This window comes from Murinocardiopsis flavida (genome assembly GCF_003014485.1).
In the GTDB taxonomy this organism is placed as follows: Bacteria; Actinomycetota; Actinomycetes; order Streptosporangiales; family Streptosporangiaceae; genus Murinocardiopsis; species Murinocardiopsis flavida.
The window spans coordinates 1-115,343 of sequence record NZ_PYGA01000001.1; the positions used below are offsets into that span (position 1 = coordinate 1).

Annotated in this window: 90 protein-coding genes (1 of these 90 running past the window's edge); 41 read left to right on the top strand and 49 right to left on the bottom strand. The window is 72.8% G+C overall.

The annotated features are described in order from the left end of the window. From CLV63_RS34925 to CLV63_RS00020, 4 genes are all read left to right on the top strand, one after another. Window positions 1-2,998 (top strand): SDR family NAD(P)-dependent oxidoreductase (locus CLV63_RS34925; protein ID WP_211301073.1); only part of this gene is annotated, 2,998 nt, incomplete at its 5' end. A 374-nt stretch (window positions 2,999-3,372) separates the two neighbouring features. Continuing rightward, window positions 3,373-4,110 (top strand): class I SAM-dependent methyltransferase, encoded by a 738-nt coding sequence (locus CLV63_RS00010; protein ID WP_106580746.1) that lies wholly within the window; start codon window positions 3,373-3,375, stop codon window positions 4,108-4,110. A gap of 75 nt (window positions 4,111-4,185) precedes the next feature. Beyond that, complete coding sequence (gene rfbB / locus CLV63_RS00015) at window positions 4,186-5,178, top strand: dTDP-glucose 4,6-dehydratase (RefSeq protein WP_106580747.1); 993 nt, start codon at window positions 4,186-4,188, stop codon at window positions 5,176-5,178. A 9-nt stretch (window positions 5,179-5,187) separates the two neighbouring features. Then, on the top strand, window positions 5,188-5,784 hold the full coding sequence (locus tag CLV63_RS00020) for a dTDP-4-dehydrorhamnose 3,5-epimerase family protein (protein WP_106580748.1): 597 nt from the start codon (window positions 5,188-5,190) through the stop codon (window positions 5,782-5,784). A 95-nt stretch (window positions 5,785-5,879) separates the two neighbouring features. Here CLV63_RS00020 and rfbA read toward each other — a convergent pair whose 3' ends face one another. Together rfbA and CLV63_RS00030 are read right to left on the bottom strand one after the other, a co-directional pair. Further along, window positions 5,880-6,755 carry a glucose-1-phosphate thymidylyltransferase RfbA gene (gene rfbA / locus CLV63_RS00025; protein ID WP_106580749.1) on the bottom strand — a complete coding sequence of 292 codons (876 nt, stop codon included), beginning with the start codon at window positions 6,753-6,755 and terminating at the stop codon, window positions 5,880-5,882. A gap of 387 nt (window positions 6,756-7,142) precedes the next feature. Continuing rightward, on the bottom strand, window positions 7,143-8,711 hold the full coding sequence (locus CLV63_RS00030) for an MFS transporter (RefSeq protein WP_106580750.1): 1,569 nt from the start codon (window positions 8,709-8,711) through the stop codon (window positions 7,143-7,145). 233 nt (window positions 8,712-8,944) lie between these two features. On the opposite strand from CLV63_RS00030, the gene CLV63_RS00035 reads away from it, so the two are divergent. Next, the gene (locus CLV63_RS00035) at window positions 8,945-9,916 is read left to right on the top strand and encodes a TetR/AcrR family transcriptional regulator (RefSeq protein ID WP_146165489.1); all 972 of its coding nucleotides are present in this window, start codon (window positions 8,945-8,947) and stop codon (window positions 9,914-9,916) included. 46 nt (window positions 9,917-9,962) lie between these two features. Here the strand turns inward: CLV63_RS00035 and CLV63_RS00040 are convergent, their stop codons facing one another. Further along, the gene (locus CLV63_RS00040; RefSeq protein WP_106580752.1) at window positions 9,963-12,305 is read right to left on the bottom strand and encodes a penicillin acylase family protein; all 2,343 of its coding nucleotides are present in this window, start codon (window positions 12,303-12,305) and stop codon (window positions 9,963-9,965) included. Between the two features lie 85 nt (window positions 12,306-12,390). Further along, window positions 12,391-13,356 (bottom strand): alpha/beta hydrolase, encoded by a 966-nt coding sequence (locus CLV63_RS00045; protein WP_106580753.1) that lies wholly within the window; start codon window positions 13,354-13,356, stop codon window positions 12,391-12,393. A 348-nt stretch (window positions 13,357-13,704) separates the two neighbouring features. Between CLV63_RS00045 and CLV63_RS00050 the strand changes: the two genes are divergently transcribed. The 4 genes from CLV63_RS00050 to CLV63_RS00065 all read left to right on the top strand — a co-directional run bounded on the left by CLV63_RS00050 (window position 13,705) and on the right by CLV63_RS00065 (window position 20,187). After that, entirely contained in the window at window positions 13,705-14,337 is a 633-nt protein-coding gene (locus tag CLV63_RS00050; RefSeq protein WP_106580754.1) for a dTDP-4-dehydrorhamnose 3,5-epimerase family protein, read from the top strand. A 65-nt stretch (window positions 14,338-14,402) separates the two neighbouring features. Further along, a complete protein-coding gene (locus CLV63_RS00055) occupies window positions 14,403-15,524 on the top strand; it encodes a DegT/DnrJ/EryC1/StrS family aminotransferase (RefSeq protein WP_106580755.1) in 1,122 nt (373 codons plus the stop codon). Between the two features lie 887 nt (window positions 15,525-16,411). Then, window positions 16,412-19,171, top strand: a complete 2,760-nt coding sequence (locus tag CLV63_RS00060; protein WP_146165490.1) for a helix-turn-helix transcriptional regulator — start codon at window positions 16,412-16,414, stop codon at window positions 19,169-19,171. A gap of 239 nt (window positions 19,172-19,410) precedes the next feature. Further along, window positions 19,411-20,187, top strand: a complete 777-nt coding sequence (locus tag CLV63_RS00065; protein WP_106580757.1) for a thioesterase II family protein — start codon at window positions 19,411-19,413, stop codon at window positions 20,185-20,187. A gap of 39 nt (window positions 20,188-20,226) precedes the next feature. On the opposite strand, the gene CLV63_RS00070 is transcribed toward CLV63_RS00065, so the two are convergent. Beyond that, window positions 20,227-21,279, bottom strand: a complete 1,053-nt coding sequence (locus CLV63_RS00070; RefSeq protein ID WP_211301074.1) for a methyltransferase — start codon at window positions 21,277-21,279, stop codon at window positions 20,227-20,229. A gap of 217 nt (window positions 21,280-21,496) precedes the next feature. Here CLV63_RS00070 and CLV63_RS00075 point away from each other — a divergent pair, with 217 nt between their 5' ends. Beyond that, complete coding sequence (locus CLV63_RS00075) at window positions 21,497-28,795, top strand: amino acid adenylation domain-containing protein (protein WP_211301075.1); 7,299 nt, start codon at window positions 21,497-21,499, stop codon at window positions 28,793-28,795. Between the two features lie 83 nt (window positions 28,796-28,878). Here the strand turns inward: CLV63_RS00075 and CLV63_RS00080 are convergent, their stop codons facing one another. Beyond that, on the bottom strand, window positions 28,879-29,856 hold the full coding sequence (locus CLV63_RS00080) for an acyl-CoA desaturase (protein ID WP_106580759.1): 978 nt from the start codon (window positions 29,854-29,856) through the stop codon (window positions 28,879-28,881). Between the two features lie 103 nt (window positions 29,857-29,959). Then, complete coding sequence (locus CLV63_RS00085; RefSeq protein ID WP_106580760.1) at window positions 29,960-31,009, bottom strand: hypothetical protein; 1,050 nt, start codon at window positions 31,007-31,009, stop codon at window positions 29,960-29,962. 213 nt (window positions 31,010-31,222) lie between these two features. Here CLV63_RS00085 and CLV63_RS00090 point away from each other — a divergent pair, with 213 nt between their 5' ends. The 8 genes from CLV63_RS00090 to CLV63_RS00125 all read left to right on the top strand — a co-directional run bounded on the left by CLV63_RS00090 (window position 31,223) and on the right by CLV63_RS00125 (window position 41,901). Next, on the top strand, window positions 31,223-32,308 hold the full coding sequence (locus tag CLV63_RS00090) for a LacI family DNA-binding transcriptional regulator (protein ID WP_106580761.1): 1,086 nt from the start codon (window positions 31,223-31,225) through the stop codon (window positions 32,306-32,308). Window position 32,309: 1 nt separating this feature from the next. After that, complete coding sequence (locus CLV63_RS00095; RefSeq protein WP_106580762.1) at window positions 32,310-33,932, top strand: FAD-dependent oxidoreductase; 1,623 nt, start codon at window positions 32,310-32,312, stop codon at window positions 33,930-33,932. A 34-nt stretch (window positions 33,933-33,966) separates the two neighbouring features. Then, window positions 33,967-36,144: a hydantoinase/oxoprolinase family protein gene (locus CLV63_RS00100; protein ID WP_245928478.1), complete on the top strand. Its 2,178-nt coding sequence runs from the start codon at window positions 33,967-33,969 to the stop codon at window positions 36,142-36,144. Further along, window positions 36,141-36,836 (top strand): hypothetical protein, encoded by a 696-nt coding sequence (locus CLV63_RS00105; protein ID WP_211301076.1) that lies wholly within the window; start codon window positions 36,141-36,143, stop codon window positions 36,834-36,836. The genes CLV63_RS00100 and CLV63_RS00105 overlap by 4 nt, the downstream gene beginning before the upstream one ends. Continuing rightward, a complete protein-coding gene (locus tag CLV63_RS00110; protein WP_106580763.1) occupies window positions 36,833-38,158 on the top strand; it encodes a transporter in 1,326 nt (441 codons plus the stop codon). The genes CLV63_RS00105 and CLV63_RS00110 overlap by 4 nt, the downstream gene beginning before the upstream one ends. Before the next feature lie 186 nt (window positions 38,159-38,344). Continuing rightward, the gene (locus CLV63_RS00115; protein WP_106580764.1) at window positions 38,345-40,234 is read left to right on the top strand and encodes a S9 family peptidase; all 1,890 of its coding nucleotides are present in this window, start codon (window positions 38,345-38,347) and stop codon (window positions 40,232-40,234) included. Between the two features lie 111 nt (window positions 40,235-40,345). After that, window positions 40,346-41,005 carry a hypothetical protein gene (locus tag CLV63_RS00120; RefSeq protein WP_106580765.1) on the top strand — a complete coding sequence of 220 codons (660 nt, stop codon included), beginning with the start codon at window positions 40,346-40,348 and terminating at the stop codon, window positions 41,003-41,005. 149 nt (window positions 41,006-41,154) lie between these two features. Beyond that, on the top strand, window positions 41,155-41,901 hold the full coding sequence (locus CLV63_RS00125; RefSeq protein ID WP_106580766.1) for a MerR family transcriptional regulator: 747 nt from the start codon (window positions 41,155-41,157) through the stop codon (window positions 41,899-41,901). Window positions 41,902-42,100: 199 nt separating this feature from the next. Here CLV63_RS00125 and CLV63_RS00130 read toward each other — a convergent pair whose 3' ends face one another. Then, on the bottom strand, window positions 42,101-42,910 hold the full coding sequence (locus CLV63_RS00130) for an ABC transporter permease (protein ID WP_106580767.1): 810 nt from the start codon (window positions 42,908-42,910) through the stop codon (window positions 42,101-42,103). Continuing rightward, window positions 42,907-43,890: an ATP-binding cassette domain-containing protein gene (locus CLV63_RS00135; protein WP_106580768.1), complete on the bottom strand. Its 984-nt coding sequence runs from the start codon at window positions 43,888-43,890 to the stop codon at window positions 42,907-42,909. Before CLV63_RS00135 ends, CLV63_RS00130 begins: the two co-directional genes overlap by 4 nt. 120 nt (window positions 43,891-44,010) lie before the next feature. Here CLV63_RS00135 and CLV63_RS00140 point away from each other — a divergent pair, with 120 nt between their 5' ends. Genes CLV63_RS00140 through CLV63_RS00150 form a run of 3 tightly spaced genes read left to right on the top strand, consistent with a single transcriptional unit; the run spans window position 44,011 to window position 47,380 of the window. Further along, on the top strand, window positions 44,011-45,117 hold the full coding sequence (locus CLV63_RS00140) for a TetR/AcrR family transcriptional regulator (RefSeq protein WP_106580769.1): 1,107 nt from the start codon (window positions 44,011-44,013) through the stop codon (window positions 45,115-45,117). Continuing rightward, entirely contained in the window at window positions 45,114-45,740 is a 627-nt protein-coding gene (locus CLV63_RS00145) for a transcriptional regulator (protein ID WP_106580770.1), read from the top strand. The genes CLV63_RS00140 and CLV63_RS00145 overlap by 4 nt, the downstream gene beginning before the upstream one ends. Continuing rightward, entirely contained in the window at window positions 45,737-47,380 is a 1,644-nt protein-coding gene (locus CLV63_RS00150) for a pyruvate, phosphate dikinase (protein WP_106580771.1), read from the top strand. Before CLV63_RS00145 ends, CLV63_RS00150 begins: the two co-directional genes overlap by 4 nt. Before the next feature lie 64 nt (window positions 47,381-47,444). On the opposite strand, the gene CLV63_RS00155 is transcribed toward CLV63_RS00150, so the two are convergent. Continuing rightward, entirely contained in the window at window positions 47,445-48,032 is a 588-nt protein-coding gene (locus tag CLV63_RS00155; RefSeq protein ID WP_106580772.1) for a histidine phosphatase family protein, read from the bottom strand. A 401-nt stretch (window positions 48,033-48,433) separates the two neighbouring features. Between CLV63_RS00155 and CLV63_RS00160 the strand changes: the two genes are divergently transcribed. Beyond that, window positions 48,434-49,591, top strand: coding sequence for a methyltransferase domain-containing protein (locus CLV63_RS00160; RefSeq protein ID WP_106580773.1), 1,158 nt, complete (start codon window positions 48,434-48,436; stop codon window positions 49,589-49,591). 59 nt (window positions 49,592-49,650) lie between these two features. On the opposite strand, the gene CLV63_RS00165 is transcribed toward CLV63_RS00160, so the two are convergent. Together CLV63_RS00165 and kdgD are read right to left on the bottom strand one after the other, a co-directional pair. Beyond that, a complete protein-coding gene (locus tag CLV63_RS00165; RefSeq protein ID WP_106580774.1) occupies window positions 49,651-50,322 on the bottom strand; it encodes an enoyl-CoA hydratase-related protein in 672 nt (223 codons plus the stop codon). A gap of 231 nt (window positions 50,323-50,553) precedes the next feature. Further along, the gene (gene kdgD, locus CLV63_RS00170; RefSeq protein ID WP_106580775.1) at window positions 50,554-51,474 is read right to left on the bottom strand and encodes a 5-dehydro-4-deoxyglucarate dehydratase; all 921 of its coding nucleotides are present in this window, start codon (window positions 51,472-51,474) and stop codon (window positions 50,554-50,556) included. Between the two features lie 119 nt (window positions 51,475-51,593). Here kdgD and CLV63_RS00175 point away from each other — a divergent pair, with 119 nt between their 5' ends. From CLV63_RS00175 to CLV63_RS00200, 6 genes are all read left to right on the top strand, one after another. Further along, the gene (locus CLV63_RS00175) at window positions 51,594-52,520 is read left to right on the top strand and encodes a LysR family transcriptional regulator (protein WP_106580776.1); all 927 of its coding nucleotides are present in this window, start codon (window positions 51,594-51,596) and stop codon (window positions 52,518-52,520) included. A 126-nt stretch (window positions 52,521-52,646) separates the two neighbouring features. Further along, window positions 52,647-54,233: an ABC transporter substrate-binding protein gene (locus CLV63_RS00180; protein WP_106580777.1), complete on the top strand. Its 1,587-nt coding sequence runs from the start codon at window positions 52,647-52,649 to the stop codon at window positions 54,231-54,233. 1 nt (window position 54,234) lies between these two features. Then, on the top strand, window positions 54,235-55,164 hold the full coding sequence (locus tag CLV63_RS00185; RefSeq protein ID WP_106580778.1) for an ABC transporter permease: 930 nt from the start codon (window positions 54,235-54,237) through the stop codon (window positions 55,162-55,164). Between the two features lie 16 nt (window positions 55,165-55,180). Beyond that, window positions 55,181-56,194 (top strand): ABC transporter permease, encoded by a 1,014-nt coding sequence (locus CLV63_RS00190; RefSeq protein ID WP_106580779.1) that lies wholly within the window; start codon window positions 55,181-55,183, stop codon window positions 56,192-56,194. Next, a complete protein-coding gene (locus CLV63_RS00195; RefSeq protein ID WP_106580780.1) occupies window positions 56,191-57,204 on the top strand; it encodes an ABC transporter ATP-binding protein in 1,014 nt (337 codons plus the stop codon). Before CLV63_RS00190 ends, CLV63_RS00195 begins: the two co-directional genes overlap by 4 nt. 37 nt (window positions 57,205-57,241) lie before the next feature. Beyond that, window positions 57,242-58,285, top strand: a complete 1,044-nt coding sequence (locus CLV63_RS00200) for an ABC transporter ATP-binding protein (protein ID WP_245928480.1) — start codon at window positions 57,242-57,244, stop codon at window positions 58,283-58,285. Between the two features lie 75 nt (window positions 58,286-58,360). Here CLV63_RS00200 and CLV63_RS00205 read toward each other — a convergent pair whose 3' ends face one another. The 9 genes from CLV63_RS00205 to CLV63_RS00245 all read right to left on the bottom strand — a co-directional run bounded on the left by CLV63_RS00205 (window position 58,361) and on the right by CLV63_RS00245 (window position 69,493). Continuing rightward, entirely contained in the window at window positions 58,361-59,338 is a 978-nt protein-coding gene (locus CLV63_RS00205; protein ID WP_211301077.1) for a 2-hydroxyacid dehydrogenase, read from the bottom strand. A gap of 44 nt (window positions 59,339-59,382) precedes the next feature. Beyond that, the gene (locus CLV63_RS00210; RefSeq protein ID WP_245928483.1) at window positions 59,383-60,672 is read right to left on the bottom strand and encodes a glucarate dehydratase family protein; all 1,290 of its coding nucleotides are present in this window, start codon (window positions 60,670-60,672) and stop codon (window positions 59,383-59,385) included. A 208-nt stretch (window positions 60,673-60,880) separates the two neighbouring features. After that, window positions 60,881-61,723: an IclR family transcriptional regulator gene (locus CLV63_RS00215; RefSeq protein ID WP_106580781.1), complete on the bottom strand. Its 843-nt coding sequence runs from the start codon at window positions 61,721-61,723 to the stop codon at window positions 60,881-60,883. A gap of 253 nt (window positions 61,724-61,976) precedes the next feature. Beyond that, complete coding sequence (locus tag CLV63_RS00220; RefSeq protein WP_106580782.1) at window positions 61,977-62,633, bottom strand: response regulator; 657 nt, start codon at window positions 62,631-62,633, stop codon at window positions 61,977-61,979. Then, complete coding sequence (locus tag CLV63_RS00225; protein WP_106580783.1) at window positions 62,633-64,063, bottom strand: sensor histidine kinase; 1,431 nt, start codon at window positions 64,061-64,063, stop codon at window positions 62,633-62,635. The genes CLV63_RS00220 and CLV63_RS00225 overlap by 1 nt, the downstream gene beginning before the upstream one ends. A 104-nt stretch (window positions 64,064-64,167) precedes the next feature. Then, window positions 64,168-66,198, bottom strand: coding sequence for a serine hydrolase domain-containing protein (locus CLV63_RS00230; protein ID WP_106580784.1), 2,031 nt, complete (start codon window positions 66,196-66,198; stop codon window positions 64,168-64,170). A gap of 171 nt (window positions 66,199-66,369) precedes the next feature. Next, window positions 66,370-67,422, bottom strand: a complete 1,053-nt coding sequence (locus CLV63_RS00235) for a FecCD family ABC transporter permease (protein WP_106580785.1) — start codon at window positions 67,420-67,422, stop codon at window positions 66,370-66,372. Beyond that, window positions 67,419-68,462 (bottom strand): FecCD family ABC transporter permease, encoded by a 1,044-nt coding sequence (locus tag CLV63_RS00240; RefSeq protein WP_106580786.1) that lies wholly within the window; start codon window positions 68,460-68,462, stop codon window positions 67,419-67,421. Before CLV63_RS00240 ends, CLV63_RS00235 begins: the two co-directional genes overlap by 4 nt. Beyond that, on the bottom strand, window positions 68,459-69,493 hold the full coding sequence (locus CLV63_RS00245; protein ID WP_106580787.1) for an iron-siderophore ABC transporter substrate-binding protein: 1,035 nt from the start codon (window positions 69,491-69,493) through the stop codon (window positions 68,459-68,461). The genes CLV63_RS00240 and CLV63_RS00245 overlap by 4 nt, the downstream gene beginning before the upstream one ends. 279 nt (window positions 69,494-69,772) lie before the next feature. Between CLV63_RS00245 and CLV63_RS34335 the strand changes: the two genes are divergently transcribed. After that, window positions 69,773-72,094, top strand: a complete 2,322-nt coding sequence (locus CLV63_RS34335) for a PQQ-dependent sugar dehydrogenase (protein ID WP_245928485.1) — start codon at window positions 69,773-69,775, stop codon at window positions 72,092-72,094. Between the two features lie 148 nt (window positions 72,095-72,242). Here CLV63_RS34335 and CLV63_RS00255 read toward each other — a convergent pair whose 3' ends face one another. Next, the gene (locus tag CLV63_RS00255; RefSeq protein ID WP_106580788.1) at window positions 72,243-72,590 is read right to left on the bottom strand and encodes a VOC family protein; all 348 of its coding nucleotides are present in this window, start codon (window positions 72,588-72,590) and stop codon (window positions 72,243-72,245) included. A gap of 95 nt (window positions 72,591-72,685) precedes the next feature. Here CLV63_RS00255 and CLV63_RS00260 point away from each other — a divergent pair, with 95 nt between their 5' ends. Beyond that, a complete protein-coding gene (locus CLV63_RS00260; protein WP_106580789.1) occupies window positions 72,686-73,555 on the top strand; it encodes a sigma-70 family RNA polymerase sigma factor in 870 nt (289 codons plus the stop codon). Between the two features lie 27 nt (window positions 73,556-73,582). Here the strand turns inward: CLV63_RS00260 and CLV63_RS00265 are convergent, their stop codons facing one another. Further along, entirely contained in the window at window positions 73,583-74,440 is an 858-nt protein-coding gene (locus CLV63_RS00265; protein WP_170134098.1) for an NAD(P)H-binding protein, read from the bottom strand. Between the two features lie 247 nt (window positions 74,441-74,687). Here CLV63_RS00265 and CLV63_RS33385 point away from each other — a divergent pair, with 247 nt between their 5' ends. Further along, window positions 74,688-75,146 carry a DoxX family protein gene (locus tag CLV63_RS33385; RefSeq protein ID WP_170134099.1) on the top strand — a complete coding sequence of 153 codons (459 nt, stop codon included), beginning with the start codon at window positions 74,688-74,690 and terminating at the stop codon, window positions 75,144-75,146. 152 nt (window positions 75,147-75,298) lie between these two features. Here CLV63_RS33385 and CLV63_RS00275 read toward each other — a convergent pair whose 3' ends face one another. The 7 genes from CLV63_RS00275 to CLV63_RS00305 form a co-directional block, all read right to left on the bottom strand. Continuing rightward, window positions 75,299-75,835, bottom strand: coding sequence for a glyoxalase superfamily protein (locus CLV63_RS00275; protein WP_106580791.1), 537 nt, complete (start codon window positions 75,833-75,835; stop codon window positions 75,299-75,301). Window positions 75,836-76,052: 217 nt separating this feature from the next. Continuing rightward, complete coding sequence (locus tag CLV63_RS00280) at window positions 76,053-76,778, bottom strand: DsbA family protein (protein ID WP_245928487.1); 726 nt, start codon at window positions 76,776-76,778, stop codon at window positions 76,053-76,055. Continuing rightward, a complete protein-coding gene (locus CLV63_RS00285; protein ID WP_106580792.1) occupies window positions 76,775-77,719 on the bottom strand; it encodes a M56 family metallopeptidase in 945 nt (314 codons plus the stop codon). Before CLV63_RS00285 ends, CLV63_RS00280 begins: the two co-directional genes overlap by 4 nt. Next, on the bottom strand, window positions 77,716-78,099 hold the full coding sequence (locus tag CLV63_RS00290) for a BlaI/MecI/CopY family transcriptional regulator (protein ID WP_106580793.1): 384 nt from the start codon (window positions 78,097-78,099) through the stop codon (window positions 77,716-77,718). Before CLV63_RS00290 ends, CLV63_RS00285 begins: the two co-directional genes overlap by 4 nt. A gap of 91 nt (window positions 78,100-78,190) precedes the next feature. After that, the gene (locus CLV63_RS00295) at window positions 78,191-79,441 is read right to left on the bottom strand and encodes an outer membrane protein assembly factor BamB family protein (protein WP_106580794.1); all 1,251 of its coding nucleotides are present in this window, start codon (window positions 79,439-79,441) and stop codon (window positions 78,191-78,193) included. Beyond that, a complete protein-coding gene (locus CLV63_RS00300; protein WP_106580795.1) occupies window positions 79,434-80,303 on the bottom strand; it encodes a cytochrome c biogenesis CcdA family protein in 870 nt (289 codons plus the stop codon). The genes CLV63_RS00295 and CLV63_RS00300 overlap by 8 nt, the downstream gene beginning before the upstream one ends. Before the next feature lie 3 nt (window positions 80,304-80,306). Then, window positions 80,307-81,032: a DsbA family protein gene (locus CLV63_RS00305; RefSeq protein WP_106580796.1), complete on the bottom strand. Its 726-nt coding sequence runs from the start codon at window positions 81,030-81,032 to the stop codon at window positions 80,307-80,309. Window positions 81,033-81,308: 276 nt separating this feature from the next. Here CLV63_RS00305 and CLV63_RS00310 point away from each other — a divergent pair, with 276 nt between their 5' ends. Beyond that, window positions 81,309-83,198 (top strand): CASTOR/POLLUX-related putative ion channel, encoded by a 1,890-nt coding sequence (locus tag CLV63_RS00310; protein ID WP_106580797.1) that lies wholly within the window; start codon window positions 81,309-81,311, stop codon window positions 83,196-83,198. 26 nt (window positions 83,199-83,224) lie between these two features. Here the strand turns inward: CLV63_RS00310 and CLV63_RS00315 are convergent, their stop codons facing one another. Together CLV63_RS00315 and CLV63_RS00320 are read right to left on the bottom strand one after the other, a co-directional pair. Then, the gene (locus tag CLV63_RS00315; protein ID WP_106580798.1) at window positions 83,225-85,210 is read right to left on the bottom strand and encodes an APC family permease; all 1,986 of its coding nucleotides are present in this window, start codon (window positions 85,208-85,210) and stop codon (window positions 83,225-83,227) included. Window positions 85,211-85,371: 161 nt separating this feature from the next. Continuing rightward, a complete protein-coding gene (locus CLV63_RS00320) occupies window positions 85,372-86,655 on the bottom strand; it encodes an SLC13 family permease (protein WP_106580799.1) in 1,284 nt (427 codons plus the stop codon). Between the two features lie 383 nt (window positions 86,656-87,038). Here CLV63_RS00320 and CLV63_RS00325 point away from each other — a divergent pair, with 383 nt between their 5' ends. Further along, window positions 87,039-88,514, top strand: coding sequence for an aldehyde dehydrogenase (locus CLV63_RS00325; RefSeq protein ID WP_106580800.1), 1,476 nt, complete (start codon window positions 87,039-87,041; stop codon window positions 88,512-88,514). 16 nt (window positions 88,515-88,530) lie between these two features. Next, entirely contained in the window at window positions 88,531-89,466 is a 936-nt protein-coding gene (locus CLV63_RS00330; protein ID WP_106580801.1) for an NAD(P)-dependent oxidoreductase, read from the top strand. 217 nt (window positions 89,467-89,683) lie between these two features. Here CLV63_RS00330 and ligD read toward each other — a convergent pair whose 3' ends face one another. The 11 genes from ligD to CLV63_RS00380 all read right to left on the bottom strand — a co-directional run bounded on the left by ligD (window position 89,684) and on the right by CLV63_RS00380 (window position 102,099). After that, the gene (ligD, locus tag CLV63_RS00335; protein WP_106581223.1) at window positions 89,684-90,712 is read right to left on the bottom strand and encodes a non-homologous end-joining DNA ligase; all 1,029 of its coding nucleotides are present in this window, start codon (window positions 90,710-90,712) and stop codon (window positions 89,684-89,686) included. 182 nt (window positions 90,713-90,894) lie between these two features. After that, window positions 90,895-91,635, bottom strand: a complete 741-nt coding sequence (gene pepE / locus CLV63_RS00340; RefSeq protein ID WP_106580802.1) for a dipeptidase PepE — start codon at window positions 91,633-91,635, stop codon at window positions 90,895-90,897. Between the two features lie 25 nt (window positions 91,636-91,660). Then, a complete protein-coding gene (locus CLV63_RS00345; RefSeq protein ID WP_106580803.1) occupies window positions 91,661-92,593 on the bottom strand; it encodes a DUF1177 domain-containing protein in 933 nt (310 codons plus the stop codon). Between the two features lie 70 nt (window positions 92,594-92,663). Further along, a complete protein-coding gene (locus tag CLV63_RS00350; protein ID WP_106580804.1) occupies window positions 92,664-94,340 on the bottom strand; it encodes an OPT/YSL family transporter in 1,677 nt (558 codons plus the stop codon). 186 nt (window positions 94,341-94,526) lie between these two features. Further along, window positions 94,527-95,201 (bottom strand): AroM family protein, encoded by a 675-nt coding sequence (locus CLV63_RS00355; RefSeq protein WP_106580805.1) that lies wholly within the window; start codon window positions 95,199-95,201, stop codon window positions 94,527-94,529. A gap of 252 nt (window positions 95,202-95,453) precedes the next feature. Continuing rightward, window positions 95,454-96,977, bottom strand: a complete 1,524-nt coding sequence (locus tag CLV63_RS00360) for a helix-turn-helix domain-containing protein (protein ID WP_211301079.1) — start codon at window positions 96,975-96,977, stop codon at window positions 95,454-95,456. Continuing rightward, complete coding sequence (locus tag CLV63_RS00365; RefSeq protein WP_106580806.1) at window positions 96,974-98,104, bottom strand: DUF917 domain-containing protein; 1,131 nt, start codon at window positions 98,102-98,104, stop codon at window positions 96,974-96,976. Before CLV63_RS00365 ends, CLV63_RS00360 begins: the two co-directional genes overlap by 4 nt. Before the next feature lie 60 nt (window positions 98,105-98,164). Further along, the gene (locus CLV63_RS00370) at window positions 98,165-99,295 is read right to left on the bottom strand and encodes a DUF917 domain-containing protein (RefSeq protein WP_106580807.1); all 1,131 of its coding nucleotides are present in this window, start codon (window positions 99,293-99,295) and stop codon (window positions 98,165-98,167) included. An 85-nt stretch (window positions 99,296-99,380) separates the two neighbouring features. Further along, window positions 99,381-100,940 carry a hydantoinase/oxoprolinase N-terminal domain-containing protein gene (locus CLV63_RS00375; RefSeq protein WP_106580808.1) on the bottom strand — a complete coding sequence of 520 codons (1,560 nt, stop codon included), beginning with the start codon at window positions 100,938-100,940 and terminating at the stop codon, window positions 99,381-99,383. Window positions 100,941-101,195: 255 nt separating this feature from the next. After that, the gene (locus tag CLV63_RS33390; RefSeq protein WP_170134100.1) at window positions 101,196-101,366 is read right to left on the bottom strand and encodes a hypothetical protein; all 171 of its coding nucleotides are present in this window, start codon (window positions 101,364-101,366) and stop codon (window positions 101,196-101,198) included. 52 nt (window positions 101,367-101,418) lie between these two features. Beyond that, window positions 101,419-102,099, bottom strand: a complete 681-nt coding sequence (locus tag CLV63_RS00380) for a TetR/AcrR family transcriptional regulator (RefSeq protein ID WP_211301080.1) — start codon at window positions 102,097-102,099, stop codon at window positions 101,419-101,421. A gap of 86 nt (window positions 102,100-102,185) precedes the next feature. On the opposite strand from CLV63_RS00380, the gene CLV63_RS00385 reads away from it, so the two are divergent. Further along, window positions 102,186-102,998, top strand: coding sequence for a class I SAM-dependent methyltransferase (locus tag CLV63_RS00385; RefSeq protein ID WP_106580810.1), 813 nt, complete (start codon window positions 102,186-102,188; stop codon window positions 102,996-102,998). A 27-nt stretch (window positions 102,999-103,025) separates the two neighbouring features. Here the strand turns inward: CLV63_RS00385 and CLV63_RS00390 are convergent, their stop codons facing one another. Beyond that, window positions 103,026-103,424 (bottom strand): hypothetical protein, encoded by a 399-nt coding sequence (locus tag CLV63_RS00390; protein ID WP_106580811.1) that lies wholly within the window; start codon window positions 103,422-103,424, stop codon window positions 103,026-103,028. 202 nt (window positions 103,425-103,626) lie between these two features. On the opposite strand from CLV63_RS00390, the gene CLV63_RS00395 reads away from it, so the two are divergent. Further along, the gene (locus CLV63_RS00395) at window positions 103,627-103,971 is read left to right on the top strand and encodes a hypothetical protein (protein ID WP_106580812.1); all 345 of its coding nucleotides are present in this window, start codon (window positions 103,627-103,629) and stop codon (window positions 103,969-103,971) included. Between the two features lie 39 nt (window positions 103,972-104,010). On the opposite strand, the gene CLV63_RS00400 is transcribed toward CLV63_RS00395, so the two are convergent. Both CLV63_RS00400 and CLV63_RS00405 read right to left on the bottom strand, forming a co-directional pair. After that, a complete protein-coding gene (locus CLV63_RS00400; protein WP_106580813.1) occupies window positions 104,011-105,753 on the bottom strand; it encodes a pyruvate dehydrogenase in 1,743 nt (580 codons plus the stop codon). Between the two features lie 292 nt (window positions 105,754-106,045). Then, a complete protein-coding gene (locus CLV63_RS00405) occupies window positions 106,046-107,413 on the bottom strand; it encodes a peptidase C39 family protein (protein WP_211301081.1) in 1,368 nt (455 codons plus the stop codon). 257 nt (window positions 107,414-107,670) lie between these two features. On the opposite strand from CLV63_RS00405, the gene CLV63_RS00410 reads away from it, so the two are divergent. Next, a complete protein-coding gene (locus tag CLV63_RS00410; RefSeq protein ID WP_106580815.1) occupies window positions 107,671-108,681 on the top strand; it encodes a hypothetical protein in 1,011 nt (336 codons plus the stop codon). Between the two features lie 155 nt (window positions 108,682-108,836). Further along, window positions 108,837-111,188 (top strand): heavy metal translocating P-type ATPase, encoded by a 2,352-nt coding sequence (locus tag CLV63_RS00415; RefSeq protein ID WP_106580816.1) that lies wholly within the window; start codon window positions 108,837-108,839, stop codon window positions 111,186-111,188. Between the two features lie 273 nt (window positions 111,189-111,461). On the opposite strand, the gene CLV63_RS00420 is transcribed toward CLV63_RS00415, so the two are convergent. Further along, the gene (locus CLV63_RS00420) at window positions 111,462-111,671 is read right to left on the bottom strand and encodes a heavy-metal-associated domain-containing protein (protein ID WP_106580817.1); all 210 of its coding nucleotides are present in this window, start codon (window positions 111,669-111,671) and stop codon (window positions 111,462-111,464) included. 186 nt (window positions 111,672-111,857) lie between these two features. Beyond that, on the bottom strand, window positions 111,858-112,811 hold the full coding sequence (locus tag CLV63_RS00425; RefSeq protein ID WP_106580818.1) for a LysR family transcriptional regulator: 954 nt from the start codon (window positions 112,809-112,811) through the stop codon (window positions 111,858-111,860). A gap of 74 nt (window positions 112,812-112,885) precedes the next feature. Between CLV63_RS00425 and CLV63_RS00430 the strand changes: the two genes are divergently transcribed. Continuing rightward, window positions 112,886-113,848, top strand: coding sequence for a DMT family transporter (locus CLV63_RS00430; protein ID WP_106581225.1), 963 nt, complete (start codon window positions 112,886-112,888; stop codon window positions 113,846-113,848). Window positions 113,849-113,957: 109 nt separating this feature from the next. Here CLV63_RS00430 and CLV63_RS00435 read toward each other — a convergent pair whose 3' ends face one another. Continuing rightward, on the bottom strand, window positions 113,958-114,458 hold the full coding sequence (locus CLV63_RS00435) for an anthrone oxygenase family protein (protein ID WP_245928490.1): 501 nt from the start codon (window positions 114,456-114,458) through the stop codon (window positions 113,958-113,960). A gap of 373 nt (window positions 114,459-114,831) precedes the next feature. Between CLV63_RS00435 and CLV63_RS00440 the strand changes: the two genes are divergently transcribed. Further along, window positions 114,832-115,167 (top strand): DMT family transporter, encoded by a 336-nt coding sequence (locus tag CLV63_RS00440; protein WP_106580819.1) that lies wholly within the window; start codon window positions 114,832-114,834, stop codon window positions 115,165-115,167. Then, window positions 115,157-115,343 carry the 5' portion of a TetR/AcrR family transcriptional regulator gene (locus CLV63_RS00445; protein WP_106580820.1) on the top strand. Its footprint extends 401 nt past the window's final position, so 187 of the gene's 588 nt are visible here — the first part of the coding sequence; it begins with the start codon at window positions 115,157-115,159; its stop codon lies off the right edge, out of view. The genes CLV63_RS00440 and CLV63_RS00445 overlap by 11 nt, the downstream gene beginning before the upstream one ends.

The following is a 115,343-nucleotide window of genomic DNA, read 5'->3' on the forward strand; positions in this document are numbered from 1 at the left end:
CGCGGGCGGGGACCCGACTCTCGGCGCGGACGGGCAACCCGAGAACAGTGGTTCGGTGTGCCTGCTGCTGACCGGACCCCACGACCACGGCACCGCCCACGCCCTGGCCACCCGCACCACCCCGACGACCATCACCCACCGCGACGAGCTGCCCGAACCCCCACCCGACCTCCTCATCCTCCCCTGGAGCCCCAAGCCCGACCGGGAGGAGGACAGCGAAACCGCGGACAGCACCGGCCCGACGCACTCGGACCAAGGATCGGACTCGACCGCCGCTTCGGAAGGATCGGCTGCCGCCTCTGGCCTGGGGTGGTCCCCGGATCAGGCACTCGATGCCAGCACGGACGCACTGGATCAGTCACTCGCCGATCTGCTGGAAACCGTGCAGTGGTGGGCCGCCCAACCCCACCCCGGGCGCCTGGCCATCGTCACCCGCAACGCCATCACCACCGGCGAAGACACCCGGCCGCCCGACCCCGCCGCCGCAGCCGCCTGGGGCCTCATCCGCACCGCCCAAACCGAATACCCCGACCGCTTCACCCTCACCGACACCGACCCCGCCACGAGTGCCACCGCTCTTGCCACCGCGCTAGGCCAGCATGACCAGTCCGAGATCGCGGTCCGCGCGGATCAGCTGCGTGTTCCCCGGTTGCGCCGCGCCAGCGCCGCAACCGACGACCTCGCCTTCCCCCACGGGCACTGGCGCTTGGACGCGACCACTCCGGGCACCATCGACAACCTCGACCTCGTTCCCCAACCCGACCTCGCCCCCCAACCCGGGCCGGGGCAGGTGCGGGTGCGGACCCGCGCGGCCGGGCTGAACTTCCGCGATGTGGTCGTGGTCCTGGGGATGATTCCGGGACATGAGGACCCCATCGGCGGGGAGTTCGCCGGAATCGTGGAAGCCATCGGCCCGGGGGTGGAGGGCTTCGCCCCCGGGGACCGGGTCTTCGGCATCACCGAAGGCGCCTTCGCACCGGTGCTCGACACCGACCACCGATTGCTGGCCCCCATCCCGGACGGGTTGACCTTCGCCCAAGCCGCCGCGTTCCCCCTCGTCTTCCTCACCGCCTGGTACGGCCTGGTCGATCTCGGCCACATCACCGCCGGGGACCGGGTGCTGATCCACTCCGGCGCGGGCGGGGTGGGCATGGCCGCGATCCAGATCGCCCGCCTGCACGGCGCCGAGGTCTTCGCCACCGCCTCCCCGAGCAAGTGGGACACCCTGCGCGCCCTGGGCCTGGACGACGATCACATCGCGTCCTCGCGCACCCTGGACTACGCCACCGCCTTCGCCCCCACCCCGCCCACCCTCGTGCTCAACTCCCTGGCCGGAGAGCACACCGACGCCTCCCTGAACCTCCTCGCTCCGGGCGGGCGGTTCCTCGAAATGGGAAAAACCGACATCCGCGACACCGGCGAACTCACCCGAACCCACCCCGGTATCGCCTATCAGGCGTTCGACCTCATGGACGCCGGACCCGACCACCTCAACACCCTCTTCGACACCATCACCACCCGCCTGGAAACAGGCGCCCTGACCCTTCCCCCCATCCGGTGCTTCGACATCCGCCACGCCCGCCACGCCTTCCGCCACATGGCCCAAGCCCGCCACACCGGCAAGATCGTGCTCACCACCCCCCCACCCCTCAACCCCCACGGCACCATCCTCATCACCGGCGGAACCGGCGGACTCGGCGCCACCCTCGCCCGCCACCTCGCCCGCACCGGCCACCCCCACCTCCTCCTCACCTCACGCCGCGGACCCCACACCCCCGGCGCCGACCACCTCCGCGACGAACTCACCGCACTCGGCGCCCAGGCCACCGTCACCGCGTGCGACCACACCGACCACGCCGCCACCGCCCACCTCCTCGCAGGCATCCCGGCCGAGCACCCCCTCACCGCCGTGTTCCACACCGCAGGAGTGCTCCACGACGCCACCCTGCCCCACCAGAACCCCGACACCCTGGCCGCGGCCCTCGCCCCCAAAGCCCACGCCGCCCACCACCTCCACACCCTCACCCGCCACCACGACCTCGCCCACTTCGTGTGCTACTCCTCCATCGCCGGCACCCTCCACAACGCCGGCCAAGCCAACTACGCCGCCGCCAACACCTACCTCGACACCCTCGCCCACTACCGCCACCACCACGGCCACCCCGCCCACACCCTCGCCTGGGGACCCTGGCACCCCCACACCCACGGCATGAGCGCCACCCTCACCCCCACCGACCTCACCCGCATCACCCGCACCGGCCACACCCCCATCACCACCACCCACGGCAACCACCTCCTCACCCACGCCCTCACCCCCCCCCCCCCCACCCAATACCCCCTCCCCACCACCACCCCCACCACCACAACACCCACCCCACCCCTGCTCACCGACCTCACCCCCACACCCACCACCCCCCCAACCGGCACCCCCACCGGAACCCCACCCCCCACCACCCCCGAACCCACCACCCCCGACACCCTCCACCACCACCTCACCCACCAACCCCCCACCCAACAAATCCACACCCTCACCACCCTCATCCGCACCCACGCCGCCACCGTCCTCGGCCACGAAACCCCCCACACCATCACCCCCGACCACCCCTTCACCGAACTCGGATTCGACTCCCTCACCGCCATCGAACTCCGCAACCGACTCGGTCACGCCACCGGAATCCGCCTGCCTGCGACACTCATATTCGATCACCCGACCCCTCAAGCAGTCGCGGTGCTAATCAAGTCGGAATTGCAACTCGATGGCCCGTCGTCGGCAGAAGCGTTGGAAGGCGAGATTTCCCGAATCGAGGAAATGGCTGCGGACATGGAACTCAGCCCGGCCGACAGCGATCGAATCACCGTCCGTCTGAAATCCCTTGTCGCGCGGCTGGCCGGTGATCACGGCCCGGATTCCGGGCGGCCGGACAATAAGGACTTGGACGACGCCTCAGCGGACGAGCTCTTCGACATCCTTGACGGCGAACTGGGGGCGACCGACTAGCAGGATCGTCCCTGGTGACCCGGACGAACGTGCCGCGGCCCCCGCCCCCGCCCCGCCCCCGGCCCCAGGTCCCCGCTCCCGGTCCCCGGCCCCGGTCGCCGCCGCCGCCGCCGCCGCCGCCGAGCACAGTCCACCCCGCCCGCAGTGACTTGGCCCAGGCGCCGCACCCCCGACCTTGTCGGGGGTGCGGCGCCGTCCGTATTCCCTACGCGAATTCCCGGCCGCCCGGCTTCCACCTCCTCCCCATTTCTGCGACCGACCGATCGACAACCCTGCATAGTGCAGCCTTATAGGGGGCGAATACGGGTAAAAAATGTCGACTGCTCAATGGCAAGGTGGTAGTGCTTTAGCTCCTGCTGACCAAAGGATCGCACATGATTTCCGAGATGCTTGTGAAAACCGGGCGCAAGTTGGTCGACGGCTATGCTCCGGAAGGCCGAGACTACTGGTCAGCGAGGTTTTGGGACCGCGATGAGGTAGAGCGGCGGCCCAGGCTCGGCGATGACCTTCGCCGCCAGAAGGGGATTCTGGGAAGTTACATCAAGGAGCACGCCGGCGACGCCGAGAGGGTTGTGGAGTTCGCGTGCGGAACCGGTGAGTTCACCGCAATGGCGGCGAAGTCGACCTCCGCTACCGAGATCCTGGCGATCGACATTTCGGAGCATGCCCTCGACCAGGCCAGGGCGAGGGTTTCCCACAACGGGCTTGTCCTGCGGCAAGGCGACTTCTGGAACATCGACGGGGTCGGAACCGCGCAGATGGTCATGTGCGTCGACGCCATCCACCACATTGGCGAGGTGGAAAGCGTCCTCCGGCGGCTCAGGAGCTTCGTGGACGACGGCGGGGTCCTGATCGGCAACCTTTGGACCATGGACAATTACCATGATTTCCAGCGCTCCAGCCATGGAAAGATCCCGCACTTCATGAGGTCTTCCCTCTTCCTTCTGAACGCCATGGTGATGAAGGCGACGGGCGGGCGGGTCCGGTGGGCTTCCTACCGCACGCAGTTCATGTATTCCCACGAGATCAAGCCCATGCTGAGCAAGATCTTCAGCGAGGTGCTCGCGGTCGAGGCGACCGAGTTCCACGTCGCCTTCGCCTGCCGGAAATAGGGAGTCCGCGGCTGCGTGACCTAGGGCCTAACCTAGGTCCTATCAGACCACAGACCTTTTGAATAAAGGATTGGCGTGAGGATCCTCATCACCGGTGGAGCCGGTTTCATCGGATCGAACTTCGCAAGTCGAGTTGTCCATGGCTTCTATCCTGCGTTCAGCGGCGCCCATGTCACGGTCCTCGACTGCTTGACGTATGCGGGAAGCCTGTCGAACCTACGTGAGATCGACCAGGGGGATCATTTTCGCTTCATCCGCGGAGACATTTGCGACGAGGACGGCGTCCGCGACGCCATGGCAGGCGTCGACCTCGTCGTTCATTTCGCCGCGGAATCCCATGTGGACCGCGCCATCCTGTCAGCCGAGGAGTTCGTCCGGACGAACCTCGTCGGAACGCGGGTGCTCCTGGACGCCGCGTTGCACTGCGGGGTCGGGCGTTTCGTGAACGTGTCGACCGACGAGGTGTACGGGTCGACGAGGACCGGGGCGTTCCGCGAGTCCGACCAGTTGGATCCGTCGTCGGCGTATTCGGCGTCCAAGGCGGGCGCCGACCTCCTGGCCCTTTCCTATTACAAGACGCACGGGCTCGATGTGTGCGTGACGCGGTGCACGAACAACTACGGCCCCTACCAGAACCCTGAGAAGTTGATCCCCCTTTTCCTGACGAACCTCATGGAGGGCGAGCAGGTACCCCTCTATGGCGACGGATCGAATGTGCGCAACTGGCTGTACGTGTCCGATCATTGTGACGCCTTGGCGATGGTCGCGGCCTCGGGAAGGTCAGGCGAGGTGTACAACATCGGCGGTGGCACCGAGGTGAGCAACCGGGAGCTCACCGAAATGATCATCGGCCTCATGGGCGCCGATTGGACCAAGGTGCGGCGGGTCCAGGACCGCAAAGGCCATGATTTCCGCTACTCCGTCGACTCGACGAAGATCTCGTTGGAGCTGGGCTACACGCCGAAGGTGTCGCTTCCCGAAGGCCTGGCGCAGACCGCTCAATGGTACAAGAACAATGGTGAATGGTGGAGCGAGTCCAAACGCCGAAACCAAACCGCTTCCAAATGATTGCGATCTATGAAAATCCAAGAACTTGCAGTCGAGGGCACATTCGAGTTCACCCCGGACGTCCACGAAGACCACCGCGGGCTATTCGTGGCGACGTTCAAAGCCCCGTTGGTCGAGGAGACCATCGGCGAGGCTCCGTCATTCGAGCAGGCCGGCCATAGTTCCTCCGCCGCGGGGGTCATCCGCGGCCTGCACTTCACCGCGACTCCCCCGGGCCAGACGAAGTTCGTCTACTGCCCGCAGGGGCGGGTACTCGACGTCGTGCTGGACGTCAGGCTGGGCTCGCCCACCTTCGGGGTCTGGGACGCCGTCGACCTGAGCCCCGACACCTACAACGCGGTCTACGTACCCAAGGGGGTGGCGCACGCGTACTTCGCGGTGGAGGACGACACGATCGTCACCTACCTCATGTCCAACGCCACGTTCGACCCGGCGTTGGAGCACGCGATCCACCCGCTGGACCCCACGCTCGAACTGCCGTGGCCGAAGGGCCTCCCACCGGTGCTGTCGGCGCGCGACTCCGCTGCGGTGACGTTCGCCGAGGCCGAGCAGCGGGGCTACTTCCCCCGCTACGAGGACTGCATTCCGGGGGCCCGCACCCCCTGAGCGCTGCGCGGATCATGGCCGCGCGGCGCCGCAACGGCCGGGGGCCGGCGCGCATCGAGTCGATGCGCGCCGGCCCCCGGCCGTTGCCACGGGGGTCACATCGGGGACCCCTCGCCGAGTGAGAGGACGTACTGGCCGTAGGCCGACCCTCGCATCGGTTCGCTGTTGCGCAGGCAGTCCTCCAGGCTGATGAACCCCCGCCGGAGGGCGATCTCCTCCAGGCACGCCACCCGGACCCCCTGGCGGCGTTCGATCACCTGGATGTACTGGGAGGCTTCGAACAGCGCGTCGGGAGTCCCCGCGTCGAACCAGGCGAACCCGCGGCCGAAGTCGACCAGGCGCGCCTGGCCGCGCTCGATGTAGACCTGGTTGATGTCGGTGATCTCCAGTTCGCCGCGCTCCGAGGGGCGCAGGTTCTTGGCGATGTCCACGACGGCGTTGTCATAGAGGTAGAGCCCGACGATCGCGCGGTTGGTGACCGGGTCGACCGGCTTCTCGACGATCTTGACGAGGTTTCCGCTGTCGTCGACCTCGCCGATCCCGTACCGCTCGGGGTCGCGGACCGGATAGCTGAACAGCACGCACCCTTCGATGTCGTCCACTGATTCGTGGAGGATCTTCTGGAAGGAGTGCCCGTGGAATACGTTGTCGCCGAGGACCAGCGCCACCGAGTCGTTTCCGATGTGTTCGGCGCCGATGATGAACGCTTCGGCTATTCCGTTGGCCTCGTCCTGCTCGGCGTAGGTGATCCGCAGCCCGAGGTGGGAACCGTCGCCGAGGAGCCGGCGGATATGCGGGATGTCCTGCGACATGGAAATGATCAGGATGTCCTTGATCTCCGCAAGCATGAGGACACTGAGGGGATAGTAGATCAAGGGCTTGTCGCTGACCGGGAGCAACTGCTTGGAAACAGCAAACGTCACCGGGGCCAGGCGCGTCCCCTTCCCGCCAGCGAGGATGATTCCCTTCATAGAAATTCACCAGTTTCGCGTGTCACTTACATCGGCCGGTCGTCCTCCGTTATTTGCGATTCAATACTCGGGGGCCGGAGGGACTTCAGCTCTTCGGTCGGTTTACATTGACAACGTTCCATGCGACTGGTGAATTTGCGCCCCTTTTATACCCCTTGCGCGCCCCTGCATCGCGGTGCTCTCGGGCGCGTTCGCCTCGGTGGGCGGCGACCCCGGGAGGGGCGGGCGCCGACGTCCGACCCGGCCGGGCGCCCACGGTCACTGGCCCAGGACGGAGGCTGCGGCCGGAGGGGGCATGGCCGGGTCGGACGGGTCTTCGGTTGCGCCGCGGTGAGCGGGCGGGGTGAGCCGGGCCGCCCGCGCGGCCCGGCCTCGGAGTACCGGTTCCTACCTGCCGCTCGGTTCCAGGGCGGAGCTCGGCGGCTCGGCGGGTTCGCTCGTGGGCGCCCGGCGCAGTGTCGCGATCATGACGAGGCCCATCGCGGTCATGAGGACCGTGCCGGTGACGGCGGCCGCCTGCATGCCGTCGATGTAGGCGCCGGTGGCGCTTGAGATGAGGGCGTTGCCGATCTCTTCGGGCAGCTCGTCCGCTGCGTGCCGGGCCGCTCCGAGGGTCTCGTGCGCGGCCGCCACGACGTTCTCGGGCAGTCCTCCGGGAAGGGTGTCGGTGATCGAGTTGCGGTAGACGGCCGCGCCGATCGCCCCCAGGACGGCCGTGCCGATGGCCGCCCCGAACTCGGTCGCGGACTCCAGCAGGCCCGACGCCGCCCCGGCCTTCTCCTTGGGCGCGGAGGCCACGATCATGTCCGAGGCGAGCGCCTGGACGGACCCGACGCCCCAGCCGAGCAGCATCAACCCTCCGACCAGGAGCGGAATGCTCAGGGTCGGGGTCAGTTGGGTGATGAGCGCGAACCCGCCGGCCATGGCGATCATGCCGAGCCCGATCATGATGCCCGGCTTCACCCAGCGGGTGATGCCCGCTCCCAGTACGGATCCCGCCACGGCGGTCAGCGCCGCCGGCAGTGTGAGCACCCCTGCCACCAGGGGCCGCATGTCCAGGACGAGGATCAGGTACTGGGTGATGTAGTAGAACATGCCGACGAGCGCGAAGATGGCGAGGGTCACCCCGATGATCGCCATGGTGAACGACCTGCTCCGGAAGAGGGCGAGGTCGAGCATCGGGTCGCGCAGGACCCGCTGGCGGTAGATGAACACCACCAGGAACACGATGCCCACGGCGGCGACGCCCCAGACCATGAGGCCGTACTCCTCCTCGGCGAACCGCTTGAGTGCGTAGATCAGCGGGAGGACCGCCAAGAGGACGAGCACGGCGCTGACGATGTCGAACCTGCCCGGCTTGGGGTCGCGGTACTCGGGGAGGAGCAGCGGTCCCACGATCAGCAGCAGGGCCATGACCGGGACGTTCATCAGGAAGACCGAGCCCCACCAGACGAACGTCTCCAGCATCCACCCGCCGACGATGGGCCCCACGACGCTGCCGACCGCGAACGCCGCGGCCCACACGGCGATCGCGGCCTGCCGCTGCCGGTCGTTGTGGAACATGTTGCGGATCAGCGCGAGGGTGGGCGGCATCAGGGTCGCGGCCCCCACGCCCTGCACGGCGCGCGCCGCGATGAGCATCTCCGGGGTGGGCGCGTAGGCGGCGATCGCCGAGGTGGCGCCGAACGCCAGGGAGCCCAGCAGCAGCAGGCGGCGCCGGCCGATGCGGTCGCCGAGGTTGCCCATGGGGATCAGCAGGGCGGCCAGCATGAACAGGTAGGTGTCGACGATCCACAGCTGCTGTGCGCTGGTCGGCGACAGCTCGGCGGTCAGCGCCGGCAGCGCGAAGAACAGCACTGTCATCGTCATCGAGATGATCAGGACGGGCAGGGTCAGCACGGCCAGCCCGACCCACTCCTTCAACCCGGCCTTGGTACCGGGACTGGGCACAGCCATCCTCGAACTCCACTCCAGTAAGCTGTATCAATATTCCACATACATAGTACGGTCATTTCCTACCAGAAACAATTGAGATTCCTTTTCCTCGAAGGTTATATTGTATACATGCAGCTCACATCATTGAAAATCACCAGGAAAACTGGAAAGTTTCTGACGAAACCTAATTTCGTCACGATCGAAATGGCAATTTACATCACGCGGTCGGGGCGCTAGAATGACAGCCTGTCAACGTGACGAAACTCGGTGAGGCCATGCGTAGGTGCATGCAGTGCGGCAACCCGCTCCACGTCCCGGCCCGTGGACGCAAGCCTCGGTACTGCTCGCGGTCCTGCCAGGCCCGCGCGTACCGGTCGCGCCTGGCCGAACGCGGCGACCGGTCGGCGTCCCACGAGGCCGACGGCGGCCCGGCCCGCCGCAGCGAAGCCGCCAAGAACGGGGGGTCGTCGACCCCCGCGGAACGGTCCAACACCGGACTCTCGCTGGCGCAGATCATCCGCACGGCCATCCAGATCGCCGACAACGAAAGCCTGGAGACGATGTCCATGCGGCACGTCGCCAACGTGCTGGGCGTCGGCCCCATGTCCCTGTACCACTACATCACCGGCAGGGACGAGCTGGTCGACCTGATGGTCGACGCCGTGTTCAACGACGCCGAGCTCCCCCAGCCCACGGGCGAGTGGAAGGCCGACCTGGCGATGATGGCCCGGTGGGAGTGGGAGCTCCACTCCCGGCACCCCTGGGTGCTCCAGGTCATCGCGACCGTGCAACCGCCGCTGGTGCCCAACCTGCTCGACCACTTCGAGCGCACCATGTCGGCGCTCGACCCGCTCGGCGTCGACCCGGTCACGGCCCACCTCATCTCGCTCAGCCTCAGCGGACTGGTCCAGGGCATGTCCCTGCTCAAGCTCAGCGAGCTGCGGACCGAGCGGCACAACCACACCGCGTCGACCAACTGGCGGACCGTCACCGCGCCCGCGGCCCTCAACGCCATCGGGGCCGAGCGCTACCCCCGCCTGTCGATGCTCCGCGGGCACCAGGACTCCGCCGGTGACCTGCACGAGGTGTTCACCAACTGCCTGTACAACTACCTCGACGGCCTCAGCCTGACCTTCGAGCGCGACGGCCTGCTGCCGCCCTCCGACACGGGGCCCACCGACCTCGGCGCGGGTGAGAAGGTCGGCCGCGGCCCGGCCGAGGCGTAGCGCCGCCCCGGCCGCCGCCCGCCCCGGGGCGGGCGGCGGTCGGGGCTCAGTCGCGCGGACGCAGCAGCAGCACGTGGTCCGCGTTGCGCATGACCTCCGAACGCGAGTAGAGGAGGGGGAAGAACTCGCCCTCCTGCCAGGGGCCGACCTGGTCGCGGTAGAACGGGCTGCGGGGGTCGCCGGACTGCCCCGGGGCGTTCATGGCCCGCGACGCGTCCCAGTCGCCCACATCGAGCGCCATCATGAACGACGCGGCGGACCCTTGGGTGAAGTCGGCGGGGTTGTAGTTGGAGGCGTGGACGGTATCGCCGGACCCGCCCGCCGAGAACGACTCCACCGACCCGTACGCGGCATGTCTGAACTCGCCCTTGTGCAGATCGCCCCAGCGCCATTGCGCCGGGTCGGGGCCGAGCCGCTCCGCGACGTCCTTGTACGCGGCGGCGAGCGACTCGGTGAGGATGCGGTCCCTGGTCGCCTCGGGGTTTCGGCCCGCCCATGATTCCGGTGCCTCCATGGCCGCCACCACCGTCTTCGTGTGCAGCGTGGAGGGGACCAAGGACGCCAGGGAGGGCGCGGCCTCGCGGTAGTAGGCCGGGCCGAGGTGGCGCATCAGCCATGTCTCGTAGAGGGCCGCTCCGGCGGAGTCGGCGGACACCCGGGAGTCCCAGTCCGCGAGGAGTTCCAGCGCCTCGGCGGTGTCGCCCTTCCCTTCGAGCCCGTCGAGGAGGGGCTTCAGCTGCACGGCGCTCAGGCTCAACTCGTCGTACTGCAAGGCCACGGAGTCGGCGATCGTCGCCGAGCCGTCCGCGGCGAGCTTGTCGGTGATGCGCTCTTGGCGGTAGTCGGACGGCCATTCGAAGCCCACGTCCTCGGGGTAGCCCTCCGGCAGGTTGAACTCGTTGGCGGTGGCGAAGAAGCCCTGGTCGGGGTTGCGGACCGACGGCAGTTCTCCGCCGTCGAGGGTGCCGTCCCACTCGTAGCCGCCGTCGCCCGGCACGGGCATCAGCCCGTCGTAGCCCTTCCGGTCGGGCACCACCGCGCCGGCCACCCAGCCGATGTCGCCGCCGGTGTCGGCGTAGCTGAAGTTCAGCGGAGGGCCGCCCCACCCACTGACCGCGTCGCGGAACTCCCCGAAGTCGGTGGCCTCCATGAGTTCCAGGCCGCCGAAGTACGCGGCGGTCCCAGGCTCGGACCAGGTGCTGCGGACCGCGAAGGCCATGTCCCCGTCCGTTGCGATGATCGGGCCGTGCCGGGTGAACCGGAGGTCCACCTTCCTGGTCCCGCCGCCCGCGACGGGGATCTTCTCGGAGACCGTCGTGACCTCCTCCCAGCCGTCGCCGTACCGGTACCGGTTCGGGTCGTCGGGGTGCATCTCGTAGACGTACAGGTCCTTCTGGTCGGCGGCGAAGATGGTGATCCCGAACGCCGAGGTCCCGTTGTGTCCCATGGAGACCCCGGGGAGGGACGGCTCGCCGGCCCCGATGACGTCCATGCCGGGGGCCGAAAGGTGCGCCATGTAGCGCAGCGAGGGAGCGGTCACCGCCCGGTGGGGGTCGCCGGCGAGGATCGGGCGGCCCGTGGCCGTCCGCTCCGGGGCGATGACCCAGCTGTTGCTGCCCCCGGCAGCGGGATCCGGACGCGGCTCGGCGGCCGGTTTCGGGCCCGACAGGTCGACCCCCGCGGTGGCGAGGTGGTAGTCGGCGAGCACGTCGTCCGGAACGGCGCAGGGATCCAGTCCGTCGGGCACCGAGCTCGCGTGCTCGGGCTGGAGGGCGAGCACCTTGTCGAAACCGCCGACGTCACCGCGGCACGCAGCGAACGAGCGCGCCACCTCGGTCTCGACGTTGAGGCTGATGCTGTTGCTCCTGATGCGGACGACGTCCTCGGGCTTCCACCGGGAGGGCAGGTAGTCGAACTTCTCGAACTCCGGGGGGAGCCGCTCGGGGTGGTCTTCGAGCCAGTCGATGTAGGCGTTGATCCCCGATGTGAAGCGCTCGGCGTGGTCGCGGGCGCCCGGCCCGTAGCTCGCCCATTCCGCCGCCATGTCTCCGCGGTACAGGAACAGCCGGTTCGCGCGGTCCTGTTCGACGAAGTCGGGACCGAAGGACTCGGAGAGGAGGCCGAGGCCGCGCTTGCGCTGGAGGTCGATCTGGAAGAGGCGGTCGCGGGCCGCGTTCATGCCCTGCGCGAAGAAGGCGTCGCGCTTGCTCTGCGCGTATATGTGGGGGACACCCCAGTCGTCGACGACGATCCGTGCCGACTCCGCCAGCCCTTTCAGGGGGATGACCTCGGGGCGCGCCTGCGTCCCTGCGGCGGGCGCCGCCATGGTCGGGAGCAGCAGCGCAATGCCTGCCGCCACCGCTGAGACGGTCTTCAACCTGCGTCGCATTCCGGTCACCTCAGGTCGTGGCTTCGGGCATCGATGATGGCGGCCGGGGCGCCCGGCACCTGGCGGGCGCCCCGGCCGGAACGGCCTACTTCGGGCGCAGCCCCCACTGGAGCATGGCGACGACGTCCTCGCGCATCCTCCGGCAGACGGCGGCGTCGGCCAGGAGCATGGCGCCGTGGAAGACCCCGCTGTACAGCCGCAGGTCCGTGGGGACCCCCGCCTGGGCGAGGCGCTGGGCGTAGCGGATGGTCTCGTCGCGGAGCGGGTCGAACTCGCCGACGATGACCCCGGCCGGCGGGAGGCCGGAGAGGTCGCTCGCGCGCGCGGGGGCGGCATGCGGTGAGACGGCGTCGGATCCCGGCTCCGCCGTTGCGCCGAGGTAGTACGTCCACATCCTCGCGTTGTTCCGGGAGTTCCATCCGGGCGTATCGGAGTACTGCGTCATCGACGGTGTCGTCATCCGGTCGTCGAGGACCGGGGCGTCGAGGAATTGGAACCGCACCCTCGGGCCGCCGCGGTCGCGCGCGGCCAGTGCGGCGGACGCCGCCAGGTTCCCGCCGGCGCTGTCGCCGGCCACCGCGATCCGGTCGGGGTCGACGGCGAGTTCCTCGGCATTGGCCGCCACCCACTGGAGCACCGCGTAGACGTCCTCCAGGGCGTCGGGGAACGGGCTCGCCGGCGACAGCCGGTAGTCGACGGAGACGACCAGGGCGCCGATCCGGTCGGCGAACTCGGTGCACCGCGCGTCGAACGCCTCCAGCTCGCCGGAGACGAACGCACCGCCGTGCATGTACACGATCGCGGGCGCCCCGAGGTCGGCGCCCGACCGCGAATAGACCCGGACGCGGACCGCGGGGGCGCCCTGCGGCCCCTGGATCTCCCGCTCGGATATGTCGACGGGGTTCTCCGGCTCGTACCGGGGCAGTCCCGCCAAGATCTGCTGCTGCTGGTCGGGGTCGATTTGCAGCGTTCCCTCGACGATCTCAGATATGTCGAAGTCTGGAATCCAGTCCAGCACGGGAATCAATTCGGGATCGATATTGTAGCGCATTGCGAAAACCTATCCCACGGACCATGCAAAAACATATCCGCTAGCCGACCCCAAGTCGACCCCTCAATCCACCGCCCGGCCCCCTAATTCTCACCGGCGCCTGGCCCCACCACTAATGTGCACCGTACTGTCCTCCAGAGCAACACCCACAAGAGGAACGGCTCCGCGGCGAACCGACCTGCACCTGCGTCCGACTCAATTCCCTTTCGAGACGGGGCGACCGTCTTCGATTCTGCAATATAGTCCAGCGAATTGAACCCGACTGCAATTCTCAGCGCAATACCGGCCCGACTCGGCCGGCGCACCGACCCGGCACACATCAGATCGCATGAGAATGGGAGTAATCGAATGCCTCAGCAGATCTCTGAGATCGAGGAGCTGGCGGTCTCGGGAACGTACCTGTTGAAACCGCGCCTGTTCCCCGATGACCGCGGCATGTTCCTGGTGCCTTTCACTCAACCGGAGTTCAAGGCGGCCACCGGGCGTCCCCTTGAGATCGCCCAGGTGAATACCTCGCTCACCCGGCGCGGGGTGATCCGCGGGCTGCACGTGGTCAGCCTCCCCGGGCAGGGGAGGTATTTCAACTGCGCGCACGGGGCGATCCAGCACATCGTTGTGGACACGCGCGTCGGGTCGCCCACCTTCGGCCGGTACACCTCGGTGGAGCTGAGCGCGGAGAACAGGTTCGCCCTCTTCGTGTCGGAGGGTCTCGCCGCGGGATTCACCTCGATCACCGACGACGCCACCGTCTGGTACATGTGCACCAGCCTCTACGAGCCGAACGACACGGTGATCATCAACCCGATGGACGGCGATCTCGACCTTCCCTGGCCGGGCGACGACTTCGTCCTCTCGGACCAGGACCGGACCGCGCCGACCCTGAAGGAGGCGGCGGAGCTGGAACTCCTGCCGTCCTACGCCGACTGCCGGGCGCGTTACGCCGAGCTCGGCGGGGACCGCACCTCCGCCGTCCGGTCCTGACGCCCGCCGCACCCGAAGGAAGAAGCAGGACTCGCCGCATACCCCGCCCGAAGAGGAGCCGCGTTGTGATCCCACTGTTCAAGGTCAATATGTCGGAGCAGGCCCCCGCCGCTGTCGCCGAGGTTCTCGCCAGCGGGCAGATCGGGCAGGGCCCCAAGGTGGTGGAGTTCGAGGAGCGGTTGGCCGAGCGCCTCGGCAGCCACCGGGTGGCCACCGTCAACAGTGCGACGTCCGGGCTGCACCTGGCACTGCACATGGTCGACACCGCCGACGGCCGCGGTCCCGACCCGGACGCCGAGGTGCTGACGACTCCGCTGACCATGGAGGCCACCAACTGGACGATTCTGGCCAACCGGCTGCGGATCAGGTGGGTCGACACCGACCCCGGCACGCTCAACATGGACCTGGACGACCTCGCCCGCAAGATCGGGCCCAAGACCCGGGCGATCGTGGTCGTCCACCTCTTCGGCTACCCCATCGACTACGAGCGCCTGGACAAGGTCCTGGACGACGCCGAGGCGTCGCACGGATTCCGGCCGGTCGTGATCGAGGACTGCGCGCACGCCTGGGGCGCGACCTACCGCGGCACGCCGGTCGGCACCCGCGGGAACATCGCCGTTTTCAGCTTCCAGGCCGTCAAGCACCTGGTGTGCGGCGACGGGGGCGCGCTCGTGCTGCCGGACGACGCCCTGCTCCAGCGCGCCCGGTTGCTGCGCTGGTTCGGGATCGAACGGGAGGCCCGCCTGGCGAAGCCGCCGGACGTCGCCGAGTGGGGCTTCAAGTTCCACCTGACCGACATCAACGCCGCGATGGGCCTCGCGAACCTCGACGAGGCCGACGCCGCAGTCGCCGCGTGCCGGGCCAACGCGGCGTTCTACGACCGGGAACTGAGCGGCCTGGAGCGGGTGGAACTCACCGACCGCTCCCCTGACCACGTCTCGTCCTACTGGGCGTACCCGCTGCTCGTGGCGGACCGGCCGGCCTTCATCCGGCACATGACCGACGCGGGGGTCATGACCAGTGTGGTGCACCGGCGCAACGACCTGCATTCGTGTGTGAGCGAGTTCACCGCGCCTCTGCCGGGCCTGGACGCGGTGGCCGAGCGGCTGGTCTGCCTGCCCGTGGGGCCATGGGTGACCGAAGCCCAGCGGGAACAGATCGTGACCGCCGTGCGGGCACCCTGGTAACTCGGCTTCCGAACGGTTCGGCGGGGATCTGCCACGCGTGGCGGGTCCCCGCCTTCGTGTACCGGGCATCGGGGCGTGATCGCGGCCCGGTGGTTCTCGCCGGGACGATTCAGCCACTCATCGTGCTCATTCGACTACGTTTTCGGTAGAACACTCCCCTGTTTTCGCCCATGGGCCGGCCGCCGACTCGGCTATCAGGGGATTCTTTTGCGTCCGAGGGTCTTCGGCGGATGCGGCAACGCGCCGCACCAAGGGCTCTCATAATGCGTCGAGTGACGAATTCCGTGAGGAATAGTGTGACATTTCAACGGGAAGTCGGCGCCTCGTTCGACGAATGGACACCGGCTGACCTCCCCCGATACCCGCGGCCGCCACCGCGGGGATGACCGAAACGCGAGGCGTGGGCAAACGTCGCATGATTCCCTGAAACTTTCTTACGTCGCGAGTGACGATCCGACCCAAGACAGCATATAATCGGTCAGAAATTGCCGGCCCCGCAACTTGCTGGCCAGCCCTGGCCGCCTGCACATCGGCCCCTTGCTGCCCATGGACCAGGTAGCTAATATTACCGACAGTTATAATTCATGCTGCCTGCCCATTCCCGTCCCCGCAGAAATCCGTCCAACTCCTTTTCAGTCGTGCCTGGAAAAAACATTCGACGCATAGGCAAAAATCCCCCGCCAGTCGATATTTCCAAACTCAAGGAGAGCGTTGATCCGACAGTTCCACGGGAAATTAAATCGTCAATTCAGCAGTCGCAGTAGTGCGGTTCCCAGTGATTCGGAAAAACCAACCCCCAGTGCACACCTGCGCTGAAACGCTAGAAAGCCGCATTAACATGGACCTTTCGCATCAACGAGGGAGTCTCAACCGTGCAGTTATCGAGGGTGACATCAGATGACTCCATCAATGGACGCCTTCAACGTCTTATCGCCGATGCCGAGGAGAATCGGGGCAGCTTCGCGATAATCACGGGGCCCAACGGATTCGGGAAGACGAGGATTCTGCACGGACTCGCCAACCACGCGTCCCAGTCGGACATCGGCTACCTGGGGGCCGCATGCCGCTCCAGCGAGCGGTTCCTGTCGCTGGGGATCGCCAACCAGATATTCTCGCCCCTCAACATCGAGCCGAGCGACCTCTCCCGGAGGCTCAAACTCCTCGACCATTTCTCCTTGAACGCCGAGGACTACCTCGTTCCGACGGCCTACAACCAGGGAGCAGACCTCGCCCAGGGCCTATGGGAGACCCTGGCCGAGCAGGCCGAGGACAAGGTCCTCCTCATCACCGTCGACGACGTCCACTTCGCGGATTCCCTCTCCCTTGAGATCCTGCTGCATTTCATCAACAGAATCCACACCTCGCGGATTCTTTTCGTGCTGACGGCGCGGGAGGACGCCGGCGGGGTGCCGGCGAACATCAGAAGCCGCCTGATGTACCACCCGAACTGCCGGCGGATACAGCTCGCCCCCATTGCCGCCGAGGAGACGTCGGCGCTGATACGGAACCAGATCGACACCGATTTCAGCGAGGAGCAACTCGCCGAGTCGCACCGCATCAGCGGCGGCAACCCGCTGCTCGTCCAGGCGCTCGTCGAAGACCACCACAACATCCGGCGCGGCATCGCGGGCCTGGCACCGGGTGAGGCGTTCGCCGGATCCGTCCAGTTGATCCTGGACCGCATCCCGTCGATTTCACGGGCCGTCGCGCAGGCCGCCTCGGTCCTCGGAGACCACACCGAAATACCACTGCTCGCCACGATGCTCGAACTGAAGGAGGCCGAGGTCGGCCGGCAGGTGGAATGGCTGGAGCGGATCGGCCTCCTCATCGGCGCGAGGTTCCGCTGCCGCGCGACCGAGGCGGCGGTCAAGGACGAGATCGACTCATCGGTGCTGGAGCAGCTGCACCAGCGCGCCGCCGACCTGCTCCACGCCTTCGGCATGTCCAGTTCCGCGGTCGCCCGCCACCTCCTCGACGGCCGGGCGCCCTACGAGGAATGGGCGTTCGGCGTCCTGCGCGAGGCCGCCGAGCACGCCCTCGCCACCTGGGACCTGGAGTCCGCGGTCCAGTACCTGCGGCTCGCGGTCCAGATCCGCCCGGACAGCGAGCACCGGCTCTCCCTCATCCTCGCCCTGGCCAAGGCCGAGTGGCAGCTGAACCCCGCGATGGCGGCCGGCCACCTGACAGAGCTCGCCGAAGCGGCGCACAAGGGCCGGCTCCAGAACGCGGACATCTACTGGGTCCTCACCTGCGCCCTCTGGGGCGGGAAATTCGACGACGCGGCGACGCTCTACGACCTGCTGCGCGACGACCGCCCCGGCTTCGAGGACGATGAGAGCGCCAACTGGCACGTCGCCGCGACCTCCTGGATCGCGTGCACCTACCCGAGCCTGTTCGCGGGGCGGGTCGGCTGCGCCGACATCGAGAAGGCCCAGGAGCGCCACTCGCCGCTCAGCCTGCGGACACGGGTCATCACCGACTACGCGAGGATGACGCTCGGCGACGGCGGCGACGCCACACTGAAGTCCGCCGGCCGGTACCGCACCGACGCCGAGTTCGGAATCGACTCCATCACCCCGATCGAAGCGGCCCTGTTCAGCGAGATCCATTCCGACCGGCTGTATTCGTCCATAAGGTCGCTCGACTCCCTGTTCAGCAGCACGAAGGTGCGTTCGAGCCCTCTATGGCGCAGCGTCCACCACGCCTACAAGGCGTTCATCGAACTCCGGCTGGGCGACCTGATCAATGCGGCCGAGAACGCGCGCAAGTCGCTCGAAGTACTCCCCTTGAGGAGCCTCGGTGTATTCGCCGCACTCGGCACTGCCTGCGCGATCGAGGCCTATACCGAACTCGGGGAATACGACCTGGCGGAACAGTATGTCAAACGCCCAGTCCCCGAGATATCACTCGACACGCGATACGGGATCTACTACCTCGGAGCGCGCGCACGATACTACTCGGCGACCGGATTCACGCATTCGGCAAACCGAGATCTCCTTCGCTGCGGAAAGAAACTCCAGGAGTGGGGTATGGACAATCCGTCTTTCATGCCCTGGCGCCTTGAACTCGCCCAGCTGTCGGCAAAAGCGACGGAATTCGGCCGTTCTCGGCGCCTGATCAGGCAGCACAACTCCCTTCCCCACGAGGATTCGCCGCGGGTCCGGGCAATGGGACTGGTCGCCCTGGCCACCACCCAGGAGCCGCGGCGGCGCCCCGCCCTGCTGCGCGAAGCGGTCGACCTCCTCCAGGAGACCGACTACCGGCTCCAGCTCGCCCACACGCTTACCGAGCTGAGCTGCACGCTCGCGGGTCTGGGCGAAATGAGCAAGGCACGGCTCGTCGGCCAGCAGGCCGCTTCCCTGGCCGCGTCGTGCGATGCGGCCCCCCTCCAGGGGGAGGTCTCCATGGCCGTCGAAGGCCATCTCGACAGCCAGCCCGACGACGGATCCCAGGATGCGCTGAGCCCGGCGGAGTACCGGGTCGCCTCACTGGCGGCGCTCGGCTACACCAACCGGGAGATCTCCAAGAAGATCTACATCACGGTGAGCACGGTCGAACAGCATCTGACCCGGATCTACCGCAAGCTCGACGTCGACGGGCGCAACGACCTGCCACTCGTCATGAAGGGCTCCGCCGCCGCCCACTGACGCCCGGCGCCGCCGAGCAGGCCGGCGCGGCGCACCGCCCCCGCCCTGACCCCGCGGGCTCCCGCCCGCCTCCGCCGGTCGCCCCCCGTGGTCCGCGGCACCATGCCGCGGCCCCCGGCTCGGGGCGGCCGCCGCGAAGATAGGGGTTGCCCGGAACCCGCCCGCTTGACAAGGTCTGGCTCGGGGCCGCCCACGCGCGGGGGCCCACTCGCGCAACGGCTACCCACGGAACAGGACGCATGCCTGTGAACGACGAGCCCGGTACCGATCCCCGCCGCTGGCTCCACACCTTCGTGCCCGCCCCCGACGCTCCGGTCCGCGTCGTCTTCCTGCCGCACGCCGGCGGTTCGGCCTCCTTCTACTTCCCGCTGTGCAAGGCGCTGGCCGGCTCCGCCGAGGCGGTCGCCGTGCAGTACCCGGGGCGGCAGGAGCGGCGCTCGGAGCCCTGCGTCGACGACCTGCACCGCATGGCCGACCTGCTGGTGCCCGTGCTGGACGAGGGGATGGACCGCCCCACTGTGCTGTTCGGGCACAGCATGGGCGCCATCGTGGCGTTCGAGGCGGCGCTGCGCCTGGAGGCGCGGGGCGCCCGGCCCGCCGCCGTGTTCGTGTCGGCCCGGCGCGCCCCGTCGCAGTACCGGGCGGAGAACCTCTACCTCCAGGGCGACGCCCGGCTCCTCGACGAGGTCCGGCGGCTCAACGGCACCGACTCCGCCTTCCTGGAGGACGAGGAGCTGGTGCAGCTGATCCTGCCGACCCTGCGCGCGGACTACCGCGCCATCGGCACCTACCGGTACCGGCCGGGGCCGCCGCTGGCCGCGCCGGTCTCGGTGCTGGTGGGCGACGACGATCCGCGGATGTCGGCCGGCGACGCCCCGCAGTGGGAGCGGCACACGTCCGCGGGCATCGACGTGCACACCTTCCGCGGCGGCCACTTCTACCTGACCACGCACGTCGACCAGGTGGCCCGGCTCGTGGCGCGCCGGCTGCGCGAGATCGCGCCGGCCGAGCGCTGACCGGCCGCCGTGCCGGCGGCGGCCGGTGCTGCCGGGCCCCTACTTGACTCCGATGGCCATCGAATCGGGGCCGGCCAGGGACTCGACGCGGAGCGAACCGAACCCGGCCTCGTCGAGCCAGCCCAGGCAGTCGGCGCCGGTGTAGTCGAACCCGCCGGGGGTCTCCAGCAGCATGTGCAGGCTGGAGAGCAGCCCGGAGGCGTTGTACCGGCGCTCGTCGTCGATCATCGACTCGTAGACGACCACCGCCCCGCCCTCGGGGAGGGCCTCGAAGGCCTTGCCGAGCAGCATCCGCTTGGTGTCGAGGTCCCAGTCGTGCAGGACGTGCCCGAAGGCCAGGACGTCGGCGCCGGGAAGCGGGTCGGCGAAGAAATCGCCGGGAGAGAACCGCATCCGGCCGACCATTCCGAATTCAACGGCCGTTTCCTTGAATATCGGAGCGAGTTCCGGAAGGTCGAAACCGACACCGGAGAGATGCGCGTGGCGTTGCAGAACGCGACTCAGCATCGTTCCCGCGGAGCAGCCGATATCGGCCACTGTCCGATACCGGCCCCAGGGGAACTTCTCGGCCATGTCCAGAATTCCGCCGAGCGACAACCCGGTCATGGCGTCCTGGAATCGGCGCAGCCGATCGGAATCGGCGTACAGTTCGTCGAACGGGTCGGCGCCGTCCTCTCCCGCCGTCTGCGGCGCTCCGGTCCGCAGCGCCTCGGTGAGGGAACCCCAGCGCGGATACCAGGCGCTGTTGGCCATGTCGAAGAGCCCGCCGATGGAGGTCTCGGGCCGGGCGGGATTCAGGAAGCGATCGGTGGCCGCGGTGTTGGCGTACCGCCTGCCATCAGGGGCGTCGGTGCGCCGCAGCAGGTCGAGTGCCACGAGCGCGTCGAAGAAGTCCTCGGCGCCGCGCGGGTGCACGCCGACGCGCAGGCGCAGTTCCGCGGCTGTCATCGGGCGTTCGGCCAGTGCGGCGAAAACCCCGAGTTCAACGGCGGACAACAGGGCCTTCGAGGCCCAGAATCCGAAGGCGATCTGCATCAGCCCCGCGGGGTGCGGAGGCGGTTCGGCGGCCTCGTTCTCGTTATTCGCGGACATGGCCCGCACCTTATCCCGCCTATGGCGGAAACCGCCATACACCCGCCACCCCTGACATTCCGGAGATCGGCCGACCATTGCCGCGGCGGTGCCGCTATCGTGGCAATCGGGTCCGATCCGGACCGGAATTCGTTCGCCCCCTCACGCGATGTCCGGCGGTCTTCCCCCATGCCGGGGACGCGGCATCGAAAAGGCCAACCGACCCCAAGGACGAATCTTGAGTGAATCGGAACGGTTTCCCCTCTCCGCCTACCAGCAGGACATCTGGGTCGCCCACTGGCTCTCGCCGCGCCTTCCCCACTTCACCCTCGCCGTCCACCAGCGCCTGACCGGCGACGTCGACCCCGCGGCCCTCGCGGCGTGCCTGCGCCGGGCCGCCCGCGGCACCGACGCGTTCCGGCTGCGCTTCGGCGACGCCGACGGCGTGCCCTACCAGTGGGTCTCCCCCGACCCTCCCGAGCCGCGGGTCATCGACCTCTCCGGCGCGGAGTCCCCGCGTGCGGCCTGCGAGCGGCTGCTCGCCGACGCCTTCGACCGCCCGTTCGACCCGGTCGGCGAGCGCCCCGTCGAACTGCTCGTCCTCGTCGAGGGCGCGTCGGCGGTGCATCTGTGCGTGCGGCTGCACCACCTGGTCTCCGACGCCTGGGGCGTGCACCTGTTCCTGGACCGGGTGCGCGCCGACCACGCCGAGCGGCGCGGCGGCGGCCCTGGGGCCGAGAGCACCGGGCCGGCCCACCCGCCGCACTCCTACCTGGACTTCGTCCGCGAATCCGCGGCCTATCCCGGATCGGCGCAGCACGCGGCCGACCGCGCCCACTTCCGCGCCTCGCTCGACGGCGCCGCCCCCGCGCTGTTCCCCCGCACCACCCCCAGCGGCACGCGCACCAGCGCGCGCCACGGGTTCCGGCTCGACCGCGCGCTCATCGAGCGGATCCGCGACCGGGGGCACTCCCCCTACGCCGTCGTCACCGCCGCGTTCGCGCTGTACCTGTCCCGCGTGCACCGCAGCGACGAAGCGGTGATCGGCATCCCCCTGTTCAACCGGCGCACCGCCGCCGAGCGCGGCACCGTCGGCCAGTTCGCCAACACCCTCCCCCTGCGCGTTCGTCTCGAGGGCCGCCCGTCGATGGCCGACCTCGCCGCCCGGATCCAGGACGCCACCAGGGAGCTCCAGGAGCACGAGCGGATCCCCGTCTCGGACGTGCTGCGCGACCTGCCGGCGGGCGCCCCCCGCGACCTGTTCGACGTCACCGTCTCCTATGTGCGGTGGCCCCGCCAGCGGGAGGTCCCCGGCGTGCACGCCGACGGGGGCGGCGGCGGGACCCGGGCGCACGACCGCGACGCGCTGGCCGTCACGGTCAGCGAGTTCGGCGACGACGGCGACGTCGAGGTGGCGTTCGACTACGCCGAGTGCGTGTTCGACGCCGACTTCCCCATCGAGGCGTGCGCCCGGCACATCGCCGCCCTGATCCGGCACTGCGACGCCGACCCGCACCGGCCCGCGGCCGACATCCCCATGCTGTCACCGGCGGAACGCCGCGACCTGCTCGTCCGGCGCAACGCGACCACGGCCCGGTTCCCCTCCGATGCGACCCTGCACGGCCTGTTCGCGGAGCAGGCGGCCCGCACGCCCGACCGGACGGCCGTCGTCGCCGCGGGCGGCGGGGCAGCCCTCGGCTACGCCGAGCTCGACGGCCGGGCCGACGCACTGGCGCACGCCCTCCGCGACGGCGGGGTGCGCCCCGGCGACCACGTCGCCGTGCTGCTCGAACGCGGCCCCGACCTGCTGGTGGCGATCCTGGCCGCGCTCAAGTCCGGCGGCGCCTACCTGCCGATCGACCCCGGCCTGCCCGCCGCGCGCATCGCGTTCCTGCTCCAGGACAGCGGCGCCGCCGCGGTGCTCACCGCCGAGGACGCCGCGGTGCCCGCGGCGGTCTCGGCGGTCTCGGCGGTCTCGGCGGTCTCGGCGGTCTCGGCGGTCTCGGCGGCCCCGGTGTACCGGGTCGGCGCCCCGCGGCCCGGGGGCGGCCCCCTTCCGGCCGCGGCCACCGCCGCCGACCCCGCCTACCTCATCTACACCTCGGGCTCCACCGGGCAGCCCAAGGGCACGGTCGTGGAGCACCGCTCCGCGGTGAACCGGCTGGCGTGGATGCAGCGCCGGTACCCCATCGGCGCCGACGACGTGCTGTTGCAGAAGACCCCGGTGTCGTTCGACGTGTCGGTGTGGGAGCTGTTCTGGTGGCAGCAGGCCGGCGCCCGCCTCGCGCTGCTGCCGCCCGGCGCCGAGAAGGACCCCCGGGCGATCCTCGCCGCCATCGCCGAGCAGCAGGTCACGGTGGTGCACTTCGTGCCGTCGATGTTCGGGCCCTTCCTGGACCTGCTGGCCGACGAGCCCGGCCTGCTCGGCGCCGTCGCCTCGCTGCGCCGCGTGTTCTGTAGCGGCGAGGCGCTGCCCCCCGCGCAGGTCGACCGCTTCAACCGGGTCTTCGCCGGAGCGGGCGAGGGCGCGCCGCGCCTCACCAACCTGTACGGCCCCACCGAGGCCACCGTCGACGTCACCTACTTCGACTGCCCCGCCGACCCCGCCCGCCCGGTGCGGCGGGTGCCGATCGGCCGGCCCATCGACAACACCCGCCTCTACGTCCTCGACCGCGACGGCGCCCCGCAGCCGGTCGGCGCCCCCGGCGAACTGTGCGTCTCCGGCGCCGGTGTGGCCCGCGGCTACCACGGGCGGCCCGACCTGACCCGCGCGAAGTTCACCGCCGACCCGTTCGCCCCGGGCGCGCGGATGTACCGCACCGGCGACCTCGCGCGCTGGCTGGCCGACGGCAATGTCGAGTACCTGGGCCGGCTGGACGACCAGGTGAAGATCCGCGGGAACCGGGTGGAGCTCGGCGAGGTCGAGCACGCCCTCGCCGGCTTGCCGGGCGTGCGCGGCGCGGTCGCCGCGGTCCGGCCGTCCCCCGCCGGAGGGGACCGGCTGGTGGGCTACTACCTGGCGGACGCCGACCTGGATCCGGCCGCCGCCCGCGCCCGGCTCGCCGCGGCCCTCCCGGAGCCCATGGTTCCGGCCCGGTTCGTGCGGCTGGACCGGATCCCGCTCAGCGCCAACGGCAAGGCCGACCGGCGCGCCCTGCCCGACCCCGCCGACGACGCCGCGCCGGGATCGGCCGCACCGCGCACCCGGACCGAGGCGGTGCTGGCGGAGGTGTGGGCCCGGGTCCTGGGCCGGGCGTCGGTGGGCGTGCACGACGACTACTTCGCGCTGGGCGGCGACTCAATTCTCATGCTGCGGATCCGCGGCGAGGCCGCCAAGCGCGGCGTCGGGATCACCCTCGCCGACATGGTGCGCCACACCACCGTGGCCGGCCTCGCCGCGCACGCCTCCGATGCGGAGCCGGAGGCCGACCTCGAACCGTTCGCGCTGGTCGCGGCCGTCGACCGGGCCGCGCTGGCCGGTGCCGAGGACGCCTTCCCCGCTACGAGGACCCAGCTCGGCCTGCTGTTCCACAGCCTGGAGCACGAGCACTCGGCGGTGTACCACGACGTCTTCCGCTACACCGTCGCCACCGCCTGGGACGAGGCCGCGTTCCGCCGGGCGTTCCAACGGGCCGTCGCCCGGCACCCCGCGCTGCGCTCGTCCTTCGCGCTGACCGGGTACGCCGAACCGCTCCAGGTCGTCGCCCGCGACGCGCCCGGCGCGCTGTCGGTTGCCGACCTGCGCGGCACCGCCGACGCCGAGGCGCGGGTCCGCGCGCACATCGAGGAGCGGCGGTTCCACCGGTACGCGCTCGACCGGGCTCCGCTGTTCCACCTGCGGGTGCACGTCCACGCCGGGGAACTCGACCTCGTCGTCGGGTTCCACCACGCGATCCTGGACGGCTGGAGCACGGCCACCCTGGTCAGCGAGTTGCTCCAGGACTATCTGCACGGCATGGGCGGCGACGTCGCCGCGGTCCCCGGCGCCGCGCCGCCCTCGCCCGCGCTGCACGCTGCGGCGGAGCGCCGGGCGCTGCGCTCCGCCGAGTCGCGCCGCTACTGGCGCGACCTGCTCGACGACGCCCCGCTGCTCCGGCTCGACGGTTTCGCCCCGCACGAGCCGCCGGGCGGCGCGGCCTTCCACAGCCGCGACCTCCCGCTGCCCGAGGGGCTCGACGGCGGCATGCGGCGGTTCGCCCAGGAGCACGCGCTGCCGGTCCGGGCGGTGCTGCTCGCCGCCTACTGCGTCACCCTGCGGACGCTCTCCGGGCAGGACGACGTCGTCACCGGCGCGGTCACCCACAGCCGCCCCGAGCAGGTCGGCGCCGACCGCATGGCGGGGCTGTTCCTCAACACCGTCCCGGTGCGGCTCCGGCCGGGGCGGCGGACCTGGCTGGAGACGGCCCGCGACATCGCCGCGCAGGAGCGCCGCTCGCACCCGCACGTCCGCTACCCGCTGGGCGCCGTCCAGGCCGACCGCTCCGGGCGGCCCGTGCTGGAGACCGCCTTCAACTACGTGGACCTGCACGTCCTCGAACCGCTGCTGCGCCTGCCCGGCCTGCGCCTGACCGGCATGCGGGTCTACGAGGAGACCAACTTCGCGCTGCTGCTCAACGTCCAGGCCGACCCCGGTGGGCGGGGCGGCTCGCTGCGGCTCGACTGCGACGGGCGCCGGTTCACCGGGTCCCAGGCCGACCTGATCGCGCGCACCTACGTCCAGGCCCTGCGCCGCCTGGTCGAGCGCCCCGGCGAGGAGGCGCGGCTGCCGGCCGCCCGTCCGGTCGACGTGCGGGCGCCGCGCCCGGCCGCCGAGGCGCCGCCCGACATCGTCCGCCGCTTCGCCGATGTCGCCGGGCAGCGGCCCGACGCTCCCGCCGTCGCGTTCGGCGCGCGGCTCTGGAGCTACCGCGATCTCGACCGCGCCGCCGACGCGGTGGCGCGGCGGCTGCTCGCGTCCTGCTGCGCGCCCGGCGACCGGATCGGCATCGCCATGGAGCGCTCGCCCGAGATGATCGCCGCCGTGCTCGGCATCGCCAGGGCCGGGGCCGCATCGGTCCCGCTCGACGTCTCCTACCCCGCGGCGCGGCTGGCCGCAATGATCGACCAGGCCCGGCCGCTGCGCGTGATCGCGCACGAGAAGCACGCCGGGCTGGTCCCCGACCCCTCGATGGTGCTGCCCATCGAGTCGGTCCTGTGCGCCGCCGCCCCGCACGAAGGCGGCACCGACGGGTGCCCGTGCGGCGCGGGTCCGGCCGAGGCGGCACCCCTGCCGCAGATCGACCCCGAGAGCACCGCCTACATCCTGTTCACCTCGGGCTCCACCGGGCAGCCCAAGGGCGTCGAGATGCCCCACCGGGCCTTCGCCAACCTGGTCGACTGGCAGCTCGCGGCGCCGAGCGGGGCGCCCGGCGCGACGACCCTCCAGTTCGCGCCGCTGAGCTTCGACGTCTCCTACCAGGAGATCGCCACCACGCTGTGCGGCGGCGGCCGCCTGCAACTCGTGTCGGACGAGCAGCGGCGCGACCCCGCCGCCCTGCTGCGGCTGATCGACTCCGCCGGCGTCGAGCGGCTGTTCATGCCCTACGTCGCCCTCCAGCAGCTCGCCGAGGCAGCCGCCGAACTGGGCATCCGCCCCGGCGCCCTCCGGGTGGTCGTCTCGGCGGGCGAGCAGCTCCGGGTCACCGAAGAGATCCGCCGCCTGTGCGACACCCCCGGTGCGGTGCTGGAGAACCAGTACGGGCCCACGGAGACGCACGTGGCCACCTGCCACACGATGACCGGCGACCCCGCCGGGTTCCCGGCGCTGCCGCCCATCGGCAGGGCGCTGCCCAACGTCGGCGCCGCGGTCCTCGACCCCGACATGCGGCCGGTGCCCGCGGGCGCGCCGGGCGAGCTGTACCTGAGCGGCGCCCATCTCGCCCACGGGTACCGCGGCCGCCCGGACCTCACCGCGCGGCACTTCGTCGTCCATGAGGGGGTGCGCTACTACCGCACCGGCGACAGCGCCCGGGTCCTGCCCGGCGGCGACCTCGTCTACCTCGGCCGGTCGGACGACCAGGTGAAGGTGCGCGGCTTCCGCGTCGAACCGCTGGAGGTCGAGTCGGCCATCACCGCGCTCGCGGCGTCGCGCTCCGGGATCCGCGCCGTTGCGGTGGTCGCCCGCCGCCGCGACGACCTCGACTCCTACCTCGCCGCGTTCCTCGTCGGCGACCCCGACTCCGCCGACCTGGGCGACCTCCGTGCGCACCTCGCCGACACGCTGCCCGAGCACATGCTGCCGTCGCGCTACCAGTGGCTGCCCGAGCTGCCCCTGACCCCCAGCGGCAAGCGGGACGACGCCGCTCTGCGCAGCGCGCCCCTGGACGCCGAGGCGCCGGGCGAGAGCACCCCGCCGCGCAACGAGCAGGAGCGGGTGCTGGCGGGGATCGTCGCCGAACTGCTGCACCTGCCGTCGGTGGGGGTGCACGACCACTTCTTCGCGCTCGGCGGCACCTCGATCACTGCCATGCGGCTGATCGTCGCCCTGGAGAAGAGGTTCGGCACGGCGGTGCCGCTCCGGGCCTTCGCGGCGGCGCCCACGGTCGCCGAACTCGCGCGGTCCCTGGCGGAGGGTGCCGCACCGGCGGCGTTCGACCCGCTCGTGCCGCTCCGCACGGCGGGCGGCCGCCGGCCGCTGTTCCTGGTCCACCCGCTGGGCGGCAACGTCCTGTGCTACCTGCCGCTCACCGCGCACCTGCCGGCCGACCGGCCCGTCTACGCCCTCCAGGCGCCGGGGGCCGAGCCCGGCACCGAACCCGTGGACACCATGGCCGGGCTGGCGGAACTCTACGTGCGGTCGATCCGGCGGGTGCAGCCGCACGGGCCCTACCTCATCGGCGGCTGGTCGTTCGGCGGGCACGTCGCCTACCAGATGGCGCTGCTGCTGCGCCGCTCCGGCGAGGACGCCGCGCCGGTGCTGCTCGACACGATCACCCCGCGGTGGCACGACGAGCCCGCCGACTCCGCCGCCGCCCCCTCCGAGCGCTCCCTGCTGGAGTGGTTCTTCTGGGAGCTGATCTGGTCCGACCGGGGCGGCGACACCGCCGTCCCCGGCATCCCCGCCGACCTGGCGACCGTGCGGGAGCAGCTGGCTTTCATCGCCGAGCAGGCGGCGGGGAGCGGCCTGCTGCCGCCCGACGCGACGGGCGCGACCATCCGCCGGCTGTTCGGCGTGTACAAGGCGCACTGGAACGCCCTGGTCGGCTACCGCCCCGAGGTCTCCGGCCTGGACGTCACCCTGGTCAAGGCGGCGGAGCGGCTGCCCGAGGCCCTGAAGCCGATGCACGGCGGGCGGACCCTCTACCGCGACCCCACCAACGGCTGGTCGCGGGCGACCACGGGGCGGGTCGACGTCGTCGCCGTCCCCGGCGACCACCTCACCATGGTCGCCGAGCCGCACGTGCGGGCCGTCGCCGCGGCGATCGCCGCGGCGGCCGCGCGGTCCGAGGAGGCGGAAGGGGCGGCGGGACCGGAGGGGGCGTCAGAGACGCGCTCCTGACCCGGCCGCGCACGGCGCGGGGGCCCGGGCATGCGGTGGTCCCGCTCGCGCGGTGCGGGCGGGACGTGCACGGCGCGGAGAACCTAGTGGGCGCGGACCAGCTTCGCGTTCAACCGCTCGGCCTTGGGCCAGCGGACCTGGTAGGCCCAGCCCAGCTTCTCGAAGGCCCAGATGACGCGGGCGGAGATGTCGATCTGGCCCTTGAGGACGCCGTGGCGCGCGCAGGTGGGGTCGGCGTGGTGCAGGTTGTGCCACGACTCGCCGAAGGAGGGGATGGCGAGCCACCACACGTTCCGGGAGCGGTCGCGGACCTCGAAGTTCTCCTCGCCGATGGTGTGGCAGATCGAGTTCACCGACCAGGTCACGTGCTGCTGGAACGCCAGCCGCACCAGGCCGCCCCAGAAGAACGCCGTGAGCGCACCCCACCAGGACATGGTGACCAGCCCGCCGATGACCGCCGGGGCGAACAGGGAGAACATGAAGATCGGCAGCGCCAGCCGGTCGACCGCCACGATGTCGCGGTCCTTCAACAGGTCCGGCGTGAAGCGGCGCAGCGAGGTGGTGCGCTTGTCCAGGTACAGCCAGCCCATGTGGGCGTAGTAGAGGCCCTTGGCGACCGAGCGCCAGTCGTCGCCGAAGCGCCACGGCGAATGGGGGTCGCCGTCGGCGTCGGCGTACTTGTGGTGGCGGCGGTGGTCGGCGACCCACTTGATGATGCTGCCCTCGAAGGCCAGCGTCCCGGCCACCGCCAGAGCGATGCGCAGCGGGCGCTTGGCCTTGAAGGACCCGTGGGTGAAGTAGCGGTGGAAGCCCACCGTGATGCCCAGCCCGCCGATCAGGTAGAACACCAGGCCGATGGCGAGGTCCAGCCAGGTCAGCGCCCACCCCCACGCGAAGGGCACCGCCACGGCCAGCGCCACCAGCGGGATGAGCACGTACCCGAAGACCGTGGCCCGCTCCTTGAAGCTGCGGGGCTCGGGATCGAGGTCGTTCTCCAGGCCGCCCCCCGAGTGAGGCCGCTCCTCGTTCGCCGCGTGACCCGCGGAATCCGTCAACGCCATCGTCCACCCCAGGGGAAATCGCCGGGCCGTTACCTACGCCATCGTAACCTACGAAACCGTAAGTTTCACTGCCTCGGTGCCACATCGCAGCGCGGGCGGCGGTTCACTCGGCGCGGGCGATGGCGATGGTCGCCGTGAGGCGGCCGCCCGCCTCGTAGAACATGTACTCGGTGCCGCCGTCGGAGCCGTAGGAGGGCGCCGCCGACCTGCCGGAGTCCGGTGCCCCCGGCATCGGCCGGTGCACCACGCCCAGGTGCCTGCGCAGCCCGAAGTCCGTGCCCACCTCGGTGAGCCGGATGTCGCCCTTGTCGGTGTGGTAGGCGACGTAGGTGCTGCCGCCGCGTTCGATGACGTGCGGGCCCGACAGGTTGGTCAGCCCCACGTCGGCGTGGTGGACGAGCGGGTCCGGATCGAAGTCGAAGGTGATGCCGTCGGCCGACCAGCCCCAGCCGATCGAGCGGTTGTCGCCGGTGCTGTTGCGCATGAACACCATGACGTAGCGCGCGCCGCGCTCGGGCAGGGGGTGCTCGAAGACCCGCGCGTAGGAGGCCTCCGTTGTGCCGGGCACCATCGCGGTGGTCAGGACGGCGCCCTCGTAGGAGAAGTCGATCCCGTTGCGGGAGCGCGCCAGCCGGGTCGTGGAGTTCTCGCCGTGGAAGTACAGCCACATCTCGCGGTGCTCGGCGTTCCACAGCACGTGGGGCGATGACACGTGGCTGACGGAGTAGTGCGGGGCCCAGTCGTTGGCGACGATCGGGTTGCCCGGGTGCTCGGTGAACCGCCGGTCGAGCCGGTCCGCGTAGGCCAGGCAGATGCCGCCGGGTTCCTCGTGCGGGGCGTAGTAGAGGAGAAAGCGCCCGGGGGCGTCCGGCAGCCGGCCGGCCGTTCCGCGGATGCAGGGGAAGATCAGCTCTCCGGTGGGGTTGTACACCAGCGACGAGGTGTCCAGCGCCTCGCGCAGGAACGTGTACTCCGGCAGCACGGCGGCGGCTTGGGGGGCCGCGGCGCCCGCGGGTGCGGCCGCGGCCGCACCCGCGGGGAGGAGGGCCGCCGCGGCGGCGGTCCCCGCGCCGAGCAGGGCCGTTCGGCGGTCGATGCCGCTCGGGGATGCGGGTGTCGGGCGGTCCGGGCGAGCGTCGTCCGTGCCGGGCATGACGGGTCCCTTCCGGAGCGGGAGACGGGGTGTGAGGCCGCTCCGAGTTTCCGTAGTTTCATCTGCGCCGAAGCGTCGGTCAAGGGTTTAATTCGTATTAATAAGCAATTCCGCCATTATCCGGAAATCCGCCGGACATCTCTTGACAACTTTGCCGCTTCGGCTCAATCTCGTTGACTAATGCGCATTAGAACCGTCCTGAGGAGTAGATAGGTGGCAGACGCCAGAGCGCCCGGAAACCGGCGCAGGCCGCGGCAGTCCGACATCGCGCGGTCCGCCGGCGTGTCCCAGGCGACCGTCTCCCTGGTCCTGCGGGGCGCGCCGACCGGCATGTCGCTGGCCCCCGCGACCCGGCAGCGGGTCATCGCGGCGGCCGAGGAGCTCGGCTACGTCCCCGACCCCGTCGCCACCCGGCTGGCCGCCGCCACCAACGCCATGCTCGGGCTGTACACCTTCAGCGCGACCTTCCCCACCGACGTGGCGCACTCCTATTACCCGATCCTGGTCGGGGTCGAGGAGGAGGCCGCGGCCCAGGGGCAGGACCTCATCCTGTTCACCGGGTCGGCGCGCGCCGCCGCGCGGGCCGACGACCCGGCGGCGGTGCGGCGCGTGCGCGTCGCCGACGGCTGCCTGTTCTTCGGCCGGCACGTCCCCGCCGAACCGGTCCGCCGCCTTGTCGAGGACGGTTTCCCGTTCGTCTACATCGGCCGGCGTGACGAGGCCGGCGTCCCCTATGTCGGCGCCGACTACGTCTCCGCGTCGGCCGACGTCGTGGCCCGACTCGCCGCCGCCGGGCACCGGAAGGTGCGCTACCTGCGCGAACACGACCAGGCCCTGGCGTCGGTCGACCGCGAGGACGGTGTGCTGCGCGGCGCCCGCGACGCCGGGCTCGACACGCTCGTCGTGCGCACCGACGGCAGCGACCTTGACGCACTCCTTCGGGAGTGGCTCGACGCGGGGGTCACCGCCGTCGTCGTCGAGCAGACCGACACCGGCGCCGCGCTGGCCGGGCTCGGCGCCGCCATCGACCGGGCCGGCCTGCGCTGCCCCGGCGATTTGTCCTTGGCGCTGCTCGGCGCGCCCACCGGGACCCGGGGCAGCGCGCCCGGCGGCGGCGCCGCCTTCAGCGGGTTCGACGTGCCCATGCGCGCGATGGGCCGCGGCGCGGTCCGGCTGCTCCTGCGGCTCATAGCGGGCGACCTGGAGGGACCCAGCCGGCGCCTGCTGCCCTGCGAACCGGTGGAGGGCGGCACGATCGGCCCTCCCCGGCCACCGAACCGCACTACCGGAAGGGCCTGAGATGACGGAGACCGGCACGGAGATCCTCGTCGTCGGAGGCGGGCTGGGCGGAGTCGCGGCGGCGCTGGCCGCAGCCGACTCCGGCCGGCGCGTCGTCCTGACCGAGGAGACCGACTGGGTCGGCGGGCAGCTCACCTCCCAGGCGGTGCCCCCGGACGAGAACCCGTGGATCGAGCAGTTCGGCTGCACCGCGTCCTACCGCCGGCTGCGCGAGGGCATCCGCGCGTACTACCGGCGCTCCTACCCGCTGCGCGGGGAGGCCGCCGCCTCCCGCACCCTCAACCCGGGGGCCGGCCGCGTCAGCAAGCTCTGCCACGAGCCCCGCGCGGCCCTCGCCGTCCTGGCCGAGATGCTCGCCCCGCACCGCTCGGCCGGCCGCATCACCCTGCTGGAGCGGCACCGGCCCGTTGCGGCCCACACCGACGGCGACCGCGTCGCCGCCGTCGTCCTTGCAGACGCCGACGGGCGGCGGCACACGGTGACGGCCGACTACGTGCTGGACGCCACGGAGAACGGGGACCTGCTGCCGCTCGCCGGTGTCGCGCACACCACCGGCGCCGAGGCCCGGTCCGAGCACGGCGAGCCGCACGCGCCAGAGCAGGCCGACCCCGCCAACCTGCAAGGCATCACCTACTGCTTCGCGATGTCGCACCACGAGGGCGCCGACCACACCATCGACCGCCCGCGCATGTACGACTTCTGGCGCTCCTACCGCCCCGATTTCTGGCCGGGCCCGCTGCTGGGCTTCTCGGCGCCCGACCCCCGCACGCTCGAAGCGGTCCCCCGGCGGTTCGTCCCCAACCCCGACACCGACCCCCTCGCCGTCGACGCCGACCAGAGCGCCGACGCCGGCGACAAGGAGCTCTGGGGCTTCCGGCGCATCCTCGCCCGGCGCCTGCACCGCCCGGGGGCCTTCGACTCCGACGTCGTCCTCGCGAACTGGCCGCTCAACGACTACTGGCTCAAACCGGCCCTGGAGATCGACGGGCTGGTCGACGCCGAAGGCGTCCGCCAGGCCCATGAGGAGGCGCGCCAGCTCTCCCTCTCGGTGCTGTACTGGCTCCAGACCGAGGCGCCGCGCGCCGATGGCGGGACCGGCTTCCCCGGGCTCCGGCCGCGCCCCGACATCACCGGGGGCGAGGGCGGCCTCGCCAAGGCCGCCTACGTCCGCGAGTCGCGCCGCATCAGGGCGGTCACCACCGTCACCGAGCACGACGTGTCCATGGAGCTCCTCGGCCCCCATGGGATCGTGCGGCGGCACGACTCCGTCGGCATCGGCAGCTACCGCATCGACCTGCACCCCTCGACGGGCGGCGACAACTACATCGACATCGCCAGCGTGCCGTTCGAGATCCCCTTGGGCGCGCTGCTGCCCGCGCGGGAGACCAACCTGCTGCCCGCGGCGAAGAACATCGGCACCACCCACATCACCAACGGCTGCTTCCGCCTGCACCCGGTCGAGTGGAACATCGGCGAGGCCGCGGGGCGGCTCGCCGCGTTCGCCCTGGACCACGGCACGTCACCGCACGCCGTCCGCGAGAAGGACGAACTACTGGAGCGCTTCACCGCGCTCCTCGACCGCACCGGCGTCGAGCGCCACTGGCCCGACGTGCGCGGCTACTGACGAGCGCGATCTCCCCACCCCCAGAGAAGGGGCAATGATGCGAGAACCCACCCGGCCCGACCCCGTGCGCATCGGCATCGACGTCGGCGGCACCTTCACCGACGCCGTCGCCGTGAGCGCCGCCGACTACTCCGTCCTCGGGCAGGTCAAGGTGCCCACCAGCCACGACCACGCCGACGGGGTCGCGCACGGCATCATGACCGCGCTGGACCGACTGCTCGACGGCATCGGCGTCAGCGCCGACGACGTCGCGTTCCTCGCGCACGGCACCACGCAGGCCACCAACGCCCTCCTCGAAGGGGACGTCGCGACCATCGGCATCGTGGGGGTCGGCAGCGGGTTCGACGCGTTCGCCACCGGCCGGCTGCGTTCGCTGGGCCGGCTCCGGCTCGACTCGGGGCACCCCCTCCCCGTCCGCTATGCCGCGCTGCGCGACCCCGAGGACGCGGCCGCCGCGCTCAGCGGCGTCGACGCGGTGATCGCCGACGGCGCCGAGGTCATCGTCGCGGTCGAACCCTTCAGCGTGGACGACCCCCGGGGCGAGACCGCCGTGCTCGACGCCGCTGCGCTCCGGTCGGTCCCCGCCACCGCCACCCACGAGATCACGCAGCTCTACGGCCTGGCCAAGCGCGCCCGCACGGCGGCGCTCAACGCCGGCGTCATGCCCCGCATGCTGCAAACGGCCGACCTCGTCGAACAGAGCATCCGCAAGGCCGGTGTGAGCGCCCCGCTGATGGTGATGCGCTGCGACGGCGGCGTCATGACGCTGCCGGAGATGCGCCACCGCCCGCTGCTGACCGTGCTCTCCGGCCCCGCCGCGGGAGTGGCGGGCGCGCTGATGGGCGAGAAGGTCAGCGAGGGCGTCTTCCTGGAGACCGGGGGGACCTCGACCGACATCAGCGTCATCCGGCGCGGCCGCGTGCAGATCCGCCACGCGGCGCTGGGCGGCAAGGAGACCTACCTGTCGGCGCTGGACGTGCGCACGGTCGGCATCGGCGGGGGCTCGCTGCTGCGGCTCGGCGGCGGCGCCGGGGACGGGCAGGCGGCCATCACCGGTGTCGGCCCGCGCAGCGCGCACATCGCGGGCCTGCCCTACGCCTGCTTCGCCGACCCGGCCGACCTGGCGGGCGCCCGCCTGGTCCGCGTCAGCCCGCAGGCGGCCGACCCGTCGGACTACGCCGTCCTCGACACCGGGGACCGGCGCTTCGCCCTCACCGTCACCTGCGCCGCCAACGCAGCGGGCGTCGTCCCCGAGGGCGACTACGCGCGCTCCGATCCCGACACCGCCCGGATCGCCCTGGAGCCGCTCGCGCGGGCGCTGGGCGTCGGTGTCCCCGAGGCCGCCCGCGCCGTCCTGGGCCGGGCCGCCGACCGGGTCGGCGCCGTCGTCGACGAGCTCATCGACGACTACGGGCTCGACCGCGACGTGTGCTCCCTCGTCGGGGGCGGCGGCGGGGCCGCCACCGTCACCCCCTACCTGGGTGAGCGCATGGGGCTGGACGCGCGCATCGCCGCGCACAGCGAGGTGATCAGCCCGCTCGGCGTCGCCCTCGCGCTGGTCCGCGAGTCCGTCGAGCGGATCGTCCCCGGCGCCACGCACGCCGACGTGCTCGCCGTGCGCGCCGAGGCCGAACAGGCCGTGCTCCGGCAGGGGGCCGACCCCGCGGGGGTGGAGGTGGACGTCACGGTCGACCCCCAGCGCAACCTCGTCACCGCCGTCGCCACGGGCGCCACCGGGCTGCGCGCCAAGGACCGCGCCGCAGCGGCCGACGAGTCCGCCGTCCGCGGCGCGGCGGCGGCCAGCCTCGGCGCCGACCCCGGCGCGCTCACCGAGTACGCCGCCAACGGCTGGTACCGGGTCCTGGGCCTGGCGCGGCGGCACGGCGGCCGGTTCGGCCGGTTCGCGCGCGAGCGCACCCACGTGCGCGTGGTCGACGCCGAGGGCGTCGTGCGCCTGCACAGCGCCGACGCGCAGGTGGACGTCCTGCCCGCGGCCGAGGCCGAGGGCCGCCTCAGGGACCTCGTCGCCGAGCGCACCGCCTACGGCGACGGCGGCGCCGTTCCCCCCGCCGTGTGGCTGCTGCTCGGCCCCAAGATCGCGGACCTGTCGGGCGTCCTCGACCCCGGGCACCTCCTCGCGCTCGCCTCGACCGAGATCGGCGGCCGCCCGCCGGACGAGGGCGTGGTCGTCCTCATGGAGACGCGGCGATGACCGGCGCGCCGGCCCTCGCACCCGGGGAGAACCGGCCCGGGGCGGCGCTCGAAGCGGACTACGCCCGCATCGGGCGCACCGGCGACGCGGACCTCGCCGCCGACCTGCTCGCCGGCACCCCCTCGCACGAGGAGCGGGACCGGGGGCTGCTGCTCGAATGGGCCGCCGTCGCGCTGGAGTTCGGCGGGGAGATGGCCGCCGCTGCGGCGGGCCCCGCGCCGCGGGAGGCGGCGGGGGTCCACGACGCCGCCACCGGCGGGGTGCGCCCCGGCGAGATCCTGCTCGCCGAGTACGTGCACCGGGCCGCGGGCTCCCGCGTCGTCGTCTACTCCGACGCGGTCGACTACGCGCACCGGGTCGCCACGGCCGCGGGGTGGGGTGCGGAGTGCCCGCGCGGCGCGGTGCGCCGGGCCGCGCTGGCCCATGAGGAGGCCCACCGCATGCTGCACACCGGACGCGGCAGAGAGCTGCGCCGCCGGCTCGACCACACGGCTCTGCGCATCGGCCCCCTGCGCCTGCGCGGGCACGTGGTCGGCGCCGACGAGATCGCCGCGCACGCCTACGCGCGCGGGCGGGGCGCCATGCGCCGCAGTCCGCTCGCGCTCACCGCGGCGATCGCCGCGACCCTTGCCCACCAGAGCCCGGACCATCAGGGACCGGACCAGCGAACACGCTCCGGAGACCGCCTGTGACCGCCCTGGGAATCCTGCTCGCCATGGCGGTGGGCGTCGGCCTCATGCTGACCCGCCGCCTGCCCACCGCATTCGCCCTCGTCCTGCTGTCGGTCGCCATCGCGCTGATCGCGGGCGCCCCGCTCACCGGCGACGACGGCAGCGTCGTCGGGACGGTCATCGAGGAGGGCGCGCCGCGCCTGGCCGCGACCATGATCGCCATCCTGCTCGGCTGCTGGCTGGGCACGCTCATGTCCGAGGCGGGGATCGCCTCGACGCTGGTCCGCAAGATCGTGGAGTTCGGCGGCGAGCGGCCCTCCGTTGTGGCGGTCGGCGTCTTCCTCGTCGCCATCCTCTGCGGCAGCATCACCGGGTCGGCGCCCGCCGCGATGCTCGCCGGGGTCGTCGGCATCCCCGCGATGATCGCCGTCGGCGTCACCCCCACCGTCGCCGCCGGAACGGTCCTGGTGGGGATCGCCGCCGGCCTGCCGCTGGAGCTGATCAACTGGCAGTTCCTCTCCGACGCCATCGGTGTGCCGGTGGCCACCGTCCAGCACTTCCAGCTCCGCATGTTCCCCATCGCCCTGGTCGGCGGCCTGGCCTACATCCTGATCGAGATGCGGCGGAAGGGCACGCGGCACACCTGGGCCGTGCGCGTCCCCGCCGCGGCGGGCGGCGGCGGGCGCCCCGGCGGCCGCCGCGAGCGCGCCGCGGAGCGCCGGCGTCGCCGCGGCGACGCCCCCTGGTACGCGCTGGTCACGCCGCTCGTCCCGATCGTGCTTGCGCTGGGCCTGGAGATCCCCATCGTGCCCGCGCTGCTCGCCGGGGTCGTCTTCGCCCTGGTCACGGCCGTGCCCTGGCGGGACATGACGGCCACGGCCCTGCGCACGCTCTACCGGTCGTTCGACGTCGCGGCGCCGCCCATCGTCCTGTTCATCGCGATCGGCATGCTGCTGGCGGCCGTGAACCTGCCGGGCGCCGTGGCGGCGCTCAGCCCCGTCGTCACCGCGATCAGCCCGAGCAACCCGGTCCTGTTCGTGCTGCTCTTCGCCCTCCTGGTCCCGCTGAGCCTCTACCGCGGGCCGATGAACATCTTCGGCCTCGGCGCGGGTGTGGCGGGCGTGCTCATCTCCGGCGGCATCTACCCGGCCCCGGCCGTGCTCGGCCTCATGGCGTCCTACGGGCAGGTCCTGGGCGTGTCCGACCCCACCAGTACGCAGACCGTGTGGAGCGCGCAGTACGCCGGGGTGCGCCCGGAGCGTTCGATGCTGTCGACCATCCCCTACACGTGGGCGATCGCCATCGCCGGGCTCGTCCTCACCGTCGTCCTCTACCTGCTGTGAGCGGGTGCGACGGCACGGCCGGCCGTCCCGCGGCCGCACGTGGGTCGCTGGCGGCGGCCGGTGCGGCCCGCGGGCGGCGGGCCCGAGGCCGGCCCGTGGCCCATGTCACAGCGGCAAGGCGTTGAGTGTGCCGTGACGGCACAGCGTCTCATCGTTCACAGCACGCACGTGAACGAGAGGAACACCATGGCACTGCCCGACCTGATCCCTGTAGAGGACTTCTTCGGCCCGCCCGAGCGCGCCGCGGCGCGGATCTCCCCGGACGGCACCCGGATCGCCTACCTGGCGCCGTGGCGGAACCGGCTCAACGTCTGGGTCCAGGACCTCGACGGCGGCGCCGAGCCACGGTGCGTGACCGCCGACGAGACCCGCAGCGTGACGACCCACCAGTGGGGCGACGACCCCCGCTGGCTACTCTACACCCAGGACAGCGGCGGCGACGAGAACTGGCACCTGTACCGGGTCGACCTGGACGACCCGGGGTCCGCTGCGGTCGACCTCACCCCGTTCCCCGGGGCCAGGGTGCTGGGCTTCGAGCCGTCCCCCGGCCGGCCCGGCCGGATGACGCTGCTGCTCAACGCCAGGACGCCCGCGGAGTTCGACCTGCACGAGGTCGACGTCGCCACCGGTGAGCTCACGCTGCTGGCCGCGTGCACCGGCCCCGGGCAGGGGCTGTTCCGGGCCGGTGCCGACGGCCTGTTCTCCTCCTCGCTGACCGCAGAGGGCGACATGGAGATATCGCGCGTGGACCCCGCGACGGGCGCGCTGCACCGCGTCCTGGTGTGGGACGGCGCCGACTACCCGCTGGGGGTCTACCCGAGGCAGGTCACACCGGAGGGGACCGGCATGTGGGTCGGCTCCTACGGGGACGGCGACCGCACCCGGCTGGTGCGGGTCGACCTGGACACGGGCGAGGAGACCGAGGTCGACAGCCACCCGGAGTACGACATCGACGTCCGCGGCCTTGTCTTCCCCGCCCTTCCCCAGGCGCTGATCCAGGACCGGCAGGGCGCGCTGCTGGGCGTGCGCTACCGCGGCGAACGCCAGGTGATCCACGCACTGGACCCGCGGTTCGCCGAGGTCCTGGCCGCCCTCGAAAAGCTGTCGGACGGCGACCTGGACGCGGTGTCGTGCGACGACAGCGGCAATCGGTGGGTCGTCTCCTTCGCCCACGACCGCGATCCTGGCGTGAACTGGTTCTACGACCACGCCACCGGCGAGTCGCGGCTGCTGTTCCGGCCCTACCCGCACCTCGACCCGGCCGCGATGGCACCCATGCTGCCCGTCAGCATCACCGCGCGCGACGGCCTCCGGCTGCCGTCCTACCTGACCCTGCCCGCCGGGGTTGAGCCCGCCGGGCTGCCGCTGGTGCTGGTGGTCCACGGCGGCCCCTGGACCCGCGACTGCTGGGGCTTCAACAAGGGCGCGCAGCTGCTGGCAAACCGGGGCTACGCGGTGCTCCAGGTGAACTTCCGCGGCTCGACCGGGTTCGGCAAGGCGCACACGCAGGCCGGTGTCGGCGAGCTCGCCGGTGCCATGCACGACGACCTGATCGACGCGGTCGACTGGGCGGTGGCCCAGGGCTACGCCGACCCCGACCGGGTCGGGATCTTCGGCGGCTCCTACGGCGGATACGCCGCGCTCGTCGGGGCCGCGTTCACCCCGGACCGCTTCGCCGCGGCGATCGACGTCGTCGGCATCTCCAACCTGGCGAACTTCATGCGCACCCAGCCGGATTTCGCACGCCCCGGCCTGGTCAACAACTGGTACCGCTACGTCGGCGACCCCGCCGACCCGGCGCAGGAGGCCGACATGCTGGCCCGCTCGCCCATCAGCCGGATCGACGACATCCGCACGCCGCTGCTGGTCGTCCAGGGCGCCAACGACGTCCGCGTCGTCCAGGCCGAGTCCGACCAGATCGTCGGGTCCCTGCGCGACCGCGGCGTCGAGGTCGAGTACACCGTGTTCCCCGACGAAGGCCACGACTTCGTGAACCCGGAGAACCAGATCGCGTTGTACAGCTCTGTCGCGCGCTTCCTCGCCGCGCACCTGGGCGGCCGTGATGACCACCGCTGAACGCGGCCGGCGGCTCCGTCGGGCACCCGCCTCGCCTGAGGGGCCCGTGGCCGGGCCCTTCGGGCGTCGGGCGGCGGGGCGCGCGGGCGGGCCGCACCGCCGGGGCCCGCGGTGAGCGCCAGACTCGGGGGCTTCGGGGGCGGGGACGGCGGCGGGGACGGCGGCGGGGACGGCGCGCGGCTGCGCCCGTTGCGGCGCCGCGAAGTGCTCCACCGCGCGCTCTACACCGTCGAGCACCCGGGCCCGGGCGGCGCCCGGGTCAGCTACACGGCGGAGGTCGACGCCGCCAGGGACGACGGGCGCGCCGTGCTGTACGCCGACGGAGCGCGGCGCGCGACGGCCGACATGCCGGCCGCGTTCCCCGTCGATGGCGGCGTCATCGAGGTCGACGTGTCCCTCTACGGGGTGCGCCGCGTCCACCTGGTCCTCGACGGCGGCGGGGAACGGCGCCTCGACCCGGTGCCCGGTACCCTGGAGCACCGGCGCGCCCGGCTGGAGCGCCGCAACCCGAAGCTGAGCCGGGCCATCGCGTGGCTGGCCATCGGGATCCTGGCGGCCAACCTCGTCCTGGCCGTCCCGCAGGCGGTCGAGATGTTCACCGCGATCCCGAAGGTCGCCGCCTCGATCGGCACCTTCACCTCGCCGATCGCCCTGCCGATGTGGCTCAACGTCACCCTGGTCCTCGGCGGCGCCCTGGCCGGCGTGGAGCGGGTGCTCACACTGCGGAACAACCGGGTGCTCGACTTCGAGACCATCTGGACGAGCCTGTGACCCCGGCCGCCCGGGCGGCAGCTTGAGGCGGCACGGCCAGGCGGCGGTCCGCGCGGGGCCGCGGACGGGTCCTTGACTGTGCCGTGGCGGCATGGTTTCCAATGGCATCTCGAAGGCACGAGGCCACCGGCCGATCCGAGGAGGGGAACATGGGCTGGAGTACCCGCCAGTTGGCCGATCTGGCCGGCACGAGTCTGCGGACGGTGCGGCATTACCACGACGTGGGCCTGCTGGCCGAGCCGGCGCGGCGCGCCAACGGCTACAAGAACTACGGGGTGGAGCACCTGGTGCGCGTGATGCGCATCCAGCGCCTGTCGGGCCTCGGGTTCTCCCTGCCCCAGATCGCGGAGATGGGCGAGGCCGACGAATACCCCGAACAGGAACTGCGCACACTGGACGCCGAGCTGGGCGAGACCATCAAGCGCCTTCAGCGGGTGCGTGCGGAGCTGGCGCTGGTGATGCGCAGGGCCAGCCCGACCGAGCTGCCCCCCGAGATGGCGCTCGCCGTCGCCGACGCCGACATGTCGACGGCCGACCGCTCGCTGATGGTGGTCTGGAGCCGGCTGACCGGGCCGGAGGCGCTGGCGTCCTTCACCAAGGCGATCCAGAACCACGAGGCCGGCCCGGCCGACAGGGAGTTCGAGGAGCTGCCGGCCGACGCCGACGAGCAGACCCGCCGCGAACTCGCCGACCGCCTGCTCCCCACCGCCCGGGGGTTCTTCGAGTCCAACCCGGAGCTGCACGACCCCGTGGCCATGGCGCCGAAGGGCCCGCGCAAGGCGGCCCAGACTCTCAACGCGGCCATGGAGGACCTGTACAACCCGGCCCAGCGCGACGTCCTGGCCCGCGTCGGACGGATGCTGAAAGCCGATACCGATCCGCAGGCGGATCGCTGACCGGCGGCGGTCCGACCGATCTCCCGCGCTGGGTACGAGGGGGCAGCGCGGGCCGGGCCCAGTGGTGCCGCCGTCCCGGGCCGCGGCCGCCCGAGGCACCACTGGGACACCCCCGGAGGGCGCGGAACCGCACGGCGGCCCTGACCGGCGGCCCCGGCCGGCGGCCGCGCCCCCGGGCGACCCGGGTAGGCGGAGCGGGTCAGCGTTTTCGGCTGTAGGCGGCGACCGCCAATGGGCAGAACACGGCCAGGATCGCCGCGGACCAGATGAGGGTCTGGGCGATGGAGTCGCCGGCCGGGGTGCCGGTGAGCAAGGCGCGCGAGGCGTCCATGGCGTGGCTGACGGGGTTGTTCCCCGCCCAGGCCTGGAGCCAGCCGGGGAGGGTCCCGACGGGGGCGGCGAGGCTGGACCCGAGCATCAGCGGGATGAAGGCGATGAACGCGAAGCCCATCACCGCGTTCTCGTCCTTCACGAGGACGCCGAGGAACACCGTGACCCAGCTCAGGCAGAACCCGAATCCGAGTACCAGCGCGACCGCCGCCACCGCGGCGGCCGCGTCGGTCTGGACGCGGAAGCCCATGAGGAAGCCGATGCCGAACAGCAGGCCGATGGCGACGACGTAGCGGACCGTGTCGGCGAGGATCGAGCCGAGCAGCGGCGCCGACCGGCCGATCGGCAGGCTGCGGAACCGGTCGAAGACGCCCTTCTTGATGTCGATGTTGATGCTCAGTCCGCTGGAGAGCATTCCGGACAGCCCCGCTCCCATGACGACGATGCCGGGGAAGAGGTAATCCAGGTATTCGCCGGTCGACCCGGCGACGGAGCCGCCGAACAGGTAGACGAACAGCATGAGGAAGATCGCGGGGGTGAGGACCCCGTTGACGAGCGCGCCGGGGTTGCGGGCCGACTTGGCGAGGCTGCGCCCGGCGAGGATGAGGCTGTGCCGGAGCAGGCCGGCGGGACGGCGGCGCACGGCGTCGGGTGGCCCGATGGTGGTGATGGCGGTCATGCCCGGCTCCCCGCGGTCTCGATGTCCGATGCCCCGGACCGGTCGGCGCGGGGGGTGCCCGTCAGTGCGTGGAACACCTCGTCCAGGCTGGGCAGGCGCAGGGAGAACTCGGCCAGGGCGATCCCCTGCTCCTCGAAGCGGCGCGCCGCGTCGAAGACGGCGCGGTCGCCGTCGACGGGCACGACCAGTCCGTGCCGGCCGGGCCGTTCGACGGCGTGGCCCGCGACGGCCGCGAGGATCCGGGCGGCGTCCTCGACCCGCTCCGGGTCCTTGGGGCGGGCGGCGATGGCCTGCCCGCCGACGATCTGCTTCAGCTCCGGCGGGGTGCCGTGGGCGATGACGCGCCCGTTGTCGATCACCGCGATGTCGTCGGCGAGCGCGTCGGCCTCCTCCAGGTATTGCGTCGTCAGCAGGACGCTCGCCCCGTCGGCGGTCAGCTCGCGGATGATCCGCCACAGGTCCTCGCGCTTGCCGGGGTCGAGGCCCACGGAGGGCTCGTCGAGGAAGACGACGCGGGGCCGGCCCACGAGGCTGGCGGCGAGGTCGAGCCGGCGGCGCATGCCGCCCGAGTAGGCGGCCACGGGCCGGCGCGCGGCGTCGTCGAGCCCGAACCGGCCGAGGAGTTCCGCCGCGCGCCGGACGGCGTCGGGCTTGCGCAGGTCGAGCAGGCGGCCGATGAGGACGAGGTTGCCCAGCCCGGTCAGCTCCTCGTCCAGGGTGGCGTATTGCCCGGTCAGCCCGATGAGCCGCCGCACCCGGGCCGCATCGCGGACGACGTCGAGGCCGCCGACGCGCGCCGTGCCCCCGTCGAACCCGGTGAGGGTCGCCAGGATCCTGATCGCCGTTGTCTTGCCCGCACCGTTCGGTCCCAGCACGCCGAGCACCGTCCCGGGGCGGGCGTGCAGGTCGACTCCTGCCAGTGCCGTGGTCCTGCCGAACTTCTTGACCAGGCTCTCGGCCTGGAACGCGTAGTCAGCCATACGCCCATGTCCTCCCGAAGCAACGGCCGCCCCTCCGGTCTTGAGGGCCGACGATTCAGATGTCATCATCATCTGGATTTTGAAGGTATCCTAGTTGTGTCCCGAACGGAAGGAGCGGTGATGGTCCGACTGACGCGGGCCCAGCAGCAGGCGCGAACGCGCGCATCGGTGCTGGCTGCGGCGAGGCAGGAGTTCATCGAGCAGGGCTACGCGCTGGCCAAGATCGACCGGATCGCCGAGCGCGCCGAGATGACCCGGGGGGCGGTGTACTCGAACTTCCCCGGCAAGCAGGCGCTGTACCTGGCGGTGCTGGTGGAGATGGTCGAGCAGACCGGCACGGCCGGGCCCGTCGAACCGCCCCGCTCCCTGGGCGGCGCGCTCGGCGCGTTCGCCCGCGCGTGGCTGGAGCGGCTGCCCCTGGTGGACGACACCGCATCGGGGGGCCGCCTGCAACTGCGCTCACTGGTGGGCGTCGTCGACGACGAACGGGGACGCGCCGCGCTGGCGGAGATCGCCCGGCTGGAGGCGCTGCTGCTCGCCATGGCACTGGAGACCTGCGAGCCCGAGGGCGCCGCGCCGCGGCGGGTGCGGCTGGCCGAACTGGTGCTGACCCTGCTGGGCGGTTCGGGCCTGCTGGCCGAGATGGCGCCGGGCTTCGGCGACCCCTTCGACCGGGCCCGCGCCTGCGAACACCTGGCAGGGCTCGACCTCGCCGACACCTGGGCGCCGCCGCACCTGCCCTACGTCGGGCCCGCCCACCCGTGCCGGGACCCCTGGGCCCCGCCGACCGGGCCGGCGGACCTCATCACCGGCGACCCCGTCGACCTCGGCGCCGACGGCACGGTGACGGTGCTGGGCGCGCAGCGCCTCGCAGCGGCGGAGGAGGCCGTCCGCTCCGCCCGGCCCGGCGACCAGGTCACCGTGGCCGTCGCCACCGGCGGCCCCGCCGAGACCGGGGACCTCGTGCGGCTCCGGGTCCGCGACCTCACCGCCTGCCTGCGCCGCGTCTTCCCGCCCGGCGCCTGGGGGAACGTGCGGCTGGTCGTCGACGACGGCGCCGTCGCCGCGGCCGCCATCGGCGTCCCCGGCGCCGACGGCGAGACAGAGGCCGCCGTGCGCGTCCAGAGCGGCACGATCGTCGCCCGCGCCAGCGGGCGGGGCGCCGCCCACGCGGCAGCGGCGGCGACCGCCGGGCACGGCGCGCCGCCGCGGCGGAGCGCGCCATGATCCGGGCCGAACCTCCCCAGGCAGGCCGCGACCTGCTGGTGCTCCATGCGCTGCGGTGCGGCGGGCACGCCGGCACCGCCCGGGTGGCCGCCGCAACGGGCCTGCCCGAACCGGCTGTCGAGTCCGAGCTGATCGACCTCGGGGCCGCCGGCCTCGTCACGTACGCGGCCGGCCCGTTCGCCGCGTGGGGGCTGACGGACGCCGGCCGCGCCGCCGACGCCGAACGCATCACCGCCGACCTGGAATCGGCCGGCGCGCGCCCGGCCGTGGCGGCGGCGTACGAGCGCTTCGCCACGCTCAACCCCGAACTCCTCGATCTCTGCACGGCCTGGCAGCTGCGGTCCGTCGACGGGGCCGGGACCGTCAACGACCACAGCGACCCGTCCTACGACACCCGGGTCCTCGGCCGGTTCACCGACTTCGACCGGCGGGCCGCCGCCGTCTGCGCCGAACTGTCCGCGGCGCAGCCCCGGTTCGGCCGGTACCGGGTCCGCCTGGCCGATGCCCTCGACCGCGCCGCGTCGGGCGAGCTGGCGTACGTGGCCGACGGCACCGCGTCCTACCACGCCGTGTGGGCCGAGCTGCACGAAGACCTGCTCGCGACGCTCGGGATCCCCCGATGAGGTGGATCCGCCCGCTCTCGGCCCAGGTCGCGGAGACGGCGGAGACGCTGGGCGGCAAGGCGCACGGCCTGGTCGTCCTGCACCGCCTCGGGCTGCCCGTGCCCGCCGGGTTCGTCATCACCACCGACGCGTGCCGCGCGTACCTGCGGGAAGGGCGGCTCCCCGCCGGGCTGGCCGAGGAGCTCGCTGCGGCCATGGGCGGCCTGGAGGCCGCGACGGGGCGCGAGTTCGGCGGAGTGCGGGCGCCGTTGGCGGTGTCGGTCCGCTCCGGGGCGAGCGTCTCGATGCCCGGCATGATGAGCACCATCCTCAACCTCGGCCTCACGGCCGACGCGGCGGCCGGGTTGGCGGCCGAGACCGGCGACGCGCGGTTCGCGTCGGACGCGCGGCTGCGGTTCCTGTCGAGCCTCGCGTCCGCGATCACGGACACCGACGTCGGCGGCGGCGATGGCGATGACGCCACGGCCGCCGGGCCCGGCGGAGCCGCCGCGCGATCGGCCGAGGACGAAGGGGCACGCCGCGCCGATGCGATCGAGGCGGTCCAGGGGCTCGTCCGGCGGCTCTCCGGCGCGCCGGTCCCCGACACCGCCGCCCGGCAGCTGGACCTGGCGGTCGAGACCGTCTTCTCGTCGTGGGACACGCCGCGCGCTCGGACCTACCGCGAACTGCACGGCATCCCGCCCGACCTCGGCACGGCGGTGATCGTGCAGGCCATGGTGTTCGGCAACCGCGACGACCGCAGCGGCACCGGAGTCGCCTTCAGCCGCGACCCCAACACCGGGGAGAACGTCCCCTTCGGCGACGTCCTGTTCGCGCGCCAGGGCGACGACGTCGTATCGGGCCGGTCGCCGGCCCGGCCCCTGCGCGAACTCGCCGACAGGGAACCCGCCGTGTGGGCCGCCCTGGTCGACGCGCTGAACCGCGTCGAGGGGCACTACCGCGACGCGTGCTACGTCGAGTTCACCTTCGAGGGCGGCGAGCTGTGGTTCTTGCAGGTCCGGCCCTCCCGGTTCACCGGGGCCGCCGCCGTCCGCGCCGCGACCGACCTCGCCGACGAAGGCGCGGTCACCCGGCACGAGGCGCTGCTCAGGGTCGCACCGCAGCAGCTCCGGCACGTCCGGACGCCCCGCATCGCGGCATCGGCGGACGCCGACATCCTGGGCCGGGGCGTGGGGGCCTGCCCCGGTGTCGCGGCCGGCAGGATCGCCACAACGACCGACGCGGCGCTGCGCATGGCGGCCGACGGCCCGGTCGTCCTCGTGCGGCCGGAGACCTCCCCGCACGACATGCGCGGCCTGGCCGCCGCGGCGGGGATCGTCACCGCGCGCGGCGGACCGGCCAGCCACGCCGCGGTCGTCGCACGGGCGATGGGCAAGCCCGCGGTGGTCGGCACCACCGGACTTGACGTCGCCGCCGCCTCGGTGCGGTTCGGCGGGCGCACCATCAGCGAGGGCACCCTCGTCACCATCGACGGGATCAGCGGCGAGGTCGCACTCGGCAGCCCCCGGATCGCCACCGACACGGCAGGCGCCCACCTCCGCCGGCTGCTCGAATGGGCGGACGACGCGGCGGGCGACCACTCCGAACGCGACGACGCCCAACGCCTCACCGCAGCCCACGCCGCGCTCCGCCAGGGCTAGAACGCTTTCCGGAGAAGCCCCCGCACTCGCCCCGGAGTCCCGGCCGGCGGCACCCGGCGCGCCTTCACGGCCGGACGCCCGGCCCGAACCCCGTCCACCGCAGCTCGGCCGGAAGGTGGCCCATGTCGTTGTACAGCAGCACCGCCGGCGCCATGCCGTGGCGGTACCCGATCGCCGTCACGGCCGTGTTCCCGCAGCTCATCCCCAGCCACCGCACCGGCGGCGCGTCGAGTGCGTGCCGCACCAGCCAGGCCACCTGGTAGGCGTGGGTGACCAGGACCTCGTGGGTCTCGGTGTCGGCGGGGCGGGCGAACCTGTCGGTCAGCGCGTCCGCGAGGCGGGCGCCCGAGGCCGCTTCCTCGGCGCCGTACCCGTCGAAGAACCCGGCCCACGCCGGGGGGATCTCGTCCGGGACGTGCGGGATGTGGTCGACCAGCTCCGCGGCTTCCCGTACCGGCACTCCCGGCAGGTGCTCGCCGATGATCCGGGCGGACCGGACCGCCCGGGCCAGCGGCGAGTGCCACACCGCGTCGACCGGCAGGCGGGCGAGGCGCGCCGCGAGCAGCTCCGTCTGGCGCTCCCCCACCTCGGTCAACTCCCCAAAGGGATCCGCCGCACCGTGCCGCACCACGTACAGGTTCCGAGTCGCCATCACCGCCCCTTTCCGAACATGAATACCATCAACATCATGATGTTCACAACATCTGAAACAGGTTCGAGCACGGCACGCCCCACGGAACGGACGCCCCGCCAAGAACCTGCGGCCGGACCGGAGACCAAGCAGTGCGGCAGCACCACGACGGCGCCCCAACCATGACCGGTGCCACGACCCTGAAACCTCGAACGGAGCCGTTGACCTGTGTCGGCCGGAACCACTGACACTGTGTTCGCGCCTGGTTACCCTGGCTCCAGAGGCGTGACCAGTGCAGTGGAGGTTGCCATGGGTCACCGGAAGGAAGGCGAACCGGACTAGCAGCCGGAGCCGAAGACCAGTCAGGATGGACAGAATCCCACTCCGCACGGCGGCGGGGGTGAGAAGACCGGCGAGAACAAGTGACCACTCCTACGGAGAGCGGCCCGGCTGCGCTGGTCGGGCTGCTCCGCGCTGACGGGTTGTCCATTGACCCGCAGTGGGAGGCGGCCTTTGTCGCGGTCCCGCGTCATGCGTTCCTGCCCGATGTGGTCTGGGAGAACGACGCTGACGGGTGGCTGTCCCCGGTCGGACGCGAGGATTCGCGGTGGAGGTCGTGGGCCTACTCCGACGTGCCGATCGTGACCCAGGTCGACGACGGCGAACCGGAGGGGGCGGACGGCCGGGGGCGGCTGGCCACGAGTTCGGCGAGTCAGCCGCTCATGGTGCTGACCATGCTTGAGGCTCTTGAGGTCTACGGCGGGGCGCGCGTACTGGAGATCGGGACGGCGACCGGGTTCAATGCGGCCCTGCTTTCGGAGCGACTCGGCGCGGAGCACGTGACCACGATCGAGATCGATGCGGCGTTGGCCGAACAAGGGCGTGCGAACCTGCACCGCGTGGGCTTCTCCCCCTCGACGGTCGTCGGCGACGGCACCAAGGGGGTCGCCGCCGGTGCCCCCTATGACCGGGTGCTGGCCACGGTCGCGGCGAAGACGGTGCCCTACGCCTGGGTGGAACAGACCCGGCCCGGCGGTCTGATCGTGGCGCCGTGGGGCAACGACTATCTCGGGCATCGGCTGCTGCGCCTGGTGGTCGGCGCGGACGGGACCGCGTCGGGGTGGGTCATCGGCCCGGCCGCGTTCATGTGGTTGCGCGACCAGCGTTCGTACCGGGGGACATGGCGCGACCACATCGACTTCGACGCGCCCATGACCGAGGCCACCACGACCACCGACCCCCGGATCGCGGTGGCCGCCGAAGACAGCGGCGTCCGCTTCGTGGTCGGCTTCGCGGTGGCGGATCTGTACGCGATGTCGTTCACCGCCAAGGACGGCTCGGGCGAGTCCACGGTGTGGCTCTACGACGCACGCGGTTCCTGGGCCGCGGTGGACTTCGTGCCGGGCGCGCGTGAGTACGCGATGAGCCACCACGGGCCGCGCAACCTGTGGGCGGAGGTCGAGCACGCCGTTGGCGCCTGGGAAGCGGCGGGCCGACCGGACCGCGAACGGTTCGGCGTCACGGTCACTCCGACCGAACAGCAGGTATGGCTGGATGAACCGGACAATGTCGTGGCCTGACGCGCCGCGGGTCCGCTCCCCCGCTCGCGGGATTGTGCCGTGTGCGCCGGGTGTCCACTTCAGGTGAGGGCGGCGTCGCGGTCCCGCAAGGTGGCCAATGCCGAGGCGTACATGCGGGACTTGATGGTGCCGAGGGTGGGCCCGGTCTTGCCGGCCTGGGTCCGGGCGATCTCCACAGCGGTCCGGCGCACGGCGTCCTCGTCGGCCGTGCTGTCGACGACCGCGGCGGCGAGGGCATCGTGGCCGCCGTAGCGGCGGGCGGTGGTCATGGCCTCGTGTGCGGTCTGCGGGGTGAGCCGGGCCTGGATGAGTGCCGACATGCCGGGGGTGAACGCGATGTCGATGTCGGCTTCGGGCAGGCACCAGTAACCGCGGTCGGCGCGCATCACGCGGAAGTCGTGGGCCAGGGAGAGCATCGCTCCGGCGGCGAAGGTGTGGCCTTGCAGGGCGGCCACGGTGATCACCGGCAGGGAGAGCATTCGCGCGAGGAGGTCGTGGACGCTGGTGACGTAGGCGGGGTACTGGTCGGTGTGGGCGAACAGCCAGTCGAGATCGAGGCCGTTGGAGAAGAACTTGCCGGTGGCGGCGGTGACCAGGGCGCGCGGCCCCTCCGCCCGCTCCACTTCGTCCAGTGCGGCGTTGACCGAGACGATCCAGTCGGGGTGGAAGCGGTTCTCGGTGTCGCCGATGTCGAGGACGAAGACGTCGTCCTGGCGGTCGAGTGTGGGCACGGCTACTCCTTCGGGGCGGTGGGCGGCCGGTCGCGGTGGCACACCCCGTCCCACCGGGTGCCTTGGTCGGCCCGAGCAGGATCCTACCAATGAGTAACTTATGGGGATGACAGCGTACAGGTCACCCGCCCCGCCTCCCGCCCTCGCGCACACCCCGATCCCCCGCGCACCCCGACCGAAATAACCGAGCCCGGCCCTGGTTATTCGGGCGCCACCTTGGCGGCCTGGTTGTCAGGCGGGGGCCACCTTGGCTATGAGGCTGCGCAGGGCTTCGGACTCGTCGGGGGTGAGGTCGGTGAGCGGTGGGCGCACGGGCCCGGCGCTCCTGCCGATCGCGGTGAGGCCGGCCTTCACGATCGACACCGCGTACCCGGGTCGGCGGTTGCGGATGTCCAGGTACGGCAGGACGAACTCGTCGAGCTTCCGGTAGACGGTGGCGGCGTCGCGGGCGCGGACCGCCGTGTAGAAGTCGACGGCGAACTCCGGCAGGAAGTTGAAGATCGCCGAGGAGTAGGTGGTGACGCCCATTTCCAGGTAGGGCAGTGCGTAGGTCTCCGCTGTGGGCAGCCCGCCGATGGAGAGGAGGCGCTCGCCCAGGCGCGCGTGGATGCGGGTCATCAGGTCGACATCGCCGATGCCGTCCTTGAAGCCGATGAGGTTCGGGCAGCTGTCGGCCAGTTCCTGGACCGCGTCGAAGCCGAACGCGGCGTTCGCCCGGTGGTAGACGATGACGCCGAGCCCGGTCGCCTCGCACACCGCGCGGACGTGGGCGACCAGCCCTTCCTGCGAGAGTTCGGTGAGGTAGGGCGGCAGCAGGAAGACGCCGTGCGCGCCGGCGGCCTCGGCGTCGCGTGCCATCGCGACCGCCTGGGCCGTGCCGTACCCCGCGGGCGCGACCACCGGTTTCCCTTCGGGGGTCGCGGCGACCGCCGCGCGGATGACACGGCCCACCTCCTCGGGGGTGAGCGCGAAGAACTCGCCGGTGCCGCCCGCGGCGAAGACCCCGGACGCGGCGTAGGAGCCCTGCCATTCGAGATGCCCGCGGTACGCGGCCTCGTCGAAGGCGAGGTCGGCGCGGGCGTGGGTGACGGGGAACGAGAGCAGGCCCGATCCGAGAACCGATCGCAGGTCTCCGGGAGCGAACAGCGTCATAAGGGAGTACTCCGGTGTCTGTGGGTTGGCCAGAGTGTAGGCAGCCGCTTCAATACCTGTCCAAGTCAATAAGGGTATTGTTAAATACTTTTACTGCATTACATGGATGGGGAGGCGTCGTGCGGGATCGATTCACCCTCGACCAGCTGCGCGGATTCGTCGCGGTCGCCGAGGAGCGCCACTTCGGTCGCGCCGCGGACCGTCTCAACATGACCCAACCGCCGCTGAGCAGGCAGATCCAGCGGCTTGAGCGCACGCTCGACGTGGAGCTGCTGCACCGCGCCTCCCGCACGGTCCAGCTGACCCCGGCGGGCGATGCGTTCCTCGCCGACGCGCGGCGGATGCTCGGGCTGGCCGACGCGGCGCCGCTGACCGCGCGCAGCGCGGCCCGCGGCACCGCCGGGGCGCTGCGCATCGGGTTCACGGCGGTATCGGCGCTGACGGTGCTCGGCACCTGGATCAAGGCCGTCAAGCTGAACATGCCGGAGGTCGAGCTGACGCTGACCGAGATGGTCAGCAGGGACCAGGTCGAGGCGCTGCGCACGGACCGGCTGCATGTCGGACTCGCCCGCGGTGTCCCGGCATCCGACCTGATCAGCGCGCGTCGCGTGCACGTCGAGAGCCTCATCCTCGCCTGCCCGCGCCACCACCCGCTCGCGGGGCTGCGGCGCCCGCCGAGCCTCGCGGAGATCGGTCGGCACGACGTCGTCGGCTACGCCCCGATCGCGGCGCGCTACCTGTACGAGCTCGTCGTCACCTGCTTCCGCGAAGCGGGCGTGGAGCCGCGCTACGTCCAGCACGTCGACCAGGTGCACAGCCTGCTCGCGCTGGTCAACGCCGGGCTCGGGGTCGGGATCGTGCCCCGTTCCGCCTCGCGGCTCCGCCTCCCCAACCTCGCCTTCACCGAGATCGACGCCCTGCGGCCCGACCTGGTCGAGACCCACTGCCTCTGGCGGACCGGGCACGGAAATCCGGCACTGGACGCGCTTCTGGCGGTCCCCGAAACCCACGCCGTCACTCTTGACGGCCCATTGCCACCGGCTTAGCATCCGTCTACACATGCAGACCGAATGCGTGTTTCTGAACACATGCGGCCTGGACGGATCCCCACCTCGGCACCGACCGCCCCTCCGCCACGGCTCCGCCCGCTCCATCCGACCATCGGAGAGACGATGCAGCCTCCCGCACGTCCCCCATTGCGCGGCGGACGGCCCCGGGCCCTTGCGGCCGCAGCGGCTCTCGTCGCCCTCACCCCGATCAGCGCCTGCGCCGTCGCCAACAGCGACGACACCGGGACCACGGGCGGCGGCGAGGGCACCCTGCGCATCGTCCTCGCCCAGGAACCGCCGACACTGGATCCCTGCGACGCGTCGCTGACAGCCACCGGCGCCGTCGTGCGCTCCAACATCAGCGAACCGCTCATCGAACGCGATCCGACATCGGGCGAGCTCGAACCGCTGCTGGCCACCGAGTGGCACCGCACCGACCCCACCACCTGGCGCCTCGACCTCCGCTCCGGCGTCACGTTCCACGACGGGCAGCCCTTCACCGCCGAGGACGCCGCCTTCTCCATCGACCGCGCCGTGCACTCCGACGTCGCGTGCAACGTGGACGGCTACGTCTTCGGCGGCACGGAACTCGACGTGCAGACCGACGGCGCGGCCGCGCTGACCGTCACCACGGCCGAACCCGACCCGGTCCTGCCGCTGCGCCTCAGCTTCATCGAGGTCGTCCCCCGGACCACGAGTACCGACGCCAAGGTCCGCACGCCCGTCGGCACCGGCCCCTACGCCATCGACAAGTGGGAGACGGGGGTGTCGATCGCCCTCCGCCGCAACGACTCCTACTGGGGGGACGCCCCGGCCTACCCCCGGGCGCGCTACGTCTGGCGGTCGGAGCCCAGTGTGCGGGCGGCGATGATCGACAACGGCGAGGCCGAGCTGTCGGCCGCGCTCAACCCCGAGGACGCCACCGAGGACAACTCGGTCGCCTACCCCAACAACGAGACCACCGCGCTGCGGCTGGACGGGACGCAGCCGCCGCTCGACGACATCCGGGTCCGCAAGGCGATCGGCATGGTGATCGACCAGGGCGCCATCGCGGACGTGCTTTTCGCCGGGCTCGCCGACCCGGCCGCGCAGCTCGTCCCCGACGGGGTGGTCGGGCACAACGCCGACCTCCGGGCGGCACCCCCCGATTTCACGGCCGCGCGCGCACTGGTCGCCGACGCCGCCGACGACGGGGTGCCGACCGGGAAGCGCATCTCGCTGATCGCCCGCAACGGCCAGTTCCCGCGGGTCTCGGAGACGGCGGAGGCCCTGCAATACCAAATGGCCCGGCTCGGCCTGAACGTGCGGATCCAGATGACCGATTCAGCCGCCCACCTGGAGTACCAGCTCCGGCCGTTCCCCAAGGGGGCCGGACCGGTGGCGCTGCTGATCATGCACGGCAACCAGACCGGCGACGGGGCGTTCACCACCAGCCAGTACCTGCTGAGCGACGGCCCGCAGTCGACGTTCGGCACCGCCGCGCTGGACGAGCGGATCGCGGCGGCGGGGGCCCTGTCGGGCGACCGCAGGCAGGACGCCTTCGCGGCGGTGTTCGCCGCCCAGAACGACGACGTCGCCCAGTACGTGCACCTCGCGCACATGCGCGGGCTGCTGGGACGGTCGGCGGACGTGCGGTACGAACCGAACTCCGCCACCGGCGACGAACTGCGGCTGGCCGACGTCCGGCCCGCGCACCGGAAGGGGTCCTGACATGGTGACCTTCCTGCGCAAACGGGTCGTCTCCAGCGCAATCCCGCTGCTGTTCGTCGTGTTCGGCGTGTTCTGCCTGGCGCGGCTGACCGGCGACCCCGTCAACCTCTACCTCCCGCTGAGCGCGACCCCGGAGCAGCGGGCGGAGTTCGCCGCGGCGAACGGGCTGGACCAGCCCGTCCTGGTGCAGTTGTGGGACTACCTCGGCCAGATCGCGCGCCTGGACTTCGGCGAGTCCCTGCGCACCGGGCAGTCCGCTGCGGAGATGGTGTTCGCCGCGTTCCCCGCCACCCTCCAGCTGGCCGCCGTCACCATGCTCATCGCCGTCGCCGGCGCCGTCCTGATCGGCTGCGCCGCCGCCTACCGGCCGAACTCCCCCGCCGACCGCGTGTGCAGCTTCCTGTCGATGACGGCGGCCAGCATCCCGGACTTCTGGTTCGCGATCATGGGCGTCCTCGTCTTCGGCGTCACACTGGGGTGGCTGCCGACATCCGGCGTGACCGGCGGGGCCGAGGTCTGGGTGCTGCCCATCGCCACCCTGCTGATCCGGCCGTTCGGCGTCCTGGTGCAGGTGGTACGCGGTGCGATGGTCGCGGCGCTCACCGCGCCCTACACCAGGGTCGCGCGCAGCAAGGGCGCCAGCGAGAAACGGGTGGTCTTCGGGCACGCACTGCGCAACGCGGCCATGCCGGCGCTCACCGTCGCCGGCGACCTCGCCATCGGCCTCGTCAACGGCGCGGTCGTCGTCGAGACGATCTTCGGCTGGCCCGGCATCGGCAAGCTGATGATCGACTCCGTCCTCCAGCGCGACTTCGCCGTCCTCCAGGCCGCCGTCCTGCTGACCGCGGTGACGATCTTCACGCTCAACATCCTCATCGACGCGTGCTACGCCCTGCTCGACGCCCGAGTGCGCCAGGCCGCGCCGGCCTGAGACGGAGGAACCCCCGATGACCGCCACCCCCCAAGACCCGGGCCCCACCGCCCAAGATCCGGGCCCCGCTCCCCAGGACCCGGGCCCCGCTCCCCAGGACCCGGCCGCCGCGCCCCGCCCGGCACCGCGCCCGGCACGCTGGTGGACGCTGCTCGGCGGCGACCGGTTCGCCGCAGCCGCCGCGGTCGTCCTCGGACTGGTCCTGACAGCGGCGCTCCTGGGCCCCGTCCTCCTCGGCGACGCGGCCGAACGCCAGGACCTGCGCGCGTCGCTGCGCCCGCCGTCGCTCGACCACGGCGTCCTCGGCCTGCTCGGCACCGACGTCCTCGGCCGCAGCATGCTCGCCCGGCTGATCGACGCGGCGGGCACGACGCTGTCCGTCGCGCTCCCCGCGGTCGTGTGCTCGCTGGTCATCGGCTCGGCGATCGGCATGTGGGCCGGCTACCACGGCGGCCTCAGGGAGAGCGCCGCGATGCGGGTCGCCGACGTGATCCTGAGCTTCCCGTCGCTGCTGCTGGCCGTGGTCGCGCTGTACGTGTTCACGCCGAGCGTCGCCAACCTGGTGCTGATTCTCGCGATCACGCGGATCCCGGTCTACCTGCGCACCGCCCGCGCCGAGGCGGCCGAGCTCAGGAGCCGGCTGTTCGTCGACGCGGCGCGGACCTTCGGCGCCGGCAGCGGGGCCACAATCTACCGGCACATCCTGCCGATCACCCTGCCCACGCTGCTGACCGTCGCCACGGTCGACTTCAGCTTCGTCATGCTCACCGAGTCGTCGCTGAGCTTCCTCGGGATCGGCATCCAGCCGCCCGACGTCAGCTGGGGCCTGATGGTCGCCCAGGGGCGGCAGTACCTGCAAACGGCGTGGTGGATCGCCGTACTGCCCGGGGTCGCGATCGTGATCACCACGGTCTCGGCCACCATCATCGCCGCGTGGGCGCGCCTCGCCACAGACCCCGCGCAGCGCTGGCGGCTGACGGCGCCGCGGGCGCGGCGCGCCCGCGCGAACCGAGGAGAGACGCCCTCATGACCGTCCCGACCCCCGCCGCGCCGCCCTCCGGCGCCGAACCGGCCCTTGAGGTCGAGAACCTCAGCGTCGACCTGAACACCGCGTCCGGAACGGTCCGGGCCGTCGACGGCATCAGCTTCGCCGTCCGCAAAGGGGTGACGCTGGCGCTGCTCGGCGAGTCGGGCTGCGGCAAGTCCATGACCGCGCTGGCCGTCGCCGGGCTGCTCGACCCGGTCGCCGAGGTGGCCGAGGGCGCCGTCCGGGTCGGCGGCACCGACGTGCTGCGCCTCGGCCGCGCCGAGCGGAAGAGGCTCGCCGGGCCCGTGCTCTCGATCGTCTTCCAGGACGCGCTCACGGCGCTGAACCCGGTGCAGACCGTCGGCGCGCAGTTGGGCGAGCCGTTCCGCATCCACCAGGGCCTCTCGCGGCGCAAGGCGCGGGAGAAGGCGGTCGAGCTGATGCGGACCGTCGGGATCCCGGAGCCGCGCGCGCGGGCGCGCTCGTACCCGCACCAGTTCTCCGGCGGGATGCGGCAGCGGCTGCTCATCGCGATGGCGGTGGCGCTCGGCCCCGACGTGCTGATCGCCGACGAGCCCACGACGGCGCTCGACGTGACCGTCCAGGCGCAGATCATGCAGCTCCTCGCCGACCTCCAGGCCGAGCACGACATGGCCGTCGTGCTGATCACGCACGACCTCGCCGTGGTCGCGGAGCGCGCCGACAACGTGGCCGTCATGTACGCGGGGACGGTGGTCGAGACCGGCCCCGTCCACGAGGTGTTCGCCGCACCGGGCCACCCCTACACCCGCGGCCTGCTCGACTCGGTGCCCGAGAACGTCGATCGGGGGCAGCGGCTGCGCTCGGTCCCCGGCAGCCCGCCCGAGCTGACGGCGATCCCCGCGGGCTGCGTGTTCCAGGCCCGCTGCCCGATGGCGCGCGACAGATGCGCCGAGGAGCGCCCGGCCCTCACACCGGCCGGCCCGTCCAGGGCCGCCGCCTGCCACTTCTCCGAGGAGCTCGCCAGTGCCTGACTCGCCCGGCCGGTCCGACACACCGGACGCGCCCGCCGTGCCTGACGCAACTGCCGCGACCGGCTCAGCTGCCGCGCCCGCCGCCTCCGCCGCGCAGGCCGGCGGGCCGCTGCTCTCGGCCACGGGCCTGCGGAAGTCCTTCCGGGTCGCGGGCGGCAACGGCGGAAAGGCCGACCTCACCGCGCTGGACGGGGTGGACCTCCACGTAGGCCGCGGGGAGACGCTCGGCCTCGTCGGCGAGTCCGGGTGCGGGAAGTCGACCCTCGCGCGCGTCCTCCTCCTGCTCGAACGGCCGGACGCCGGGACGGTCCGGTTCGAGGGGACCGACCCGTTCGCGCTGCGCGGCAGGGACCTCCTGAAGTGGCGGCGCCGCGTGCAGATGGTGTTCCAGGACCCGTTCGCGTCGCTCAACGCGCGGATGAGCGCGGCCGACATCATCGGCGAGCCGTGGCGGACGCACCGCGACGCCGCCCCCGCCGACCGGGACCAGCGGGTCCGGGAGCTGCTCGACCTCGTCGGCCTGCGTCCCGGCGACGCCCGCCGCTACCCGGGCGAGTTCTCCGGCGGGCAGCGCCAGCGGCTGGGGATCGCCCGCGCCCTCGCCCTCGGGCCGGAGCTGATCGTGTGCGACGAGCCCGTCTCGGCGCTGGACCTCTCCGTCCAGGCGCAGGTGCTCAACCTGCTCGCCGACCTCCAGCAGCGCCTCGGCGTCTCCTACGTGTTCATCTCCCACGACCTGTCGGTGGTCCGGCATGTGGCGGACCGGGTCTCGGTGATGTACCTCGGCAAGGTCGTCGAGCACGGGCCCACCGAGAGCGTCTTCGAGCGGCCGCTGCACCCCTACACCGCGGCCCTCATGTCGGCCGCGCCGTCGCTGGGCGCCGCTCGGTCCGGCCGCCGTATCCTGCTGAGCGGCGAGATCCCGTCGCCGCTGGACCCGCCGTCGGGATGCCGGTTCCGCACCCGCTGCCGGCAGGCGACCGACCTCTGCGCGGAGACCCCGCCCGCTCCGGCCGAGGTGCGGGAGCACCACGAGACGCTGTGCCACTTCCCGCTGGAGGGCGCCCCGGCCGGCGCCTGAAGCGTCCGGCGGCCGGGGCCTTGGTCCTCGGCGTCCGGGCCGCCGCGCCCCCGGCCGCTGGGGGCGCGGAGGGCGCTACGCCGCCGCGCGGACCACGTTCACCAGCGGGCGGCCCTCGGCCAGCCGCGCGATGTTGCCCGCGATCTCGGCGGCCCGGCCGGCGAACGTCTCCACGGTGTGCCCGGAGTGGTGCGGTGTCATGACGACGTTGTCGAGCGTGTCGAACGGGCGGGTGTACCCGCGGGAGCCGGTGCCGTCCTTGGGGTGGCCCCACCACACATCCAGCGCCGCTCCCCCGATGCGGCCCCCGGCGAGGGCGTCGTAGAGGGCGTCCTCGTCGACGATCGGGCCGCGCGACACGTTGACCAGCAGCGCGCCGGGGCGCATCAGGGCCAGTTCCGCCGCGCCGACCATCCCGGCCGTCGACTCCGTGAGCGGAACGGTCACCACGACGAGGTCCGATTCCGCCAGCAGCGCGGGGAGGCCGCCATTACCTTCGACGCGGTCCGGCCGCACTCCGGCGGGCAGCGGAGCGGCGGGGTCGCGGCGCACCGCGCGGACCCGCATGCCCAGCGCCGCCGCCATCCGGGCGACCTCGCCGCCGATCGCGCCGAGCCCGATGACGCCCACTGTGCGCCCGGCGAGGGTGTCCCCCAGCGCGATGCCGGGGTCGACGGCGACGGACTCCCACCGGCCCTGGCGCAGCAGGCGTTCGGCGCGCCGGACACGGCGGGACAGCATGAGCGCCGCCATCACCACGTGCTCGGCGATCGAGCGCCCATGGTGGAAGGTGTTGCACACGGCCGTCCCCGGCGGCAGCGCGTCGAGCGCGATGCGGTCGAGGCCCGCACCGGTCACATGCACGAGCCGCAGCCCCCGCCCGGCCGCCGCCATCGCCTCGGTCACCCGCGACGCGACGAGGACGTCGGCGCCGAGCACCCCGGCGGCGACCTCGCTGTCGGGGCGCCCGGCGAGGAACTCCCAGTCGTGGCCGTCGGCGCCGCCGGACGTCAGCTCGGCGCGGAACCGGTCCAGGATCGGGTCGGCGAGCACGACCCTCATCGGCGGCCCGGCGGGCCCGGCGGGCCCGGCGGGCGTCACCACCGGGGGGCCGACGGGTCGAAGCCGGGCTCGAACCGGCGCATGTACCCGGTGTCGTCGCGCTCCCTGATCCCGCCGGAGAGGTACTGCTCGTGCAGCCGGGCGAGGGCGTCGCGGTCGAGCTCCACGCCGAGCCCCGGCGCCGTCGGGACCGCGACCGAACCCCCGGAGAACGCCAGCGCGCCCGGCACGATCACGTCGTCGGCCGGGTCCTTCCACGGCCAGTGGGTGTCGCAGGCGTAGGTCAGGTTGGGGGTGGCCGCCGCCAGGTGGGTCATCGCCGCGAGGCTGATGCCGAGGTGGGAGTTGGAGTGCATCGACAGGCCGAGGCCGAAGGTGTCGCAGATCGCGGCGAGGGAGCGCGAGCGCTCCAGGCCGCCCCAGAAGTGGTGGTCCGAGAGGACGACCTGGACCGCGTCCTGTGCGACCGCCGGTTTCACCTGGTCGAACGCCACCACGCACATGTTGGTCGCCAACGGCATGGACACCTCGCGGGCGACCTGCGCCATGGCGTCGATGCCGGTGGTCGGGTCCTCCAGGTACTCGATGACGCCGTCGAGCCCGGCGCCGACGCGGATGGCGGTCGCGGCGGTCCACGCCCCGTTGGGGTCGATGCGCAGCGGGTGGTCGGGGAACGCATCGCGCAGGGCCAGAACCGCCTCGACCTCGGCCTCGGGCCGGAAGACCCCGCCCTTGAGCTTGATCGCGGTGAACCCGTAGGCGTCGATCATCCGCTGCGCCTGCGCGACGATCTGGGCGGGGTCCAGCGCGGCGCCCCAGGCGTCGTCGGCGGCGCCGGGGTGGCCGGCCCACTTGTAGAACAGGTAGGCGCTGTAGTCGACGCGGTCGCGCAGGGCCCCGCCGAGCAGGTCGGCGACCGGGCGGCCGATCGACTTGCCCCGGATGTCCAGGCAGGCGACCTCGAACGGGGACATGACGCGGTCGACCGTGCTGCTGCCGGTGACCATGCCGCTCATGCCGTGCCCGCCCGTGCCGCGGTCGGCGGCGAGCGCGCCGTGCACTGCGGCGGCGAGCGCATGGGTGTGCCACACGTCGATACCGGTGATGGCCTGCGCCGCGACGCGGAGCCGGTCGAGGTGACCGGCGTCGCCGTAGGACTCCCCGAGCCCGACGAGGCCGGAGTCGGTGACGACCTCCACGACGGCCCGCAGCGCCAGCGGTTCGTGCACCCCGACCGTGTTGAGCAGGGGCAGGTCGCGGAAGGCGATCGGCGTGATGCGCACCTCGGCGATGCGGTGCCGCTCGGCGGTCACTTCGTTGCTCACCCTGTCCTCCGGCGTCGCGGTGCCGGCGGCAGCCGCCGGCCATCGGTGCGTACAGGGGCACCCTAACCAGGAATTGTTTATATGGGTAGACGATCGTCAGAATGTAAGACAGTTTTCGCGCGTGAGCGGGGCACGCGCGGCGGTCGCAGCGGTCGCGACGTGCGCGGCGGTCGCGGCGTGCGCGGCGGTCGCGCCGTGCGCGGCGGTGTCAGATGCCGCCCGGGCTCCCCAACTCGATCGCCATCGCGGCCTCCTCGATCGACGCGCGCGCCTTGCGCATCGCCGCCACGATCTCGGCCTCCCTGGCGGGGGTCAGCCGGGCCAGCGGCACCGAGCAGCTGATCGCGTCGGTGGCGGGCTCCGAGTAGCGCAGCGGCAGCGAGAAGCAGTGCAGGCCGAGGCTGTTCTCCTGGCGGTCGACCGCATAGCCGCGGTCGCGCACCTCGGCGAGGTCGCGGGCCAGCGCGTCGCGGTCGGTGCGGGTGTGCTCGGTCAGCGGCGCGAGCACGTCCGGCAGATGCTCGGCCACCTCATCACCGTCGAGCCCGGCGAGCAGCGCCTTGCCCAGTGCGGTGGAGTACGCGGGCAGGCGGCGGCCGACCCTGCTGTGCGGGCGGAGGTACTGGCTGGACGCCCGGGTGACCAGGTAGACGACGTCGCCGCCCGCGAGCCGGCCGAAGTGGAAGGTCTCGTCGAGCAGCTCGCCGAGGGAGTCGAGGACCGGTTTCGCGATGCGCACGTAGGGGTCGGTGTCGAGGTAGGTGGTCCCGGCCAGCAGCGCCCGAATGCCGATGGCGTACATGGTCCCCGACGGGTCTGTGCGCACCCAGCCGTACTTCACCAGCGTGCGCAGCAGCGCGTAGCAGCTGCTGCGGGGCATGGCGAGCGACTCGCTCAGCTCCCGGAGGCGGGCGGGGCGGTTCTGCCGGGCGGCCAGCAGTTCGAGCAGCTCCAATGTGCGCGCCGCCGACTTCACGTCGCGGACGCCGCCCGCCCTCGGCTCCGTGGAACTCCGAGCGTCGCCGCCTGAAACGCCGGCCGGATCAGCCATTGCCACCCTCTTCGCCATCGTGCCGGTCGGCACCACGCGACACCCGCCGACCCGGGCCACCACGCTACCGGCTGCCAGTCCCGGCCCCGCGCCCCCGGAACAGCACCGGTCCCAGGCCCCTACGCCCCAGGACAGCAGGGACGCGCCGCACACCCCCTGCGCCCCGGGACTCCACGGGCGTGCCTCCCACCCCCTTCACCCCCCGGTCACCAGGGCCGTGAGAACTGCCTCGCGCCGTCGAATGGCATTGGGTTCAGGCCCGCACCACGCCGTTCTGGTAGGCCCACACCACGGTTTGCACGCGGTCGCGGGTACCGATCTTGGTCATGGCCCGTCCGAGGTGCGACTTGACCGTGCTCGTCTCGATGAACAGCTCCCGGCCGATCTCGGCGTTCGACATCCCCTGCGCGAGCAGGCGCACGATCTCGGTCTCGCGGGTCGTCAGCAGGCCGAGGACCGCGGAATCGGCCTGGTGCGCGGGCCTGCGGCGGGCGAACTCGGCCATCACCCGCCGGGTGACGGCCTGGTCGACCAGGCCGTAGCCGCCCGCGAGCCGGCGCACGGCGTCGATGAGGTCGTCGGGGTCGGTGTCCTTGAGGATGAACCCGCCGGCGCCGGCCTCCAGTGCCCCGAAGACGTACTCGTCCAGGTCGAAGGTCGTGACGATGAGGATCTCGGGGGCGTCCGCTGCGGCATCGGCGAGGATGCGGCGGGTCGCCGACAGCCCGTCGCCGCCGGGCATCCGCACGTCCATGCAGATCACGTCGGGTTTCAGTCGTTCGGCGAGCTCGACCGCCGTGGGGCCGTCACCGCACTCGCCGACCACCTCGATGTCGTCGGCGAGGGTGAGGATGACGCGGAACCCGGCCCGGACGATGGTCTGGTCGTCGACGAGGAGCACCCTGATCACTACGCCTCCTCCTGCCCGGCGGCCTTGGTGCGGGCCGGGGCGGTCTCGTTGCCGACGGGCAGGTCCAATCGGACCCGCCACCCGCCCTCGGCGGTCGGGCCGGCCGCCAGTTCGGCGCCGACGAGCTGCGCCCGCTCCCGCATCCCCAGGAGGCCCAGGCCGCGCGGCGCGCCCGCCGGCTTCCCGCTCGCGGCCGGCCGGCCGTCGCCCGTCTCGTTCTCGACCCGCAGGACGATCCGCGAATCACGGTAGTGCAGCAGCACCCGCACCGGTGTGTTCGGCGCGTGCTCGCGGGCGTTGGACAGCGCCTCCTGCGCGACCCGGTAGACGGTGACATCGGCGACCGGCGGCAGGCCGTACGGTTCGCCCTCGCGCTCCAGGGCGACCGAGCCGCCCAGCGCCTGCTCGGCCCCTACCAGGCGGTCGAGCGCCGCGGCCCCGGGGACCGGCGCCCCGCTCGCCCCGGGGAGCGTCCCCCCGCCCCCGGACGGGTCGGCCGCCTCCCCCGGTTCGCGCAGCGCCCCGACGACCAGTCGCAGGTTGTCGAGGGTCTCCCTGCCCTGCGAGCGGACCCAGGCCGTCGCCTCGCGGGCCGCGTTGTCGTCGCGGCCGATCAGCAGCTCCGCGGCGCCCAGCTGCACGACCATCCCGGACAGGTGGTGGGCGGCGATGTCGTGCAGTTCGCGTGCCATACGCGCCCGTTCGGCCATGATCGCGCCCTCGGCCCTCTCCCGCTGCCGCTGGACGTCCTCCGCGGCGCGGAGCCGGGTCAGGTCGGCGTAGCGCCGCCGCGTCGCCACGTGCGCGCCGACCAGCGCCGGGACCGCGTAGCTGAAAAGGGCGGCGATGAGAAGCCCGCCAACCAGGATCCCGTTCCCCACCAGGCTCCACGGTTGCGAGACGGGTGCCGCGCCGGGCGCCGCGAGCGCGTCGAGCAGCGTCCCGGCGACCAGCGCGCCGGGGACCCCGATGAGGGCGGCGGCCGCGGCGAGGACTCGCAGCAGCCGGTGCGGCGGCAGCAGGGTGCCGCAGGTGTAGGCGGCGATGAACGGAGCGAGGCCCTGCATCGACGAGTCCGGGGGCACCAGCGACAGGATCACCAGGTGGACGAGCACAACAGTGGCCAGGCACAGGACGGGCCGGCTGCGCCGCACGCAGAGCACCAGGGACTGGACGGACACCGCGGCGGCGAGCAGGGCCACGGCGCCCGGCGGGAGGCGGACGCCGTCCTCCTCCGCGAGGAGGACGACGAACGCCCAGAGCATCGCGCCGGAGACCGGCAGCACCACCGCGGCCAGCAGTCCGTCGCGGGCCAGTGGCGTCCGCAGCCCGAGGCGGTCGAGTGCGTCGTCCAGCCGGGCCGGGGCCCGCGGGTCCCGGGTGTCGTGCGCGCGGACGGGGCCGCGCGCCAAGGCATCGTCGTCGGTCATCAGCCATCACCGGTCTCGTCAGGGGTCGTGTGCATGATGCCGTGCCGGCCGCAGCGGGGCCGCCGGGGTCCGCGTCCCCGGCGCCCCGCGTGCGCGCCCGGCGGTCAGTACGTGACGTCGAGGGAGAGCAGGCCGAAGACCGCGGCGAAGGACGCCGTCCCGACCAGCGCCAGCAGGACGAGCGCGCTGCCCAGGCACCGCAGCCGGCCGGAGCGGCGCCGGACGTCGTCGAACAGGACCACCGCCGCGGGTGCGATGGCGACGACGCCGAGCCACTGCGCCCCGGCGAGAGCGTACAGCGCATCCTCGGGCACCTCCTGGAAGCCCATGGCCATGAGGATGGCGGCGATCCAGCCGGCGAGCGCAGCCAGTGCGCTCGCCACCCCCAGGCGGGTCAGGATGCGGGCCGGCCGGCCGGCCCGGTCCCGTGCGGGCAGCGACAGGCGGCGGCGCACAATGGCGCCGATGGGCCAGGACAGGACGGCGGTGAGCAGGACGGCGAGAGCGGAGACGAGCACCGGGAGCGCGAGGGACGCCTCGCGTGCGGTGTCGACGCGCAGGAGGGTGAACGCCGCGGCGAAGCCGATCGCCTCCACCTGCCCGTCCCGCACCCGCATCGACAGGATCCGCTGCCCCCCGACCTCGCGCCACACCCAGGGCTCGACCTCCTCGTAGACCGTGGGGAGCGAGTTCATGTCCTCCGGGCCCGGGGCGACCTGGATCGTGCCGTCCGCACGCGCGACGACCTGCGTCTGCCCGCCGAGCACGCCGATGGCGTTCAGGAACGTGCTCTCCATCGCCCGCGAGCTCTCGTAGGTGCCCTCGGCGATCGCGGCGTGCTCGGCCGCCGTCGGCTCCACCGGGGTGTCCGCCTCGCCCGACTCGGGGAAGTAGCGGTCGCCGAACCCGGCGAGGATCTCCTCCCGGAGCAGGTGGCTGTCGGCCTCCCCGTATCCGTTGCCGTTGAGGCTCAGGAAGATCCCCGTGTCCTCGTCGGGGTAGATGCGCAGGTGGGAGTGGAAGTAGTTGGTGTCTCCCCCATGGCCGAGGGCCCGGTGTCCGTTGCGGTCCTCCTCGAAGAAGCCCTGCGTCATTCGCGGCCCGTTGGCGAGACCGCCCAGGGAGTCCTCTTCGAGTGCCGGCGTGTGCATGAGGTCGAGCGACTCGGCGCTCAGCGGGGCCTGGGCGGCGTCCAGGCCGCCCAGGTGAGCGCGCATGAACTTCGCCATGTCGGTCGCCGTCGCGGACATCCCGCCGGCGGGCACGCCCGCGACGACCTCGAAGGGCGCGGCCTGCTCGGTGTCGGAGCCGTAGCCGTTCGCGACGTGCTTCGCCAGGCCGCCGGTGAGCGGCTGGGCGAAGGAGGAGGAGTCCATGCCCACCGGCTCGAACACGTTGCGCTGGACGTACTCCTCGAAGGGGACGCCGCTGACCCGCTCGACGATGTACCCGGCGAGCGCGTTGCCGTAGTTGGAGTAGGCGGGGACCGTGCCCGGTGCGTAGATCTGCTCAGGGGGGTCGGTGACCAGGTGCTCGCGCAGGTCCGGCTCGGCGTCCTCGGGCAGGATCATGTCCGCGACCCGCTCCTCGTAGCCGGGGGTGTGGGTCAGCAGGTGGCGGACCGTGACGGGGTCGTCGAAGGACGAGGGCGCCGTGAAGTCGAGGTACTCGTTGACGTCGGTGTCCAGGTCCAGCTCGCCCTTCTCCACTAGCTGCATCACGGCCGTCGCGGTGGCGAGCTTCGACACCGACCCCACCCGGAAGAGCGTCTTCTCGGGGTCGACCGGCACCGGGTCGCCCCCGTCCGCACCGGTGTCGGCGTAGCCGTAGCCGCGCGCGGCGAGGAGCTCGCCGTCCTTGACGACGCTGATCGCGGCGCCGGGGATCCCGGTCTTGTCGAGCGCACCGGGGACCAGGCCGTCGAGCCAGGTGTTGAGGTCCCGCGCACCGAGTTCCGCCGTGCCGGCGACGGGGGTCGCGGGGACGGGGGGCGTCTCCGCGACGGGCCCGGCGCAGCCGCCGGCGAGCACAGCGGCGGCCGCGGCAGCGGCCAGCGCGGTCAGCAGCCTCCGGCCGCGCCGCGGCACGGGCCGGCCGGCAGTGGGGGGTACGCGGCTTGCTTCGGCGAGGTACACGAACTCTCTCCTGCTCCATAGGCGCCTCGGGCGCCGGACCGCGTCCGTGGTCCGGTCGCACCGCTGCTGTCGCCCTCAAGCCTTGTGGAGCAGGCCCCCGCGGCACAGCCCCCGCGGGTCCACATCGGAATTGCGACCTTTGGCGGAGGCGGCCGCCGTCTCAGGGAGCGGTCACAGGGAGCCGCCCGCGCGGTTGGTGCGGACGATGAGGTAGACGAGGTAGGGCGCGCCCAGGACGCCCGTGACGACGCCGACCGGGAAGCGCGTCCCGAACGCGTACTGGCCGCAGAAGTCGGCGACGAGCACCAGGAGCGCGCCGACCAGCGCGGCGGGCACCAGCAGTGATCCGCCCGGCCCCACGATGCGGGCCGCGATGGGGCCGGAGAGGAAGGCGACGAAGGCGATCGGCCCGGCGGCGGCGGTCGCGAAGGCGATGAGGCCGACGGCGGCGACGATGACGATGATGCGCGTGCGTTCGACGCGCACACCGAGCGCCGCCGCGGTGTCGTCGCCCAGCTGCATCATGGAGAGGTCGCGCGACCGGCTGAGCAGCAGCGGCCCCAGTACGGCCAGCGCCAGGGCGACCGGCACGGCCTCGTCCCACGTCGTGCCGTTCAGGCTGCCGGTCAGCCACCGCATCGCCTCCTGGAGGTCCCACTCCGCCGCCCGGGAGAGCACGTAGCTGGTGACGCTGTCGAGCATGGCGGCGATGCCGATGCCGATCAGGATGAGGCGGGTGCCGGCCACCCCGTCCTTGAACGCCAGGAGGTAGATGAGCATGGCCACGCCCAGCCCGGCGACGATCGCGAAAACCGACACCTCGAAGTCCCCGAGGGACAGCACCACGATCGCGAAGGCCGCCGCCGCGCTCGCGCCGGAGCTGATGCCGATGATGTCGGGGCTCGCGAGGGGGTTGCGCAGCATCGTCTGGAAGGAGACCCCGCCGAGGCCGAAGCAGAGCCCCGCGGCGGCGGCGAGCACCGCACGGGGCAGCCGGAGGGTGCCGACGGTGAACGACGCGCCGGGCACCTGCTCGCCGAGGATCACCCGCATGACCTCCCCCGGCGGGTAGAACGTCCGCCCGACCATCAGGGTGGTGGCGAACGCCGCGGCGATGAGGAGGGCGAGGACGCCGAGGAGGACGCGCCGCCGCGCGGCCCGGCGGCCCCGGCCGCGGGCCAGCGCGTCCGCGGCGGCGGGACGCGTGACGGTTTCCGCGCTCACAGGCTGCGCACCTGCTGCCTGCGGACGATGTAGATGAAGAACGGCGCGCCGATCAGCGCCGTCACGATCCCCACGGCGACCTCCTCGGGGCGGGCCACCACCCGGCCGACGACGTCCGCCGCGGTGAGCAGGGACGCGCCCAGCAGGGCGGAGAACGGCAGCAGCCACCGGTGGTCGACACCGACCAGCAGGCGGCACGCGTGGGGCACGACGAGGCCGACGAACCCGATGGGGCCCGTGACCGCCGTTGCGGCGCCGCACAGCGTCACGGCGCCGAGCGCGCCGCCGCCCCGCGCGAGGGCGACGCGCTCGCCGAGCCCGGCCGCCAGCTCGTCGCCCAGCGCGAGGGCGTTCAGGGACCGTGCCGACAGCAGGCTGATGGCGGCCCCCGCCGCGAGGAAGGGCAGGACGTGCGCGATGCCGTCGTAGGACGCCCCGCCGACGCCGCCGACCTGCCACAACCGGAACCCGCCGGCCACGTCGTTGCGCGGGAGCGCGACGGCGCTGACGAGCGAGGCGGCGGCCGCCGACGTGGCGGCGCCCGCGAGCGCGAGCTTCAGCGGGGTGGCGCCGCCCCGGCCCAGCGCGCCGACCGTGTAGACGAACGCGGCCGCGGCCGCTGCGCCCGCGATCGCGACCCAGATGTAGCTGGTCGGCGCGGCGAGGCCGAAGAAGACGATCCCCGTGACCACGGCCAGCGAGGCCCCCATGTTCACGCCGAGGATGCCGGGGTCGGCCAGCGGGTTGCGGGTGACCCCCTGCATCACGGCGCCGGACAGGCCGAGTGCGGCGCCGACGACGACGGCGAGCAGCGTGCGCGGGATGCGTTTCGCGACCGCCGCCTGCTCCAGGGTCGCGTCCGTACCGGCCAGGGCCGCGGTGATGTCGGCGATGCCGACGTTGCGCGACCCCAGCGCGACCGAGGCGAGCATGAGCAGAGCCAGTGCGAGGAGCGCCGCGAGCAGCCAGAGGATCCGCACCCGCACCGGGCGCCGTACGGCGGCGGGGTCCGGTGCGGGTGCGGTGCCGACCGGTGTCATTCGGCCTTGCCGGCGACCTTGGCGAGTTCCGTGACGTAGTCGTCGAGCACCCACGGGATGGACAGCGGGGTGGGGTTCGCCGCGGTGCTCAGCGGGGTGCCGTCGGGGAGGAGGAACACCGACTCGCGTTCGACGGCGGGGAGCTTGGCGAGCAGCGGGTCGTCCTCGATGATGCCGAGGAGCTTGCCGTCCTCGTCGCCGTAGCCGGTGATGACGTCGACGTCGTTGAAGTCGTCGATCTGCTCGGCGCTCTTGGTGAGCGCGAACTTGTCGGTGCCCTCCGACGCCTTCGCGATGCTGTCGGGGATGGTCATCCCGAGGTCCTCGAAGAAGAGGGTCCGGGTGTCGTGCGTGGTGTAGAAGCCGACCTCGCTGACGTCGTTCGGGTCGACGTGGGTCATGAACATCGCCGACTTGCCCTTGACCTCCGGGTGCTTCGCGACGGTCTTGTCGATCTCCTTCTCCAGGTCGGCGATCAGCTCGTCGCCCTCGTCGGCCATGCCGATGGCCTGGCTGTTCAGCTCGATGGTCTCGCGCCACGGCGTGGCCCAGGGCGCGTCCGGGTAGGCCACGACCGGGGCGATCTCGCTGAGGGTCTCGTAGTCCTTCTTGGTCAGCCCGGAGTACGAGGCGAGGATGACGTCGGGCCGCGTGTCGGCGACCGCCTCGAAGTCGATGCCGTCGGTCTCGTCGAACAGGACCGGGGTCTTCGCGTCGAGCTCCGTCAGCTTCTCGTCGACCCACGGCAGGACGCCGTCGTCGTTGTCGTCGCCGAAGTCGGCCGACGCCATGCCGACGGGCACGACGCCGAGCGCCAGCGGCACCTCGTGGTTGGCCCAGTTCACGGTGGCGACGCGCGCCGGCTTCGACTCGATGGTCGTGGTGCCCAGCGCGTGCTTGATCTCGATGGGGTATTCGCCGGATCCGCCGGCGGCGGAGTCGTCCTCGGCGCCCGAACGGCCACCGCAGGCGGCGAGGCTCAGGACTGCGACTGTGGCGGCTGCGACGGCCGCGAACCGATGTGAGCGCATCAAAGTGAGGTCCACTCCCGAATGAATGAGGCTTGCCTAACCTAAATTAGCAGGCGGCCCCAAGACCCGAATACCGGGAGGTGGGTAACGGAACTCCCCCACAGGCCGAGAAAGTGGGACCAAGGTGACGCTTGTCACTTCGGCCGGGCAAACCTATTCTTGTGAAAGCGCTTTCGGAAGCGCTTACATCCGATCCCCGACCATCCCGCCTTTCCTCCTGAGACAACCGTTCGAGGTCGGCGCCTGCTGCGGCGAGTGACCCAGACAGGGAGTTCAGCAGTGTACGAACGCAGATGGTGGCTGTCCGTGCTGACCGTGGCGACGGTCGTGTCCACGCTGGCGGCGCCCGCGATGGTGGCCGACCCCGGTGCCGCCGCACCGGGCCCCGACGACCCGATCACCGACCCGATCCCGGAGGACCCGATCCGCTCCCGGCTCGGCCTCGTCCTGGAGGAGTACGCGCAGCTCCCCGAGAGCGAGCCGACCCCGCCGCCGACCGACGAGCGGCTGATGCGGCACAACCGGATCAACTACGTCGGCGAGGTCCCCGACGGTTCGGGGCGGTTGTACGTGCCCGACCTCAACGGTTCGCTGTACCTGCTGGAGGACGGCGAACAGCACCCCTACCTCGACGTCAAGGAGCGCTCCGCGGACTTCTTCTCCGGCAGGGGCATGGGCAGCGGGTTCGGCTTCGTCACCTTCCACCCGGACTACGCCGACAACGGCGTCTTCTACACGGTGCACTCCGAGGGCGAGAAGGCGGTCGCCGAGAAGGAGCCGACCTACCCCAACCAGCCCGACGCAGCGGTGCAGAGCGTGGTCACCGAATGGACCGCCGACGACCCCGCCGCCGACGAGTTCAGCGGGACCAGCCGCGAGATCTTCCGCTACGGGTTCGGCAGCTACATCCACGCGATCCAGCAGATCGACTTCAACCGCAACGCCGAGCCCGGCGACCCCGACCGCGGGATGCTCTACCTCGCCGTCGGCGACGGCGGGATCGCTGTGGACAACGACATCCCGCAGGAGCTGGACAACCCGGCGGGCAAGATCCTGCGGATCGACCCGTCCGGCGACAACGGCCCCAACGGGCAGTACGGGATCCCCGAGGACAACCCGTTCGTCGGCAAGGACGGCGCGCTGGGCGAGATCTTCGCCTACGGGATGCGCGACCCGCACCGGTTCAGCTGGGACCCCGGCGGCAGCGGCGCGATGTACCTCGGCCACATCGGACAGCGGGCCGTGGAGTCGGTCTACGAGGTCCGGCCGGGCGACAACCTGGGCTGGAGCAAGCGCGAGGGCTACCTGTCCTTCCGCCCCGACACCCAGTGCTACCTCTACCCGCTGCCGGCGGACGACGAGAAGTACGGCTACACCTACCCGGTGGCGGCATACGACCACGACGCTCCGAAGAACTGGCCGTGCAACGCCGACAGCGGGCACGCCATCTCCGGCGGCCAGGTGTACCGGGGCTCGGCGCTGCCCAAGCTGCGCGGCAAATACGTCTTCGGCGACCTGGTCGACGGCAAGGTGCTCTACACCGAGACCGCCGAGATGAAGCGCGGCGGCGAGCGCGCGCCGATCCACGAGCTGCAACTGTTCGACACCAAGGGCAAGCAGCTGCGGATGACCGACTTCGTCGGCGACGGCCGGGTCGACCTGCGCATCGGCACGGACTCGAAGCAGAACCTCTACCTGCTGGCGAAGGCCAACGGCACTATCTGGAAGGTCACCGGCACCCGCACGGGCCCCGCATCGGAGGTCACCGACAAGGTGCGGTCGAACCTGGCGGCGTACTACGACTTCGAGCACCCGTTCGCCGCCGACGACGCCCACGAGGAGGACCAGGGTTCCTCGAACACCCTGCTGTCGCTGGTCAACGGCGAAGAGTCGATGCGGGCCAAGGAGGGCGCCTTCCGCGGCAGCAACAACTCGCTCCAGACCAGGCAGGTCGATCCGGACGACAACGGCAACGACGACTGGAAGGCCGGCGTCTGGGACCCCGAAGGAGCGGAGTCGCTGCGCGCGTTCAACGGCGCCAAGGGCGCGACCGTGATGGGCTGGTTCAAGACGACCGGCGAGAACCCCGGCCTGAACACCACCACCCCGGATCCGGACGACCGGTACAACTCGGTCGGCCTGGCCGGGATCCTCAGCGGCGACTCCAACGGGCACGACGTCCGTGCGCTGCTGGAACTCATCGAGGTCGACGGCGAACTGAAACTCGTCGCGCTGGGGCGGCGGCTCGACGGCGGCGCGTCCCAGACGTTCGCCGCCGACAAGGACTGGCGCAAGCTGCTGCCGAAGGGAAAGTGGGTGCACCTGGCCGCCACCTTCGACTACACCACCGGGGACATGGCGCTGTACCGCAACGGCAAGCCGGTCGACGGCTCCTACGTGGTGCCCGGTGACCCCTGGAAGGTCGACGGCTCCGGCGCCTCGGCGACCGACCCGCGCGGGATCAAGATCGGCGGCAGCTTCCCGCAGAACAGCCAGGAGCGCAATCCGTGCGACTGCCGCATGGACTCGCTGATGTTCCTGGACACGGCGGCCGCACCGAAGACGATCGCCGACCAGTACCGGCGGTTCGCCCATCGCTGAACCGCACCGCCCGCCCCGGAGCCCCGCCTCCGGGGCGGGCGGCCGCCGCACGCCCGCTGCGGCGCGGTTCGCCCGCGCGTCCTGCGACCGCGCGCCATAGGCCCAGCGGAGCGGCACCAGCTCGGCGGTCCCCTCGTCTGCCGGCGGGTCAGAGCCGCGGTTGGACGAGCCCGATGACGTTGCCGTCGGGGTCGCGCACTGTCGCGGTCAGCTTGCCCCCGCCGACGTCCTCGATCGCCTGGACCTCGGCGGCCCCGGCGGCGAGCAGGGTCCCCAAGCGCCCCTCGATGTCGTCGACGTGCACGTAGCAGACGGGGCCCGCCATCCCCTTGGCATGGCCGTTGGGGTCCAGGCCGATGTCCTGGCCCTCTGCCGCGAACCCGGTGTAGTACGCCGTGTCCACCTGCGGCCGCGCGTCGAGAAGAGCGCTGAAAAGCGCCTTCGCCGCCGCATGGTCCCGAACGGGGTAGATGATCGTCCTGATGGCGTCGGTCATGGTGTGCTCCTCCGAGTGTGCCTTCCCGGTCCCGTCACACGGGCGGGCCGCGGCGGGTCAGTGCTGTGACACCCGGCGGCGAAGGGATGTGACCCATGGACGAGCGCGATCCCCTGGTGGCCTGCTTCGAGGAGCACCGGAGCCACCTGCGGGCGGTGGCACTGCGGATGCTCGGCTCCGGCGACGAGGCCGACGACGCCGTCCAGGAGACATGGCTGCGGTTCAGCCGCTCCGGCACGGACGGCGTCGCCAACCCCGGCGGCTGGCTGACCACGATCGTGTCCCGCGTGTGCCTGAACATGCTGCGCAGCCGGACGTCCCGGCGGGAGCTGCCGCTCGGCGAGCCGCACCCCGACCCCGTCGCCGACCGCAGCGGCGACCCCGAGCACCGGGCGCTCCAGGCCGACGCGGTCGGTGCGGCCCTGATCGTCGTGCTCGACACCCTGACCCCCGCCGAACGGCTGGCGTTCGTGCTGCACGACCTGTTCGCCGTGCCCTTCGAGGAGATCGCGCGCATCGTCGACCGCTCGCCCGCCGCGGCCCGGCAGCTCGCCAGCCGCGCCCGGCGCAGGGTGCAGGGCAGCCTCGAGGCGGGCGGCGGCGTCCCCGAGCGGCGGCGCGAGGTCGTCGGCGCCTTCCTCGCGGCGGCGCACGGCGGCGACTTCGACGCCCTGCTCACCCTGCTCGACCCGGACGTCGTGCTCCGCGCCGACCCGGCCGCCGTGCGCATGGGCGCGCCGAGCGAACTCCGCGGGGCGCCCGCGGTGGCGGGCACCTTCACCGGCCGCGCGCTGGCCGCGCACCCGGCGCTCATCGACGGCGCGGCGGGCGCGGTGTGGGCACCGGGCGGGCGCCCGCGGGTCGCGTTCGGATTCACGGTCGCGGCCGGGCGCATCACCGCGATCACCATGACCGCCGACCCCGGCCTGCTGGGCCGGGTCGACCTCGACGCCGACAGGGGCTGAGGATCCCGGCGCCCGCCCCGGGCCGCCTCAGCCGGGCGCCGCCATGCTGCGGGCGGTGTCCGCGAACGGCACGGGTGCGCGCCCGGTGAGCCGCTCGGCGGTGTCGGTGACGGCGGCGAACCGCTGCCCGCCGATCGACTCGAACATCCCGGTGAAGGCGTACGCCCACCACGGCGAGACGCCTTCGCGCAGGAGCCGGGCGCAGAACTCCGCGGGCTCCGGTCCCGCGGCCCGCACAGGGGTGCCCGCCAGCCGTCCCGCGAGCGCGGCGAGCCCCTGGAGGTCGTACCCCTCGGGCCCGGTGACCAGGTGCGGTCCCCCGGGAACCCGCAGCGCCGCCGCCGTCAGCACCCTCGCGACGTCGGAGCGGGAGACCAGCGACACCCGGCCCGCGCCCATCGGCAGGCCCAGCTCCCCGGTCCGCGCCGCGGCGGCGATCCAGCGCGCGAAGAACTCGCCGTAGACGGAGGCGCGCACCACCGTGTGCGGCAGTCCGGTGTCGCGCAGGATCCGCTCGGTCTCCCGGTGCACCGGCGCGAAGCAGAACGGGGAGTCGGCCGCGACGTCGAGGATGCTCAGGTAGACGACGCGGCCGACACCGGCGCGCACCGCAGCGTCGAGCACGTTGATGTGGTGCACCAGCATCGGCGCCGCCTCCCCGTCACTGGAGACGAAGACCAGCGCATCGGCACCGCTCAGGGCCTGCGGCAGTGCCGCGCGGTCGGCGTAGTCGGCCACCCGCACCGCGTCCGCCCCTGCCGGCGCCCGTGCGGGGTCGCGGACGAGGGCGCGGACGTCGGCCTCCCCGGTGTCGGCCAGCCCGGCGACGACGGCCGCGCCGACGGCGCCGGACGCGCCGGTCACCGCGATGGTCGGCCGGCTCACGGCCGCGGCCCCTGCTGTGCGGCGCCATGGCCGCCGGGCGCCGCCGGGCCGCCGCTCCTCGGGGGCGGCGGCATTCGTGCGGCCATGTGTCACACCTTCCGGTCGCGGTGGGTCAGTGGTGCAGCCGGCGGTGTCCGGCAGTGGTCGGCGGCCGCCGGCCGCGACGGACGCCCTCAACTGTGGAGGATGGCATGCACGGACGAACCGCACCACCGGGTGCAGCGGGCGCGGGGCAAGGGGGCCGCGGATGACACCGGACACCGCCCCCGTATGGCAGCGGCGGCTGCTGATCGCACTGGTCGCCTGGATGGCGGTCTCGTTCACCGTCGGGGCGCTGACCAAGTTCTACTGGGACGACACGTTCTTCGGTCCGGCCTACGCGGAGAAGTTCGCCGGATGGGGGTACCCGTCGTGGTTCCGGTTCCCCGTCGGAGCGGGCGAGCTGGTCGGTGCCGGGCTGCTGCTCACCGCGCGCACACGGGTGCACGGCGCGGCGCTCCTCGCGTTCATCACCGCCGGCGGCACCCTCACCCACATCGTCAACCAGGACGCCCTCTACCAGAGCGTCTCGGCTCCGCTGCACCTGCTGCTCTCGGTACTCGTGGTCTGGTGGTACTGGCCGCCGGACGCGCGGGAGCTCTGGACACTGCGCGGCGGCGCCACCGCCGACCGCGGCCGGACGCGCGACCGCGCAACGGCGGACTGACCGCTCCGCCGCCCCGAATGCTCCCCTACGCGCCGCGGCGCGTAGGGGAGCACCGTGCGTCCGGCGCGCGCCCCGACACCGGTGCCCGGGAACGGCGCGCGCACCGGCCGCGCCGTTCCCGACGGTCGGGCCCGGTGCCGTACCGGCGCGGCTCAGCCGGTCGGCTCGCAGAACCGGATGGTGTTGGCGAACGGGTCGGTGACCGCAAGGGTCGGCCCGCCCGGGGCCTCCTTGTCGACACCGGGCCGGATGCGGGGGTACGGGTTCGCCGACAGCTCCCTGTGCAGGGCGCCGATGTCGGCCACCGGGACCCAGACGACGGAGCCGGGTACCCCGTCGCCGTGGTGCCCGGACAGGTCGATGACCATCCGGTCGCGGCGCAGCCGCAGGTACAGCGGCATCCCCGGCTCGAACCGGTGCTCCCACTCGACCGTGCAGCCGAGGTAGTCGAGGTAGAACTCCCTGGCGAGGCGGTCATCCTGGATCCGGAGCACCGGAACCGGGTGGCCCGCGCCGCTGTCGGCGGGGTCGCCGAGCGCCGCGGCGGCGGTGTTCCAGTCGCGGTAGCCCAACTGATGGGCCACGATCTCCAGCGACCGGCCGTGGCTCAGGGGGCGCGCCCCGGCCTGGGCGAGGTCGGCGCGCAGGGCTGCGGCGGCGCGCTTGGCGTCGGCGGTGGTCATTTCCATGGGGCTGCGTATCCCGGTGCCGTGATCCTTCGGGGCCCGCGTTGCCGACAGGGGCACCGTGTCTCGCAGAGATATGGGGTGACCGCTCGCCGATGTGTTCACCATGCCGAGGACGGCGCGGGCGGCGGGTCACATCGAACCCGGCAGCCATGCTACCCGCTGCGGCGGGCCAGGCCCCGAAGGCGCACGGTGCGGGCCGCCCGCGGCCCGGCACTGGTCACTCCGCCTCTGCCGCCTCGATCCGCTCGTTGAACGCGCCGATCGGCTGGGCGCCGAAGAACGCCTCGCCGTTGATGAGGAAGGCCGGTGTCCCGGGCACGCCGAGCCCGAGCGCGAAGTCCATGTCGTCGGCCACCGCCGCGCGCAGCTCCGGGTCGTCGAGGTCGGCTGCGAACCGGTCGGCGTCGAGGCCGAGGCCGCGGGCGATCCGGGTGAAGTCGGCCGCCTCGGCGCCCCGCCACGCCTTGGTGTCGGCGTAGAGGGCGTCGCTGTAGGCCCAGAACCGGTCCTGGCGGGCGGCGGCCCGCGCGGCGACCGCGGCGTCCTCCGACTCCGCGCCGCGGTAGGGGTAGTCGCGCCAGACCAGGCGGAGCCGGCCGGTGTCGACGTACTTCTCGACCAGGACCGGCTGCTGCTCCTCTGCGAACGTCGCGCAGTAGGGGCACCGGTAGTCGCCGAACACCACCATGGTCACCGGGGCGTCGGCGGATCCGCGCATCAGCGCCGGGTCGGCCTCCGGCGGCCGCGGGCCCGCCACCTCGGGCTCCTGCTCCGGTGTCCCCTCAGCGGTCGCGCCGGGCGAGGGCGACGGCGCCGCACCGCCGGGGCCGGGCTCCGGCTCGCTCTGGACCCGCGCCACGAGTGCGAGCGCGACCAGCAGCAGGGCGGCCGCGACGACCGCGGTGCGGCGGCCGGGGCGCGGCACGGCCCACCGCCGGCTCACGCGGCGCACGCGCAGTGGGAGAGGACGACACCGGCCAGGGTCGCGGCGGCGGTCAGCAGCGGCGGGAGTACGAGAGCGGCACCGGCGAGCACGGCGAGGGCGGAGCCGCGGGCGGGTGCCGATGAGGGCGCGACCAGGCGCCGCACGCGCTGCACGGCGCACGACCCGGAGATGGCGAGCGCCGCCGCGCCGCTCTCGGCGCGGGTTCCGGCCATGGCGCCGAGGGCGTGCACCAGCGGGCCGCGGCCGACGGCGCGGACCGCGCGGTCGTCGGCCGCCCACTCGACCAGCACGGGGACCTCCCGCGCCGCGGCCCGGAGGAGGGGGACGCCGGGGAACGCGTCGTCGAGCAGCCGCGTCCACGCGACGAGCAGGTGGTGCCGCCCGCGCAGGTGGGCCAGCTCGTGCGCCAGGACGGCGCGCATCTCGCGCGCCGACAGCGCCTCGACGGCGCCGCGGGTGACGACGATGCCGCGCCCCCCGCCGGGGACGCAGTAGACGCCGGGCGCCCCGGTGTCCACGAACCACACGCGCCGCCGGTGCAGGGTCCGCGGTGTGGCGCAGGCGTCGAGGTCGCGCCGGTGGCGTCGGCGCCATCGCGCGGTCTCGCGCCGTTGGCGCAGCGCGACCCACCCCAGGCGGAAGAGGACGGCGGCGCCCGCGGCGAGGAGGGCGGACACCGCGAACTCTGCGCCGTTGCGGTGGGCCGCCTGGAGCAGGGTGACGCAGGCGGCGATGATGCCCTTGACCCCGGGCCCCAGGAGCCGCGTCACCAGCATGAGGAGCAGCGCGCACCAGGTGACCAGCCACGCGGCGGTCGCCAGCACCCACAGCACCAGCAGGGTCCTGGGCGCCGCGCCGGCCCGGCCCAGCGCCCGGAGCAATGCCGGGCCGCAGGTGCTGAGCAGGAGTGCCGCGCCCAGCGCGAGGAGCGGGGTCATGGGGTGTCGTCCGGCGGCAGCTTGGCGATGAGCCCGCGGAGGACGTCGACGTCCTCGGGCGCCATGTCGTCCACGAACCGGAGCAGGGCGGCACGGGGGTTGCCGCTGTCGGTGAGGGCGCCGTGCATGCGCTGGGAGGCGTGGGCCGCGCGGTCGCGCAGCGGCCGGTAGAACCACAGGCGGCCGGTCTGCTCGCGGTCGACCCACCCCTTGCGGCGCAGGTTCTCCAGGACGGTGGAGATCGTGGTGTAGGCGGGCCGCCGCTCCTCCAGCGACTGGAGCACCTCGCGCACGCTCAGCGCGGTGTCGGCGGCCCACAGGGAGTCGAGCACCGCCGACTCCAGGGGGCCCAGCCCCGTGTTCGCCTCATCCGTCGTCATCGACTCCGCCCTCCGGTTTCTACGCAGCATAGAAGATGGTGCGGGGTGGTCCGGCCCGGCACCGTCCGGCCCGGTCCCGGCCCGGTGCGGGTCAGCCGTCCGCGGCGACCGCGGCGAAGGACTCGCCGCCCGAGCCGGGCACCGTCAGCAGCGCGGGCCCGCCGGTGATCGCCGCCGCCGGCGGCCGCCAGGACCCCGTGCCCAGTGGTTCGCCGGAACGCGCGTCGTAGGCGCGGGCGGCGTCGCCGGACGCGGCGTAGAGCACACCGTCGGCGAGGGACTCGGGACGCGCCCGGGGGGATCCGGCGGGCCGGGTCCACAGCGGCCGGGAGCTGTCGGCGGAGAGGCCCACCAGCACGCCCCCGCCGCTGCCGTCGGCAGGGGCGGCCTCGACGACCGCGGCCGGACCGGGGCCGCCGACCAGGCGCGGCTCCCTGTCGCCCGCGAACTCCGCCAGGAGCCGCCCCGTGCGCAGGTCGTTGACCGTGTACCCGTGCCCGCCGCCGGTGGCGGCCCGCCACTCCAGCACGACGACGGCGCTGGAGTCGCCGACCGGCCGGGGGCCGTAGCCGACCACCGGGCCCCGTTCCGCCGCCGCGAAGCGCTCGGGGACGGCCAGCCCGCTGCTGCGCCACAGCTCCTCCCCTGTCGCGGTGTCGACACCGCGCAGTTCGCCGCCGCGGTGCACCAGCAGCGCGCCCTCGTGTTCGTGCAGGATCTCGTCGCCCGCCGCCTCGTCGGCGACGACCGCCCCGGTGGCTGGGTCGAGGGCGGTCTTGGGGCCGCTGTCGGCGCTCAGCACGGAGCCCGACTGCGCCGCGAACACCAGGCCGGGCCCGACCAGGGTCCCGGGGACCGGCACCGGACCCCACTCCGTGCTCCCGTCGGCGGGGTCGAGGGCGGCCGCCGTGGTCCGCACGGCGAGCGGCCCGCGCGCGGTGTCGGCGTCGCTGTCGAGCAGCACCACCAGAGCGCGGCCGTCCGTGCCGCGGGTCGCGGCGAACGCCGTGCAACTGGGATTGCGAGCGGCCGACCAGCGCGTCCGCCCGTCGGCGCCGACCCCGGCGAACCGGAGCCCGCCGTCCGAGGCCACCGGCCCGACGAAGGCGTCCCCGACCGCCTTGGGCGCCGAGGAGAAGGGCGCCGTCCACACGGCTCGGGAGGGCAGGTGCGGCGGGATCGCCGCGGCGGGCAGGTCGGGCGGCGCGGCGGCCGGGTCGTCGCGCGGGACGGCGCCGCCGTCGTCTCCCCCGGTGCCGCCGCACGCCGCCGCCAGCAGCAGGACGGCCGCCGCCGCGGTGGCGGTGCGCCGCCGGAGTCCCCGCGGGCGCGGCTCAGCCATCGCCGCCCGCGGGGGGCTCGGCGGCGTCCCGGCGGCGTTCCGCCCTGGCGCGGCGGACGCCGAGGAACCCGGCGCCCAGCAGCACCGCCGCCGCGGCGGCGAGGAACGCGAGGTCGGCGCCGAGGCCGAGCCGGGACAGCGGCGCCTGGAGGCGGTAGCCGGCCTCCTCCGCCCACGCCATCCCGGGCAGCCCGGTCAGGGACGCCGTGCCGTCGAAGACGAGGAAGAGCACGCCGATACCGATGAACAGCAGCCCCGAGACCAGGCCGGCCGTGTGCAGGCGCACCCGGCCCACCTGGACGGAGCGGCCGCGCAGCCACCTCCGGCGGCCGAGGTCGAACCGGTCCCACAGCAGCGCGAGGGCGAAGAGCGGCAGCGCCATGCCCAGCGCGTAGCAGGCGAGCAGCAGCACCCCGCGCAGCGGCGTCCCCGTGGCGGCGACGGTGAGGACGGCGCCGAGGATGGGGCCGGAGCAGAATCCCGCCAGGCCGTAGACCGCGCCGAGGCCGAAGACGGGCAGTGCCCCGGTGCGCCCGGCGAAGCGGTCGTGCAGGCGCCCGGCGGGTCCCAGTGAGAACCCCAGGCCGAGGATCTGCGCCGCGCCCAGCGCGATGATGAGCCAGCCCGCGACGGCGACCAGCAGTTCCCGCTGGCCGTAGAAGAGGGTGCTCACCAGCGCGGAGCCCGCTCCGAGGGGGACGAGCGTGACGCACAGCCCCGCGTAGAACACCGCGGTGCGCAGCACGAGCCGGGCGGGGTCGCGGAAGGCGTAGGCGAAGAAGGACGGCAGCAGGAGCGCGCTGCACGGGCTCAGCAGGGCGAGCAGCCCGCCGGCGAGCGCGGCGACGTAGCCGATGTCCACGCCTCAGCCCTCCGCCGCGGCGAGCGCCCGGTCGATCGCCGCGGTGAACTCGCCGAGGGGTTGCGCGCCCATGACCGGGTCGCCGTTGACGAGGAAGGCGGGGGTCCCGCTCACCCCGATCCGCTGCCCTTCGGCGAAGTCGGCGTCGACGTCCGCCGCGAGCTCCTCGTCGGCGAGGTCCTCGGTGAACCGGTCGGCGTCGAGCCCGGCCTTGTCGGCGATGCGCGCCATCCGCTCCGGCAGGTCCGGGCCCGCGTCCTTGACGTCGCGCTGCGCCGCGTACACGGCGGCGTGGAAGTCCCAGAACCCGTCCTGCTCGGCCGCGGCCCGTGCGCCGATCGCCAGTGTGCGGGACTCCGCGCCGAGGTAGGGGAACTCGCGCCACTCGATCCGCAGCTCGCCGTTCTCGACGTAGTCCTCGACCAGTTCCGGCTGCGTGTCGCGCACCCATGTCGCGCAGAACGGGCAGCGGTAGTCCGAGTAGGCGATGAGCACCACCGGCGCGCCGGGGTCGCCCAGCGCCATGGGGTCTCCGGGGGTGCGGCGCGCCAGCGACTCCCCCAGTTCGCGCGTCTCGGCGCCGACCCCGGCCGACTGGGGTACAGGGTCGGTGCCGTCGGCCGCGCCCGTGTCGCGCGTCGCGCCGTACAGCGCGGCGACGAGGATCAGGAGCAGCACGCCGCCCAGCGCGAGCGGCAGCACACCGGACTGCTTCGGGCGGGGGCTCATCGGGCGGCCGTCCGGCGGCGCGCGGCCCGCTGCGCGATTCTATGCAACATAGAAGCGATTCTAAGCGACATAGAAGACTGCGTCGCACCGCAGCGGGCCACACCCGGAGCGGCGCGCCGCCGATCCCGCCAACCGCACAATTCGGACGTTGTCGGCAAGCCACGCTAAAATCCGGCCTCCGGGGATTCCACGTGATCCATTGGACAGTCGCGCCCTTGACTCTCGGCGACGCCACTCCGGCCACCAACTCCGCGTCACCGTCATAGGGGTACCCGCATGCCAAGAGTCACGGGCCGAGAGCGGTTCCGTTACTGGTTCGACGGCACCATGGCCAAAGGCACGCCGGCGCTGATCGGCTGGCTCGGGGTCGCCCTGATCTCGATGATCCTGTTCTTCGGCGTCGTGGCGTACCTCCTCGCCCCGCACACCGGCGACCTCGCGGACAAGGGGTTCTTCGAGACCCTGTGGGTCACCTTCATGCGGATCATGGACCCCGGCGCGCTCGGCGGCGACGACACCTCCAACGTGCTGTTCGTCGCGGTGATGCTGGGCGCCACCGTGGGCGGCATCCTCGTGTTCAGCGCACTGGTCGGCGTGATCGCCACCGGCCTCGACAACAAGATCCACGAACTGCGCAAGGGGCGTTCGCGGGTCCTGGAGAGCGGGCACACCATCCTGCTCGGCTGGTCGGAGCAGGTCTTCATCATGCTCAACGAGCTCATCGAGGCGAACGCCAGCGAGAAGCGCGCGGTGGTCGCCGTCCTCGCCGACCGCGACAAGGTCGAGATGGAGGACGAGATCAGGGAGCGGATCTCCGACACCAAGACCACCCGGGTCATCTGCCGGACCGGGAACCTGCTCAACCCGCACGATCTCGACATCGCCAACCCCGACCGGTCGCGGTCGATCATCGTCGTCCCCGCGAGCGGGGAGGAGTCCGACAACCAGGTCATCAAGACCCTGCTCGCCATCGCCAACCGGCCCGGCCGCCGCGACGAGCCGTACAACGTCGTCGCCGCCGTCCACGACTCCCTGAGCCTGCGCGCCGCGCAGCTCGCGGGCGGCGACGAGGCCTACATCGTCGACGCCGACGACGTCGCCTCCCGCCTGGTCGTGCAGACCGCCCTGCAATCCGGCCTGTCCGCGGTCTACACCGACCTGTTCGACTTCGGCGGCGACGAGATGTACATGACCGAGGAGCCCCGCCTCGTCGGCCAGCAGTTCGGCCACGCGCTGTTCGCCTACGAGACCTCCAGCGTCCTCGGGCTCAAGCGCGGCGAGCGGATCCTGATCAACCCGCCCATGGACACCGTGATCACGCGCGGCGACGAACTCATCGTCATCGCCGAGGACGACAGCGCCATCCGCCTGGGCGGGCGCCCGCCCGGCGTCCACGAGGAGGTGATCGTCCGGCCCCGCGCCCAGCGCCCGACGCCCCGGATGGTCCTGATGATCGGCTGGAACGAGCGGGCCCGCCGGATCATCGAGCAGCTCGACAGCTACCTCGCCCCCGAGTCCGGCGTGCACGTCGCCGCGCGGCGCCCGGGCGCCCGCGACGAGATCGACGAGCTGCGGCCGCTGCTCAAGAACACCGCCGTCGTGTTCGCCGAGGCCGAGACCACCGACCGCAGTTTCCTCGAACGGGTCGACTTCTCCATGTACCAGCACGTCATCGTGCTGACCTACGACCACCTCGAACTCCAGGCCGCCGACTCCCTGACCCTGGTGACCCTGCTGCACCTGCGCGACATGGCCGAGCGCAGGAACGAGAAGTACTCGATCGTCACCGAGATGCGCGACGACCACAACCGGCAGCTCGCCCAGATCACCCAGACCGACGACTTCATCGTCAGCGGCAAGCTCATCAGCCTGCTGATGACGCAGATCTCGGAGAACCGGCACCTCAACACCGTGTTCGCCACCCTCCTCGACCCCGAGGGCTCCGAGATCTACCTGAAGCCGGTCGAGGAGTACGTCCGGCCCGCGGTGCGGATCGACTTCTACACCGTGCTCGAAGCGGCCCGCCGGCGCGGGCAGGTCGCCATGGGCTACCGGATCCAGGCCCGCGCCTCAGGCCCCGACCACGGCATCGTCCTCAACCCCGACAAGCGCGAGCGCATCAGGTTCGCCCCCGGCGACAAGGTGATCGTCCTCGCCGAGGACTGAGGGGGCCGCCGCCGGGCCGGGCCCGCTCAGCCGCCCACGTGGATGCCCGGGCGGCACGAGGGGTCCTTCTTCTCGTACTGGCGCAGGATCTCCCGGACCACCGGCGCGGTGTCCCCCCGGCCCAGCAGCAGGTAGCGCAGCAGGTGCCCGAGCGGGTTGCCCTCCGACCACTCGAAATGGCAGTGCGGGCGCACCCCCGTGGCGTCGCGCAGCGCGAGCAGGATCGCGGCGATGGCGTTGGGCGCCACCGGGCTCTCGGCGCGCAGCACGTGGTACCCGGCCACGTCGACCCCTCGGACGTACAGCACGTCGCTGAACTCCGAGGGGTCGATGACGTCGACCTCCAGGAACAGCACCTCGGCCGCGCCGGGCACGGGGCTCTTCGCGCGCTGCGACGCCTCCTTCTCCGCGTACTCGGCCCGGTCGCCGCTGTCGCGCCGGTTCGCGACCAGGTGCAGCTGGCCGTCCACGGCGAGGGTCTCGGTCACGAACCGGCGCGCCGACTCGTCGAACTCGATGCGGTCCACCCGCAGCTCCGTTGTGCGGGACACCCGCGACACCAGCGAGATCACGATGATCCCCGCGATGAACACCACCGAGATCGCCAACCCGTCCGGCTTGGCGATGACGTTCTCGCCCAGCGCGTAGAGCAGCACGAGGGTCAGGACGGCGAACGCGGCCGTCGCGGCGCGCCGGCCCTTGCGCGCGGAGGAGATCGTCACCGCCACGGCGCCGGAGACCATCATCGCCAGGATGCCGGTCGCGTAGGCACCGGACTGCGCGTCGACGTCCGCGCCGAAGGCGATCGTGATCACGACGCACACCGCGGTGTAGACCAGCACCACCGGGCGCACGGCCCGGCCCCACTCCGGCGCCATCCCGTAGGACGGCAGGTAGCGCGGGACGATGTTGATCAGGCCCGCCATCGCCGAGGCGCCGGCGAACCAGAGGATCACGACGCAGCTGACGTCGTAGAGCGTGCCGAACCCGTCGCCGAGCCGGGTGTGCGCCAGGTAGGCGAGCGCGCGGCCGTTGGCGGCGCCGCCCCGCTCGAACTCCTCGGCGGGGATCAGGACCGTTGTGACGAAGCTCGTCGTGATCAGGTAGACGCTCATGATGAGGCTGGCGCCCGTGAGGAGCTTGCGGGTGTTGCGGATCCGCGCTTCGAGCCGCTCCTCCGCGGTCTTCCCGTCGGCGGCGACCAACGGCATCATGCTGACCCCCGTCTCGAACCCGGACAGGCCGAGCACCAGGAGGGGGAACGCCGCGAGCGCCGGCAGCAGGATCCCGCCGAAGCCGCCGCCGGTGGCGGTGAGCGCCGCCGTCCAGTCGCCGAGCGCGGCGGGGTCGGCGACCACTTCGGCCAGCCCGATGACGACCACCACCGCGTTGAGGAGCAGGAACACCGCGACGACGGGGATCGCGACGGCGACGGCCTCGCGGAAGCCGAGGAGGAACACGCCGCCGAGGACGAGCAGCAGCACCACGGTGATGGGGACGGCCCCGCCGTGCAGGAAGGCCGGCAGGTAGGGGTTCTCCAGCAGGTGGACGGTCGCGTCGGCCGACGACAGCGTGATGGTGATGATCCACGAGGTGGCGACGAACCCCAGCAGGACGAGGACGAACAGCTTGCCCTTCCAGAAGGGCAGCAGGCGTTCGAGCATCGCCACCGAGCCCAGCCCGTTCGGGCTCGCCCGTGCGACCCTGCGGTACATGGGCAGCATCCCGAACAGGGTGAGCGCCACGATGAACAGCGTCGCCAGCGGCGACAGCGCCCCGGCGGCGAGTGCGGCGATGCCCGGCAGGTAGGACAGGGTGGAGAAGTAGTCGACCCCGGTCAGGCACATGACCTTCCACCACGCCTGCTGCTCGACGTGGGCGTGCGGTGCGACCGGCCCCACCGGTGAGACCTGGTCCTTCAGCAGCCACCGCGAAACGCCGCGCGGGGCCGCCTTCCGGCGCGCAGGGCTGGCCATGCGCGCCGGTACCGCGAACTCGTGCTCGGCCTTCATGGGCCCCTTCGCTTCCATTGACGTCCCGCAGGCCCATTGCCCTGGTCAGAGAGGCACCAACCGGCACCGTTGCCGTGGGCATGGCGAGATCACGCTAGGAAGAGAACTTCCCCGTATCAATGGAATCGGGCGTTAAGGAACCGTATGGGTTGCGCCCGGGGTCAGCCCAGGCCGAGCACGACGAGCAGCAGCCAGGGCACGATCGACCCGCACACCAGCATGGCGCCGGCCCAGTACAGCAGCTGCCGGAAGTACACGCTCCGGTCGCGGTTGCGGACGTTGGCCATCAGCAGCGCCCCGCTCGGCGAGGTCGGGGAGACGTCCACGACGCTCGCCGCGACGCCGAAGCCCGCGACCGCTCCGGGGATGTGCGCGAACTCCGCCGCCTGCAACGGCGGGATGAGGATCGGGAAGGTGGCGCCCAGAGTCGCCGTCGTCGAGGCGAAGGCCGACACGACCGCGCCGATCGCGCTGGCGAGCAGCGCGGTCACCACCGGGCCGCCGAGTCCGCCGATGGCGTCGGACGCGAGGTCGATGGCGCCGACCTGCTCGGCGACGCCGACGAACACGAACAGCCCCGAGGTCAGCAGGATGACGCTCCACGCGATGCCCTTGACGGCGGTCTCGCCCCGCGCCGGGTAGCAGAGGGTGAGCACGGCGCCGAGCGCGAAGGCGGTGATCCCGACGTCCAGGTCGAAGCCGAGTGCGAGGACGCCGAGCGCGGCGATGGCGACCAGTGTCGCGATCTGCTCGACGGTGACGCGCCCGCCGTCGGTGCCGGCGGCTTCGGGGTCCGCCGCGGCGTCGGCGACCTCGGGCTCCTTGCCGTGGCCGTGCCGGATCAGGTGGAGCCCGCCGAAGGCGAAGTACACGACGGTCATGAGCAGGACGTAGATGAGCAGGTACGGGACGAACACGTCCCAGATGGAGACGTCGGTGAGCCCGGACTTCTCCAGGACGCTCCGCGTGACCGCGCCGTAGGAGTTCAGCGGCGACATCGCGGTGGCGTTGACGCCGTGCAGGATGATCAGGCCCATCAGCAGCGGACTGACCCGGTACTTCGCGGCGAACGACATCGCCAGGGGTGCCAGGAGCGCCAGGGCGGCCGACGGGAAGACGCCGAACGCGACCAGGAGCGCCGCGATGAGCCCGAAGATGACGGGGATGAGCGCGACCCGGCCGGCCACCATGCGGACGCCGGTGGTGACGATGAGCTCGACGGTGCCGTTCGCCCGCGCGATCGCGAACAGGTAGGTCACCCCGGCGATCAGGACGAAGATGTCCGCGGGGAACGAGCCGAGCATCTCATCGACGGTCAGCCCGCCGATCGTGGCGACCACCAGGGCGAAGACGAAGCCGAGTACACCGATGTTGACGTTGAACGCTATCGCGAGGCCGAACATCAGCACCAGGCAGCCCACACTGGCGGCGATCGCTGGGGTCATCCTCTGCGCCTCATCCCGAACCGGACGTACACCTATGTATGCATAAGTGATCTACTGCATACGAGAGCGTACGCAACTTTGCGGTGCCGTCAAGACCAGGGGCGCCGCCGAGCCGCGGGCGGCGCCGGCAGGACCCCTGCATCCCCTGCGGATCCCCTGGGACACGGCCCGACCGGCGGATTCAGGCGGCGTGGCACGCCCGCCCGGCTATTGACACGGCTTCCCGCCGGTACCGTATTCTGCTGTATGCAATTATGTACACGGTTTTCGGTCCGCGTTCCCGGCGGCACGGACGCGCGGCGCACCCGCCGCCGTCCGCCGCCCGCACCGCGGGGCCCGACCGCCGAGACACCCACTGCCGACACCCCGACGGAGCCCCAGCGATGACCACCCCGAGCCACCGGATGCTGATCGGCGGAGTCCGGACCGCCGCGGCGAACGGCAGGGAGCTGCCGGCGGTCAACCCCTATGACGCCCGCGCGTTCGCGGCCATCCCCGACGCCACACCCGCCGACGTCGACGCCGCGGTCGCCGCCGCGCGCACAGCGTTCGAGGAGGGCTGGCGCAGGGTCCCCGGTGTGCGGCGCGCGGAGCTGCTGCACCGGCTCGCCGACCTGCTCGACCGCGACGCCGAACGCCTCGGCGTCCTGGAGTCCACCGACAACGGCAAGCTGGTGCGCGAGACGACCGGGCAGGTCCGGTTCGCCGCCCGCAACTACCGGTTCTTCGCCGGCTACGCCGACAAGCTGGGCGGCCGCACCATCCCGCTCGACTCGCCGGACATGCTCGACTACACGCTCGCCGAACCCGCGGGCGTCGCGGCGCTGATCACCGCGTGGAACTCGCCCATGCAGCTCCTCGCCAACAAGCTCGCCCCGGCGCTCGCAGCGGGCAACTGCGTCGTGGTGAAACCGTCCGAGCACGCCTCGATCACCACCCTCGAACTCGCCGACCTCATCGAGGAGGCGGGGTTCCCGCCCGGTGTCGTCAACATCGTCACCGGCGGGCCGCAGACGGGCGGCGCGCTGTCCGCGCACCCGGGCCTCGACCGGATCAGCTTCACCGGCAGCGTGCCCACCGGCCGCGCGATCGCCGCCGCGGCGGCACAGAACCTGATCCCCGCCACCCTCGAACTCGGCGGCAAGTCCCCCAACATCGTGTTCGCAGACGCCGACCAGGACCGCGCCGTCACCGGGGCCGTCGCGGGGATCTTCGCCGCCGGCGGGCAGACCTGCATCGCCGGCAGCCGACTGCTCGTACAGGACACGGTGTACGAGCAGGTCGTCGACGCGGTCGCGGAGCGGGCGCGCGCCATCCGGCTGGGCGACCCCCTGGCATCCGACACCCAGATGGGTCCGGTCGCCAACCGGCCGCACTACGAGCGGATCCGCGCCGCCGTCGACGCCGGGGCCGCCTCCGGCGCCCGCGCGGTCACGGGGCTCGACCCGCTGGAGAGCGACACCGACGGCTACTTCGTGCGGCCGACCGTCTTCGCCGACGTGGACAACGCGTCCCCGCTGGCGCGCGAGGAGGTCTTCGGGCCGGTCCTCAGCGTGATCCCGTTCGGGGACGCCGAGGACGCGGTGCGCATCGCCAACGACAGCGAGTTCGGGCTGGCCTCCGGCGTGTGGACCAACGACCTCACCCGCGCGCACTGGGTCGCCCAGCGGCTGGTCGCCGGGACGGTATGGGTGAACACCTACCGCGCCAGCGCGGCGCAGGCGCCCTTCGGCGGGACCCGCGGCTCCGGTTACGGCCGCGAGCGCGGCCTCGAAGCACTCCACGAATACCTGACGACCAAGAACGTGATGATCGACCTGTCCGGAGAGACCTCCGACCCGTTCTCGATCCGCACCTGAGCACAGGAGTGACGAAATGAGCGAGACCCCCGAACCGGTGTCGGTGGCACTATGCGGACTCGGCAACATGGGCGGCGCGATCCTGCCCCGCCTCACGGCGGGCCCCTGGTCGGTCCGCGCGTTCGACCTGGACGGCGACCGCACCCGGGCGGCGGCCGCCGCCCACGGCGCGACGGCGGCGGACGGGGTCGAGGAGCTCGCGGAGGCCGACGTCGTCGTCCTGTCCCTGCCCTCCCCGCGCGCGTCACTGGAGGTGGCCGCCCGGCTCGCGCCCCTGATGCGGGCCGGCGCGGTGATCGTCGAGACGTCCACGGTGAACCCGCCCGATATGGAGGCCGTCGGCCGGGTGTGCGCCGACAGTGGGGTCGGCGCGATCGACGCCGCGATCCTCTCCGGGGTCGCCCAGATGGCGGCCGGCACCGCCACACTGCTCGTCGGCGGCGAGGAGGCGGACGTGCGGCGCGTGCGCCCGGTACTCGACGCCATCAGCGCGTCGACCACCCGGTTCGGCCGGCTCGGCAGCGGAATGGCCGCCAAGGTGATCAACAACGCGGTCGCGCACGCCGTGATGGTCGTCCTCTCCGAGGCGGGGGCGCTCGCTGCGGCGACCGGGGTGTCGGCCGGTGAGCTCGCCGACCTCCTCGGCGGGCCGGAGGCCGGGCTGACCCGGCCGCTCACCCACCGGTTCGTGGAGCGGGTCATGCGCGGCGACTACGACGGCGGCATGCCCACCGAGGCGGCCCGCAAGGACTCCACCCTGGCCCTCGCCCTCGCGCAGGAGACGGCGGTGCCCCTGTTCGCCCTCCAGAGCACGCACACCGTCTACGAACTGGGGATGGCCAACGGGCTGGGCCGCTCCGACTACGCGTCGATCGCCACCCTGTGGGAGCAGTGGACCGGCCGCCCCATGAACGGCACCCCGGCCGACCCCGCCGACGGAAACCCGGCGTAACCGGCGGCGACCCGAGCCCCGGCGCCCAACGTCCCCGCCACCCCCGGGCGAAGGGGGTGTGCGGCGCGACCCTGGTGTCCCCCGGGAGAAGGGGGTGGGCTACCGTCGCGGATGCTTCGCACTCGCGACGGCAACTAACCCTCTGTCCACTGGATGCTCCGCACTCCTTTCCCACTGGATCAACGGAGTTGGGGGCGTGCGGGCCCTCGCCGGCCCTTTATCGGCCCCCGCTCGAATCCGTCCCCGGGCGGGGGTCCTCTCGCACTACGTCGTGCGCCGCCTTGTCGTCGCGCAGTCCCTGGAAACGGGGGTGCCTCAGCTTGCCGTCGACCGTCCACTCGGTGAACCCGACCTCGGCGACCAGCTCCGGCCGCACCCAGTGCGCTTCGCGCTCCCCCACCTCGGTGTCGAACGGGGAGGTGGCGCGCGCGATCGCGTCGAGCCCGGCCCGGAGCCGGCGCAGCGTCCGGTCGTCGAACCCCGTGCCGACCTTGCCCGCGTAGCGCAGCCGCCCGGCGTCGTAGTAGCCCACGAGCAGCGCGCCGAACCCGGTGCGCGCGCCGCGCGGCGGCGTGAACCCGCCGATGACCAGCTCCTGCCCTGTGACGCACTTGAACTTCAGCCAGTCGTGACTGCGCTTGGCGCGGTAGCCCGAGTCGCCGCGCTTGGCGATCACCCCCTCCCAACCACGCTCGCACGCCGTCGCGAAGTACGCCTCGCCGTCGGCGTTGCGGTGCTGGGTGTAGCGCAGCGGTGTGCCCCAGTCCAGTGCGACGCGCAGCAGTGACTTGCGGGTGCGCAGCGGAAGCCGGGTGAGGTCGTAGCCGTCGAGGTAGGTCAGGTCGAACAGGTAGTAGTACACCGCGACCCCGCTGGCGCGCGCCCGGCGTGCCGACGTCAGCCCGATGCGCTGCTGCAACCGCGCGAAGCTGGTGCGGCCCCCCTCGAACGCGACCACCTCGCCGTCGGCCGCCAGGTCCGCCGCACCCCGGGCCGCCACCGCCTCGGCGAGCTCCGGGTAGGTCGCGGTGAGGTCCCTGCCGGTGCGCGAGACCAGGCGCGCGGCGCCGCCCGCCCGCACGGCCAGCACGCGCTGCCCGTCGAGCTTGCGCTCGTACAGCCAGCGGGGGTCCGAGAAGTAGGACGTGGTCAGGGTCGCCGTCATGGCCTGCGGGCGGTCCGGCACCGCCGCCGGGCGCAGCAGGCCGCGCTGCCGCTCGGGGACCAGGGCCAGGGGGTCACCCATCACAACCCCCGCGCACGCGCACCGCACACCGCCCCCGTTCCAGCAGGCACCGTTTCAGCAGGTCCCCGGCTTACGCGGGGCTGTGCGGAGAGCTACCCCGACCGCCCGGCGGCACACCTGCGCGCGGCGCGGGTGCGGCGGCAGGCGGCACGGGCACGGGCGCGGGCGCGGCGGCGGGCGGTTCAGGACCCGACGTCGAACCGCGGCACCGTGTCCAGCAGGAACGACAGGTCGGCGCCCGACGGGTACTCCCGTGGCGCCGAAGCGCGGGTGAACAGCCGCGCCGGGTGGTCCCCGGCGAGCAGCGCACGGCGCCCCTCCCCCGGAGTCCCCGAGACGCGGAGCCAGCCGCCCTCGCGCAACCCGAGGACGGGGACGTCGTTGCGCTCCAGGAACTCGGTGATCCGCTGCTCCCTGGTCTCGCCCATGTGGGTGCTGCCGGGGTCGGGGTCGAGGTAATGCGGATTGAGCTGGAACGGCACCAGGCCCAGCGCCTCGAACGTCGGCGGCTGCGCGATGGGCATGTCGTTGGTGGTGCGCAGCGAGGGCCCCGCCATGTTGGTGCCCGCACTGGACCCGATGTAGGCCGTACCGGCCGCCACCGCCGCGCGCAGCGGCTCGACGAGGCCGAACGTCCACAGCGCGTCCAGCAGCCGGAACGTGTTGCCGCCGCCGACGAACACCGCGGCGGCGCCGCGCACGGCCTCGGCGGGCGACTCCGCGCGGTGGACGCCGCGCACCGCGGCCCCCATCGGCTCCAGTGCGGCCCGCACGGTCGCGGTGTAGCCGTCGTGGTCGGCGTTGGCATACGGGACGAACAGGACGTCGGGGCGGTCGGCGAACAGGGCCGAGAGCGGCTCGCGGGCATGGTCGAGGAAGGCCCGCCCCGGGGCGGTGGAGTTCGACAGCAGGAGCAGTTCCACGGGGATCCCTTCCGTCGGCACCCGTTCAGGCGGGGAGTTCCCGCAGGTGCGCGAGTGAACCGTACATCCGCACCAGTGCGGCGAACTCCTCGGCGTCGTGCACGGCGACCACGCCCCGACCGAAGTCCTTGGCGACCTCGACGCAGAACCGCGCGGTCTCCTCCACGCTCACCAGGTCCGTCGCCCCCGTCCCCGAGCCGGGGACCACCGACTCGGCGGTCACGGCCACGCCCACAACCGGCGCGTCGGTGGCCGTGGCCGGTTGCAGGATGCTGTTCACGTGGAAGACGCCGTTGCCGTAGGGGGTGATGTCCTGGGTGGTGATCGGCAGGACCGCGGGCGCGCGGCCGCCGACGCGCGCGGCGATGTCGAGGAGTCCTTCGCTGACCCGCAGCACCCAGCCCTGGCGGACGGTCGGGGAGATCGCGAAGCCCCGGTGGTTGCACACCCGGTTGCCCTTTGTCGCGTCGATCGACAGGACCGCGTCCATGCCGTCCTCGACCTCGTTGGCGTTCATCTGCGCCATGTCCACCGGCGAGTTCATGAACGGCACCGGGTCGTGCGGGAGGGTCGGCGCGTCGGGGCAGACGTGCGTGGTGACGACGACGTCGCCGGGCAGCACGTCGCCGGCCCTGCTCATCGCGCCCAGCTTCGCCGCGGCGGTCAGCGCCACCAGCGCGCCGTCGGCGTCGGAGACGATGCCGATCTGCTCGGGCCGGGCGCCCACACCGCCGAGGCGGCCGATGATCCCGAGCGTCGGCGCCGTGCCGCCCCGCGAACGCCCCGCGGACCCGGGGACGAACGCGCGGACGAAGTCGGTGTGCCCCCGATCGCCCGCGACCCGCCGGACGCGGACGTCGCCGACACCGGACTCCCGCAGCAGCGCCGCAAGCGCCTCGCCGTCGGCGTCGCCCCTGTCGATGCGCTCGTGGACCTCGATCGCCTGCCGCCAGACCATCGCCGCCGCCCTTCCGTCTCTCGTGTGCCGTGCCGTACTGCCGTCCCGGGCCGCCGCGACGGCCCGTCCGCTACCGCGCCTTGACGACCGAGCTGAAGAAGCCGTAGATCGCGTCGCCCGCGATGACGCCGCCGCCGATGATGGCGAGGGTGGACTCCGCCTCGGGGCCCCTGATCCGCAGGACGGCGATGCGGATGAGCAGCCCGGCGAGCACCGCCCACCCCGCGATCGGGTCGGCGACGATCAGGCCCGTGGCGAGCATGATGCCCATCTGCCGCCGGGACCCGGCGACGAGCTGGATGAGCGCGCCCGGTATCGCCCACAGTGCGATCTCGCTGATCGCGCCGGCGTCGAGGCCGGCCTCGATGGTGGTCGCGAACACCTTGCTCGACGGCGCGAACAGCCCGTTGTCGAAGTACAGGTTGTGGGTGAGTGCGACGACGGCGATCGCCACCGCGCAGCCCACCAGGCCCGCGAGGAGCTGCTGGCGGCGCCCCTCCAGCTCCTGTGCCGGGTCGCCGCCGCGGCCGCGCAGGATCCACCCGGCCTTGAAGTCGTAGCCGCCGTCGGCGAAGGCGGGGCTGCCCGCCGCGACGAACCCCGACAGCAGCACGACCGCCGGGGTGGGGAAGCCGAAGAACATGCCCAGCACCAGGAAGACCAGCGCGGTGGCGAACGCCGGGAACCAGCCGGCGTGCATCGCGGACAGGCCGACGATGAACTCGGCGGCGATGCACGCCAGCGCGGCGAACAGCGCCCAGAGGAGGAGCTGCACCGGCCCCATCCCGGTGTACAGGCCGCCCGCGAGGGCGAGGACGATCCCGGCCAGGACGTAGAGGACCGCGCCCTTGCCGAGGCCGCGCAGCGCCTCGCTGTCGTCGCGGGTGAAGCCGTGCTCGGCCGCCCCGTCCGCCGATCCGGCGCCGCCCCCGGCGGGCGCCGGATCGGCGGGCGGGGCCGCCGCCTCGCCCCGCGACGACCCTGATGCGGCAGGGCGCCGCATCCGGTGCCGCACGACCAGCACGATCGCCTGGACGAGGGCGACGAGCCCGGCGCCGATCATCATGCCGTGCGGGACGTAGGACTCCGCCATGACGGTGCCGAACAGCGGGCCGGAGTACCCGGCGAGGAGCAGCCCGGCGCCGAACATGCTGAGCGCCCAGATGTTGCCGATGAACGCCACGCCGAACGCCGACATCGGCACGCCCAGCGCAGCGCCGCCGACACCGATCAGCGCGCCGTAGCCGAGCACCCTGGCCCGGCGGCCGCCCTTGTCCCCGGCGATGATCGCCTCGGCGGAGGCGATTCCGGGCGGCCACGCGCCCGAGGCGGGGAAGATCCTGGTGTCGAACAGCCAGTACAGCATCATGAGGTCGATGACCATGGCCATGCTCGCGCCGATGAGCATCGGCACCAGCAGGTCCTGGCGGCCCAGCGCCGCGGGGATCCCGATGGTGAGCAGCAGCGAGTTCGCCGCCGCGAACGTGGCCGTGGAGATCGACGTCTGCACCAGGTTCTGCCGGTGGACCGAGCGGAACCGGAGGAACGCCGCGAGGGGGATCCGGGAGATCAGGATCGCCAGCAGGACCCCGATGATCGAGGTGTTCGGGGTGACGCCGAGGGTGGTGATGATCTGGAGGCCGATCACCGCCCCGGCGACCGAGGTGAGGATGAGGACGGCGAGCAGCCACGGCTCGAAGGTTTGCGGGTGGCGCTCTGCTGTCGCGCTCGGCTCAGGTGTCGGCACGGCGGTCTCCTCGCCCGGTCCGTTCGGTCGTGGCGGCCGCGACCCTCGGGGCGGGCGCGGCTGCGGCTGCGGCTGCGGCCATCGCAGCGGACGCGCCCGCGGTCGCCGGAGCGGGTACGCCCGCGCGCCCGGGGCCGTCGCCGGTGCGCGCCCGTGCCGGGGCGCACTCCGGCGGCGCGGTCGGAGTCATCGCACCATTTCCCGTGCCAGCGCCGCGACGACGGAGCGCGCGAGCAGAACAGGGATGCTGCCGACGTCGCTCGCACGGGCGCGCGTCGCCTCCGTGTACCCCATGCAGTCCAGGACGGCCAGGTCGGCGCCCTCGTCGGCGAGCCGGCACACGGCATCGGCCGCGGCGTCGGGTGCCTCGTCGCCGTAGGGGTCGGCGGCCGCTGTGCGCGGCACGCCCGCGTGGGGCCACCACTTCGCGAGCGCGGCCTCCTGCTGGCGCGGGTCGGGGCAGACCACGCCGAGCGTCCGCCCCTGCGCCAACCCGGCGACCGCGTGGACCAGCAGGCTGTCGGCGGCGAGGACCGGGCGTGTGTGCGCCAGGTTGCCCAGGGGGGCGGTGCAGACGACCAGGGTCGCCGCGACCTCGTCGGCCTCGGCGCGCGCGACCGCGCTCTCGACGAGCGGCCGGATGCGGTGGTGGGCCAGCCGGACCGGGTTGCCGTCGCGCAGCCGGGTGACCAGGACCTCCTCGTCCTGCTCCGGAGCGAGCGCCGCGATGGCGGCGGTGTCGAGTCCGTCGAGCGCCCCGTGCTCGACGGGTTCGATCCCGTCGAAGGCGGAACCCAGGTCGGGGACGATGTCGGTGCGCGGCGCCTGTCCGATGGTCACGATGCCCAGGCGGGGTGTCATCCGGACGGCCTCCCTTCCTCGTCGCACGGGCCGGTGGTGCTCCGGCCCGCTGCCCACACAAGCACGCGGCCAGGGCACCCGGCCATGTGCACTGTGCCAGGGTGAACGGCCGGGGCTATGCAGGTAGCAGCGCCTTGCCCGAAAGGTGTCCGCGGAGTTGCCAAGGCATTCCGCGCCCTTTACCTCCGCGACCGCGATCGAGGGTGCCTCCCACCAGGGAGGGGGCCGCCCGGGCAGGGTGCCGGGCGGGGGTCAGCGGTCGCCCAGGACCGTGTGGCAGGCCAGGTGCAGGGCCAGCCGCTCGTCGGCGCTGCCGAGGTCCACCCCGAGGAGCGCTTCGACGCGCGCGATGCGGGCCGCGACGGTGTTGCGGTGGACGCCGAGCACCGCGGCCGTCTCGGTCAGGTTCGACTCGGCGTCCAGGTAGGCGGCGAGGGTGCGGTCGAGCTCGCCGGGCTGGCCGCTCAGCGGGGCGAGGAGATCGCGTGCCGCGGGTTGGAAGGTGTCGGTCCTGGTCCAGGCCAAGAGCAACTGCGCCAGGCCGAGCCGGTCGATGTGCAGGAACCGGCCGACCTCGCGGCGGTTGGCGGCGAGGCGGGCGGCGTCGGCCGCCTCGCCCAGGGTCGCCGAGATCCCGGCGGGGCCCGCGTGGGCGCGGCCGATCCCGACATGGCTCGACGCCAGGCGGGCGAGCCGTCGCTGGGTGCGGCGGACCCCGTTCACGACCGTGCCGACGGCGTCCGGCGCGGGCTCGCTGCCCAGCGTCACCCACCCCGACCAGCCGTCGTGCCGCTCGACCAGGGTGGCCTGGATCCCCTCGGCCTCCAGCGCGGAGAGGAGTTCCGCTGTGCTGCCGAGGACGTCGACGCCGTCGGGGACGCCGATGTGGAAGCCGAGGTGCCACCCGCCCAGGCGCCACCCCAGGTCGCCGGCCCGATTGCGCAGCTCGGCCGACGGCTCCCCGTCGAGCCGCAGCAGTTCGCCCAGCACGGTGGCGCGCAGCCGGGCGTCGCGCTCGATCTCGACCCGCCGGTCGGCCCGCCAGCAGCGCAGCGCCATGGTGGCGACGGCGGCGACCCCGCGGGCGGTCTCCTCCCACGCGGCGTCGTTCTGGTCGAGGAGCACGCCCATCCACAGGTCGGCGTGGTCGGCGTCGTGGGCCGGCACCGGGGCGAACAGGGCGACCCCCCGCCCGTGCGGGTGGCGCTGCACCATCGGCGGCGCGGTGCGGAACCCCTCGACCTCGACCGGGTCGCCCGCCAGGGTCGCGCCCTCCCCGGACAGGATCCACACCCGCGCGCCGAGCAGGGCCGCGACCGTCGCGGCGACCTCTTTCGGCGTGGTGCCCCGGCGCGACAGCGCCTCGTGGGCGCGCACCAGGAGGCGGGCGCGGTCCATCTCGGGCGCCGACAGCAGTTCCCGCAGTCCCACGGCGAGCGCGACGATGTCGTCGTCGGTGCCGAGGAGCGGTATCCCGACCCGGTCGGCGAGGATCGCGGTGGCGCGCAGCGGGGCGGCGCGGCCGGAGACGAGCAGCCCGCAGGCCCCCGCGTCCGCGAGGCGGCGCAGCGCGGCGTCGATGCGCCAGTCGGCCCCGGTGACCGGGGTGAGCACCGCGATCAGCGCCCCGGCCGCGGGCCGCACCGCGTCGAGGTCGCGCGCCACCACCACCTCGGTCAGCGGGCGGTGCAGGTGCTCCGCGCCCGCGAGGGCCGCGACGCCGGTCCACGCCGGACGCGCGCACACGTCGGCGAGGGTCGGGGGCCGCGCCGTCATCGCGCCGCCCCGGCGGCTCGACCGGCGCGGTCGGCCGGGTCGGACCCGCCGGTCCAGGGCCGGTCGAGCAGGACGGGCGGGTGGGCGAGGTCGAAGGCCCGCGGGCCGACGCGGCCGATCCGATCGGGGTGCCGCCAGAACGCGGCGCCGGGCAGGTGCAGGACCGCGATGTCGAGCCCGGCCCGCACCTGGTCGCAGCCGACGGGGCTGCCGGTGCGGCGGTCCACCAGGCAGATGAGGTCGGGGGTGCTGGCGACCGGTGTGCCGTCGGTCAGCGCGAGCAGGTACTCGTTCTCCATCTCGACGCGGGTCAGGGCACCGGCCGCGTCGTCGACGACGGTCACCGTGCCCTGCGCGAACGTGCGCCGCGTGCGGTGCCGGACCACCTCCAGCACTCGGCCGTCGCAGAGCAGCTCGCCGCCCAGTGCGCGGGCCGCCGTGCGCGCGTCCCCCGCGACGGGCAGCGCCAGGTGGGTCCGACCCAGGTGCAGGGCGCGCCGGACGGTCCCCGGGATCGCGGCGTTCGCGATGTCGGCGGCCCGCAGCGGCGCGAACGCCACGCTCGCCCAGCCGCCGGCCTCGGGCAGGAAGGAGCGTGCGAGGCGCTCGGTCGCGCGATCGTCGATCCCGTCGAAGACCGCGGTCGGCCCGGAACCGCCCGCCAGCGCCACCGGGGCGAGGGGCCGCCCCGCCGCGGCCGACGCCAGCTGGTCCAACCGCGGGAGTGCCCGGCCCATCAGGTCGGCGTCGACCACGTCGAGCCCGAGGACGGCGGCCGCGGCGAAGACCATGACCCCGTTGACGCCGCCGACCTCGATGCCCATCACCGCGTGCGGGCGGGTGCGCGTCGCGGCGGCGACGGCCTCGACGACGGCGGGGAACTCCGCGCCGCCGGGCGGCTTCTCCGCGAGCGCGGCCGTGGCGCCGACGATTCCGGTCGCGATCACGGGGGCGTCGGGCGGCAGCTCCGCGGCGTCCAGCAGCCGCGGCAGCGCCTTGCCGGCCGTCCACCGGCGCAGCAGGCTCGCCGCGAGCGGGGTCGGACCACCGCCGCCGCACCCGAGCAGGGTGCTGCCCCGTTCGAGTGCGGCGATGTCGTCGTGCGACGGCGCGAGTGCGGAGGTCACCGGGCCAGGATGCCAGCACGCCGCCCGAACGGCACGCGGTCCCGGTGGCGTGTCAGGGTGTCAGGGTGTCGGCGCGGCGGTGCCTGCGGTGCCTGCGGTCAGCTCCTCCACCGGGCGGAACTCGGTGCCCAGCCGGAACGCCGCGGGACCGAACGCGGCGAGGGCCTGCTCGGTGCGCATCACCGGCGGTGTGCCGATGCCGATGACGGTGGCCCGCTGCCCGTACCGCAGCCCTTCGGTGGTGATGGGTTCGCCCGTCTCCGCGTCGAGGACGCAGATCAGGTCGGGGACGGTGCAGACGACCCGGCCGTCCACCTCCGCCACCAGGTGCTCGTTCTGGAAGGTCAGCTCCAGCTCCGAGGTGTCGGCCGCGCCGAAGGACGCGAACCGGGCGCGGCCGACCGCGAACCCGCCCTCGGTGCGCCGTTCGATGTCGACGATCTTGCCGGTGAACAGCGCGCGGAGGTGGCGGTACTCGGTGTCGGCCACCACCTCGGCGAGCGCCGCGACCGGGTCGCGGTGGTCGCGCCGTGCCTCGCGCAGGGCCGCGCCCAGCCGGATCCCGAGGGTGAGGGTGCGCTTGATGGCGGTGCGCCGCATGTCGGCGCCGCTCATGGTGAACTCGGCGACGTGCGCGATACCGCCGAGGCGCATCGTCACGCCGCGGGCGAGCCACTCCATGCGCTTGTCGTCGGTGCCGGTGTCGATGATCGCGGTCTCGCCGTTCTCGCCCGCCAGTGCCATCGGGGACCCGGAGATGCCGTAGGCGGCGAAGGTCTTCATCTGGAGTTCGGGGAACGCCCGGCCCATCCCGTCGGCGTCGATCACCGGCAGGCCGGTCCGCGCCGCGACGAACAGCGGGATCATCGAGTTGATGCCGCCGCACTCGACGGGGATGACCGCGTCGGCCGTGCGCCCCACATGGCGCTCGATGGCGCGCAGCACCGCCACCGGCTCGTCGCCGCCGGGCAGTTTCTCCATGCCGACCGTCGGGGCGCCCATCTGCGCCACCGGCACGACGAACGCGTCGTCGGCAACCTCGTCGGGGTCGAGGATCCGCACCGTGCGGTCCCCGAGTGCCTGCGTCACCAGCAGCCGGCCCACGTGGGGGTCGCCGCCGCCGCCGGTGCCGAGGAGTGCCGCGCCGCGGCTGAGGTCCCCGAGGCTGTCGACGCCAAGGTCGAAACTCACGCTGTCGCCTTCCTGTCTCGTCTGTGTGGCCTGCCGCGCCGCGGTCCGCCCGGCCCGCGGCCGGGTGCGGGCGGCCCGCCCCGGATCACGGGGCGGTGAACAGCTCGCCGACGGCCTTGACCCGGATCCGGGTCGCGTTGCCGGGGAGGTACGCCAGCGGCACCTCGTCGACGTCGACGACCCGCACGGTGTCGGGCAGCGCACCGGCCCGCACCGCGCGGTCGACGGCCTCCTGCTTCGCGTCGTCCAGGACGGCGGAGCGCCGCCCCGGCTCGATCGAGAAGACGCGGTCGACCTCGCCGCCGACCTGGGCGATGGCGGCGCCGACGGCGTTGGCGACGGGGAAGTTGTCGGGGCGGACCAGCGCGGCGCCGTCGTCCAGCCGGTCGGGGAGCAGCACGGAACCGCCGCCGACGGCGACGATGGGCAGGGGCTCCGCGGAGACCCGCATGCGCTCGACGCCGTCGGTCACCGCGGCGGCGATCTGCGCCAGCACGCCGCCGACGAGGTCGCGGTCCATGCCGGCGACCCGGGACGGGTCGCCGATCTCGGCGCGCCCGGCCGCCACGGCGACGTCGGTCGCCGTCATGGTCGGCCCGCCGAAGACCAGCGCCTCCGAGCCCAGCCGGAAGCCCACCGAGTCGGGGCCGACAACCGGACCGCCGTCCGTGCCGCCGTCCGGGCGGACCCTGCTGCCGCCGCCGATCCCGAGCGACAGCACGTCGGGCATGCGGAAGTTGGTGCGCACACCCGCGACGCTCACGTCGTTGGTGGCCTCGCGCGGGAAACCGGCCTGCACGATCCCGATGTCGCTGGTGGTGCCGCCGACGTCGACCACGGCGCAGTCGGCCAGCCCGGACAGGTAGGCGGCGCCGCGCATGGAGTTGGTGGGTCCGGAGGCGAAGGTCGCGACCGGGTACCGGCGGGCGAAGTCGACGTCCATCAGCGTGCCGTCGTTCTGGCTCAGGTACAGCGGAGCGGCGATCCCGTGGCCCTCGATGGCCGCGGCGAGCCCGTCGACGATGTCGACGGCCAGTTCGCGCAGTGAGGCGTTGACGATGGTCGCGTTCTCGCGCTCCAGCAGGCCCATCCGGCCGATCTCGTGGGACAGCGAGATCGCGGCGTCGGGCAGCATCGCGCCGACCACTTCGGCGGCGCGCTGCTCGAACTCCGCGGTGACAGGCGAGAACACGGAGGTGATCGCGATGCTGCGCGCCCCGCGCGCGGCGATGTCCTCGACCGTGCGCTTCAGTTCGTCCTCATCGAGCTCGCTGATGGCCCGGCCGTCGAACTCGTGCCCGCCGTGGCACAGGTAGCCGTGCCCGCCGAGCGCCGCCGCGAGCGGTGCCGGCCAGTCGACCAGCGGCGGCAGGGCCGCCGTCGCGGGCAGGCCCAGGCGGATCGCCGCGGTCGGCGCGAGCCGCCGGTGCTCGACCAGCGCGTTGATGAAGTGGGTGGTGCCGATCATGACGGCCTTGACCGCGGCGGGGTCGAACGGGTGCTGCTGCTGCAACTCGTTCAGCGCGGCCATGATGCCGTCGGTGACGTCGTCCTGCGTGGAGGTCTTCACCGCTGCGAGGACGCTGCCTCCGGTGACCAGGGCGACGTCGGTGTTGGTACCGCCCACATCGATGCCGATACGCACAGGTGGCCGACTCCTCCGTAGACGTGCTTCGCCGAGGGGCGCCGGGCGGCCGGATCGGACCCGCCGGCGGCTCCCCCGCCCCGGGCGGGGCGATGAGTCCAACGTAATCGGGCGCCGTCGCGCCGTCATCGAGCACATCGCCCGGTTGCGCACGGGTCGCAGGGCAGAGCGCACAATCGGGGCACGCGCGACCGGCGCGCCACCGCCTGCCCGCGGGGCCGCACGTGGGCGGCCGCCGCCCGCGCGCCGGGCCCGTCAGCCCGCCGCCGGGCCGGGCGGCCGCGCGTCCTCCGGGACGGGGCCGCGCCGGAGGATCTCCCGCGCGAGCGCCGCCAGCCGCGGGTCCTCGCCGCGGTGCAGCAGCGCACCGATGTACGCCCCGAGGGCGGCCTCGTCCAGCTCCGCCCCGCCGGGGCGGTCGTCCATGCATCCCATCGCCTACCGCTGCCCGCCGGGGCGCCGCCGAACACCGAACGGTTCAGGGACCGGAGGCGGCACCGTCGCCCGCGGCACGGTGCGTCGTCAGCCCTTGGCGCGCGAGGTCGTCGAGGCCGGGCCCGGTGACGGCAGGGTCGAGCAGGTCGAGCAGTGCCGCGCCGACGACCGGGAGGCCCTCGGCGGAGAGCGTGTCGACGTCGAGCGCCCGGGACAGGTGTCCGCCGAACGCGACCACGCCGAGGTGCATGGCGGTCAGCACGGCGGCCCGCGCACGGAGCACGCCCGGCGCGGGGGGTTCGGTGACCGCCGCCGCGAGGTGCCGCTCGGTGTGCGCGGCCACCTCGTCGAACAGCGCATCGGCACCGGGGAAGCCGTCGCCCACCGCCCTCGCCAGATACTTCAGCAGGGACGGCGCCTGGCGGTGCACGGCGTCAACGAACCCGGGGTCGGCGATGCCGCCTCCGGCGACCCCCTGGGCGGTGCTGCGCCGGATGAACTCCAGGACGTGGGCGTCGCAGGCGCGGCGCAGCGCGTCCTTGGTGCGGAAGTGGTGCTGGACCAGCGCCGGTGAGACCTCGGCGGCCGCGGCGATCCCGCGGATCGTGGTGGCGGCGTAGCCCCGCTCGGCATAGTGCCGCAGCGCGGTGTCGCGGATGCGGGCCCGCGCGCTCAGATCGCTCCAGCGCGGGTCTCCGTCGCCGTTCGGTGCGGGTGCGCCCATACCCCGAACCATACCAATGAACACTATACTGTACATACGTACAGTACCGGAGATCCGATCCTGCCACGCCCAGGAAGGACATCGCCTTGAGTACCGACCGACCACTGCTCGGCCCGACCCAGCAGACCATGACGCTGACCCTCTCCGTGAGGGCGGCCGACAACCGCTCCGGCGCCCCGATCCTCGGCGACCGGTGGGCGGAGGACGCCCTCGCCCGCATCAACGGGCCCGACCCAGGCGCGGCGATACGGCGCGATGCCGCGGCGGGCGCCCTGTGCCGCACCCGGCAGCTCGACGACTGGACCCGCGCCTTCCTGGCCGAGCGCCCCGACGCCGTCGTGCTGCACCTCGGCTGCGGGCTGGACGCCCGTGCGCTGCGCGTCGACCCGGCCCCCGGCGTGCTCTGGTACGACGTGGACTACCCCGAGGTCATCGCGCTGCGGCAGCGCCTCTATTCGGCGGGCGCGGGCTATCGGATGATCGGGGCCTCCGTCACCGACCCCTCCTGGGCGGACGGGGTGCCCGTCGACCGCCCCACCCTGGTCGTCGCCGAGGGTCTGCTCATGTACCTGCCGGCGGAGGAGGTCCGGCGCCTCCTCCGCCGGGTGACCGCGGGCCGGGCGGGGCGGTTGGCGTGCGACGTCGAACTGCCGTGGGCCGCCCGGCTCGCACGGTTCGACCCGGTACTGCGCAGGACCGGGGCCGTCCACCAATGGGGCGTCCGCGACCTCGGCGGCCTCAGCCAGTGGGTGCCGGCGCTGCGGCTGCTCGCCGAGCACGGCGTGACCGCCCTGCCCGGCATCGCGAACACCGCCCCCGCTTACCGGCGCCTCTACGGCGCGATGAACCGCGTCCCCGCCCTGCGCGACTCCATGCGCGTGGCCCTGTTCTCGTTCTGAGGCCCGGGCCCCCGTTCCGGATCCGGCTCAGCGGGCCGGGTCAGGGCCGTCCGGCGCGGGACGGTGGCGGGCGGCTTCGTCGGGGCGGGGGGATCCGGCGGCGTCGAACAGCCGGACCAGGTCGTCGTACAGCGCGCCCGCGCCGGCGCCCGACCCGCCGTCCGCGTGGCCGCCGGCCTGTTCGAGGAGGCCGCGGAGGCCGTGCTCCGCCTCGCCGAGGACCCGCACGTGCTCCTTGAGGACGGCCGCCTGCCGCTCCCCCGCCGTGCCCGCGTAGGCGAGGGCCGCCCGCAGCGCGGTGACGGTGCCCCGCAGCCGCTCGGCCTCTGCCAAGGAGATGCCGATCAGCGGGCCGCTCCTCGTCCGGTCCGCCTCGTTGAAGACGACCTTCTTCGCTCCGCTCGCGGCTCCGTTCGGACGTGCCATGGGGTCCTCCGTCTGTCGCCATCGGGTGGGGCGGTCCTGGGGAGGCCGCCCGTCTCAGCTCCAACTGCCCCGAATGCGCCCGGGCACCCATCCCCCGAGCCCCGAGCCCCGCCGTCGTCCCGCCGCGCGTCCGGGCCATACGCGAACACACCGGCTAAATTACTCCAAGTAGCAATTAACTACTCCAAGTGATTGGAACCCTATGAAGCTCGCCGCGACCCTCGCCATGGCCCTTGCGACCGCCGGCCTCGCCGGCCCGGCCCTGGCGGGTCCCGCCGCGGCGGCCGGCGACGGGGACGGGTTCGGTGCGGCGGGGCAGTCCGTGCCCTTCTGCGCGCACTACTCCGAGCGCGCGCTCCACCGGCTCGAAGAGAGGACCGGCAGGCAGCTGATCGGGGTCACCGCGGACGAGTACCGGCGCATCGCCGCCGTCGACCCCCACCTGCTCGACCCGGTGTGCCTCGACACCAGCGGGGAGCACCTGCTCCTCGTCGGCCTGATCGCGCCGGCCGACACCGGCACCGCCAGGGACGCCGCCGCGGGATGACGCGCCCGCGGCCCGGCCGCGCGCCGCAACGGCGCGCGGTCAGGGCCGCGGGATGTTGCGCAGGTTGGAACGGGCCAGCTGCACCATGCGGCCGACACCGCCGTTGAGCACGGTCCGGCTCGCGGACAGCGCGAACCCGGTGACCTGGCCCGCGGTGATCTTGGGCGGCATCGACAGCGCGTTCGGGTCGGTCACGACGTCGACCAGCGCCGGGCCGTCGTGCCGGAACGCCTCGCGCAGCGCGTCGCGGACGTCGCCCGGCCGCTCCACCCGGATCCCGCGCGCCCCGGCCGCGGTCGCGATGGCGGCGAAGTCGGTGTGCTGGTACCCCGTTCCGTGCGGGGTCAGCCCGTCGACCATCATCTCGAGGTCGACCATTCCCAGCGACGAGTTGTTGAACAGCACGACCTTCACCGGCAGGTCGTATTGGACGAGGGTCAGGAAGTCGCCCATCAGCATGGCGAACCCGCCGTCGCCCGACATCGACACCACCTGCCGGCCCCGGTCCAGGAACTGCGCGCCGAGGGCCTGCGGCAGCGCGTTGGCCATGGACCCGTGCACGAAGGACCCGATGACCCTGCGGCGGCCGTTCGGGGTGAGGTAGCGCGCCGCCCAGACGTTGCACATGCCGGTGTCGACCGTGAAGGCGGCGTCGTCGGCGGCCTCCTCGTCGAGGACCGCCGCGACGTACTCGGGGTGGATCGGCGTGTGCTTCTCCACGTTGCGGGTGTACGCCTGCACCGCCCCTTCGAGCGCCGCGACGTGCCGGTCGAGCATCCGGTCGAGGAAGCGGCGCGACGTCTTCTCCCGCACCTGCGGTGTCAGGCAGCGCAGCGTCTCGCCGACGTCGCCCCAGACCGCGAGCTTCAGGTCGGTGCGGCGGCCGAGGCGCTCGGGCTGCACGTCGACCTGCACGATGCGGGCGCCGTCGGGCAGGAACTCGCTGTAGGGGAAGTCGGTCCCCAGCAGGATCAGCAGGTCGCACCCGTGCATGGCCTCGTAGGCGGCGCCGTAGCCGAGCAGCCCCGACATGCCGACGTCGTAGGGGTTGTCGTACTGGATGTGCTCCTTGCCGCGCAGCGCGTGCCCGACGGGGGCCTTGAGCTTCTCCGCGAGCTCCATCACCTCGCCGTGCGCACCCGCGACACCGCGGCCGCAGAACAGCGTCACCTTCTCCGCGCCGTCGACCAGGTCGACCAGCTTGGCGACCTCGGCGTCGCCCGGCCGGGTGGCCGGCAGGTCGGTGACCATCGCGAGCTCGACGGCGCTCTCCGGCGCCTCCTTGCCCGCCACGTCGCCCGGCAGCGCGACCACCGACACCCCGCGCCGGCCCACCGCGTACTGGATCGCGCTCTGCACCACCCGCGGCATCTGCCCGGGGGTGGAGATCAGCTCCGAGTAGTGGCTGCACTCCTGGAACAGCCGGTCGGGGTGGGTCTCCTGGAAGAACCCCGTGCCGATCTCGCTGCTCGGGATCTGCGCGGCGAGCGCGAGGACCGGCGCCATGGAGCGGTGCGCGTCGAACAGCCCGTTGATCAGGTGCAGGTTGCCCGGGCCGCACGAACCGGCGCAGGCGGCGAGCCTGCCGGTGAGCTGCGCCTCGGCGCTCGCCGCGAACGCCGCCGCCTCCTCGTGGCGGACCTGCACCCATTCGACGGCGCTGTTGCGGCGGATCGCGTCGACGACCGGGTTGAGGCTGTCGCCGACGACCCCGAACACCCGTGTCACCCCGGCGCGGGCGATGAGGTCGACGTACTGCTCGGCAACGGTTCGCTTCGCCATGGCTGCGGCTCCCTTGATCGACGGACGGGCGACCGCTCCGGGCCCCACGGGCGGCGCGGTCGGTTCGGCTGTGTCACGAAGGGGGTCCGGGTGTGCGGACGGTGCGGTGCGGTCGGTACGGGTGATGCGGTTGGTGCGGTTGGTGCGGCGCCCGGCGCCCCGCTACCCGGCTGGGGCGAGCCTACTCAGGGCGGCCCACCACCCGGCCGGTCTTCTCAGGGCGGCCCACCACCCGGCCGGTCTTTCCACGGCGGCGGCACGGGGGCCGCCGACAGGCCGCAGGCCGTCCCGATCAGCGGATACCGAGCTCCCGCAGCGCCCGCACCGGGTCAGATCCCGGCTCCTCGGGGAAGAACAGGTAGCACACGCCGCCGCTGCCCGACGACGTCGAACCGTCGGCGAGCTTGCGCTTCGTGCGCAGCCAGATGTTCTCGAACTGGCGGCGCGGGTAGACGCGCCGCACCGCGTCGTTCGACGGCGAGGCGGGGTCGTTGGCGATGACGTCGCCGTCCTCGGTGAAGCCGATGAGCACCATCAGGTGCCCGGCCGTGCCGTAGCCGGCGCCGTCGAGTTCGCGCTCCTCGAACGACTGCGAGGTGATGATCGGCACCCCCGCCGCGATGAGCCGCTCGGCGTCCGCCATGGAGCCGAGCCGGGTCACCAGCGCGCTCATCTGCCGGTAGGTCGCCGCGTAGGCCGTGTTGAACGGCCAGTTGCCGCAGCCCTCGTAGGCGTAGTCGTAGGTGAACCGGGCGGCGTGGTCGACGCTGGGGTCGTGGTGGTCCGGCGGCTCCACCCAGTCGAGGTCCTCCTCGGTGGGGACGCGGCCGAAGTGCTCCAGGACCATCTGGCTGGAGGTGGGGCTGCACCACGCCTCTCCCCCGTTGTCGTACTCGGGGTAGTCGCCGACATGGGTGTTCTGGGAGTAGCGGGGCACCTCGAGCTCCACCCCGCTGCCCACGCCGGGTTTCGACGCGGGGACGGTGAAGCGGTCCGGGACCGTCGACGCCATGGCGCCGACCCGGCGGACCGCCGGGGTCGCCGAACCGCCCTCGGCGCGCAGCAGGGTGACCCGGATCCGGTAGCCGGTGATGCCGGCGCCGCCGCCCTTGTCGGAGATCAGCACGGTGTCGGTCGCGACCTCGCTCCGGTCGTCCTTCTGACCGTTGACCGAGGTCCGCTTCATGTCGGCGTCGCCGGAGGCCCACCGGCCGAGCACGTACCAGGGTGTGCTGCCGCCGCCGCTGTAGTCGCCGCGCAGCGCCACCTCGATCCAGGTGCCGTCGGGGGTCTCGGCGTTCCACGACGCGATCAGCTCGTCGGCGGCGAAGTCGACGGCGTGCACCGGCGAGGTCCAGGCGGCGGTCTCCCAGACGCGGGTCTCGCCCGTGTGCGGGTCGGCGTACTCGCGGGTGCCGGTGGGCTCGGCGATCTCGATCGCCGGGACGTCGCCCGGCCGGACCCGCACCCCGTCGGCCGCGCCGGACTTCCAGTCCGCCGCCGACACCCAGGCGCGGTACTGCACCCGGGCGTCGTCGGCGCGGGGACGGCGCGCCGGCGCGGCCAGTGCCGACGGGGCGCCGGCTCCGAGGGCACCGCCGACCAGAGGGGCGCCGATGAGACTGCGGACGACGGTCCGGCGCGTGACGTGTGGCGGCATGGGTGCTCCTGTCGGATGTGCGGGTGTCGCGGGCTTTATGTCGCCCATACGTACCCGCCCCCGGGGCCATCGATGCACACGGCGACAGCCTGTTCGCCCACTGTGCCCGGCACGCCCCCGCCCGGCGCCGACGAACGGCCGCACCGCCGCAACCCCCGGGGTGAAAGGGGGTGGAACATGGCCGCTTGATTACCCTGGGGGGGTATGGTATTTCTTGAATACAGGAGAACGAGGACACCCGAAACCGAGGAGCAGTCATGAACACCGCAGCGAAACTGGCCGTCTACGGCACCGGACTCGCACTCGCGTTCGGGGCGTCCCTCGGGGCCGGCCGGGTGGTCGGGCCCATCGCCGCGGAGGACCGCCCCGAGCACGGCGACACCCACGAACCGGCGTCCGGCGAACCGGGCGGGGCGGCCGAGGGCGCCCAGGACGCCGACAACGCGGCGTCGGGGCTCCAGATCTCCGCGGCCGGCTACTCCCTCGAACCCCTCGACGTCCCCGACAAGGCAGGGGACGAGCAGCGGCTGTCCTTCCGTATCCTGGACAGCGAGGGTTCACCCGTCACCGGGTTCACCCCCGAACACGAGAAGAAGCTGCACCTCATCATCGTGCGGCGCGACATGACCGGCTTCCAGCACGTGCACCCCCGCCTCGAAAAGGGAGGGGTGTGGAGCCTGCCGATGACCCTCGACGAACCCGGCGCCTACCGGCTGTTCGCCGACTTCGTCCCCGAGGGCCGCGACGACGGGCTTGTGCTGGGCGCCGACCTCGAGGTCCCCGGCGACTCCACGCCGGAGCCGCTGCCGAAACCGGTCCGCACCGCCGAGGTCGACGGATACACCGTCACACTCAAGGGCGACCTCAAGGCCGGCACCGGCAGCGCGCTCGACCTCTCGGTCAGCAAGGACGGCGAACCGGTCACCGACCTCCAGCCCTACCTCGGAGCGTTCGGGCACCTGGTGGCGCTGCGCGATGGCGACCTCGCCTACCTGCACGTCCACCCCGGTGGCGCGCCCGGCGACGGCAAGACCAAGCCCGGCCCGGGGGTCGACTTCCACGCCGAGGTGCCGTCCAGGGGCGACTACCGGTTGTTCTTCGACTTCAAGCACGACGGCAAGGTCCGCACCGCCGAGTTCACCGCGACGACCGACGGGGCCGGCGCGGACTCCGGTGGCGGCGAACCGGCCGACAGCGAGCCCGACAGCGAGTCCGACAGCGGGAACGAGGGCGGGCACGAGGGCGAATCCGGCCACGGCGCGCACTGACACCCGCCCGCAGACCCGCCGGCCGGGACCACCGGCCGGAACCGATGGCCCCTACCCCCGGCCGCACCGACCGAACCGACCGCCCAGCAGCGCCGACTGATTCTCGGCACCGGGGCCCGCGCCACGGGCCCCGCCCACACCAGCGAGGAACGGCAATGAACCCAGGAGTGGACGACGACGTCCGGCACGCCGGCGCAGACAACCGGGTCGAACTCGCCATCGGCGGCATGACCTGCGCGTCCTGCGCCATGCGGATCGAGAAGCGGCTGAACAAGCTCGACGGCGTCACGGCGACGGTCAACTACGCCACCGAGAAGGCCCGCGTCGAGTTCGCCGACGGTGCCGCGGCGGTCGCCACCGAGGACCTCATCACCCAGGTCGAGAAGGCCGGTTACACCGCGGCCCTCCCGGCACCCGAACCCGAGCCCGGCACCCCGGCCGAGCCGGGGTCCGCCGAGGCACCCGACCCGACCCGCGCACTGCGCGACCGCCTCATCGTCAGCGCGCTGCTGTCGGTCCCCGTCATCGCGATGGCGATGGCGCCCGCGCTCCAGTTCGAGTACTGGCAGTGGGCGTCGCTGACCCTCGCGGCACCCGTCCTCGTGTGGGGCGCGCTGCCGTTCCACATCGCGGCGTGGAAGAACCTCAAACTGGGCGCCGCGACAATGGACACCCTGGTGTCCATGGGGACCATCGCCGCGTTCGCGTGGTCGGTGTACGCGCTGTTCCTCGGGACGGCGGGCACACCGGGCATGACCCACCCCTTCGAGCTCACCATCGCCCGCACCGACGGCGCCGCCAACATCTACCTGGAGGTCGCGGCGGGGGTCACGACCTTCATCCTCGCCGGGCGCTACTTCGAGGCCCGCTCCAAGCGCCGCGCCGGAGCCGCGCTGCGCGCGCTGCTGGAACTCGGCGCGAAGGACGTCGCCATCCTGCGCGACGGACGCGAGGAGCGCGTCCCCGTGGAGCGGCTGGCCGGGGGCGACCTGTTCGTCGTGCGGCCGGGCGAGAAGATCGCCACCGACGGCGTCGTCAGCGAAGGCACGTCGGCCGTCGACATGAGCATGCTGACCGGCGAGTCCGTCCCGGTCGAGGTCGGCCCCGGCAGCAACGTCGCCGGTGCGACCGTCAACGCGGGCGGGCGGCTGGTCGTGCGCGCCACCCGCGTCGGCTCCGACACCCAGCTCGCCCAGATGGCCCGCCTCGTCGAGGACGCCCAGAACGGCAAGGCCGAGGCGCAGCGGCTCGCCGACAAGATCTCCGGTGTGTTCGTCCCGATCGTCATCGCGCTCGCGTTCGCGACCCTGGGCTTCTGGATGGGCACCGGCGGGTCGATCGCCGCGGCGTTCACCGCGGCGGTCGCCGTCCTGATCATCGCCTGCCCGTGCGCCCTCGGCCTGGCGACCCCCACGGCGCTCCTCGTCGGCACCGGGCGCGGCGCCCAGCTGGGCATCCTCATCAAGGGGCCCGAGATCCTGGAGTCGACGCGCGGCGTCGACACCATCGTCCTCGACAAGACCGGCACCGTGACCACGGGGCAGATGACGCTGGTCGACGTGGTCCTCGCCGAAGGGCAGGACGAGACCGAGGTGCTGCGGCTGGCCGGCGCGCTGGAGAACGCGTCGGAGCACCCCATCGCCCAGGCGATCGCCAAGGGCGCCGAGGACCGCGCGGGCGACCTGGCCGCGGTGGAGGGCTTCGCCAACGTCGAAGGGCTCGGCGTCCAAGGGGTCGTCGACGGGCACGCGGTCGTCGTCGGCCGCACCGCCCTGCTCACCGACTGGGCGCAGCACCTCCCGCAGCACCTGGCGGACGCCAAGGCCGCGGCCGAGGCCCAGGGCAAGACCGCTGTGGCCGTCGGCTGGGACGGAGAGGCCCGCGCCGTCCTCGTCGTGGCCGACGCCGTCAAGCCCACGAGCGCGCAGGCCGTCCGGCAGTTCCGCGCGCTCGGACTCACCCCGGTGCTGCTGACCGGTGACAACACCGCTGTGGCCCGGTCCGTCGCCGACGAGGTGGGGATCGAGGAGGTCATCGCCGAGGTGCTGCCGAAGGACAAGGTGGACGCCGTCAAGCGGCTCCAGTCCGAGGGCCGCAGTGTCGCGATGGTCGGCGACGGCGTCAACGACGCCGCCGCCCTCGCCCAGGCCGACCTCGGCCTCGCCATGGGCACGGGGACCGACGCCGCGATCGAGGCGAGCGACCTCACCCTGGTGCGCGGCGACCTGCGCGCCGCCGCCGACGCGATCCGGCTGTCCCGGCGGACACTCGGGACGATCAAGGGCAACCTGTTCTGGGCCTTCGCCTACAACGTCGCGGCGCTGCCTCTCGCGGCGGCGGGCCTGCTCAACCCCATGATCGCCGGTGCGGCGATGGCGTTCTCCAGCGTCTTCGTGGTGAGCAACAGCCTGCGGCTCAAGGGGTTCAAGCCCTTGAGCGGCAACGACGCCCCCGCGTCCGCGGCACCCGCGCGGCCGTCCCGGCAGGAGGCCGCCACGACCTCCTGACCCGGGTCCGCCGACGGACCACAGCAGCGGTGTCCCGCGCCCGGCCACACGGGTGCGGGACACCGCTTTCGCGTCCGAGGCGATACATCGGGGGGTGGGAGGGCGCCGCCGATACCGAGTGCCGCGAGGGGATGCCGGGTGCCGCGACGGGCTGCGGCGCCCTGGTCGGCGGCGCCTGCGGACATGCGGAAGGCCCCGGCGCGATGCCGGGGCCTTGACGTGGGGAGGCGGGGGCGGGGCCGCGGGCCGTCGGCGGCCCCGCCCCCGCATGGGTCACGCGCCGACGACCTCGTAACCGGCTTCCTCGACGGCGTCGTTGACGGCCTGGTCCGGCACCGGCTCGGCGCTGAACACGGTCAATCGGCCGGCCGCGACGTCGACCGCGACCTCGGTGACACCAGGGATCGCGGTGACCTCGCTGGTCACTGCTCCGGCGCAGTGATCGCAGGTCATGCCCTGAACGGTGTACGTGCTGCTTGCCATGGCGCGAAAGTCCCTTCGAGTGCGTGGTCACTGATACCCCTAGGGTGTATGAAACATACCCCCCATCCCCATGGAACACAAATACCCTATTGGGGTATTAATTCGGCTGGAGTCCACCCAGGGAACCCGGGGTGCGCGCGGCCGCGTCGGCGCCGTCGATGTCGGCGACGCGCGCGGCGGACCGGTCTAGGCAGGGGTGGCGGTCCCCGGGGCGCCCGTGCCGCCGGTGCGGCGCACGGACCCCGGCCCGGCGTCGCTGCGGGCGCGGAGCGCCGCGACGCACGCGCGGATGGGCGGGTTCTCGGAGCTGGCGCGCCAGACGGCCTTGATCTCCCTGCGCAGTGGGGCACTCGTCGCGACGAACCTGATGCCCGGCGGCACCGACCGCCGCGCCATCGCCGGCACCAGCGCCGCGGCGAGGTCGGCCTCGACCAGTGCGAACTGGGTGGCGTACTCGGCGACGGTGTAGCGGATGTCGGGTTCGACGCCGCGGACCCGCAGCGCCTGCACGAGCGCCTCGTAGGGTTCGGTGCCCGCAAGGCAGCTCGTCCACGGTGTGCCCGCCAACTCGGCGAGGTCGACGGTCTCGCGGTCGGCCAGCGGGTGCCGTACCGAGAGCGCCACGTGTGCCTCCTCCCTGACCAGCGGCTGGACGACCAGCCCTTCGGGGAGGACGACGGGCCGGTGCGCCCAGCTCTCGATGAGCAGCAGGTCGAGGTCGCCGCCGAGCAGCGCCGGCATCATGTCGATGACCTCGCCGTCGCGCACGGACGGGGTCAGCCGCGGGTGCTCCTGCGTCAACCGGGCCAGGACCTCGGGCAGCAGCGCGCGGACCGCGCTGCCGATCGCGGCGATGCGCAGCGGCCCCAGGATCTCCGCGCGCATGTCGGCGAGGTCGGACTCCGCCGCGGCCAGCTGCGCCATGACCCGGGCGGCGTGCTCGGCCAGGACCCGTCCGGCGTGGGTGAGCCGGACACTGCGGCCGTGCGGTTCGAGCAGCCGGTGCCCGCTCTCGCGTTCGAGCTTGCCCAACTGCTGCGACACGCCTGACGGGGTCACATGCAGGGCCAGCGCCGCCCGGGCGATCGAACCGTGTGCGGCCACCGCTGCGAGCGCCCGGAGCCGGTCGAGACTGAACACGTAACGGACACTACCGGGTACAAGCCATGAATCATCGCTTTTCCTTGTGCGTCCGAGCAGGCAGAGTGGACCGCATGGCGACCGAAAGCAGGCCCGAACCGCCGGGCACGGCGAACAACGGCCTGACCGGTCTGCTCGACCGCATGCACCCCGTGGTGGCGGCGTTGGCGGGGGCCACGTCCACGTCCTCTTCGGGCGCCTTCGTCAAACTGTCCGGCGTGAACGCCGGGACCGCGGCATTCCTCCGCTGCTTCCTCGCCCTCTTCGCGCTGGTGCCGATGGCGATCGCCGAGTACCGGAAGGTCGGGCCGCGCCCCGCGCGGTTGCTGCTGATGGACGTCGCGGCGGGCCTGCTGCTCGGCGTCGACTACGTGCTCTGGTCGCAGAGCATCCAGGATGTCGGCGCCTCGATCGCCACCATCCTGATCAACATCCAGGTCATCGTCTTCCCGCTGCTGGTGCGGATCTTCTCCGGTACCCGGCTGCCCGGGCCGTTCATCCTCGCCGCGCCGGTGATGCTGATCGGGGTCGCGCTCGCCGGCGGCGCGATCGGCTCGGCCGAGCCGGGCAGCAGCCCCGTTTCCGGCGCCGTCTACGGCACGGCGGCGGGCGTCGCGTTCGCCGGCTACCTGTTCCTGAGCAGACTCGGCGGCGGCACCCGGCATTCGGTCCTCCCGGTGTGCACGTCGACGGCCGCCGCGGCGGTGTCGGCGCTGGTGCTCGGGAGCGTGTGGACCGGCATCGACCTGGACCTCGGCTGGAACCAGTGGGCGTGGATGGCGGCACTGGCCGTCTTCGGCCAGGTGCTCGCCTGGCTGCTCGTGGGTTCCGCGCTGCCGCGCCTGGCCCCCAGCACGGGCGCGGCGCTCCTGCTGCTGCAACCCGTCCAGGGGGTGGTGATCGGCATCGCGCTCCTCGGCGAGCGCCCCACGGCCACGCAGATCCTCGGCTGCGTCCTCGTGGTCCTCGCCGTGTGGGTGTCGGGCCGGTCCGCGCGCCGGCCGCGGCAGCCCGCGGCATCGAACGACCCGCGCTGAACCGGCCCGCGGCCCGGACCCGCGCGGCGCGAACCGCCGCCCCGGCGCGCCGGGCGCGGCCGCGCGCCGCGGCGGGGCCCGAAGGGCCGGGGCGTCCGGCCGGGCGTCCTCAGCCCACCGCCCAGAGGTAGCCGCCCAGAACGACGCAGAGCAGCGCGATCGCGCTCGCAACGGCGCGCACCGTGTTCCAGCGGGTCCAGCGCGGCGAGAAGGCCGCCCACACCCGCGCGGCCTCGTCGCGGCCCTCCGGTGCTGCGGCCGCGTCGATGGTGTTGTTCAGCGGGACGTTGATCGCGGCGGTCGGCGCGAACGCGCCCAGCAGGTAGACGACCGCCCCCGCCCCGCAGGCCGCTGCCGCCGCCCCGTGCCCCAGCGGCAGCAGCAGTAGCGCCGCTGCCGCCGCCGCGATGGGCCCTCCTATGAAGACCGTGAAGAACGCGGGGTTGAGGATCGTGCGGTTGATGCTCTGCATGGCGGGCACCGCCTGGCGGGGGTCTGCCGCGTCGAGCCCGGGGACCACCGAGTTGGAATAGGCGAAGAAGACGCCCGCCATTGCCCCCAAGAGCAACAAGGCCACTGCTATCGCGGTTATCGCCAGGCCCGAGAGCATGGTCGGCTCCTTCCGCCGCCCACGGAAGCGGTACGGCAGTTCGTTGGTCGGCGGGTCCGTTCGCGAAGCCGGTGGCGCGCCAGTGTGCGAGAAGCCTACGGAGGCGCCGCCGCCCGTACGGATCCGGCTGTACCGCAACGCAGCCTGGGCGGATCTCCGCCGCTTCCGCGGCACGGGACTCGCGCGCCCCGCACCCGCGCCGCCGTCCGCTGCGCCGCGGTTGGGAGACCCCTCAGCCAGGTAGCGGGGTCATCGGAATACCGGATGCGACGGGCCCGACAAGGTGTGACGCAGGTCTCGTGTGCGCGGGTCGCGGACTCGGCGTAGAATCTGGAGCGATCGCTCAGGTTTTTTCTTCTTCTCGGAGGTTCCCATGGCATGGCTCTGGCTCGTCGGCGCGATCGCGGCCGAGGTGACCGCGACCGTCGGACTGAAGTTCTCCGCCGGCTTCACCAAGCTCGTCCCCTCGGTCGTGGTCGTGGTCGGGTACGCGGCGGCGTTCTTCATGCTGTCGCAGGGCCTCGCCCGCGGGCTCCCGCTCGGCGTCGCCTACGGCGTCTGGGCCGCGGCGGGCGTGGCGCTGATCGCCATCATCGGCGCGCTCTTCCTCGGCGAAGGCATGACCTGGATCCAGGCCGCCGGGATCGCCCTCATCATCGGCGGCGTCCTCGCGCTGGAGCTGGGCGGCCAGCATGCCAATGCAGCCTGAATCCGACGAGGCGCACATCAGCGACGGACGGCGGCGCAAGGGCCACGAGCGCCGCCGCCGCCTGCTCGCGGCGGTCATGAGCGTCATCGAAAGGGACGGGGTCGCCGCTGTCACCCAGCGCGTCGTCGCCAAAGAGGCCGGGCTGCCGCCCAGCGCCGTCACCTACTACTACGCCA

Excerpts from the sequence above, each read along its gene's own strand:
- CLV63_RS00010 (WP_106580746.1), top strand. The coding sequence starts at position 3,373 with ATGATTTCCGAGATGCTTGTGAAAACCGGGCGCAAGTTGGTCGACGGC.
- CLV63_RS00020 (WP_106580748.1), top strand. The coding sequence starts at position 5,188 with ATGAAAATCCAAGAACTTGCAGTCGAGGGCACATTCGAGTTCACCCCG.
- rfbA (WP_106580749.1), bottom strand. The coding sequence starts at position 6,755 with ATGAAGGGAATCATCCTCGCTGGCGGGAAGGGGACGCGCCTGGCCCCG.
- CLV63_RS00030 (WP_106580750.1), bottom strand. The coding sequence starts at position 8,711 with ATGGCTGTGCCCAGTCCCGGTACCAAGGCCGGGTTGAAGGAGTGGGTC.
- CLV63_RS00040 (WP_106580752.1), bottom strand. The coding sequence starts at position 12,305 with ATGCGACGCAGGTTGAAGACCGTCTCAGCGGTGGCGGCAGGCATTGCG.
- CLV63_RS00045 (WP_106580753.1), bottom strand. The coding sequence starts at position 13,356 with ATGCGCTACAATATCGATCCCGAATTGATTCCCGTGCTGGACTGGATT.
- CLV63_RS00050 (WP_106580754.1), top strand. The coding sequence starts at position 13,705 with ATGCCTCAGCAGATCTCTGAGATCGAGGAGCTGGCGGTCTCGGGAACG.
- CLV63_RS00065 (WP_106580757.1), top strand. The coding sequence starts at position 19,411 with ATGCCTGTGAACGACGAGCCCGGTACCGATCCCCGCCGCTGGCTCCAC.
- CLV63_RS00070 (WP_211301074.1), bottom strand. The coding sequence starts at position 21,279 with ATGTCCGCGAATAACGAGAACGAGGCCGCCGAACCGCCTCCGCACCCC.
- CLV63_RS00080 (WP_106580759.1), bottom strand. The coding sequence starts at position 29,856 with ATGGCGTTGACGGATTCCGCGGGTCACGCGGCGAACGAGGAGCGGCCT.
- CLV63_RS00085 (WP_106580760.1), bottom strand. The coding sequence starts at position 31,009 with ATGCCCGGCACGGACGACGCTCGCCCGGACCGCCCGACACCCGCATCC.
- CLV63_RS00095 (WP_106580762.1), top strand. The coding sequence starts at position 32,310 with ATGACGGAGACCGGCACGGAGATCCTCGTCGTCGGAGGCGGGCTGGGC.
- CLV63_RS00100 (WP_245928478.1), top strand. The coding sequence starts at position 33,967 with ATGATGCGAGAACCCACCCGGCCCGACCCCGTGCGCATCGGCATCGAC.
- CLV63_RS00105 (WP_211301076.1), top strand. The coding sequence starts at position 36,141 with ATGACCGGCGCGCCGGCCCTCGCACCCGGGGAGAACCGGCCCGGGGCG.
- CLV63_RS00115 (WP_106580764.1), top strand. The coding sequence starts at position 38,345 with ATGGCACTGCCCGACCTGATCCCTGTAGAGGACTTCTTCGGCCCGCCC.
- CLV63_RS00125 (WP_106580766.1), top strand. The coding sequence starts at position 41,155 with ATGGGCTGGAGTACCCGCCAGTTGGCCGATCTGGCCGGCACGAGTCTG.
- CLV63_RS00130 (WP_106580767.1), bottom strand. The coding sequence starts at position 42,910 with ATGACCGCCATCACCACCATCGGGCCACCCGACGCCGTGCGCCGCCGT.
- CLV63_RS00135 (WP_106580768.1), bottom strand. The coding sequence starts at position 43,890 with ATGGCTGACTACGCGTTCCAGGCCGAGAGCCTGGTCAAGAAGTTCGGC.
- CLV63_RS00140 (WP_106580769.1), top strand. The coding sequence starts at position 44,011 with ATGGTCCGACTGACGCGGGCCCAGCAGCAGGCGCGAACGCGCGCATCG.
- CLV63_RS00145 (WP_106580770.1), top strand. The coding sequence starts at position 45,114 with ATGATCCGGGCCGAACCTCCCCAGGCAGGCCGCGACCTGCTGGTGCTC.
- CLV63_RS00150 (WP_106580771.1), top strand. The coding sequence starts at position 45,737 with ATGAGGTGGATCCGCCCGCTCTCGGCCCAGGTCGCGGAGACGGCGGAG.
- CLV63_RS00155 (WP_106580772.1), bottom strand. The coding sequence starts at position 48,032 with ATGGCGACTCGGAACCTGTACGTGGTGCGGCACGGTGCGGCGGATCCC.
- kdgD (WP_106580775.1), bottom strand. The coding sequence starts at position 51,474 with ATGACGCTGTTCGCTCCCGGAGACCTGCGATCGGTTCTCGGATCGGGC.
- CLV63_RS00180 (WP_106580777.1), top strand. The coding sequence starts at position 52,647 with ATGCAGCCTCCCGCACGTCCCCCATTGCGCGGCGGACGGCCCCGGGCC.
- CLV63_RS00185 (WP_106580778.1), top strand. The coding sequence starts at position 54,235 with ATGGTGACCTTCCTGCGCAAACGGGTCGTCTCCAGCGCAATCCCGCTG.
- CLV63_RS00190 (WP_106580779.1), top strand. The coding sequence starts at position 55,181 with ATGACCGCCACCCCCCAAGACCCGGGCCCCACCGCCCAAGATCCGGGC.
- CLV63_RS00195 (WP_106580780.1), top strand. The coding sequence starts at position 56,191 with ATGACCGTCCCGACCCCCGCCGCGCCGCCCTCCGGCGCCGAACCGGCC.
- CLV63_RS00215 (WP_106580781.1), bottom strand. The coding sequence starts at position 61,723 with ATGGCTGATCCGGCCGGCGTTTCAGGCGGCGACGCTCGGAGTTCCACG.
- CLV63_RS00225 (WP_106580783.1), bottom strand. The coding sequence starts at position 64,063 with ATGACCGACGACGATGCCTTGGCGCGCGGCCCCGTCCGCGCGCACGAC.
- CLV63_RS00240 (WP_106580786.1), bottom strand. The coding sequence starts at position 68,462 with ATGACACCGGTCGGCACCGCACCCGCACCGGACCCCGCCGCCGTACGG.
- CLV63_RS00245 (WP_106580787.1), bottom strand. The coding sequence starts at position 69,493 with ATGCGCTCACATCGGTTCGCGGCCGTCGCAGCCGCCACAGTCGCAGTC.
- CLV63_RS00255 (WP_106580788.1), bottom strand. The coding sequence starts at position 72,590 with ATGACCGACGCCATCAGGACGATCATCTACCCCGTTCGGGACCATGCG.
- CLV63_RS00260 (WP_106580789.1), top strand. The coding sequence starts at position 72,686 with ATGGACGAGCGCGATCCCCTGGTGGCCTGCTTCGAGGAGCACCGGAGC.
- CLV63_RS33385 (WP_170134099.1), top strand. The coding sequence starts at position 74,688 with ATGACACCGGACACCGCCCCCGTATGGCAGCGGCGGCTGCTGATCGCA.
- CLV63_RS00275 (WP_106580791.1), bottom strand. The coding sequence starts at position 75,835 with ATGGAAATGACCACCGCCGACGCCAAGCGCGCCGCCGCAGCCCTGCGC.
- CLV63_RS00285 (WP_106580792.1), bottom strand. The coding sequence starts at position 77,719 with ATGACCCCGCTCCTCGCGCTGGGCGCGGCACTCCTGCTCAGCACCTGC.
- CLV63_RS00290 (WP_106580793.1), bottom strand. The coding sequence starts at position 78,099 with ATGACGACGGATGAGGCGAACACGGGGCTGGGCCCCCTGGAGTCGGCG.
- CLV63_RS00295 (WP_106580794.1), bottom strand. The coding sequence starts at position 79,441 with ATGGCTGAGCCGCGCCCGCGGGGACTCCGGCGGCGCACCGCCACCGCG.
- CLV63_RS00305 (WP_106580796.1), bottom strand. The coding sequence starts at position 81,032 with ATGAGCCCCCGCCCGAAGCAGTCCGGTGTGCTGCCGCTCGCGCTGGGC.
- CLV63_RS00310 (WP_106580797.1), top strand. The coding sequence starts at position 81,309 with ATGCCAAGAGTCACGGGCCGAGAGCGGTTCCGTTACTGGTTCGACGGC.
- CLV63_RS00315 (WP_106580798.1), bottom strand. The coding sequence starts at position 85,210 with ATGAAGGCCGAGCACGAGTTCGCGGTACCGGCGCGCATGGCCAGCCCT.
- CLV63_RS00320 (WP_106580799.1), bottom strand. The coding sequence starts at position 86,655 with ATGACCCCAGCGATCGCCGCCAGTGTGGGCTGCCTGGTGCTGATGTTC.
- CLV63_RS00325 (WP_106580800.1), top strand. The coding sequence starts at position 87,039 with ATGACCACCCCGAGCCACCGGATGCTGATCGGCGGAGTCCGGACCGCC.
- CLV63_RS00330 (WP_106580801.1), top strand. The coding sequence starts at position 88,531 with ATGAGCGAGACCCCCGAACCGGTGTCGGTGGCACTATGCGGACTCGGC.
- ligD (WP_106581223.1), bottom strand. The coding sequence starts at position 90,712 with ATGGGTGACCCCCTGGCCCTGGTCCCCGAGCGGCAGCGCGGCCTGCTG.
- CLV63_RS00345 (WP_106580803.1), bottom strand. The coding sequence starts at position 92,593 with ATGGTCTGGCGGCAGGCGATCGAGGTCCACGAGCGCATCGACAGGGGC.
- CLV63_RS00355 (WP_106580805.1), bottom strand. The coding sequence starts at position 95,201 with ATGACACCCCGCCTGGGCATCGTGACCATCGGACAGGCGCCGCGCACC.
- CLV63_RS00360 (WP_211301079.1), bottom strand. The coding sequence starts at position 96,977 with ATGACGGCGCGGCCCCCGACCCTCGCCGACGTGTGCGCGCGTCCGGCG.
- CLV63_RS33390 (WP_170134100.1), bottom strand. The coding sequence starts at position 101,366 with ATGGACGACCGCCCCGGCGGGGCGGAGCTGGACGAGGCCGCCCTCGGG.
- CLV63_RS00380 (WP_211301080.1), bottom strand. The coding sequence starts at position 102,099 with ATGGGCGCACCCGCACCGAACGGCGACGGAGACCCGCGCTGGAGCGAT.
- CLV63_RS00390 (WP_106580811.1), bottom strand. The coding sequence starts at position 103,424 with ATGGCACGTCCGAACGGAGCCGCGAGCGGAGCGAAGAAGGTCGTCTTC.
- CLV63_RS00395 (WP_106580812.1), top strand. The coding sequence starts at position 103,627 with ATGAAGCTCGCCGCGACCCTCGCCATGGCCCTTGCGACCGCCGGCCTC.
- CLV63_RS00400 (WP_106580813.1), bottom strand. The coding sequence starts at position 105,753 with ATGGCGAAGCGAACCGTTGCCGAGCAGTACGTCGACCTCATCGCCCGC.
- CLV63_RS00405 (WP_211301081.1), bottom strand. The coding sequence starts at position 107,413 with ATGCCGCCACACGTCACGCGCCGGACCGTCGTCCGCAGTCTCATCGGC.
- CLV63_RS00410 (WP_106580815.1), top strand. The coding sequence starts at position 107,671 with ATGAACACCGCAGCGAAACTGGCCGTCTACGGCACCGGACTCGCACTC.
- CLV63_RS00415 (WP_106580816.1), top strand. The coding sequence starts at position 108,837 with ATGAACCCAGGAGTGGACGACGACGTCCGGCACGCCGGCGCAGACAAC.
- CLV63_RS00420 (WP_106580817.1), bottom strand. The coding sequence starts at position 111,671 with ATGGCAAGCAGCACGTACACCGTTCAGGGCATGACCTGCGATCACTGC.
- CLV63_RS00430 (WP_106581225.1), top strand. The coding sequence starts at position 112,886 with ATGGCGACCGAAAGCAGGCCCGAACCGCCGGGCACGGCGAACAACGGC.
- CLV63_RS00435 (WP_245928490.1), bottom strand. The coding sequence starts at position 114,458 with ATGCTCTCGGGCCTGGCGATAACCGCGATAGCAGTGGCCTTGTTGCTC.
- CLV63_RS00440 (WP_106580819.1), top strand. The coding sequence starts at position 114,832 with ATGGCATGGCTCTGGCTCGTCGGCGCGATCGCGGCCGAGGTGACCGCG.